116 protein-coding genes (2 of these 116 running past the window's edge) are annotated in these 111,154 nt (G+C 68.6%); 25 read left to right on the top strand and 91 right to left on the bottom strand.

Annotated elements, in window-relative coordinates; all coding sequences use genetic code 11:
- The 6 genes from ACFQ9K_RS06000 to rlmN form a co-directional block, all read right to left on the bottom strand.
- Positions 1-261, bottom strand: partial view of an Rv3235 family protein gene (locus tag ACFQ9K_RS06000; RefSeq protein WP_378715279.1) — the start only. It extends 270 nt beyond the left edge of the window; 261 of the gene's 531 nt are visible here — the first part of the coding sequence; it begins with the start codon at positions 259-261; its stop codon lies off the left edge, out of view.
- A gap of 762 nt (positions 262-1,023) precedes the next feature.
- Positions 1,024-1,779, bottom strand: coding sequence for a helix-turn-helix domain-containing protein (locus ACFQ9K_RS05995; protein WP_378715138.1), 756 nt, complete (start codon positions 1,777-1,779; stop codon positions 1,024-1,026).
- A 90-nt stretch (positions 1,780-1,869) separates the two neighbouring features.
- Complete coding sequence (locus ACFQ9K_RS05990; RefSeq protein WP_378715136.1) at positions 1,870-3,177, bottom strand: cytochrome P450; 1,308 nt, start codon at positions 3,175-3,177, stop codon at positions 1,870-1,872.
- Between the two features lie 193 nt (positions 3,178-3,370).
- Positions 3,371-4,561: a Fic family protein gene (locus tag ACFQ9K_RS05985; protein WP_378715134.1), complete on the bottom strand. Its 1,191-nt coding sequence runs from the start codon at positions 4,559-4,561 to the stop codon at positions 3,371-3,373.
- 118 nt (positions 4,562-4,679) lie between these two features.
- A complete protein-coding gene (locus ACFQ9K_RS05980) occupies positions 4,680-5,057 on the bottom strand; it encodes a hypothetical protein (RefSeq protein ID WP_378715132.1) in 378 nt (125 codons plus the stop codon).
- 767 nt (positions 5,058-5,824) lie between these two features.
- Positions 5,825-6,934 (bottom strand): 23S rRNA (adenine(2503)-C(2))-methyltransferase RlmN, encoded by a 1,110-nt coding sequence (gene rlmN / locus ACFQ9K_RS05975; protein ID WP_378715130.1) that lies wholly within the window; start codon positions 6,932-6,934, stop codon positions 5,825-5,827.
- A gap of 125 nt (positions 6,935-7,059) precedes the next feature.
- Here rlmN and ACFQ9K_RS05970 point away from each other — a divergent pair, with 125 nt between their 5' ends.
- On the top strand, positions 7,060-7,419 hold the full coding sequence (locus ACFQ9K_RS05970; protein ID WP_378715129.1) for a lipopolysaccharide assembly LapA domain-containing protein: 360 nt from the start codon (positions 7,060-7,062) through the stop codon (positions 7,417-7,419).
- A 16-nt stretch (positions 7,420-7,435) separates the two neighbouring features.
- Here ACFQ9K_RS05970 and ACFQ9K_RS05965 read toward each other — a convergent pair whose 3' ends face one another.
- From ACFQ9K_RS05965 to rpsB, 7 genes are all read right to left on the bottom strand, one after another.
- Complete coding sequence (locus ACFQ9K_RS05965) at positions 7,436-8,167, bottom strand: hypothetical protein (RefSeq protein WP_378715127.1); 732 nt, start codon at positions 8,165-8,167, stop codon at positions 7,436-7,438.
- Positions 8,164-8,850 (bottom strand): hypothetical protein, encoded by a 687-nt coding sequence (locus ACFQ9K_RS05960; RefSeq protein ID WP_378715125.1) that lies wholly within the window; start codon positions 8,848-8,850, stop codon positions 8,164-8,166. The genes ACFQ9K_RS05965 and ACFQ9K_RS05960 overlap by 4 nt, the downstream gene beginning before the upstream one ends.
- 52 nt (positions 8,851-8,902) lie before the next feature.
- Positions 8,903-9,859, bottom strand: coding sequence for a phosphatidate cytidylyltransferase (locus tag ACFQ9K_RS05955; protein WP_378715278.1), 957 nt, complete (start codon positions 9,857-9,859; stop codon positions 8,903-8,905).
- A gap of 222 nt (positions 9,860-10,081) precedes the next feature.
- Positions 10,082-10,639, bottom strand: coding sequence for a ribosome recycling factor (frr, locus tag ACFQ9K_RS05950; protein WP_378715276.1), 558 nt, complete (start codon positions 10,637-10,639; stop codon positions 10,082-10,084).
- A gap of 50 nt (positions 10,640-10,689) precedes the next feature.
- Entirely contained in the window at positions 10,690-11,418 is a 729-nt protein-coding gene (gene pyrH / locus ACFQ9K_RS05945) for a UMP kinase (RefSeq protein WP_150405586.1), read from the bottom strand.
- 257 nt (positions 11,419-11,675) lie between these two features.
- Positions 11,676-12,500, bottom strand: a complete 825-nt coding sequence (gene tsf, locus ACFQ9K_RS05940; RefSeq protein ID WP_378715123.1) for a translation elongation factor Ts — start codon at positions 12,498-12,500, stop codon at positions 11,676-11,678.
- Between the two features lie 100 nt (positions 12,501-12,600).
- Positions 12,601-13,467, bottom strand: coding sequence for a 30S ribosomal protein S2 (gene rpsB, locus ACFQ9K_RS05935; protein ID WP_378715121.1), 867 nt, complete (start codon positions 13,465-13,467; stop codon positions 12,601-12,603).
- 421 nt (positions 13,468-13,888) lie between these two features.
- Here rpsB and ACFQ9K_RS05930 point away from each other — a divergent pair, with 421 nt between their 5' ends.
- The 3 genes from ACFQ9K_RS05930 to ACFQ9K_RS05920 all read left to right on the top strand — a co-directional run bounded on the left by ACFQ9K_RS05930 (position 13,889) and on the right by ACFQ9K_RS05920 (position 15,423).
- The gene (locus tag ACFQ9K_RS05930; protein WP_378715119.1) at positions 13,889-14,221 is read left to right on the top strand and encodes a hypothetical protein; all 333 of its coding nucleotides are present in this window, start codon (positions 13,889-13,891) and stop codon (positions 14,219-14,221) included.
- Between the two features lie 9 nt (positions 14,222-14,230).
- A complete protein-coding gene (locus ACFQ9K_RS05925) occupies positions 14,231-14,758 on the top strand; it encodes a M23 family metallopeptidase (protein WP_378715274.1) in 528 nt (175 codons plus the stop codon).
- Positions 14,759-14,904: 146 nt separating this feature from the next.
- Entirely contained in the window at positions 14,905-15,423 is a 519-nt protein-coding gene (locus tag ACFQ9K_RS05920) for a DUF1990 family protein (protein WP_378715117.1), read from the top strand.
- Between the two features lie 89 nt (positions 15,424-15,512).
- Here ACFQ9K_RS05920 and ACFQ9K_RS05915 read toward each other — a convergent pair whose 3' ends face one another.
- The 7 genes from ACFQ9K_RS05915 to ACFQ9K_RS05885 all read right to left on the bottom strand — a co-directional run bounded on the left by ACFQ9K_RS05915 (position 15,513) and on the right by ACFQ9K_RS05885 (position 21,055).
- A complete protein-coding gene (locus ACFQ9K_RS05915; RefSeq protein WP_378715116.1) occupies positions 15,513-15,878 on the bottom strand; it encodes a hypothetical protein in 366 nt (121 codons plus the stop codon).
- Positions 15,879-15,931: 53 nt separating this feature from the next.
- Positions 15,932-17,848: an alkyl/aryl-sulfatase gene (locus ACFQ9K_RS05910; RefSeq protein WP_378715115.1), complete on the bottom strand. Its 1,917-nt coding sequence runs from the start codon at positions 17,846-17,848 to the stop codon at positions 15,932-15,934.
- A 120-nt stretch (positions 17,849-17,968) separates the two neighbouring features.
- The gene (locus ACFQ9K_RS05905; RefSeq protein ID WP_378715114.1) at positions 17,969-18,277 is read right to left on the bottom strand and encodes a DUF202 domain-containing protein; all 309 of its coding nucleotides are present in this window, start codon (positions 18,275-18,277) and stop codon (positions 17,969-17,971) included.
- The gene (locus tag ACFQ9K_RS05900; RefSeq protein WP_378715113.1) at positions 18,274-18,639 is read right to left on the bottom strand and encodes a YidH family protein; all 366 of its coding nucleotides are present in this window, start codon (positions 18,637-18,639) and stop codon (positions 18,274-18,276) included. The genes ACFQ9K_RS05905 and ACFQ9K_RS05900 overlap by 4 nt, the downstream gene beginning before the upstream one ends.
- Positions 18,636-19,307 carry a DUF3159 domain-containing protein gene (locus ACFQ9K_RS05895; RefSeq protein WP_378715111.1) on the bottom strand — a complete coding sequence of 224 codons (672 nt, stop codon included), beginning with the start codon at positions 19,305-19,307 and terminating at the stop codon, positions 18,636-18,638. The genes ACFQ9K_RS05900 and ACFQ9K_RS05895 overlap by 4 nt, the downstream gene beginning before the upstream one ends.
- 170 nt (positions 19,308-19,477) lie before the next feature.
- Entirely contained in the window at positions 19,478-20,209 is a 732-nt protein-coding gene (locus tag ACFQ9K_RS05890; protein WP_378715109.1) for an acetoacetate decarboxylase family protein, read from the bottom strand.
- 99 nt (positions 20,210-20,308) lie between these two features.
- Complete coding sequence (locus ACFQ9K_RS05885; RefSeq protein ID WP_378715107.1) at positions 20,309-21,055, bottom strand: TetR/AcrR family transcriptional regulator; 747 nt, start codon at positions 21,053-21,055, stop codon at positions 20,309-20,311.
- Between the two features lie 54 nt (positions 21,056-21,109).
- On the opposite strand from ACFQ9K_RS05885, the gene ACFQ9K_RS05880 reads away from it, so the two are divergent.
- Positions 21,110-22,570: an MFS transporter gene (locus ACFQ9K_RS05880; RefSeq protein WP_378715105.1), complete on the top strand. Its 1,461-nt coding sequence runs from the start codon at positions 21,110-21,112 to the stop codon at positions 22,568-22,570.
- A 320-nt stretch (positions 22,571-22,890) separates the two neighbouring features.
- On the opposite strand, the gene ACFQ9K_RS05875 is transcribed toward ACFQ9K_RS05880, so the two are convergent.
- The 12 genes from ACFQ9K_RS05875 to ACFQ9K_RS05820 form a co-directional block, all read right to left on the bottom strand.
- The gene (locus tag ACFQ9K_RS05875) at positions 22,891-23,814 is read right to left on the bottom strand and encodes a tyrosine recombinase XerC (protein ID WP_378715103.1); all 924 of its coding nucleotides are present in this window, start codon (positions 23,812-23,814) and stop codon (positions 22,891-22,893) included.
- A 48-nt stretch (positions 23,815-23,862) separates the two neighbouring features.
- Complete coding sequence (locus ACFQ9K_RS05870; protein ID WP_378715102.1) at positions 23,863-24,297, bottom strand: PIN domain-containing protein; 435 nt, start codon at positions 24,295-24,297, stop codon at positions 23,863-23,865.
- On the bottom strand, positions 24,294-24,533 hold the full coding sequence (locus ACFQ9K_RS05865; RefSeq protein WP_378715101.1) for a ribbon-helix-helix protein, CopG family: 240 nt from the start codon (positions 24,531-24,533) through the stop codon (positions 24,294-24,296). The genes ACFQ9K_RS05870 and ACFQ9K_RS05865 overlap by 4 nt, the downstream gene beginning before the upstream one ends.
- A gap of 64 nt (positions 24,534-24,597) precedes the next feature.
- Positions 24,598-25,722 carry a DNA-processing protein DprA gene (gene dprA / locus ACFQ9K_RS05860; protein WP_378715272.1) on the bottom strand — a complete coding sequence of 375 codons (1,125 nt, stop codon included), beginning with the start codon at positions 25,720-25,722 and terminating at the stop codon, positions 24,598-24,600.
- Between the two features lie 119 nt (positions 25,723-25,841).
- Positions 25,842-27,350 (bottom strand): YifB family Mg chelatase-like AAA ATPase, encoded by a 1,509-nt coding sequence (locus ACFQ9K_RS05855; RefSeq protein WP_378715099.1) that lies wholly within the window; start codon positions 27,348-27,350, stop codon positions 25,842-25,844.
- Complete coding sequence (locus tag ACFQ9K_RS05850) at positions 27,350-27,706, bottom strand: YraN family protein (protein WP_378715098.1); 357 nt, start codon at positions 27,704-27,706, stop codon at positions 27,350-27,352. The genes ACFQ9K_RS05855 and ACFQ9K_RS05850 overlap by 1 nt, the downstream gene beginning before the upstream one ends.
- 134 nt (positions 27,707-27,840) lie before the next feature.
- Complete coding sequence (locus ACFQ9K_RS05845; RefSeq protein ID WP_011210678.1) at positions 27,841-28,146, bottom strand: DUF2469 domain-containing protein; 306 nt, start codon at positions 28,144-28,146, stop codon at positions 27,841-27,843.
- A 46-nt stretch (positions 28,147-28,192) separates the two neighbouring features.
- Positions 28,193-28,999, bottom strand: a complete 807-nt coding sequence (locus ACFQ9K_RS05840; RefSeq protein WP_378715096.1) for a ribonuclease HII — start codon at positions 28,997-28,999, stop codon at positions 28,193-28,195.
- Between the two features lie 28 nt (positions 29,000-29,027).
- Entirely contained in the window at positions 29,028-29,789 is a 762-nt protein-coding gene (gene lepB / locus ACFQ9K_RS05835) for a signal peptidase I (protein ID WP_378715270.1), read from the bottom strand.
- 80 nt (positions 29,790-29,869) lie between these two features.
- Positions 29,870-30,643: a signal peptidase I gene (lepB, locus tag ACFQ9K_RS05830; protein WP_378715094.1), complete on the bottom strand. Its 774-nt coding sequence runs from the start codon at positions 30,641-30,643 to the stop codon at positions 29,870-29,872.
- A 77-nt stretch (positions 30,644-30,720) separates the two neighbouring features.
- Positions 30,721-31,062: a 50S ribosomal protein L19 gene (gene rplS / locus ACFQ9K_RS05825; RefSeq protein ID WP_029893064.1), complete on the bottom strand. Its 342-nt coding sequence runs from the start codon at positions 31,060-31,062 to the stop codon at positions 30,721-30,723.
- A gap of 163 nt (positions 31,063-31,225) precedes the next feature.
- The gene (locus tag ACFQ9K_RS05820) at positions 31,226-31,792 is read right to left on the bottom strand and encodes a helix-turn-helix domain-containing protein (protein ID WP_378723261.1); all 567 of its coding nucleotides are present in this window, start codon (positions 31,790-31,792) and stop codon (positions 31,226-31,228) included.
- 75 nt (positions 31,793-31,867) lie between these two features.
- Here ACFQ9K_RS05820 and ACFQ9K_RS05815 point away from each other — a divergent pair, with 75 nt between their 5' ends.
- Positions 31,868-32,308: a hypothetical protein gene (locus ACFQ9K_RS05815; protein WP_378723259.1), complete on the top strand. Its 441-nt coding sequence runs from the start codon at positions 31,868-31,870 to the stop codon at positions 32,306-32,308.
- Here the strand turns inward: ACFQ9K_RS05815 and ACFQ9K_RS05810 are convergent.
- Positions 32,299-33,453 (bottom strand): serine hydrolase domain-containing protein, encoded by a 1,155-nt coding sequence (locus ACFQ9K_RS05810; protein WP_378723258.1) that lies wholly within the window; start codon positions 33,451-33,453, stop codon positions 32,299-32,301. The genes ACFQ9K_RS05815 and ACFQ9K_RS05810 overlap by 10 nt on opposite strands.
- A gap of 22 nt (positions 33,454-33,475) precedes the next feature.
- Positions 33,476-33,892: a DoxX family protein gene (locus ACFQ9K_RS05805; protein WP_378723257.1), complete on the bottom strand. Its 417-nt coding sequence runs from the start codon at positions 33,890-33,892 to the stop codon at positions 33,476-33,478.
- A 127-nt stretch (positions 33,893-34,019) separates the two neighbouring features.
- Here ACFQ9K_RS05805 and ACFQ9K_RS05800 point away from each other — a divergent pair, with 127 nt between their 5' ends.
- Entirely contained in the window at positions 34,020-34,889 is an 870-nt protein-coding gene (locus ACFQ9K_RS05800) for a sigma-70 family RNA polymerase sigma factor (RefSeq protein WP_378723256.1), read from the top strand.
- Between the two features lie 39 nt (positions 34,890-34,928).
- Here the strand turns inward: ACFQ9K_RS05800 and ACFQ9K_RS05795 are convergent, their stop codons facing one another.
- The 5 genes from ACFQ9K_RS05795 to ACFQ9K_RS05775 all read right to left on the bottom strand — a co-directional run bounded on the left by ACFQ9K_RS05795 (position 34,929) and on the right by ACFQ9K_RS05775 (position 42,291).
- The gene (locus ACFQ9K_RS05795) at positions 34,929-35,825 is read right to left on the bottom strand and encodes a hypothetical protein (protein WP_378723255.1); all 897 of its coding nucleotides are present in this window, start codon (positions 35,823-35,825) and stop codon (positions 34,929-34,931) included.
- 24 nt (positions 35,826-35,849) lie between these two features.
- Positions 35,850-38,243: a Tex-like N-terminal domain-containing protein gene (locus ACFQ9K_RS05790; RefSeq protein WP_378723254.1), complete on the bottom strand. Its 2,394-nt coding sequence runs from the start codon at positions 38,241-38,243 to the stop codon at positions 35,850-35,852.
- Positions 38,244-38,470: 227 nt separating this feature from the next.
- Complete coding sequence (locus ACFQ9K_RS05785; RefSeq protein WP_378723253.1) at positions 38,471-38,935, bottom strand: hypothetical protein; 465 nt, start codon at positions 38,933-38,935, stop codon at positions 38,471-38,473.
- Between the two features lie 108 nt (positions 38,936-39,043).
- Entirely contained in the window at positions 39,044-40,669 is a 1,626-nt protein-coding gene (locus tag ACFQ9K_RS05780; protein ID WP_378723252.1) for an AMP-binding protein, read from the bottom strand.
- Entirely contained in the window at positions 40,669-42,291 is a 1,623-nt protein-coding gene (locus ACFQ9K_RS05775; protein WP_378723250.1) for an AMP-binding protein, read from the bottom strand. Before ACFQ9K_RS05775 ends, ACFQ9K_RS05780 begins: the two co-directional genes overlap by 1 nt.
- Positions 42,292-42,378: 87 nt before the next feature.
- Between ACFQ9K_RS05775 and ACFQ9K_RS05770 the strand changes: the two genes are divergently transcribed.
- Complete coding sequence (locus ACFQ9K_RS05770) at positions 42,379-43,230, top strand: LuxR C-terminal-related transcriptional regulator (protein ID WP_378723249.1); 852 nt, start codon at positions 42,379-42,381, stop codon at positions 43,228-43,230.
- A 27-nt stretch (positions 43,231-43,257) separates the two neighbouring features.
- Here ACFQ9K_RS05770 and trmD read toward each other — a convergent pair whose 3' ends face one another.
- The 4 genes from trmD to rpsP are packed head-to-tail and all read right to left on the bottom strand — an operon-like array spanning position 43,258 to position 45,159.
- The gene (gene trmD / locus ACFQ9K_RS05765; RefSeq protein WP_378723248.1) at positions 43,258-43,947 is read right to left on the bottom strand and encodes a tRNA (guanosine(37)-N1)-methyltransferase TrmD; all 690 of its coding nucleotides are present in this window, start codon (positions 43,945-43,947) and stop codon (positions 43,258-43,260) included.
- A gap of 7 nt (positions 43,948-43,954) precedes the next feature.
- Positions 43,955-44,479, bottom strand: coding sequence for a ribosome maturation factor RimM (rimM, locus tag ACFQ9K_RS05760; RefSeq protein ID WP_378723246.1), 525 nt, complete (start codon positions 44,477-44,479; stop codon positions 43,955-43,957).
- A complete protein-coding gene (locus ACFQ9K_RS05755) occupies positions 44,480-44,722 on the bottom strand; it encodes an RNA-binding protein (RefSeq protein WP_011210690.1) in 243 nt (80 codons plus the stop codon).
- On the bottom strand, positions 44,722-45,159 hold the full coding sequence (gene rpsP / locus ACFQ9K_RS05750; RefSeq protein WP_378723245.1) for a 30S ribosomal protein S16: 438 nt from the start codon (positions 45,157-45,159) through the stop codon (positions 44,722-44,724). The genes ACFQ9K_RS05755 and rpsP overlap by 1 nt, the downstream gene beginning before the upstream one ends.
- A 229-nt stretch (positions 45,160-45,388) precedes the next feature.
- Between rpsP and ACFQ9K_RS05745 the strand changes: the two genes are divergently transcribed.
- Complete coding sequence (locus ACFQ9K_RS05745; protein ID WP_378723243.1) at positions 45,389-45,541, top strand: hypothetical protein; 153 nt, start codon at positions 45,389-45,391, stop codon at positions 45,539-45,541.
- Positions 45,542-45,583: 42 nt separating this feature from the next.
- Here the strand turns inward: ACFQ9K_RS05745 and ACFQ9K_RS05740 are convergent, their stop codons facing one another.
- From ACFQ9K_RS05740 to ftsY, 9 genes are all read right to left on the bottom strand, one after another.
- Complete coding sequence (locus tag ACFQ9K_RS05740) at positions 45,584-46,327, bottom strand: class I SAM-dependent methyltransferase (protein ID WP_378723241.1); 744 nt, start codon at positions 46,325-46,327, stop codon at positions 45,584-45,586.
- Between the two features lie 61 nt (positions 46,328-46,388).
- A complete protein-coding gene (locus ACFQ9K_RS05735) occupies positions 46,389-47,372 on the bottom strand; it encodes an LLM class F420-dependent oxidoreductase (protein WP_378723240.1) in 984 nt (327 codons plus the stop codon).
- A 136-nt stretch (positions 47,373-47,508) separates the two neighbouring features.
- Positions 47,509-48,648 (bottom strand): amidohydrolase family protein, encoded by a 1,140-nt coding sequence (locus tag ACFQ9K_RS05730; protein WP_378723239.1) that lies wholly within the window; start codon positions 48,646-48,648, stop codon positions 47,509-47,511.
- Between the two features lie 245 nt (positions 48,649-48,893).
- The gene (gene ffh / locus ACFQ9K_RS05725; RefSeq protein WP_378982847.1) at positions 48,894-50,459 is read right to left on the bottom strand and encodes a signal recognition particle protein; all 1,566 of its coding nucleotides are present in this window, start codon (positions 50,457-50,459) and stop codon (positions 48,894-48,896) included.
- A gap of 148 nt (positions 50,460-50,607) precedes the next feature.
- Positions 50,608-50,922 (bottom strand): hypothetical protein, encoded by a 315-nt coding sequence (locus ACFQ9K_RS05720; RefSeq protein WP_378719603.1) that lies wholly within the window; start codon positions 50,920-50,922, stop codon positions 50,608-50,610.
- Positions 50,923-51,040: 118 nt separating this feature from the next.
- A complete protein-coding gene (locus ACFQ9K_RS05715; protein ID WP_378719605.1) occupies positions 51,041-53,518 on the bottom strand; it encodes a [protein-PII] uridylyltransferase in 2,478 nt (825 codons plus the stop codon).
- A 65-nt stretch (positions 53,519-53,583) separates the two neighbouring features.
- Positions 53,584-53,922, bottom strand: a complete 339-nt coding sequence (locus tag ACFQ9K_RS05710) for a P-II family nitrogen regulator (protein ID WP_040737447.1) — start codon at positions 53,920-53,922, stop codon at positions 53,584-53,586.
- Positions 53,923-53,927: 5 nt separating this feature from the next.
- Complete coding sequence (locus ACFQ9K_RS05705) at positions 53,928-55,307, bottom strand: ammonium transporter (protein ID WP_378719607.1); 1,380 nt, start codon at positions 55,305-55,307, stop codon at positions 53,928-53,930.
- 347 nt (positions 55,308-55,654) lie between these two features.
- Positions 55,655-57,190 carry a signal recognition particle-docking protein FtsY gene (gene ftsY, locus ACFQ9K_RS05700; protein ID WP_378719609.1) on the bottom strand — a complete coding sequence of 512 codons (1,536 nt, stop codon included), beginning with the start codon at positions 57,188-57,190 and terminating at the stop codon, positions 55,655-55,657.
- Positions 57,191-57,309: 119 nt separating this feature from the next.
- Here ftsY and ACFQ9K_RS05695 point away from each other — a divergent pair, with 119 nt between their 5' ends.
- The gene (locus ACFQ9K_RS05695) at positions 57,310-57,699 is read left to right on the top strand and encodes a DUF2237 family protein (protein WP_040737431.1); all 390 of its coding nucleotides are present in this window, start codon (positions 57,310-57,312) and stop codon (positions 57,697-57,699) included.
- Positions 57,700-57,938: 239 nt separating this feature from the next.
- On the opposite strand, the gene ACFQ9K_RS05690 is transcribed toward ACFQ9K_RS05695, so the two are convergent.
- Positions 57,939-58,712 (bottom strand): TetR/AcrR family transcriptional regulator, encoded by a 774-nt coding sequence (locus tag ACFQ9K_RS05690; protein WP_378719611.1) that lies wholly within the window; start codon positions 58,710-58,712, stop codon positions 57,939-57,941.
- A gap of 105 nt (positions 58,713-58,817) precedes the next feature.
- On the opposite strand from ACFQ9K_RS05690, the gene ACFQ9K_RS05685 reads away from it, so the two are divergent.
- A complete protein-coding gene (locus ACFQ9K_RS05685; RefSeq protein ID WP_378719612.1) occupies positions 58,818-59,744 on the top strand; it encodes an NmrA family NAD(P)-binding protein in 927 nt (308 codons plus the stop codon).
- Between the two features lie 78 nt (positions 59,745-59,822).
- On the opposite strand, the gene smc is transcribed toward ACFQ9K_RS05685, so the two are convergent.
- Positions 59,823-63,443 carry a chromosome segregation protein SMC gene (smc, locus tag ACFQ9K_RS05680; RefSeq protein WP_378719614.1) on the bottom strand — a complete coding sequence of 1,207 codons (3,621 nt, stop codon included), beginning with the start codon at positions 63,441-63,443 and terminating at the stop codon, positions 59,823-59,825.
- A gap of 489 nt (positions 63,444-63,932) precedes the next feature.
- Here smc and ACFQ9K_RS05675 point away from each other — a divergent pair, with 489 nt between their 5' ends.
- Positions 63,933-65,993, top strand: a complete 2,061-nt coding sequence (locus tag ACFQ9K_RS05675; protein WP_378719616.1) for a hypothetical protein — start codon at positions 63,933-63,935, stop codon at positions 65,991-65,993.
- 22 nt (positions 65,994-66,015) lie between these two features.
- On the opposite strand, the gene ACFQ9K_RS05670 is transcribed toward ACFQ9K_RS05675, so the two are convergent.
- Complete coding sequence (locus tag ACFQ9K_RS05670; protein WP_378719617.1) at positions 66,016-66,441, bottom strand: DUF1707 domain-containing protein; 426 nt, start codon at positions 66,439-66,441, stop codon at positions 66,016-66,018.
- A 198-nt stretch (positions 66,442-66,639) separates the two neighbouring features.
- On the opposite strand from ACFQ9K_RS05670, the gene ACFQ9K_RS05665 reads away from it, so the two are divergent.
- The 3 genes from ACFQ9K_RS05665 to ACFQ9K_RS05655 all read left to right on the top strand — a co-directional run bounded on the left by ACFQ9K_RS05665 (position 66,640) and on the right by ACFQ9K_RS05655 (position 69,781).
- Positions 66,640-67,725, top strand: a complete 1,086-nt coding sequence (locus ACFQ9K_RS05665) for an S-(hydroxymethyl)mycothiol dehydrogenase (RefSeq protein ID WP_378719619.1) — start codon at positions 66,640-66,642, stop codon at positions 67,723-67,725.
- Complete coding sequence (locus tag ACFQ9K_RS05660) at positions 67,722-68,342, top strand: MBL fold metallo-hydrolase (protein ID WP_378719621.1); 621 nt, start codon at positions 67,722-67,724, stop codon at positions 68,340-68,342. Before ACFQ9K_RS05665 ends, ACFQ9K_RS05660 begins: the two co-directional genes overlap by 4 nt.
- A gap of 239 nt (positions 68,343-68,581) precedes the next feature.
- Entirely contained in the window at positions 68,582-69,781 is a 1,200-nt protein-coding gene (locus ACFQ9K_RS05655; RefSeq protein ID WP_378719623.1) for a Cmx/CmrA family chloramphenicol efflux MFS transporter, read from the top strand.
- Between the two features lie 38 nt (positions 69,782-69,819).
- Here the strand turns inward: ACFQ9K_RS05655 and ACFQ9K_RS05650 are convergent, their stop codons facing one another.
- The 10 genes from ACFQ9K_RS05650 to ACFQ9K_RS05605 form a co-directional block, all read right to left on the bottom strand.
- Positions 69,820-70,140, bottom strand: a complete 321-nt coding sequence (locus ACFQ9K_RS05650; RefSeq protein ID WP_378719625.1) for a helix-turn-helix domain-containing protein — start codon at positions 70,138-70,140, stop codon at positions 69,820-69,822.
- Positions 70,137-70,514, bottom strand: coding sequence for a type II toxin-antitoxin system RelE/ParE family toxin (locus ACFQ9K_RS05645; protein WP_378719627.1), 378 nt, complete (start codon positions 70,512-70,514; stop codon positions 70,137-70,139). The genes ACFQ9K_RS05650 and ACFQ9K_RS05645 overlap by 4 nt, the downstream gene beginning before the upstream one ends.
- 137 nt (positions 70,515-70,651) lie before the next feature.
- Positions 70,652-71,107 (bottom strand): DUF350 domain-containing protein, encoded by a 456-nt coding sequence (locus ACFQ9K_RS05640; RefSeq protein ID WP_378719629.1) that lies wholly within the window; start codon positions 71,105-71,107, stop codon positions 70,652-70,654.
- Positions 71,107-72,288: a glutathionylspermidine synthase family protein gene (locus tag ACFQ9K_RS05635; protein WP_378719630.1), complete on the bottom strand. Its 1,182-nt coding sequence runs from the start codon at positions 72,286-72,288 to the stop codon at positions 71,107-71,109. The genes ACFQ9K_RS05640 and ACFQ9K_RS05635 overlap by 1 nt, the downstream gene beginning before the upstream one ends.
- Positions 72,288-72,815: a hypothetical protein gene (locus ACFQ9K_RS05630; protein WP_378719666.1), complete on the bottom strand. Its 528-nt coding sequence runs from the start codon at positions 72,813-72,815 to the stop codon at positions 72,288-72,290. Before ACFQ9K_RS05630 ends, ACFQ9K_RS05635 begins: the two co-directional genes overlap by 1 nt.
- Positions 72,816-72,981: 166 nt before the next feature.
- Positions 72,982-73,269: an acylphosphatase gene (locus ACFQ9K_RS05625; protein ID WP_378719632.1), complete on the bottom strand. Its 288-nt coding sequence runs from the start codon at positions 73,267-73,269 to the stop codon at positions 72,982-72,984.
- Positions 73,269-73,715, bottom strand: coding sequence for an OsmC family protein (locus ACFQ9K_RS05620; RefSeq protein WP_378719633.1), 447 nt, complete (start codon positions 73,713-73,715; stop codon positions 73,269-73,271). The genes ACFQ9K_RS05625 and ACFQ9K_RS05620 overlap by 1 nt, the downstream gene beginning before the upstream one ends.
- A gap of 95 nt (positions 73,716-73,810) precedes the next feature.
- On the bottom strand, positions 73,811-74,518 hold the full coding sequence (locus ACFQ9K_RS05615) for a response regulator (RefSeq protein ID WP_150405534.1): 708 nt from the start codon (positions 74,516-74,518) through the stop codon (positions 73,811-73,813).
- 56 nt (positions 74,519-74,574) lie between these two features.
- Positions 74,575-77,115 carry an ATP-binding protein gene (locus ACFQ9K_RS05610; protein WP_378719636.1) on the bottom strand — a complete coding sequence of 847 codons (2,541 nt, stop codon included), beginning with the start codon at positions 77,113-77,115 and terminating at the stop codon, positions 74,575-74,577.
- A gap of 72 nt (positions 77,116-77,187) precedes the next feature.
- Complete coding sequence (locus ACFQ9K_RS05605) at positions 77,188-77,352, bottom strand: hypothetical protein (protein WP_378719639.1); 165 nt, start codon at positions 77,350-77,352, stop codon at positions 77,188-77,190.
- A 379-nt stretch (positions 77,353-77,731) separates the two neighbouring features.
- Here ACFQ9K_RS05605 and ACFQ9K_RS05600 point away from each other — a divergent pair, with 379 nt between their 5' ends.
- The 4 genes from ACFQ9K_RS05600 to ACFQ9K_RS05585 all read left to right on the top strand — a co-directional run bounded on the left by ACFQ9K_RS05600 (position 77,732) and on the right by ACFQ9K_RS05585 (position 82,551).
- Positions 77,732-77,818, top strand: a complete 87-nt coding sequence (locus ACFQ9K_RS05600) for a potassium-transporting ATPase subunit F (RefSeq protein ID WP_223885482.1) — start codon at positions 77,732-77,734, stop codon at positions 77,816-77,818.
- On the top strand, positions 77,819-79,489 hold the full coding sequence (gene kdpA, locus ACFQ9K_RS05595) for a potassium-transporting ATPase subunit KdpA (protein ID WP_378719641.1): 1,671 nt from the start codon (positions 77,819-77,821) through the stop codon (positions 79,487-79,489). It abuts the gene before it with no gap.
- 109 nt (positions 79,490-79,598) lie between these two features.
- Complete coding sequence (gene kdpB, locus ACFQ9K_RS05590; RefSeq protein ID WP_378719669.1) at positions 79,599-81,659, top strand: potassium-transporting ATPase subunit KdpB; 2,061 nt, start codon at positions 79,599-79,601, stop codon at positions 81,657-81,659.
- A gap of 1 nt (position 81,660) precedes the next feature.
- Entirely contained in the window at positions 81,661-82,551 is an 891-nt protein-coding gene (locus tag ACFQ9K_RS05585) for a potassium-transporting ATPase subunit C (protein ID WP_378719643.1), read from the top strand.
- Between the two features lie 104 nt (positions 82,552-82,655).
- Here the strand turns inward: ACFQ9K_RS05585 and ACFQ9K_RS05580 are convergent, their stop codons facing one another.
- The 7 genes from ACFQ9K_RS05580 to ACFQ9K_RS05550 all read right to left on the bottom strand — a co-directional run bounded on the left by ACFQ9K_RS05580 (position 82,656) and on the right by ACFQ9K_RS05550 (position 87,706).
- The gene (locus ACFQ9K_RS05580) at positions 82,656-83,060 is read right to left on the bottom strand and encodes a VOC family protein (protein WP_378719646.1); all 405 of its coding nucleotides are present in this window, start codon (positions 83,058-83,060) and stop codon (positions 82,656-82,658) included.
- Between the two features lie 93 nt (positions 83,061-83,153).
- Positions 83,154-83,858: a flavodoxin family protein gene (locus tag ACFQ9K_RS05575; protein WP_378719648.1), complete on the bottom strand. Its 705-nt coding sequence runs from the start codon at positions 83,856-83,858 to the stop codon at positions 83,154-83,156.
- Positions 83,855-84,292 (bottom strand): hypothetical protein, encoded by a 438-nt coding sequence (locus ACFQ9K_RS05570; RefSeq protein WP_378719650.1) that lies wholly within the window; start codon positions 84,290-84,292, stop codon positions 83,855-83,857. The genes ACFQ9K_RS05575 and ACFQ9K_RS05570 overlap by 4 nt, the downstream gene beginning before the upstream one ends.
- Positions 84,289-85,497: a molybdopterin-dependent oxidoreductase gene (locus tag ACFQ9K_RS05565; protein WP_378719652.1), complete on the bottom strand. Its 1,209-nt coding sequence runs from the start codon at positions 85,495-85,497 to the stop codon at positions 84,289-84,291. The genes ACFQ9K_RS05570 and ACFQ9K_RS05565 overlap by 4 nt, the downstream gene beginning before the upstream one ends.
- Positions 85,498-85,543: 46 nt before the next feature.
- Positions 85,544-86,146 (bottom strand): methyltransferase domain-containing protein, encoded by a 603-nt coding sequence (locus ACFQ9K_RS05560; protein ID WP_378719654.1) that lies wholly within the window; start codon positions 86,144-86,146, stop codon positions 85,544-85,546.
- Between the two features lie 211 nt (positions 86,147-86,357).
- Positions 86,358-87,038 carry a DUF2064 domain-containing protein gene (locus ACFQ9K_RS05555; RefSeq protein WP_378719655.1) on the bottom strand — a complete coding sequence of 227 codons (681 nt, stop codon included), beginning with the start codon at positions 87,036-87,038 and terminating at the stop codon, positions 86,358-86,360.
- On the bottom strand, positions 87,035-87,706 hold the full coding sequence (locus ACFQ9K_RS05550; protein ID WP_378719657.1) for a glycosyltransferase family 2 protein: 672 nt from the start codon (positions 87,704-87,706) through the stop codon (positions 87,035-87,037). Before ACFQ9K_RS05550 ends, ACFQ9K_RS05555 begins: the two co-directional genes overlap by 4 nt.
- Positions 87,707-87,830: 124 nt before the next feature.
- Here ACFQ9K_RS05550 and ACFQ9K_RS05545 point away from each other — a divergent pair, with 124 nt between their 5' ends.
- From ACFQ9K_RS05545 to ACFQ9K_RS05535, 3 genes are read left to right on the top strand one after another with little or no spacing between them, the layout of a single operon-like run.
- Positions 87,831-89,174: a hypothetical protein gene (locus tag ACFQ9K_RS05545; protein WP_378719659.1), complete on the top strand. Its 1,344-nt coding sequence runs from the start codon at positions 87,831-87,833 to the stop codon at positions 89,172-89,174.
- A 4-nt stretch (positions 89,175-89,178) separates the two neighbouring features.
- Entirely contained in the window at positions 89,179-89,883 is a 705-nt protein-coding gene (locus ACFQ9K_RS05540) for a response regulator transcription factor (RefSeq protein WP_378719661.1), read from the top strand.
- A complete protein-coding gene (locus ACFQ9K_RS05535; protein WP_378719663.1) occupies positions 89,876-90,901 on the top strand; it encodes a sensor histidine kinase in 1,026 nt (341 codons plus the stop codon). Before ACFQ9K_RS05540 ends, ACFQ9K_RS05535 begins: the two co-directional genes overlap by 8 nt.
- On the opposite strand, the gene ACFQ9K_RS05530 is transcribed toward ACFQ9K_RS05535, so the two are convergent.
- From ACFQ9K_RS05530 to ACFQ9K_RS05505, 6 genes are all read right to left on the bottom strand, one after another.
- Entirely contained in the window at positions 90,902-91,960 is a 1,059-nt protein-coding gene (locus ACFQ9K_RS05530; protein ID WP_378719672.1) for an NAD-dependent epimerase/dehydratase family protein, read from the bottom strand. It abuts the gene before it with no gap.
- Between the two features lie 233 nt (positions 91,961-92,193).
- Complete coding sequence (locus ACFQ9K_RS05525; protein ID WP_378722406.1) at positions 92,194-92,949, bottom strand: hypothetical protein; 756 nt, start codon at positions 92,947-92,949, stop codon at positions 92,194-92,196.
- Positions 92,950-93,113: 164 nt separating this feature from the next.
- Positions 93,114-93,341 carry a hypothetical protein gene (locus ACFQ9K_RS05520; RefSeq protein ID WP_378722407.1) on the bottom strand — a complete coding sequence of 76 codons (228 nt, stop codon included), beginning with the start codon at positions 93,339-93,341 and terminating at the stop codon, positions 93,114-93,116.
- A 62-nt stretch (positions 93,342-93,403) separates the two neighbouring features.
- Positions 93,404-95,542, bottom strand: a complete 2,139-nt coding sequence (locus ACFQ9K_RS05515; RefSeq protein ID WP_378722409.1) for a glycogen debranching N-terminal domain-containing protein — start codon at positions 95,540-95,542, stop codon at positions 93,404-93,406.
- Complete coding sequence (locus ACFQ9K_RS05510) at positions 95,539-96,642, bottom strand: glycosyltransferase family 4 protein (protein ID WP_378722431.1); 1,104 nt, start codon at positions 96,640-96,642, stop codon at positions 95,539-95,541. The genes ACFQ9K_RS05515 and ACFQ9K_RS05510 overlap by 4 nt, the downstream gene beginning before the upstream one ends.
- A 423-nt stretch (positions 96,643-97,065) precedes the next feature.
- Positions 97,066-98,154 (bottom strand): winged helix DNA-binding domain-containing protein, encoded by a 1,089-nt coding sequence (locus tag ACFQ9K_RS05505; RefSeq protein WP_378722410.1) that lies wholly within the window; start codon positions 98,152-98,154, stop codon positions 97,066-97,068.
- An 81-nt stretch (positions 98,155-98,235) separates the two neighbouring features.
- Between ACFQ9K_RS05505 and ACFQ9K_RS05500 the strand changes: the two genes are divergently transcribed.
- Both ACFQ9K_RS05500 and ACFQ9K_RS05495 read left to right on the top strand, forming a co-directional pair.
- A complete protein-coding gene (locus tag ACFQ9K_RS05500; RefSeq protein WP_378722411.1) occupies positions 98,236-98,532 on the top strand; it encodes a hypothetical protein in 297 nt (98 codons plus the stop codon).
- A 187-nt stretch (positions 98,533-98,719) separates the two neighbouring features.
- Complete coding sequence (locus ACFQ9K_RS05495; protein WP_378722412.1) at positions 98,720-99,472, top strand: phosphohydrolase; 753 nt, start codon at positions 98,720-98,722, stop codon at positions 99,470-99,472.
- A gap of 15 nt (positions 99,473-99,487) precedes the next feature.
- Here ACFQ9K_RS05495 and ACFQ9K_RS05490 read toward each other — a convergent pair whose 3' ends face one another.
- From ACFQ9K_RS05490 to ACFQ9K_RS05445, 10 genes are all read right to left on the bottom strand, one after another.
- A complete protein-coding gene (locus tag ACFQ9K_RS05490; protein WP_378722414.1) occupies positions 99,488-100,054 on the bottom strand; it encodes a QsdR family transcriptional regulator in 567 nt (188 codons plus the stop codon).
- A gap of 57 nt (positions 100,055-100,111) precedes the next feature.
- Entirely contained in the window at positions 100,112-100,543 is a 432-nt protein-coding gene (locus ACFQ9K_RS05485; RefSeq protein ID WP_378722432.1) for a carboxymuconolactone decarboxylase family protein, read from the bottom strand.
- A gap of 79 nt (positions 100,544-100,622) precedes the next feature.
- Positions 100,623-102,161, bottom strand: coding sequence for a PstS family phosphate ABC transporter substrate-binding protein (locus tag ACFQ9K_RS05480; RefSeq protein WP_378722416.1), 1,539 nt, complete (start codon positions 102,159-102,161; stop codon positions 100,623-100,625).
- Positions 102,162-102,255: 94 nt separating this feature from the next.
- On the bottom strand, positions 102,256-103,317 hold the full coding sequence (locus tag ACFQ9K_RS05475; RefSeq protein WP_378722417.1) for a PHP domain-containing protein: 1,062 nt from the start codon (positions 103,315-103,317) through the stop codon (positions 102,256-102,258).
- A 5-nt stretch (positions 103,318-103,322) separates the two neighbouring features.
- Positions 103,323-103,904: a dihydrofolate reductase family protein gene (locus ACFQ9K_RS05470; RefSeq protein WP_378722418.1), complete on the bottom strand. Its 582-nt coding sequence runs from the start codon at positions 103,902-103,904 to the stop codon at positions 103,323-103,325.
- Positions 103,905-103,968: 64 nt separating this feature from the next.
- Complete coding sequence (gene mutM / locus ACFQ9K_RS05465; protein WP_378722420.1) at positions 103,969-104,829, bottom strand: bifunctional DNA-formamidopyrimidine glycosylase/DNA-(apurinic or apyrimidinic site) lyase; 861 nt, start codon at positions 104,827-104,829, stop codon at positions 103,969-103,971.
- A gap of 3 nt (positions 104,830-104,832) precedes the next feature.
- Entirely contained in the window at positions 104,833-105,546 is a 714-nt protein-coding gene (gene rnc / locus ACFQ9K_RS05460; protein WP_378722422.1) for a ribonuclease III, read from the bottom strand.
- Between the two features lie 22 nt (positions 105,547-105,568).
- On the bottom strand, positions 105,569-105,751 hold the full coding sequence (gene rpmF, locus ACFQ9K_RS05455; protein WP_014987105.1) for a 50S ribosomal protein L32: 183 nt from the start codon (positions 105,749-105,751) through the stop codon (positions 105,569-105,571).
- Positions 105,752-105,753: 2 nt separating this feature from the next.
- Entirely contained in the window at positions 105,754-106,422 is a 669-nt protein-coding gene (locus ACFQ9K_RS05450; RefSeq protein ID WP_378722423.1) for a YceD family protein, read from the bottom strand.
- A gap of 85 nt (positions 106,423-106,507) precedes the next feature.
- A complete protein-coding gene (locus tag ACFQ9K_RS05445; protein WP_378722424.1) occupies positions 106,508-107,254 on the bottom strand; it encodes a DivIVA domain-containing protein in 747 nt (248 codons plus the stop codon).
- Positions 107,255-107,646: 392 nt separating this feature from the next.
- Here ACFQ9K_RS05445 and ACFQ9K_RS05440 point away from each other — a divergent pair, with 392 nt between their 5' ends.
- Positions 107,647-108,165, top strand: a complete 519-nt coding sequence (locus ACFQ9K_RS05440; protein ID WP_378722425.1) for a GtrA family protein — start codon at positions 107,647-107,649, stop codon at positions 108,163-108,165.
- 69 nt (positions 108,166-108,234) lie between these two features.
- Here ACFQ9K_RS05440 and coaD read toward each other — a convergent pair whose 3' ends face one another.
- The 3 genes in view from coaD to ACFQ9K_RS05425 are tightly spaced (at most 60 nt apart) and all read right to left on the bottom strand, a layout consistent with a single transcriptional unit that may run on beyond the window.
- Positions 108,235-108,720: a pantetheine-phosphate adenylyltransferase gene (gene coaD / locus ACFQ9K_RS05435; protein WP_378722426.1), complete on the bottom strand. Its 486-nt coding sequence runs from the start codon at positions 108,718-108,720 to the stop codon at positions 108,235-108,237.
- A gap of 60 nt (positions 108,721-108,780) precedes the next feature.
- The gene (rsmD, locus tag ACFQ9K_RS05430; RefSeq protein WP_378722427.1) at positions 108,781-109,332 is read right to left on the bottom strand and encodes a 16S rRNA (guanine(966)-N(2))-methyltransferase RsmD; all 552 of its coding nucleotides are present in this window, start codon (positions 109,330-109,332) and stop codon (positions 108,781-108,783) included.
- Positions 109,329-111,154, bottom strand: partial view of a pyruvate carboxylase gene (locus ACFQ9K_RS05425; RefSeq protein WP_378722428.1) — the 3' portion only. Its footprint extends 1,573 nt past the window's final position; 1,826 of the gene's 3,399 nt are visible here — the last part of the coding sequence; the start codon falls outside the window, past its right edge — the gene reads right to left on this strand; the stop codon is at positions 109,329-109,331. Before ACFQ9K_RS05425 ends, rsmD begins: the two co-directional genes overlap by 4 nt.

The raw sequence follows: 111,154 nt of genomic DNA, 5'->3' as shown, positions 1-111,154 counted from the left end.
CACCTCGAGTGCGATACGCAGGGCTTGGTCGGAGAATTGCTGCGCATCGCTCTCCGCGCGATCGATCGAGCGGGATACGACCGGTTCGGCGTGCGGCGCGCGGTGCGGGTCGGTCCGACGAGAGCGGCCGGCGCGTGCGGTCGCTTGGCGGCGGCATGGCTGCCAACTCGCCGCCGGGGCTGCCGTCTCCGCACATCGCCGACGGTGCTCCGCTGATGATTCGGTACTGAGCGCCGACGACGGCGCGGCAAAGCCTTCCACTTCGAGTCCCCCTTCGGTTCCCGTCGCATCCCCCGCGATCGGATCGCGAAAGCATGCCACGGACCTTTCCCTCCGTCCACCAACCAAACGACCGCTCTCGCCGCTGAAGGTGCACTGCCTGGTCAGCACTCGGTGCGGTCCCCTCCCCTCCAAAAGGGGGACCGTACTTGCTCGGCTCCGGGCAGTGCACCTTCAGCGGCGAGAGCCACGCCGATTCGGCGCGTCGACCTGGTAGGTGGCCGCCGACAGGTCAGCAGGCGGGACGATTGGGCACCACGAATGTTCGGAACGCGGGGCAGTCCCGAGGAGGGCGATTCGGGCCGTCGGCTGTGCCGCGATTTGCGCGTGCATGGCCTGGCATGACGCGGCGATTCCGTTTACTGCGACCGAAGAACAATCGGTGTGATGAATGTTGTTGTCGATCCTGTGGTTCCGTGAACGGAATCCGGATCATGCGGGGGCCGAAAACGTTTGGGCGTCGACAACCCCAACTCCAATAGACGGCTAAGCGCCGCAACAACTTCGGTCGTCGGTTATTCGTCTCCTCGATGCCGGATTCGATCAGGTGATCGGATCGTTAACGGTATGCGCCCTAGGGCTTTCCAATCGTCGTGATGAAGTCTTTGACCACACACGTCGCTTGTCAACCGTCCCGAGGGCTCATCACTCGCGATCACCAACGCGTCCAGCGGCTTTCGGGGACCGAAGGAAAGAACGTCTACAACTTGTAGCACTTCCCGCGGTCCCGGACACCACCCCGGGTCACGGCGTCTCGACCGGGATCAGCGAATGGAAGAGCACCGGCGGCAGAGCGGGCGTGCTGGTGCGCGGCAGCGGGTTGGCATCCCGGTGGACGTTGACGTAGTAGAACCGCTGACCGGTGTGATCCCGCAAATGCAGTCGCACGCGGCCGGCGTAGAACCGTGAGGTGGGCCGGGTAGACATGATCTGGAATTCCGGCGCCGCGGACATCCGATCGAATGCCTGCCGATCGGCCGGATCGGTGAAATGGGACCGTAGCTGAGTGGCGGTCCAGACACCGAGATGCGTTTCGGGCCACCAATCTTCGCTCAGCACATGTTTGGCACGACGGTCGAGCACCAGCCACTCCAGAAACGAGCCGCCCGCGTGCACGCCGGGATGGAGCCGTTCGTAGGCGGCGTTCGCCTCCAGCACCCACAGCAACCCAGGGATCAGCAGCGCGGCGGGAAAGGGCATGCTGTGCACCCACGCCTTGTCCCGCGGTTCCGGCACGGTCCGTGCGCCCGGCATGGCGTGCTGGAGCTGAATGCCTTGCACGAGAATCTCTTCCAGACTGTGCAGGTCGGGCAGCTCCAGCGCGGCGGCGACCGTCGCCAAGGTGCGATGGGTCACCTTCCGTGCGCCCGACTCGTACGCCTTGATCGTCGCGACCGACAGGCCGGTGAGATCGGCCAGGTCCTGCTGGCTGAGCCGGGGATCGGCGTCGAGCCTGGCCTTCGCCAGCCGATCCCGGACCGCGGCTTGGCCGGCCGTCAACGTCGGCCGATTGCCTGTCGGCGCCGAATTTCGGCGAGCGGGTGCCGGGTGATCTTCGTTCGCTCCAGAGGTCTGCTGAGCCATAGCGATTCACACCCGAGCGGGAGTGAGCCGGACCGGCAGGTACTGCGGGGCCGCGGTGAGTATCGACTCGGTCATCGGAAGTTCGGCCGGGGCGGCGGCGAGGCACAGGTCGGGGTAGCGCGCCAGCAGCGCCCGCAACGCCACCTGTCCTTCGAGCCGAGCCAGCCGGGCGCCGATGCAATAGTGCATGCCGAGACCGAACGCGAGATGGCTCGGGCCGCTGCGTTCGGTCAGGTGCACGCGCATGGGGTCGTCGAAGACCGCGGGATCGGTGTTGGCCGCGCCGAGTCCCACGATGACCACCCGGCCGGCCGGAATCTCCACCTGCCCCAACGTCAATGGCGCCGTGGTGTACCGCAGGGTGGCGAACGGTCCTGGGCTCAGGATGCGCAACACCTCCTCGACATAGGTGTCGACGCGATCCGGATCGGCGGCGAGCTCGTCACGGATTTCCGGGGTCAGCAGCATGATGCTGTTGGCGATCAGGCCGCGGGTGGTTTCGTATCCGGCGGCCAGGAGCACGGTGGTGTTGGTCGCGATCGCCCGGTCGGCCGCGGTGATCCGCTCGGCCTCCGGCAGCTCGGCAAGCGCGGGATCCTCCGCGACCGCGGCATCGCAGCGAATGATCAACGTGCCGAGCAGGTCGGCCGGCAACGGGTCCGCCGGGGTCCGGGACACCAGGTCGGCTTGCTGCCTGCGGTGCCGCACCTGCCCCATGAGGTAGTAGGCGAACTTCTTGCTCGCCTGCGCCCGTTCTCGACCTGGGTTCTGGGACAACAACATCGTGTGCACCCAATCGCCGAACTGCTGGTGATCATCGGCCGGGACGCCGAGGATTTCGCAGATCACCTGCACCGGCAGGGGTGTGGCGTAGGTCGGTAGCAGATCGACCGGATCGTCGGCGGACGCGGCGAGATCGGCGAGTAGCCGCTCGGCGATCTCGTGCACGCGCGGCTCGAGCGCAGCCACGGTCCGCGGCGTGAACGCGTCGGCCACCAGCGCCCGCAAGCGGGTGTGCTCCGGCGGATCCGACCAGGGCAGCCGCTCCGCCATCGCCAACGCGGGCAGCGTTAGGTCGGCGAACTCCTTGACCTGCGGGCTGGTGGTCGCGGCGGGATTCTTCCGCAAACTCGGCTCGCCCAGCGCCTGCCGGGCCAACTTGTAGTCGGTGACCAGAATCGCGGTGCCCCCACCGGGAAAGGTCACCTCATGCACGCCGCCTGCCTCGCGCAGACCCGGGTAGATCTCGTACGCCCGCCGAAAGAAATCATCCGGCAACTGCACCCGCGGCGGCGGATTGAGCGAGGTGGTCATCTGAACCCCTGTCCCCTTGTGTAGATCGGCGCAGACGCACAGTGGTGCCCCCTTCTGCCGCCGGGGTTCACCCCCGCTGCAGACGATCATGCAACACGAACAGCAACAGGTTCCAGTTTTGGGTGACGCCGATGCGCAACGCGCGCCGGAGATTCGGGCCGCGGAGGAAGTCCATCACCAGCGGCGGCGTCGGCTACAGATGTTCGGTCGTACGCTTACCGATGGCCGTGCTGAGCGCGTCGAGTTCGGCCAGAACGTCCACGGCGGCCCAGATACGGTTGCGTTTGCTCTCCGACAAGACCTCGAGGACCCCGGCCTCGGTGAGCCTCCCCAGGGCACGATACGTACTGGCATCGGTGGTTCCAGCGATGCGTTGCGCGGTGTCCGCGTTGAAGATCGGCGTATCGAGCAGCGCGGCGAGCAGGGTCTCGTCCGTGGAATTCGCGCGAGGGCGAGCAAGTTCGCGCCAGCGCGCGGGTAGCGCCGCCAGCGCACGGGCGGATTCCTGCGCTGCCTCGCTGGCATGCAGCGCACCCACTCCCACGTATTCGACGAACGTGTCCACTTGCCCATCTCGATAGGCACCGAGGTGGGCGAAATACCTGCCGGTGTCGGCCAGCATGGCCGAAGCCAACGGAATAGTCACCCGCCGGGTGAGGTCGCGGCGCCGCAGGACAGCGCTGATCAGTGCACGCCCCACACGGCCGTTACCGTCAGTGAACGGATGGATGGACTCGAACTGTGCATGGGCAATCGCGGCCTGGGCCAGGATCGGTAGATCGGTGCGATTCACGAAGACGAGCAGGTCGTCCATCAATTCGGCAACCAGCTCGGGAGGCGGCGGAATATAGGCCGCGCCGACGGGCGTGTAGTCGCTGCCGCCAATCCAGTTCTGGACATCACGCAGCTGACCCGACTCGCGGGCGGCATAGAAATCGGGAGCCATCAACAGACTGTGTGCGGCCAGGAGATCGTCGATCGTGATGGGCCCGGTCCCCGCCGCATCGACCATGGCGATCAATGCCTTGACCGCCGCCAGCTGCGACTGCGCCTCGACGCTGGCTTTCCCGCCGGCGACCGCTTTGCCGAAGGCACGCCAACCCGCGTCGATATGTTCGATCTTCGACGAGGCGACCGACTCGCTGCGTAGCAGAAAATCCGCCAGTGGGGCCAGGTGCTCACCAAACCCGGCTTCCAGGCGCGCGATCGCGATCACCGCCGCTTCGTGGGCGCGGGCCACGGGTCCGGCTGGATCGTAGTCGAGGTCGCCGATGTGCGGCGGAACCGCGACCGCAATGCGGTCAAGGGTGCGGTCGGCCCGCGATCCCTGCCGGTGGCGAGGGATCCACGGGCGTTCCTCGATGCGGTGCGATGGCCAGCTCATAAGACGCTTTCGTGGACGAAAAGGCTACTTAGCACAATCATAGCTTAGTTTATATACCAAAAACGTAGCTATGGATTGCTTATTGTACTTTTCAGCGCCCCCGTCAGTGATGCTGGCCTCAGGCCTGCGCCCGCATGGCCGCGGTGGCGATCGCCGCGCGGGTGTTGTCCAGCTCGGTTGAGGTGAGGTCGATCGGGCGGTGGGTGAAGGTGTTGTCTTCGATGGTGGTCAGGGGTTGGTTTGTCGTGCGGGTGAGATCTTGGAGCCAGCCCGTCATGTTGAGGAGGGCCGCGGATGCTTCGGTGCCTGCGTCGAGCAACTGGTGCTGCTCGAAACTTTCGGCGAGGGACTGGAACGCCTTCGTCAAGCCAGCGGGCGGACCGGGGTCGGCCTCGGTCAGCACTTTGAGCATCTGGTCGTCCCAGTTCTCCCAGCGCCAATCGCGCCACTGCTCGGCGATCGCCTCTGGGACACCACAATTGTTTCGAACGCCCACCAGGCGGCGGCCTTCTGCGCGGGGACGATATGGAGGCCGGACGGGGGCATGGTGGGCAAGCGGTCGGCATGCTGCCAGCCGGCAATGACGTCGACCAGTGCAGGTCCATGCTCCAGTAGATGCGCCAAATCGAGGGCGGGCGTGTATAACCGGGGTTTGTCGGGACCGATAACCGTGACGACGCATTGCGGCCAACGACCGGCGCAATAGTCCATCAAGTCACGTTCGCGGAATTCCGCCCAATGGACAGTCCAATCCGGCCAGGTTTCGTGCATTGTCCCGAAGACAGCGCCTCGCATCGCAGGATGCTTGCACACGCTGGAGTGCCACAACAACATTCGGTTATTCACATCGATGACCGCAGCGGCTTCGAGGTCATAAATCCAGTTTTCAACCTCTTCTTGCGCGGTAGCGAACCGCAGCGCGCTCCGCACTCCCGGCAATAGGTCCAGATGTAGCGATCGAGCACCCCAGTGGGTATAGAACTTCCGTTGTGCCCCTGCGTCGATGACAACGATCTCGGCTCGTGACCCCATGGGGCAAGATTAAGGGTAAGCCCGCTCGATCTACCTGCGAATGAACCTGTTCTAAGCAGTCGGGGACTTGCGTGGCGGCGACACTACGAATTTCGCCGCTCAACCACGAGAAATGGACTGCCAGAACTCAACTAGATTCCAACTGGCGATTTCCAATACGGTCTGGACCGATCTGGAAACACCTAATTGCCACGTTCCTAAAGGGTTTCACGGAAAGCGAGCCCGCTTCGGCTAGCCTTCGGCGGCGAGTTGTCCGCAGGCGGCGGCGATTTCTTGGCCGCGGGTGTCGCGGACGGTGCAGGGGACGCCTTGGGCGTTGACGCGGCGAACGAATTCGGCTTCAACGGGTTTCGGCGAAGCATCCCATTTGCTGCCCGGGGTGGGGTTCAGGGGGATGACGTTGACGTGGACGCGGGAGCCGAGGGCCTTGTGGAGTTTCTGGCCGAGCATGTCGGCGCGCCAGGGCTGGTCGTTGATGTCGCGGATCAACGCGTATTCGATGGAGACACGGCGGCCGGACTTGTCGGCGTAGTAGCGGGCGGCGTCGAGGACCTCGGCGACCGGCCAGCGGTTGTTGACCGGGACCAGGGTGTCGCGGAGTTCATCGTCGGGGGTGTGCAGGGAGACTGCGAGAGTGACGGAGAGGTCTTCGTCGGCCAGTTTGCGGATGGCCGGGGCCAGGCCGACGGTGGAGACGACGACGTTGCGCTGGGAGATGCCGAACCCGTCCGGCGGCGGGGAGGTGATGCGGCGGACCGCGGCGACCACACGCTTGTAGTTGGCCAGCGGCTCGCCCATGCCCATGAAGACGATGTTGGAGAGTCGGCCGGGGCCGCCGGCGACCTCACCGTCGCGCATCGCGGCGGCCGCGGCGCGCACCTGGTCGACGATCTCGGCGGTGGACAGGTTGCGGTTCAACCCGCCCTGGCCGGTCGCGCAGAACGGGCACGCCATGCCACAGCCCGCCTGGCTGGAGATGCAGAGGGTGGCGCGGTCGGGGTAGCGCATCAGGACGCTCTCCAGCAGGGTGCCGTCGCCCGCACGCCACAATGTCTTTCGCGTCTCGCCCGCATCGCAGGCGACGTGCTTGACCACCGACATGAGCGGCGGGAACAGTGCCTCGCCGATCTTCTCGCGCACCGGCGCGGGCAGGTCCGTCATCTGCTCCGGGTCGGCCTGCAACCTGCCGTAGTACTGGCGGGCGATCTGGTCGGCGCGGAACTTGGGCAGTCCCAGCTCCTCGATGGCCGCGCGCCTGCCCTCGGCGTCGAGGTCGGCGAGGTGCCGGGGCGGCATGCCACGGCGCGGAGCATCGAAAACGAGGGGCAGGGAGACGGTCATAGTTCCCCCATTCTCCCATCTGGGCGAATGTGCCGCACACCCGCCCGTCGGCCGGAGCCTCGACATGACCAGTTCGTTGCGAGGAAATACGTGTAACCGTCATAGCAGTGGGCAATGATCGGGATATGTCCACCAATGCTGATCACCTGTCGGATCCCGATCCGGCGTTCCCGAACGAGCCGACCACCCAGGCTCCGCCGGCGACCACCGCACCGCCGGCCGTCCCCGCCACCAAACGTCGCCAGTCGCTGTCCTCCCGGACCGGCAACACCTGGGTCGCGCTGATCGCCGGCGCGCTGATCCTGATCGTGCTGCTGGTCTTCATCCTGCAGAACCTCGACCAGGTCCAGGTAGGCCTGTTCTTCTGGCACTTCTCCCTGCCCCTCGGCGTCGCGGTCCTGCTGTCGGTGATCGGCGGCGCGCTGGTAATGGCCCTGGTCGGCGGCGTCCGCATCCTGCAACTGCGCCGAGCCGCGAAGAAGTAGGTCGAGCGCCTGCGGGTCAGGCTTGCAGCGCCCGGACGAGCGCACGGATCCGGGCCGGGTTTCCGTGCCCATTGCGCAGTGCGCGTCCCGGCTGATCGAAGTGCATGCGCAGCAACCCGAGTGCTTCGGTGAAAGTAGTGCCACTCGGCCATACCACCTGATCGGCATACCCGCACTCCAACAGCCGGGCGATATCCTCCGCATCGCGTGGCGCCGGTCGCTGCCCATAGGCGAACACCTTGATACAGAGGGCGGTCGGTACGTCCGGGATCGCGATCCGAGCGGCAATCCGGGTGCCGTCGGTCAGCGTGGCGTCGAGGGCGATCCAGACCGGATCCCTGGCCAGCGCGACGTGCAACGCGGGAATTCCGTCGACGGCGATCGGCCCGGCGTCGAGGTCGGGCACGTGCCGATTGGTGCACGAGGGAGCCAGTAGGTCGATCGTCGCGGCGGTTCCGGCGACCGAGCGCTCGAATCGGTTTCCGGATCGCGGGTTGTCGTAGCCCAGCTCGCGCAGGCTGTCCAGCAGGACACCGTCGCGAATGGCGACCCGTTCGACCGCGAGGTCGGCGTCCCTGGTGGCACGCAGCGGGATCGACACCCCGCTGCGCAGGACGTGCAGGTTGACCATGTGCCCGCCGACCACCGCCCACGACTCCAGGGCCCGCGAGACGGAGGCGGCATCGGCCAGTGCTCGATACGCGCCATCCTCGGCCCGCGAACCGCTGTAGACCGCAATATCTTTCACGCGGCGCGCTCGAGCTCGGCGCGCGCGGTGAGGAATCGTTCTTCGAGTTCGGCGACGGCGTCGGCGGCGTCGGGTTTGTTGCCGATGAGCATGTGCCTGGCCACCTCGATGACCGGTGCCAGCGGCCACACCTGGGCCTGCAGTCCGCCCATCGCGGCGGCCAGCGCCGAGTCGAGGCGCCAACCCGGCGGGGTTTCGCCGATGGTCACCACCAAACTCGCGTCGGACGGATCCGTATCGACCGGGACGAAACCGGCCTCATCCAACTCCAGATGCGCGTCGGCGTGCAGCACGACGATCTCCGGAATCCGCCAGGGGGCGAGTCGGTCGGCCGCCCAGTCGCCGCATACGTGCAGGGAAACCCGCTGTGCGGCGGCCCGTTCCAGCGCGAGCTCGATCTGCCGCGGGCCGTTGTCCAGGCTGTACCAGGCCTCTACCGTGGTCACCCTGGGCGGCCGGGCGGTCACGAGGTGGTCGAAAACCTCGCGTGGACGCAGTACCCGCCAGCCCTTCGCGCAGCGCTCGGTCCAGCCGCGTTCGTCGGCGATCGCCATGATCTGCGAGACCCGAGCCTGGGTGACGCCCGTGGCCGCCGCGATGTGGACCTGGCGCTGCGGCATCGGAGTGCCGAGCAGGTAGGACAGCACCGCTACCTCGGCGTGCGACAGTCGGAGCTCGGCCATGCAGCGAGTATAAATTTTTGCCTATGGTCGGGCAAATATTTATAGTGCCTGGTCAGAGGAGGGTGGAGAGGATCAGCCAGGAGACGAAGGCGGAGGGGAGCATGGAGTCGAGGCGGTCCATGATGCCGCCGTGGCCGGGGAGCAGGGTGCCCATGTCCTTGATGCCGAGTTCGCGCTTGATCTGGGACTCGATCAGGTCGCCGCAGGTGGCGACCAGGACGAGGCCGACGCCGAGGACGACGCCGATCATCGAGTTGGCGTCGAGCAGCAGGGTGACGGTGAGCAGGCCGCCGATGACGCTGAACACGAGCGAGCCGCCGAAACCCTCCCAGGATTTCTTCGGGCTGATCGACGGCACCATCGGATGCCTGCCGAACAGCACGCCGGCCACGTACCCGCCGACGTCGGAGCAGACGACCAGGATCATGAAGGTCAGCACCCGCAGATTGCCGTCGGGTTCGAGCAGCAGCAGGGTTGCGAACGAGGCGAGCAGCGGGATCCAGGCCAGGGTGAAGATGGCGATGGCGGTGTCGCGCAGGAAGTTTCGCGGCGCGGTTTGCAGTCCGTGGTCGAACAGTCGCCACACCATGCAGGTCAGCGCGGTGGCGGCGAAGGCGCCCGCGACTCCGCTCGCGCCGTAGGGCCAGCCGAGCCAGAACACGGCCTGCCCGCCGACGATGAGCGGAATCCGCGGCACCAGCACATCGGCTTCACGAAGACGCTTGGCGACCTCCCAGGTGGCGACGCCCACCGCCACACCGACCACGCCGATGAACACCTTCGGCACGAACAGCAGGATCGCGATCAGCGACAACCCGAGCCCGAACCCGACGGCGAGCGCCGCGGGCAGGTTTCGCCCCGCCCGCGAACCGGCCGGCGGGGTCGCGGCGAGCACCGCGTTCGGTCCGTGCGCCTCCGGGTCGTGTTCGGCCGCCGAGACGGCCGGAGCCACCTGCTCGGCCGCGGGCGACGCCCACGCGGCACCGTCGGCAGCCGGAGCGCCGGGCACGGACGCCGCAGCCGAGGCTAACGGCTCGTGACCCGATGCTCCCGCATCGCGCACGTGCTCGTGCCTCGTATCAGCTGTGCCGTTCACCGGCCTCGGCTCCTCAGCCGCACCGGTCGCGGCGGCGTTCTCGGCCACGATTGTCCCGTCGCTCAACTCGTCGTTCCGTTCGTCCCCCGCCCGGGTGGGCCTGCTGCGTCGATCGGCGGCGCGCCGCCGTCAGCGTCAGACCTCGAGCAGTTCAGCTTCTTTGTGTTTGACCAGTTCGTCGATCTGGCCGACGTACTTGGCGGTGGTCTTGTCGAGGTCCTTCTCGGCGCGCCCGACCTCGTCCTCACCCGCCTCGCCATCCTTCTGGATGCGCGACAGTTCGTCCATGGCTTTGCGGCGGACATTGCGGATCGACACCTTGGCGTCCTCCCCCTTGCCCTTGGCCTGTTTGGCCAGCTCGCGGCGACGCTCCTCGGTCAGCTGCGGCACCGAAATGCGAATGATGTCACCGTTGTTGGTGGGGTTGACGCCGAGATCGGAGTTGCGGATCGCGGTTTCGATCGCGCCGAGCTGCGCCTGCTCGTAGGGCTTGATCACGACCATGCGCGGCTCCGGCACCGTGATGCTGGACATCTGGGTGATGGGGGTCAGCGAGCCGTAGTAGTCCACCACGATCCGAGTGAACATCCCCGGGTTGGCGCGTCCGGTGCGGATGGCTGCGAGATCGTCTTTCGCTACCGTGACAGCCTTTTCCATCTTCTCCTCGGCGTCGAAGAGCGCTTCTTCAATCACGACCGTTTCCTCCACAGCGTCGTCATCGTCATGATCCGCGGGTCGCGGGGTCAGGACCGAACCAATGTGCCGATCTTCTCACCGGCGACCGCTCGGGCGATATTGCCCTTGGTCAACAAATTGAACACCAGCATCGGCATCTGGTTGTCCATACAGAGGCTGAAGGCGGTCGCGTCGGCGACCTTGAGCCCCTTCTCGATGACCTCTTTGTGGGTGATCTCGGAGTACATGGTGGCGTCTTCGTCGACCTTGGGATCGGCGGTGAACACGCCGTCGACCGCCTTGGCCATCAGCACCACCTCGGCACCGATCTCCAGGGCGCGCTGGGCGGCCGTGGTGTCGGTGGAGAAGTAGGGCATGCCCATGCCGGCACCGAAGATGACCACGCGGCCCTTCTCCAGGTGGCGCTTGGCGCGCAGCGGCAGGTACGGCTCGGCGACCTGACCCATGGTGATCGCGGTCTGCACCCGGGTCTCGATCCCCTGCTTCTGCAAAAAGTCTTGCAGCGCAAGGCTGTTCATCACGGTGCCGAGCATGCCCATGTAGTCCGAGCGGGCACGTTCCATGCCGCGCTCCTCGAGCTCGGCGCCGCGGAAGAAGTTGCCGCCGCCGATCACCACGGCCACCTGCACGCCGGTCGCGACGACCTCGGCGATCTGCTCGGCGACCGTCTCCACCACGTCGGGGTCGAGCCCGACGCGGCCGCCGCCGAACATCTCGCCGCCTAGCTTGAGGAGCACCCGGCGATATCCTGGGCGATCGATCCCCGGGTCCGTCATGGGTGTTCTTCTCCTTCGGCGGTCAACGTTGTTCTCGGCAGGCAAGTGCGTCACAGAATTCGGCAGCTCGGAAAGGCTCCTCAACACGGAGCGGCCCCTATCCTGCCCTATGAGTGTTCTGCGGCATAAGAAGACCCCCCGTCAACCGGCAAATCGGTCGACAGGGGGTCTGCTCGCTATGGTGCTGTGAGTGCGGCTAGACCCGGTCCCGCGCGGCTCGATCCCGGCGTTCGCCGGGATGAGCGCGCGGGGCGTGATCAGTTGGCGCCGACCTCGAAGCGGGCGAAGCGGGTCACGGTGACCCCGGCCTCGTCCAGCAGGGCCTTGACGGTCTTCTTCGAATCGGTGACCGACGACTGCTCGAGCAGCACGACGTCCTTGAAGAAGCCGTTGACCCGGCCCTCGGTGATCTTCGGCAGCGCGGCTTCGGGCTTGCCCTCTTCGCGCGCGGTCTGCTCGGCGATGCGGCGCTCGTTCTCCACGATGTCGGCCGGAACCTCGTCGCGGGTCACGTACTTCGCCTTGAGCGCGGCAACCTGCATGGCGGCGGCACGCGCGGCCTCGGCCGCGGCGTCACCCTCGCCCTGGTACTCGATCAGCACGCCGACGGCCGGCGGCAGATCCGAGGCACGCTTGTGCAGGTAGGTGGCGACCGGGCCGTCGAGCGAGATCACGCGACGCAGCTCCAGCTTCTCGCCGATCTTCGCGGCGAGCGCCTGCACGGCCTCGTCGGCGGTCTGGCCGCCGAGGTCGATGGCCTTGAGCGCGTCCAGGTCGGCGGGCTTGGCCGCCGCGGCCGCGGCCACGATCTGGTCGGCGAGCGCCTGGAACTCCGCGTTCTTCGCGACGAAGTCGGTCTCGGAGTTGATCTCGACCATGACGCCGCCCTTGGCGGTGACCAGGCCCTCGGCGGTGGTGCGCTCGGCACGCTTGCCGACATCCTTGGCGCCCTTGATGCGCAGGATCTCGACTGCCTTGTCGAAGTCGCCGTCGGTCTCGGCCAGCGCGTTCTTACAGTCCATCATCCCGGAGCCGGTGAGCTCCCGGAGCCGCTTCACGTCGGCGGCGGTGTAGTTCGCCATCGGTGGCGAGCCTCCTTCGGAGAAAGTGCTTGAGTACTGGGCAGCGGTGATCACCATCGCACGCGTTGGTGATCACCGCTGGAACAGCGAGTTACGAGACTCAGGCCTCGGCCGGGGTCTCCACCGGGGCGGCCTCGGCGGCGGCTTCGGCGGGGGCTTCAGCCGGGGTCTCGGCCGGTGCGTCGGCGGCGGGTGCGGCCGAAGCGAGCAGCTCCTGCTCCCACTCGGCCAGCGGCTCGCCCGCGCCCGCTTCCGGCTTGTCGTCGCCGGAGGACAGACCGGCCCGCGCCTGCACGCCCTCGGCCACCGCGGAGGCGACGACCTTGGTCAGCAGAGCGGCGGAACGGATCGCGTCGTCGTTACCCGGGATCGGGTAGTCGACCAGGTCGGGGTCGCAGTTGGTATCCAGGATCGCGATGACCGGGATATTCAGCTTGCGCGCCTCGCCGACGGCGATGTGCTCCTTGTTGGTGTCGACGACCCAGATGGCCGAGGGCACCTTGGCCATGTCGCGGATACCGCCGAGGGTGCGGTCCAGCTTGTTCATCTCACGCGTGAGCATGAGGATTTCCTTCTTGGTGCGACCCTCGAAGCCACCGGTCTGCTCCATGGCCTCGAGCTCCTTGAGGCGCTGCAGGCGCTTGTGCACGGTGGAGAAGTTGGTGAGCATGCCACCCAGCCAGCGCTGGTTGACGTAGGGCATCCCGACGCGAGTCGCCTCGGCCGCGATCGACTCCTGGGCCTGCTTCTTGGTGCCGACGAAGAGAACGGTGCCACCGTGGGCGACGGTCTCCTTGACGAACTCGTAGGCCTTGTCGATGTAGGTCAGCGTCTGCTGCAGGTCGATGATGTAGATGCCGTTGCGGTCGGTGAAGATGAACCGCTTCATCTTCGGGTTCCAGCGCCGTGTCTGGTGCCCGAAGTGCGCGCCGCTGTCGAGCAGCTGCTTCATTGTTACGACAGCCATAGCTCCCGTATCTCTCTTTCCTTTGCCGGTTGACGCAACGAATCGGTGACTCGTTGCCCTGGCGCCTCCGAATCGTCGGACCCGACCGCGAGGGTGGGGACCAGCCGACGACTCCCTGCTCCGCACAGACTCTGCCGCGAACCGAAACTGCTGAAACTCGATTCGAAACAGCGCCGCTGCGAACAAGCACGGGGTGGCGCGCGAAGTCGGTCCATGCACGCACAGACCGCTCGAACAGTCTACGGGGTAGGGGGCTCAGCTTCTAAATCGCCCTGTCAGGGGCTACGCGCGGGTGGTTGCGGCAGGTGGAACGAGGGATGTCCACAGTCGAGAAAGTTGTCCACAATCGCGGTGGTGGGGGTTCCGTGAGCGGGCCGGGCGGATGAGGCTTCATGACATGCCTTCCAATCCGATTTCTTCGATGACCACGCTGGTCATACCGCTTTTCTTCGTGCTCGCCGTCATGACGGCGCCGCCGGGTACGGCGGACGCGCAGGCGGCGGTGGGGCCGGAGCCCGCGAGTTCGATCGGCGGGCGGCTGCGGAACGAACCCGTGCCCGGGGCGTGCACGGGTTCGTTCTGCGGGTGGACGCGTCCGGCGCCGTTGCGGGTGGGCGACGGAGCGTCTCCGCTCGATCCCGAGTTCTGTGAATATGTCGGTCCCGCACCGTTTTTCATGTCGCCGAGCGATTCCGAGTTCTGCGGGCTCGCCGCGCCGGCGCCGCTGGCGTTGCCGTCACCGGCGGTCGAGTGATGCCGGATGATGCTCCGCGGCGATGCGCGCCTGCATCTCTGTGCCGTCCTGATCGGACTCGCGTCGGTGCTGACCGGTTCGGAGCCGGCGGCGGTGGCCGCGCCCGCCGGCGACTTCGGCTGGCCGTTGCAGCCTCGGCCGACCGTGGTGCGGCGGTTCGACAAGCCTGCGCACGATTGGCTGCCGGGACATCGCGGGGTCGATCTCGCCGGTGCGCCGGGGCAGGCGGTGCTGGCGGCCGGGGACGGGATCGTGGTGTTCGCGGGGACGGTGGCGGACAAGCCGGTGGTCTCGATCGATCATCCGGGCGGGCTGCGGACGACGTACGAACCGGTGCGCGCCGAGATTCCGGTCGGGCGGCGGGTCGGGCGGGGCACCCGGATCGGCGTGCTGGAAGCCGGGCACGAAGGTTGCGGATCGTGCCTGCACTGGGGACTGCGGAGCGAGGGCGGTGGCCGGCGGCGACGGGAGTATCTGGATCCGCTGCGGTTGCTGCACCTCGCTCCCCTGCGGCTGAAGCCGGTCGCGCCGCCCTGAGCTCCCTTCTGCTCTTCGCTGTTCACCGGCGGTGCGCGCCCCGGCACCACGCCACGGGTGACGGGTCCGCGCGGGGCGCGCGGCGTGTCGAAACAGACGCTGCGGATTGCTTCCCAATGTCGTCGGGTGCGGGTGAAGATCAGGAGATGGAGCAAGCGCCAGGCGATCCGCCCTTCACGTATTCGGAAGTCGGGGCGACGACCGGTGAATTGCCGCAGGGGTACCACCGGTTTCGATTGCGGCGACGGATCGGGCACGGGCGCGCGCTGTTCGAACACGCGGGCGCGGCGATTCTGGAGTACCGGATGCAGAAGGGCACCGGGATCTTTCACGATGCGTCGACCGTGACGGCCGAGCCAGGTACGCGTTTGACGGTCCGGCTCGGCGTCGGGCCGGTGGCGATCGTCGCGCCGTGCCGGGTGGTGTATGTGCTGGCCGCACCGAATCAGCGCGGATTCGCCTACGGGACGCTGCCGGGGCATCCGGAAATCGGCGAGGAGCTGTTCGCGGTGGAGTACGACCCGGCCGACGAGTCGGTGTACGGCCTGGTGACCGCGTTCTCCCGGCCGGGCACCTGGTACACCAAGCTCGGCGGGCCGGTGGTGCGCGTCATCCAGCGTTTCATCGCCGGGCGCTACATCAGCGCCCTACCGACCTCCGCCTGAATCCGACGTGCGTGGCAGTCGCGAATGACGGTGTCCGTCAAGCGGTTTGCACACTCGACGGACACCTTCGGCTAACCAGTTGCCCCGGTCTAGAGCAGGTCGGCCAGCGCCTTGGCCTGAGCGCGCAAGTCCGCGGCGGGTTCCGCGCGTCCGTGCCCGTCGTATTCCTCGGCGACGGTGTGGCGTTCGGCGATCTCGGCGCGCACGATCTGTTCGATGTCGGCTTCGGTCAGTTCGCGGCGCGCGACCTCGGCGACCCCGAGGCCGGTCGCGCTGCTCTCCACCGAACCCGCTCGGTGCTCGCCGACGTCGACCGCCTCCGCGTTGTCGACGGCGCCCAGGGTGGACCGCAGGGCGGTGATCGCCTGGCGGTCACGGGCCTTCATCGCCACGGTCAGCGCGGCGCGCATGCGCTCGCGCAGGGGCGGCCGATCGGTCGACGGTTCGGTTGACATGTGCACCACCGTAGGGAGGGTCGATTCCGGAGTCGAACTGTTTTCGCGGGTGGCTAACCGATCGTTCCGCGCGGTGTGACGATGCTGAAATCCGGGTCCGGCGAATCGAACACGCCGACCAACTCGGCCAACTTGGTGACATCGCCATCGATCAGGATGTCGCCCGCGGCGGCCGCGACCCCGAAATCCTCGCCCGCCAGCAGCACCCGGATGAGCGTCGCCTTGCTCAGCGTGAAGACCGCGTCGGGCTCCGGCAGCGGCACCCCGTCCGGTCGGTCGTAGTGGGTCAACCGTCCGTTGCGCAGTTCGAGACGGTGCACGCGATCCTCGTCGCTGATCTGCCAGTCCGCGACGACCCGCTGGTTCCACGCCTTCGGGCCGTCGACGCGCAGCGCCATGGCGTCGAAGACCTGCTCCACGCTCAGCGCGGCCAGCAGGGTCGGCGCGTTGGCCTTGGTCGGCGTGCCGAACGAACCGTACCGCAGTTCGTAGGCGCCGCTGAGATAGAAATTGCGCCAGGTGGCGTTCTCCGCGCCGTAGCCGAGCTGCTCGAAGGTGCTGGCCTGCAACGCTTTCGCGGCATCGTTGGTGGGATCGGCGTAGATCACATAGTTGAGCACCTGGGCCACCCAGCGATAGTCGCCCGCGTCGTAGGACTTGCGCGCCTTGCGCAGCACCTCCTCGGCGCCGCCCATGAATTCCACATGGCGGACGGCGGATTCGACCGGTGGATGCTCCCACAGGTGCGCCGGGTTGCCGTCGAACCAGCCCATATACCGCTGGTAGATGGCCTTGACGTTGTGGCTGACCGACCCGTAGTACCCGTGCGTGTGCCAGCTGCCCTCCACGGCCGACGGCAGGGTGATCATCTCGGCGATCTCGGCGCCGACGTAGCCCTGGTTCAGCAGGCGCAACGTCTGATCGTTCAGGTAACCGTATAGATCTCGTTGCAGCGCAAGGAATTCCACCAGCCGATCGGTGCCCCAGGTGGGCCAGTGGTGGGAGGCGAAGACCACATCGGAGCGGCGCGCGTACAGGTTGATCGCCTCGGTCAGGTACTTCGCCCAGACGTGTGGGTCGCGCACCAGCGCGCCGCGCAGGGTGAGCAGGTTGTGCAGGGTGTGCGTGGCGTTCTCGGCCATGCACAGGGCGCGGTGGTCCGGAAAGTAGAAGTTCATCTCGGCCGGCGCTTCGGTGCCGGGGGTGACCTGGAAGACGATCCGGATTCCGTCGACCGTCTCCTCCTGCCCGGTCGCGGTGATGTCGACGGTCGGCGGGATCAGGGTCACCGTGCCGACCGAGGTGGTCTGGCCGAGCCCCGCGCCCACCGCGCCCAGCGGCCCGCGCGGCAGCACGGCGCCGTACATGTACCCGGCCCGGCGCGCCATCGCGGTGCCCGCGTACACATTCTCGGCCACCGCGTGCTCCAGGAACCCGGCCGGCGCGATCACCGGACAGCGCCCCGCCGCAACGTCTTCGGTGGTGGTCACCCCCATCGCGCCACCGAAATGGTCGACGTGGGAATGGGTATAGATGAGCCCGGTCACCGGGCGATCCCCGCGGTGCGCCCGATACAGCGCGAGTCCCGCGGCGGCGGTCTCCGCGGAGATCAGCGGATCGATCACCAGCACACCGGTTTTGCCCTCGACGAGGGTCATGTTGGACAGGTCGAGCCCGCGAATCTGATAGATCCCCGCGGTGACCTCGAACAACCCCTGCTTGACGACCAGTCCGGCCTGCCGCCACAGACTGGGATTGACCGAGGCGGGACAGGATTCGCGCAGAAAGTCGTAGGAGTCGTTGTCCCACACCACGGTTCCATCGTCCGCGGTGACTACCCCGGGCTCCAGCGCGGCGATGAACCCGCGCTCGGCATCCGCGAGATCGGCGGTGTCGGCGAACGGCATCGCGGCGGCGGAACGCTGCTGCTCCGCGACGATGAAATCGCTCGGCTCGGTCGCGGTGCTCATGCCCGCACCTCGTTGCCGCGCTCCGGCATGCGCGCCGCACACCGATACCCGCTTCGCTCGCTTCGCTGGCTCATGTCAACCTCCTGGGAGTCGGTGCCAAGTTGCTGTGCCGGTGGGGATCTAGGGCCACGGATCGGTGAGCTCGACAACTGCCGCGAGGCCCGCGACGGCCACCACCACCGTGGCAGCCGCGGCGACCACGAATCCGCCGTGACCGAATCGGCCCTCGCGCAGGCTGCGGTTGCGCAGGTAGCACAGGCCGGCCAGCGCGGCCATGGCGATGGCCGCACCGATCGGCGCGATCATCGCGGGACGCCAGCCGTTGGTGACGGCATGGTTCAGGAACAGCGCGCCGGTGACCATCGAGGCCACCGCCGTGCGCCGCCAGGCCAGGGCGGTGCGCTCCGCGGCGAGCCCGGCGCGGCTCATCGCAGCAACACCGCGACGCCGGCGAGCACCGATACGACGGCGATGCCCGCGGACAGAATCGGCACCAGCACGGTCTCCGGCAGCGGACGGCCCTGCCGCATGGCCACCCCCACCCGCCGCCAATGCGCGTACGCGCCAACGGCAACGACCACCGCGAGCACGAGACAACTCAACGCGAGCACTCGCCGCACGCCGCCCATCCGGAACGGCTGCACCAGCGTGTGCACCGCGACACCGCCGGCGAGCAGGCCGAGCGACGTGCGCATCCACGCGAGGAACGTGCGCTCGTTGGCCAAGGTGAACCGGTAGTCGACCTCCTCTTCCCCGTCCCCCGACTCGGCGCCGGGGCTAGGCAGCGTCATGCCGCCCCGGCCCAGGCAGTGGACCTGTCCCGTACCCACAGCCAGGTCAACGCGAGCATGACGATCAGCGCCGGTTTGCCGAAGACCAGGGCGAAGGTGCCGAGGAGAACGACCTTGTCGGCGACATACAGCGGAACCATCACCGCCACGTGCGCCGCCCAGAACACGAACCAGGCGAGGGTGATTCGCCGATGCAGCCGCAGCCGGGCCGCGGGGTCGGCGGGCTCGGCCGGTTCGAGCCGGATCTTGCGGGTCACGGTGTGGCTCAGCGGCTTCCCGGTGAGCAGCGTCGCGCCGAACAGCACGGTCATCACGACGCTCAACGCTACTTCCGGCAGGTAGAAACCGCGCCCCTCGCCGGTGATCTCGACGAACAGCGAGAACACCAGGATCGCCAGCACGGCGCCCGCCACCACGCGCACCGAATCGCCGCGCATCAGCCGGACCGCGCCCAGCACGATGGCGATCAAGATCGCGACGAAGACACCGACCTCGGCGCCGGCCGCGGAGTAGGCGATCAGAAACCCGATCGCGGGGGCGGCCCCGTCGAGCAGGTGCTGCGGGCCGTGCATCGCGCGGAACTTCCCCCACAGCTCGCCGACCACACCGCGGGATTCCGCCAGGCCGTCGCCTGGATCCAGCTGCCGGCGCTGGTGGTCGGAATTCACGGGCACCTCTCCCCTACCGGTCGGCTTCGCGTTGCGAGCAAACAGTCCGCTACGTCACACTAACCGGCCCTGCGCAGGGCGTCCACGAACCGCGCAGGCCGTGATCATGCGGTTACTCGACCTGCCGCCGACCGGTTCTCGCTGGTGGCAGCCCGTATCGCCGTAAGGGACTAGACGGGGACCGCGTCCTCGAAGGTCATCGCCAGGCGGGAAATCGTCGAGGTCATGACGGCGCGTCGCGGCAGGCGCAGCGATCGCAGTTCGTCGGCGATGGGGTGCTCGCCGAGGGCGAGGGTCGCTCCGCCCGGACGGGCGTGCAGCCCCGCGGGTTCCATTCGCCATGGCGTGCAGCGGGTGACACCGCCGAGGTGGGAGTAGGCGTCGAACGAGGACGCGGTGTCTCGGCGCCGCGGGGTCGAAATGCCCTGTCGAACTGTCAGATCGACGACGAGTTCGCCGTTCTGGCGCAGCGCGCCGTGACGTTCTCCAGCGTCGTGCCGCACGGTGAAGTCGGCGAGTTCCTTGGGAAATCCCCAGATTCCGCGACCGGCGGCGAGGGTGAAGTCGCCGTCGACCGGCAGTCGATGGATGAAGACCCCGGCCCGATTGGTGGCCAAGGCGCGCAGGTCGCCGAATCGAACGGCCGGATCGGCGGTGTGATGCCGGACCATGAACGAAACGCCGAATTCGTTGTACGGGCCGAGATCACCGTCGACGTACTCGACGAAGACCAGCGAACACATGGCGCGTGCGCCAGGAAGGCGCAGCACCCGCAGTCCGGAATAGTCGATCAACTGCTGCGCGGCGCCGGCCGGAACCAGATAGTTCGCCATGAACGCGCGCGCGAGCCGGATGCGGACCGGCAGGCGAACTTCCTGACCGAGGACGGTGTGGGTGCTCATGCGCATGCCTTCCTGTGCACCCACGCCGAAACCGTTGGAATACACCGCGTCTCCGACACCTGTGTGCGCCGCCGACAAACTAGAACTCGTTTCAGTTTATCAAGACAGCCCGGCGTCGGCGCTCCGATCGCCCGATGGTTCGCCGGAACTTTCGGGCAGTCGGTGCTCCAGTCCGTCCAGCAGGCACAGCAAGCCGAAATCGAACGCCATCGCGCGCGCCGCCTCGGGGCTGACCGGCGCGAGCGCCCGATATTCCGACAGCATGTCCGGATAGTCCCCGGCCACCGCTTCCATCATCTGCACGATGGACTGTCGATTGATATCGACGTCGCCGTACGTCTTGGCCCAGGCGATTTCCGGCGTCACGATGCCGAGCACGTAGGACATCACCGTGCCGCTGGCGAGATAGATATCGATGCCGCGGAAGCCCGCGCGGATGTACGCGCGACGCAGCCGATCGGTGAGCCGCAACGCATTCGGCCCCATGCTGGGCAACTGACCGATCAGCGAGGCGCTCCACCCGTGCGCGCGCAACGTGTCGCGGAAGTTGTAGGCGAAGGTCGACAGCACCTCCCGCCACGGCGCGTCCTCCGAGTCCGGGACCTCGACCATGCCCCAGAACTCGTCGAGCACCAGTTCCAGTAGCTCGTCCTTGTTCGCGACATGCCAGTAGAGGCTGGTGGCGCCCGCGTCGAGCTTGGCCCCGATCTTGCGCATGCTCAGCGAATCGAGCCCCTCGGCGTCGAGGAGTTCGACGGCCGCGCCGACGATGTGGTCCAGGCGCAACCCCGACGCCTTCGGTTGCCGAGGCTCGCGGAGCCATACCGAATCGAACTGCTTGGTCACCGGCCAATCTTATATTGACTCGCACGCTGTGCGAGTTCATCGTACGCTGTTCGAGTGGAATCGAACGTTGTACGAGACCCTCGCCGCTGGTGGACTCTGGGGGTCCTTTGCCTGTCCTTGCTGGTGCTGATGCTCGACAGCACTGTGCTCAATCTCGCTATCCCGTCGCTGATTCGCGAGCTCGGGGCCACGCCGTCGGACGTGCAGTGGATCCTGGACGCCTACGTGCTGGTTTTCGCCGGACTGCTGCTCACCGCGGGCAGCCTGTCCGACCGATTCGGCAGACGGCGGATGCTGATCTACGGCCTGGCCGTGTTCGGCGTGGCGTCGCTGGCCGCGGTGCTGGCCACCGAGCCGTGGCATGTCGTCGCCGCGCGGGTACTGATGGGTATCGGCGGTTCGCTGCTGATGCCGTCGACCATCTCCATCCTGATGACCACCTTCGCCGAGGACGAACGGCGCACGGCGATGGCCGCCTGGTCCACCGTCTCGATGGTGGGCATCGTCGCCGGTCCGACGCTGGGTGGCGTGCTGCTCCAGCACTATTGGTGGGGTTCGGTGTTCCTGCTGAACATTCCGGTCGCGGCGCTCGCCATCGTCGCGGCGCTGGTGCTGATGCCGGAGACCACCGGCGAGCAGCGGCCGGTCGACCTGGTCGGCGTGCTGTTGTCCATCATCGCGCTCGTCTCGACGGTCTACGTGATCATCGAGCGCGAGTGGAACATCGGCATGATCGGGCTGGCCGTGCTGACCGCGATCGGGTTCGTGGTGTGGGAGAGCCGGTCCGAGCATCCGATGCTGCCGCTGGCGGTGTTCCGCAATCGGGACTTCACCGGCACCGCGCTCACGCTGCTGCTGATGGTGTTCGGGATGGGCGCGGTCATGCTGATGCTCACCCAGTACCTGCAATTCGTGCTCGGTTATGGACCGATGAAGGCCGGGTTGGCGCTGCTCCCCTATGCCGTCGCGGCCGCGGTGTGCAACGGGCTCGGCGCGACCCTGGGCAAGAAGCTCACCAACAAGACGCTCATCGTGTCGGGTCTGCTGATCATGGGCGGGGCGTTCGCAATCCTCGCCGTGAGCGAGAGCTACCTGTGGATCCTGGTCAGCATGCTGGTCATGGGCGTCGGCGGCGGTTTGGCCGGCCCCGCCGCGTATGCCGCGATCATGAGTGCCATTCCGCTGGAACACGCAGGCGTCGGTTCGGCGATGAACGACACGTTGCAGCAGGTCGGCATGGCGATCAGCATCGCCATCCTCGGCAGCGTGCTCGCCGGCGTGTTCACCGAGAAGATGCCGGCGGACGTACCCGAGGCGGCGCGCGAATCCATCGGCGCCGCATTCCAACTCGGGTTCGCCGAGCCGGCCAAGGTGGCCTTCACCGCCGCCATGTCCACGGGGTCGTGGATCAGCGCCGGGTTCTGCGTCGCGGCCGCGTTGCTCGGTGTGACGCTGCTTCGCGCGCGGCGCACACCGGCTGGTGAGCCACAGGAGCCGGTGGTCGAGGTCGGTTAGGGAACGGCGACGTCGTCTCTCCTGCGCATACGGGGAGGCGGCGTTGCCCTTCGTCCCTCATTGCGCCAGGCCGATTGCCCCGAGCTCGGTCAACCTGATCGCGCCGACGATTCGTCAGGGATGAAGCCCGGAATGCTGCCCGCGGTTGCTTGTCGACAGCTCGGACATGCTGACGGCAGCCACCAGACGCCGCCTGCCGAACTCGCTGCGGTACAGACGGATTGCCGTCGAGACCCGCTGCGGACTGGACACCTCCTGCCGACGAGACACGGGCATGAACGGTCGAGGCCGGAGCACTTGGTGCGCGGAACCTCCTCGCCTCAGGCGCGCGGATGGGCCTGGTCGTGGACCTTCTTGAGCCGTTCGATCGAGACGTGGGTATAGAGCTGGGTGGTGGCCATGCTGGAATGGCCGAGGAGCTCTTGGACGACGCGGAGGTCGGCGCCACCTTCCAGGAGGTGGGTGGCGGCGGTGTGGCGCAGGCCGTGCGGGCCCATGTCGGGGGCGCCGGGGATGGATGAGACCACCTCGTGCACAACGGTTCTGGCTTGACGTTGGTCGAGGCGTTTGCCGCGGCGCCCGAGCAGGAGGGCGCGGCCGGAGTCTGCCGTGGCGAAGGCGGCGCGGCCGTGCTGGAGCCAGTTGCCGATCGCCTCGTCGGCGGGGATACCGAAGGGGGCCGAGCGTTCCTTGTTTCCCTTGCCGAGGACGCGGACCACTCGACGTTCGCGGTCGACGTCGTCGATGTCGAGGCCGCACAGCTCGCTGACTCGGATTCCGGTGGAGTACAACAGTTCCACGATCAACCGGTCGCGTAGCGCCATCGGGTCATGCTGTGCGGCACCGGATTCCGCGGCGTCCATGGCGCCGAGCGCCTGCTGGCGGCCGAGCACCGCGGGTAGCACCCGGTGTGCCTTGGGCGAACCGAGCCGCAGTCCCGGGTCGACGGTCAGACGTCCGGTCTGGGTGAGCCATGCGGTGAAGGTCCGGGCCGAGGAGGCCCGCCGCGCCATCGTGGTGCGCGCCACGCCGGCCTGGGACTGTTGGGCGAGCCAGGAGCGCAGCAGCAGCAGATCCAGTTCGCGCACCGCGGAATCCGCCGACCTGGCGTACAGGTGGGCCAGCAGCGAACGCGCGTCGCCGAGGTAGGCGCGCACCGTGTGCGCCGACCGGTTACGGCCGAGCCGCAGATGCCTGCTGTACTCGGTCAGCAGTGCTTCCAGGTCCTCGGGCAGTTCGTCCATCTCACCACCGTCCCGACAGTCGTCTCGGTTGGCAAGCCACCGCGCCGCTCATAGGTCGTCGGGCAGCACCCGGAAGGCCTCGGCACCGGTCAGCGGCCGGATCGCGCGAAAATCCTTGCGATCGAGGGTCAGGATCACGTCGGTCTCGTATTCGGCCGCCAGCACGACGTTTACCGCGTCGGTGAAGTCGAGTCGCAGATCGGCGTATCGGTCCTGCACCCTGCGTGCCTTGCGCAGATGGTCGCTCGGCAGCGCCGGCAGGGCGACGCGGCCGAGCGGTTCCTGGGCAAGCAGCCAGTCGTGCAGGACGCCCGCCGTCTGCCGGTCGAAGTCCCGGGTCACGATGTGTTCGAGCTCGAGCAGCACCAGCGGGCAGACCACCGTCAGGGCCGCCGCGGCCAACGAGGCGCGGGCGCCTTCGTGTTCCGAATGATCGGTGTCGAAGGCGGCGACCAGGGCGGAGGTGTCGCCGATGACGATCAACTGTTCCGCCGCACGATCTCTTCGTGCACCACCTGACTCATCTCCTCGGCGGTCCGCGTCCGCCCGGAACTGATTGCCGGGATGTCCCAGTCGTCGCTCCAGCGTTTCGTGCGTAGTGCGGCGATGTGGAATGCCTCGCGGAAAATCTCGGACTCGGGCCTGCCCTCCCGCGCGGCAGCCGCCTTGATGAGGGCCAGGTCCTCTTCGTCGACCATCACTGTCGTCTTTTTCAGCATGGTGGTTATGGTACCTGTGCCATACATTTGTGTCTGCTTTCTTTTGGGGGGTTGGTGGCATCGGTCAGGTGTCCTCGCGGCGGCGGGCGGTGGTTTTCCGATGCCAGCCGCCGTCGTTCGGGCCGGCGAACCCGGCGAGTTCGAGGGCGGGCAGGGCCGCGCGGACCGCGGGTAGTGCCAGGCCGGACTGCTCGGCCAGCTCGCGGGGCGTGCGCGAACCGATCTGCGGGAGAGCGGCGAAGACGAGGGCTTGGTCGCCGGACAGCGCATCCTCGGGGCCGCAGATCGCACTGGACAGTGGCAGACGCAGCGGCCCCGCCTCGTCGATGACCTCCGCCGCGCGCGTGACGAGCAGGGCTTCGCCCTCGCGGATCATCCGGTGACAGCCGACGGAGGCGGCCGAGGTGACCGGACCGGGGATGGCCAGCGCCGGACGCCCCAGGCGCCGTGCCCATTTCACCGTGTTGCGCGCCCCGCTGCGCAATCCCGCCTCGACGACCAGCACGCCGTCGGCCAACGCGGCAACGAGCCGGTTCCGCGCCAGGAACTGGTGTTTGTGCGCGGTGGTGCCCGGCGGATATTCGCTGACCACCAGCCCGGTCTCGGCGATCTCGGCCAGCAGCCGGTCGTGCTGTGCCGGATAGGGCCGGTCGATTCCGCAGGCCAGCACCGCGATGGTGGAACCACCCACGGCCAGGGCCGCGCGATGAGCCATCCCGTCGATCCCGAAGGCCGCGCCGGAGACGATCGTCCAGCCCTCGGCCACGAGATCGCCCACGATCTCAGCGGTGACCTGGTTTCCGTAGCCGGTGCTGCACCGCGCGCCAACGACCGCGAGGGCACGGTCGCTCGCTTCCAGCAGCGAGCGCGGACCGCGCACCCACAGCACCAGCGGCACGGCACCGTCCCGGTCGCGGGCCGCGTCCAGTTGGGCCAGACCCAGCAGCCGCCAAGCGGGCCACTCCGGATCGTCCGGCGTCACCACCCGCCCACCGATCCGCTCGATCGACTCCAGATCCCGTGCGGCCGAGTCTGTTCCGCGCCGCTGCTCGGTCGGGCCGCGCAGCGACCGCGGCAACGCACACTCGCGCACCGCGCGGGCCGCCTCGAGCACGCCTACCGACTCGATCAATGCCGAGAGCGCCGCGCACGGACCCGTCACCACCCGGGACAGATACACCCACGCCAGCCGTCGCTCGTAGGCATCGATATCGAACGCCGCAGAGCAGCTGTCCGTCGATGACACCGGCAGCTCGATGCCTCCGCTATCCGCCGGGGACGGTCCGGACTCGGCGTCGATGCCCGTCCTCATTGCACACCCCGCTGACGAAAGTTCAACGCCGCCAGCACATCCTGCGCGGTCGGCAACTCCGCCCCGCGCAGGTCACCGACCGTCCAGGCGACGCGGATCGCCCGGTCCGCACCGCGCGCCGACATCCGTCCCAGCCGCAGCGCCGTCTCGACCGGCGCGACCGTCTCGTGTGGCAACCGGAATCGCTGACGCAGAATATGGCCGGGCACTTCGGCATTGGTCAGCCAGCCGTACTCCTGCCAGCGCCGCACCGCCGCCTGCCGCGCCGCGGCGACCCGCTCCCGCACCACCGCGCTGCTCTCGGCCTGGTCGGTGCTGAACGCGGCGCCCGATTGACCGTGCATCTGCACCCAGATATCGATGCGATCCATCAGCGGCCCGGACAGTTTCCCGAGATAGCGCCGCCGGGCCAGCGGCGCGCAGATGCAGTCCACGTCCCTGGCCGGCGCGCACGGGCACGGATTGGCCGCGAGGACGAGCTGGAAGCGCGCCGGATACCGGGCGACGCCGTCGCGGCGCGCGATGCGAACCTCCCCCTCCTCCAACGGAGTTCGCATGGCCTCCAGCACCTTGGTGCCGATCTCCGCGCACTCGTCGAGAAACAACACGCCACGATGCGCCCGGCTGACCGCGCCCGGTCGCGCGGTGCCCGAACCGCCGCCGACCATGGCGGTCACCGACGTCGAATGATGCGGCGCGACGAACGGCGGCATCGTGATGAGCGGATGATCGCCGGACAACACGCCCGCCATCGAGTGGATGGCGGTCACCTCCAGCGACTCGGACTCCGTCAGCGGCGGCAGCAGTCCTGGAAGACGTTGCGCCAGCATCGTTTTCCCGATCCCCGGCGGACCGGTGAGCAGCAGATGATGCCCGCCCGCCGCGGCCACCTCCAATGCCCAGCGGGCCTCGTCCTGCCCGACCACCTCACTCAGATCGCCGCCGGACCGCACCGGCTCCGGCATGCGCCCCGCCGGCTCGGGCAACGAGCCTTCCCCGCGTAGCCAAGCCACCACCGTGCGCAGGCTCGGCGCCCCGAAAACCGCTATCCCGTCCACCAATCCGGCCTCGGCCAGCGCCGACTCCGGCACCACGACCGCGGGCCATCCGGCGTTGCGGGCGGCGATCACCGCGGGCAGGATGCCGCGCACCCGCCGAATCCGCCCGTCCAGCGCGAGTTCTCCGAGCAACACCGTCTTCGCGAGTCGCTCGGCCGGAACCGCCCCCGACGCGTCGAGTACCGAAATCGCCAGGGCCAGATCGTAAACGCTGCCGATCTTGGGCAACGTCGCCGGCGAGAGCGCCAGGATCACCCGCCCGTCCGGCCACTTCTCCCCCGAGTTCGCCACCGCCGAACGAACCCGGTTCCGCGACTCCTGCAACGCCGTGTCCGGCAAACCCACCAGGTGCACCGAGGGCAACCCCTGCCCGATGTCGGCCTCGATCTCGACCAGCTGCCCGTCCACCCCGGTGACCGCGACCGAGTGGGCCCGGCCGAGGGCCATCAGAACACCGCCTTGAGGTGATCGATGACCGGTTCGTGCCCGCGGGCCAGCAGCACGGAGACGACGTCGAACCGGATCTGCCGCCACGGACCCGTTTGTTCGGCCAGCCACAGCAGCGCGAGCCGCCGGATCCGCTGTTGTTTGGTGAAGGTGACCGACTCGGCCGGTATCCCGAACCCGAGCCCCGAGCGGGTCTTGACCTCGACGAACGCGGTGACCCCGAGGTCGCGGACGATCAGGTCCAGTTCACCGTATTTGCATCGCCAGTTCCTGCTGACGATCTCGATCCCCGCTGCCTCGAGGAACCGCGCCGCCAGTTCTTCTCCACGCGCGCCGAGCGCCCTGTTATCCGTCACTCGGCCAATGTGCCCGGCGGCTCACCTCGGCTTCGGCCGCCGACCTGGGGAAATACCGGCCTTGGGGATAGCCGGGCCGCTGTGGACAACCCGCGGCGCCCCGGGACCCACCGAGGCGTCGGTGGGCCGTGCTCCTACTCCGGCAGGCGCAGGTCCGGCTTCTCCAGCTCTTCGATGTTGACGTCCTTGAAGGTGATCACGCGGACGTGCTTGACGAAGCGGGCCGGGCGGTACATGTCCCACACCCAGGCGTCGCTCATCCGCACCTCGAAATACACCTCACCGTCGGCGTTCTGCGGGCGCAACTCCACGGAGTTGGCCAGGTAGAAGCGGCGCTCGGTCTCCACCACGTACGAGAACTGACCGACGATGTCTTTGTACTCTCGGTACAGCGAGAGCTCCATCTCGGTTTCGTACTTCTCGAGGTCCTCGGCACTCATCGGGTGGGACGTCCTCCTTCTCGCCGCGCTGCGTCGTGTGCTGACATCATCGCGCATGGGTAGCGCCGGTAGCCACTCGGCTATCCGGACGCCCGTCTTGGAACTCATCGGACATCATCGGGGCCTGCTCGCCGGAGAGCACCGCATCCGCCGCTTCGGCCACCGCCGACACCGGTCGCAGGCCCTCGACCTCGCGCACATTGCGCCAGGAACGCCGATGCTCGTCGCTGGGCCCGAGCCGCCGCAAGGCGGCGAGGTGGTCGGGCGTGTTGTAGCCCTTGTGACCGGCGAAACCATAACCGGGATACCGCTCGTCGAGCTCGACCATCATCCGATCCCTGGTGACCTTCGCCAGGATGCTGGCGGCGGCGATGCAGGCGGCGGCCGCGTCACCACCGATCACCGGCAGCGACGGCGCGGGGATGCCGGGCACCCGGAACCCGTCGGTCAAAACGTATCCCGGTGTCGCGCCGAGCCCGGCGACCGCGCGCCGCATGCCCTCGATATTGGCGACGTGGATGCCGATCGAGTCGATCTCCCAGGCCGGGATGACCACGACGTTCCAGGCCAGCGACAACCGGACGATGACGGGGTACAGCTCTTCCCGGACCGCCTCGGTGAGCTTCTTGGAGTCGTCGAGCCCGGCCAGCTTGTCGTAGGCCTTGGGCGCGAGCAGGCAGGCCGCGACGACCAACGGTCCCGCGCACGGCCCGCGGCCCGCCTCGTCGACGCCGGCGACCGGGCCGAGCCCGCTGCGGATCAACGCCGCCTCGAGCGTGCGTAACCCACCCGCCTTCCGCATCACCACGCGCGGCGGCCACCCATTGCTCTGTCCCACTCGGCTCTGCCCCACCGTCCAATTATGCTGCGGCCGCTGATGATCAGTTCGCTTGGGCATTCTCCGAGCGGACCGGACCGATCCGGCTCGGCGGCCAGATCTTGAACACGGCCTTGCCGCGGACGTTGTCCACCGGGACGGTGCCCTGCAGCTCGTCGGTGATGTGGGCGCGCGAATCGGCCGACTCGTTGCGGTTGTCGCCCATCACCCACAGGTGTCCCTCGGGCACCTTGACCGGCTTGAACTCGCGTCCGCCGCCGGGACCGTAGGGCTGACCGGGGACGTACGGGAGCAGGTAGCGCGCGTACGGCTCGTCGAGCGGCTTGCCGTCGACCAGCACCCGGCCCTGCGCGTCGCAGCACTGCACGGTCTGACCGCCGACCGCGATCACCCGCTTCACCAGATCGTTCTCGTCCGGTGGCACCAGGCCGAAGAAGGAGAAGAAGTTCTGCACGCCGCGTGCGACGGCGTTGTCCGAACGGATGGACTGGTAGTGGGTGTTCCACGACGGCGGGCCGACGAACACGACGACATCGCCCGGCTTGGGATCGCCCCAGTAGTAGCTGAGTTTCTGGACATAGATGCGGTCACCCGTGCAGCCGGCACAGCCGTGCAGCGTGGTCTCCATCGATTGCGACGGAATCACGTAGGGGCGTCCGACGAAGGTGACCATCAGCGCGGCGATCACCGCCGCGATGACGACGAGGATCGGCAGCTCCTGCCAGAACGGCCGCTGCTTCTTCTCCCGCCGCCGCCTGCCGCGCCGCGGCTGCACCCGCTCGTCGTCCGAATCGGACACCGACACCGACCCACTTTCGTCTGCCACGCCGAACAGATTAGCCCGGCACCCTGAGACTCGGCTGACGCCGGGCGATCGGCGTCACACTATTTCGATTGCGGATCCTCCGAGCGCACCGGCCCGATCCGGCTCGGCGGCCAGATCTTGAACACGGCTTTGCCCCGAACATTGTCGACCGGGACGGTGCCGTGCAGCTCGTCGGTGACGTGCGCGCGCGAGTCGCGTGAGTTGTTGCGGTTGTCGCCCATCACCCACAGGGCGCCGTCGGGCACCTTGACCGGCGCGAACTCGCGGCCACCACCGGCGCCGAAGGGCTGGCCCGGCTTGTACGGGAGGGTGTAGCGGGCATACGGCTCGTCCAGTGGCTTGCCGTCGACCAGCACCCGGCCCTGCGCGTCGCAGCACTGCACAGTCTGACCGCCGACCGCGACCACTCGCTTGACCAAGTCGTTCTCGTCCGGCGGCACGATCCCGAAGAACGAGAAGAAGTCCTGCACACCACGAACAACGGTGTTGCTCGATCGCGTCGACTGGAAGGTGTCGTTCCAGGACGGCGGGCCGACGAACACGACGACGTCACCCGGCTTGGGATCGCCCCAGTAGTAGCTGAGTTTCTGGACATAGATGCGGTCACCCGTGCAGCCCGCGCAGCCGTGCAGCGTGGTCTCCATCGACTCCGAGGGAATCACGTAGGGACGCCCCACGAAGTTGACCATCAGCGCGGCGATCACCGCCGCGATCACGATCAGGATCGGCAGCTCCTGCCAGAACGGCCGCTGCTTCTTCGCCCGCCGCCGTCTGCCGCGACGCCCTCTCCCGTGATCGGCTGGCTCCGTCGAGGACGCGCTGTCGTCTGTCACACCGAAAACAGTAGCCCGGCAGCGGAACTGAGTTCCGCTGCCGGGCTACCGGACGCTCTGTGGTGCGAAAAGCTAGATCAGCGCTTTTCCTTGATCTTGGCGGCCTTGCCGCGCAGATCGCGCAGGTAGTACAGCTTGGCGCGGCGGACGTCACCACGGGTGACGACCTCGATGTGGTCGATGTTCGGGGTGTGCACCGGGAAGGTGCGCTCCACGCCGACACCGAACGACACCTTGCGGACCGTGAAGGTCTCGCGGATGCCACCGCCCTGGCGTCGGATGACGACGCCCTTGAAGACCTGGATGCGCTCCTTCGAGCCTTCGATGACCTTTACGTGCACATTGAGGGTGTCGCCCGGCCGGAAGTCGGGGACGTCGCTGCGCAGCGACTTCTCGTCGACGAAGTCAAGGGTGTTCATTTCCATCCTTATGGGTTCGCGCGAACAGAGGACCCTGGCGGCACGTCACGTGCTCGACCGGTTCATGCTCCGATTCAAGGGGATGCACCTGGTGCACAACTCGCCCAGGGCAACCTGAGTATTGTGCCAGATCAGCGGGTCGCCGGAAAAATCGGCCCCCGGATCAGGCCGGCGCCTCGGGCACCGCGAACAGGCGGACGCTCATCGGTCGCGCGTCCTCGGGGGCGTCCTCGCGGGCGGCGCCGTGGCGGGCGAGCAACGCCTTGTATTCCGCGACGAACGCTATCACCTGGTCTTTCGTCATATAGGTTCCGGTGCGCTGCACCTGCGCCCACCCGTCCGGGCCTGCCCATTCGCGCACCGCCCGCAGGTAGAGGTCGATATCACGGCCCGCCTTCAACCTGCCGAGATGCTCGGCCGCCGCGTATTCGGCCGGGGCCATGGTCGCCGGATCGGGCGTGGTGTGTTCGAACGGCAGCGACTTCCACCAGCGCTCGCGGCCCGTGGACTTCTCCGCGATCTCGGTGATCAGGCCGAGTTCGGCCAGCTTGCGCAGGTGATAGCTGGTGCTGCCGGTGCTCTCGTCGAGCACCTCGGCCAGCGTCGCCGAGTTCGCCTCGCCGTGTTTGCCCAGGTAATCGAGGATTCGTCCGCGCAGGGGATGGGCGAGCGTGCGATAGAGCGCGGTGCGCTCGGCGCTGGTCATGTCGTCGCTGCTGCGCGGTGCCATGGGCCGAAGGATAGCAAAACATCCTTTGCAAAGAAATGTTTGCAAAGACTTCTTTGCGGACGTAGCGTGGCCGTCATGCGAATGACCGCCCTGCTTCCCTCCCGAACCCGATCGGCCCGCGACCAGGCGCGCTGGTTCCTCACGGCCAGCGCGCTGGCGCTCGTGCCATGGGCGGCCGTCCTCTGGAATACGTTGCCCAGCACCGCGCACGTGCGGAACTGGTCCGCGGCGTGGGTCGGCCTGGATCTGTTTCTCGCCGCCGGCTGCGGACTGACCATAAGGTTGTTGCGCCGCAACGACTCTCGAGCACGACTGGTCGCGTCGGCGGTCGCCGGAGCGGCAGTGATCGACCTCTGGTTCGACCTGGTGACCTCCGACCCCGGGGCGCCGATGGCGCAGGCGGTGCTCTGCGCGGTGGCCGAGACCGCGTTGATCGCCGCGTGCATGCACGTCGCGCTGGCACCGGACGAGGCGGCGGCGCCAGCGCGCATGCGGCGAATTACCGTTCAGCCCTGAGCGTTTCGGGCGGCGCGGTGCAGCGCCGCGGCCAGTCGCGCGTTCTCCGCCGCGGTGAACGCGAAGGCGGCGCGGCGGCGGGTGTAGCCGTAGGACAGGCCGCTGTGCGGGTCGGCGAAGCCGTCGGAACCGGCGGCGCCGGAGTGGCCGAAGGCCGCCGCGCCGAGGAACGGATAGCCGAGCCCTTTGGCTTCGAAGCCGACCAGATACGGGGCGCTGTCACCCCGGACCAAGTCGTGACCGGCAGTCTGGACGGTGATGAACACGGCGAGCGTGTCCGGCTTCAACAGCGCTGCACGACCGTTGATTTCACCGGTCGCCGCGGCATACATGGCGGCAAGTCCCCGTGCGCTGCCCACGCCGCCCATCGAGGCGGGACCGTTCGCTCGCAGATCGGCGTCGTTGGGCAGCGAGAGCACGTCGGCGGGGGTGAATCCAGGGGCATTGAGGTTGTAGGCGATGCCCGGAATGCTGTGCGGACCGGGTGAATTCGCCTCGAACGCGGCCTGCGCCTCCGGTGTCGCCGACCACGGCAGGATCGGCAGGTACCGATCCTCCAGTGCCGCAGGCAATCCGAGATAGAGGTCCAGCTCGTACGGGGCCCTGATGCGTTCCTCGAACAGCTCCTGGATGGAACCGCCGGTAAGGCGGCGCACCGCCTCGCCGATGACGGCGAAGGTGACGAAGCCGCCGTAGCCCTGCACGGCCCCCGGCCGGAAGAACGGACGCTGACCGGCGACGCGGTGGGCGATGAGCCGGTCGTCGGCGAGTTCGGCCAGGGTGAAACCGCCGTCCACCCCGATCACGCCGGACTTATTGGTGAGTACCTGCCGCACAGTGATGGTGACCTTGCCCGCGTCGGCGAACTCCGGCCAGTAGGCCGCGACGGGCCGGTCCAGATCGAGCAGTCCGTCCTGGACCAGCAGCGCCGCCACCAGGGTCGCGGCCCCCTTGGTCGAGGAGAGCACGCCGGTCAAGGTCTCGCCGGTCACCTGCGGGCCGGCCCAGAGATCGACCACCGGCCTGCCGTGCACGAATGCGGCCAGCTGTGCACCGGATTCGCCGTTCTCCGCGGCGACGACCGCGGCGAACTCGTCCCGCACCGATTCGAATCCCGGTGCGACAGTGCCCTGTACGTCGTTCATGATCGTCCTCCCTGTCTGGTGCTCACGCCGCGGAACGCCGCAGCAACGCCAGTGGATTGCGCCGGCCGCTGGGCGGCCGCAGCCCCCAGGACGCCAGGCTGAGCCCGGCGAACACCAGCGGCCCGATCGCCGCCTTCGGCTCGTCGCCGGCCGCGAGGTGCGACACCGCCGCACCGCCGTAGACGAAGGTCAGTCCGGCATAGGCCCATTCCTCGGCCCGCGGCCGGCCGGGCAGCACGATCGCCGCCACCGCCGCCGCCTTGGCGACGCCGAGCATGGTCGCGAAATACATCGGATACTCGAGCCGATCGAAAACCTCACGGACATAGGGGATCCGGGCAACGTCCCAATAGGAGCCGATCACCGATTCGGTGAGCACGACCCCGGTGGCACCCAGATAGGCAACGCTGCGGGCGAGGTCCTTGGTACCGGTGTTCATGATGTCGTTCCTTCCGTCGCTGTTGCCTCTCTGACGGACCGGAAGGAGCAGAGGTAACAGGCCGCGTTGTCACATCGGTCGCCCGCGATTCGTCATCACGGTGGGACGACAACGCGGAGGAGAGCACGTGGACGAATACCTGGCCGACCGGTTCGAGGCGCATCGCGCGCATCTGGTCGCGGTGGCCTACCGGATGCTCGGGTCGCCGGCCGAGGCCGAGGACGCCGTGCAGGAGGCGTGGCTGCGGCTGGCCCGCACCGATGCCGACGGCATCGACAATCTCGGCGGCTGGCTGACCACCGCCGTGAGCCGGGTATGCCTGGACGTGCTGCGCTCGCGCCGGGCACGGCGGGAAGACTCGCTCGACCAGCAGCTGCCCGACCCGGTGGTGCGCCTCGACGACGGCACCGATCCGGAACAGCAAGCACTGCTGGCGGATTCGGTCGGCATCGCGCTGCTGGTGGTGCTCGAGTCGCTGAATCCGGCCGAGCGGCTCGCGTTCGTGCTGCACGACATGTTCGCCCTGCCGTACGACCAGATCGCGCCGATCCTCGGCAAGACGCCCGGCGCGGCCAAGATGATCGCGAGCCGCGCCCGCCGCCGCGTCCAGGGTGGCGCCCCGCGGCTGGACCCGGACCTCCCCCGCCAGCGCCGCGCCGTGACCGCGTTCCTCGCCGCCGCCAGGGACGGCAGCTTCGACGATCTGCTGTCCCTGCTCGATCCCGACGTGGTGCTGCGCGCCGACGCCGGTACCGGTGGCATCCAGATCATCCGGGGCGCGTCCGCCGTCGCCGGACTGCTGGACACCTTCCACCGCTTCGCCAACCAGTACGACGTCACGCACGCCGTGGTCAATGGTGTTGCGGGCCTGCTGAGTACGGCCGACGGCAGGCCGATGTCGGTCATCGCGTTCAGCGTCGCCGACGACAAGATCACCGCGATCGACTTGCTCGCCGACACCACGAGATTGGCCGCGCTCCCCCTGCCGACCCCCTGACCCGCACACGACAGTGTCGACACCCACCCATCGGGTCGCTCAGTCGCGGTCCGGGGTGTTGGCCACCGGTTCGGGGTCGTGGTCCGAGGGGAACAGGGAGAGGTGGTGGCGGTGCGGCGCCGGCGGGGCCGGGACGACCGTGCGGGTCAGCTCGGCCTCGGCGGCGGTGCGGACGTGTTCGACATCCGGTTTACCCGCGACGAGGTCTTGCACGAAGATCTTGGCGCGGATCACCGGGCGGCGGTAGCGCCGTTCCCGGACGACGGCGCGGTACATCAGCCTGCGCCGATCCGCATACCGCCAGCGCGCCCAGGGTGCGCCGGGCCTGCTCAACCGCAGCGCGCCGACGAACAGCAGCGGCAGGAAGAACATCCCGAACAACCCGGTCCAGATCTTCCCCTTGGCGATGACGATCGCGGCCAGCGCGAGGTTCACCACCGCGAAGAAGACCACGAACACCCGGACCTCGATGCTCGGATCACTGCGGAAGTCGTTGATGTCGAGCAACCACAGCGGATGAAAACCCAAGAGCAGCAACCCGGTGACCGCGAGCGCGACGAACACCGCGTCCACCGAGGTCCGCCCCTGCTCTTCCCAGTACACGTCGCGCAGGTAGAAGATCAGCGCGAATTCGTCCAGGGTCAGCGCCGCGCCGACGCCGAAGAACGCGGCGAGCACGGCGGCCGTGGTGACGTCCGCGGTCTGGTACAGGGTGACCATGCCGACGCCGGACACCAGCACGAGGATCACCCCGAACACCATGTGGTGGATGTGCACGCCACCGGACCGCAGATTCCCCGGCCACCAGCGCACCTGCTTGCGGATCAGCCGGACGCTGAGCCGGATCAACAGGAAGCCGACGATGAACCCTAGGAGGAAGCACAGCAGCGGCAGCCGGCCCTGCGCGATCACATCCTCACTGAGCCATCGTCGCATGGCCGCCTGAAACCTCCGTCTGAGCTACTGTCCGAAACCTGCCCGGCGCAGTGCGTCCGCCATCGAACCGCTCGGTGCGGGCGCGTTGCGGCGCTGGTTACCGCCGCCGCGGGTCTGACCTTGACTCTGATTGCGCTGTCCTTGGTTGCGGCCCTGCTGGTTCTTACCCTGACCATTCTGCCGGTCCGGCGCACCACCCTTGCGGTCACCGTGACCACGCTGGCGATTGTCGCCCCGCTCGCCCTTCGCCGCGGACCCCGGCTCGTCGTCCAGGCGCAGCGACAGACCGATGCGCTGGCGCGCGACGTCGACCTCGAGCACCTTCACCTTCACCACGTCGCCGGTGTTCACCACCTCGCGCGGATCCTTGACGAAGTTGTGCGACATCGCCGAGACGTGCACGAGCCCGTCCTGGTGCACGCCGACGTCGACGAACGCGCCGAACGCCGCGACGTTCGTGACGACGCCCTCGAGCACCATGCCCGGCTCCAGGTCGGCGACCTTCTCCACGCCTGCGGCGAATTCCGCGGTCTTGAACTCCGGTCGCGGGTCGCGGCCCGGCTTCTCCAGCTCGGTGATGATGTCGGTGACGGTCGGCAGGCCGAAACGTTCGTCGGTGAACTCGTCGGCCCGCAGCGCGCGCAGCACCGTCGTGTTGCCGATGACCTCGGTGATGTCGCGGCCGGTCGATTCCATGATCCGGCGGACCACCGGGTACGCCTCGGGGTGCACCGCGGAGGTGTCCAGCGGGTCGTCGCCGCCGCGGATGCGCAGGAAGCCCGCGCACTGCTCGAACGCCTTCGGGCCAAGCCGGGGCACCTCGAGCAACGCGGTCCGGCTGCGGAACGGGCCGTTCTGATCCCGATGCGCCACAATGCTTTCCGCGACCGAGCCGGCGATGCCGGACACCCGCGAGAGCAGCGGCACCGAGGCCGTGTTCACGTCGACGCCGACCGCGTTCACCGCGTCCTCGACCACCGCGCCCAGCGAACGGGCGAGCAGCGTCTCGGACACGTCGTGCTGATACTGGCCGACGCCGATCGACTTCGGATCGATCTTCACCAACTCGGCGAGCGGATCCTGGAGCCGGCGCGCGATGGAGACCGCGCCGCGCAGCGACACGTCCATGTCCGGCAGTTCCTGGGTGGCGTAGGCCGACGCGGAGTACACCGAGGCGCCCGCCTCGGACACCACGATCTTGGTCGGCTTGTTCTCCGGAATGCGCGAGATCAGCTCGGCGGCAAGGGCATCGGTCTCGCGCGAGGCGGTGCCGTTGCCGATAGCGATGAGCTCCACGCCGAACCGGGCGACCAGCGCGCCGAGCACGGCCAGGGACTTCTCGGTCTGGCCCTGCGGCTTGTGCGGGTAGATCACCTCGGTGGCGACCGCCTTGCCGGTGGCGTCCACGACGGCCACCTTCACGCCGGTCCGGTAGCCGGGGTCGAGGCCCATGGTGGTGCGGGTGCCCGCAGGCGCGGCGAGCAGCAGGTCGCGCAGGTTCGCCGCGAACACGTCGACCGCGTCCTTCTCCGCCGCCTGCCGCAGCCGCATCCGGGTGTCGATGCCAAGGCTCACTTGCAGTTTGGTCCGCCAGGCCCAGCGCACGGTGTCCAGCAGCCAGGTGTCGGCGGCGCGGCCCCGGTCGGCGATATTGAACTTGATCGCGATCCGGCCCTCGTAGATGGACCGCTCGCCCGGCTCGAGTTCCTCGGTGTCCGGCTCCAGGTGCAGCGAGAGCACGTCTTCCTTCTCCCCGCGCAGCAGCGCCAGGATCCGGTGCGAGGGCAGCTTGGTGAACGGCTCGTCGAACTCGAAGTAGTCGGCGAACTTGGCGCCCGCCTCCTCCTTGCCCGGACGCACGGTCGACCTGACCTGCCCCCGATTCCACATCAGCTCACGCAGCTCACCGACCAGGTCGGCGTCCTCGGCGAACCGCTCGACCAGGATCGACCGCGCGCCGTCGAGCTGCTCGGCGCTGTACTGCGCGGGATCGGTGGTCGGGTCGTTGATCAGGGCGTCGGCGACCGGCTCGTGCCCCGCCTCGCGCGCGATCTGCGCCTTGGTCCGCCGCTTCGGCTTGTACGGCAGGTAGATGTCCTCGAGCCGGGCCTTGGTCTCGGCGAGCATGATCTGCTGGTGCAGCGCGTCGTCGAGTTTGCCCTGGCCACGGATGGATTCGAGGATCGCGCCCCGGCGCTCGTCGAGTTCGCGGAGGTAGTGCAGGCGCTCGTCCAGCAGGCGCAGCTGCGCGTCGTCGAGACCGCCGGTGACCTCCTTGCGGTATCGCGCGATGAACGGCACGGTCGAGCCGCCGTCGATCAGCTCGACGGCCGCACGCACCTGGCTCTCCCGCACCGCGAGCTCGTCGGCGATGCGACGGTTCACGCTGGCTTGACTCGCGACGCCTGAGGACGTCACGGGTGGGAGCACGGCGGGGTCGGACTCTGCACTTACGGTCTCGGGCGCTGTCGTCACGTCCGAAGACACTACCGGGACCGCCCGACACGGGGCCCGCACCCGGCGGAACCGGGTCGCCCGTGCCGCATCCGCCGCGGCTCCGGCCGGCCGGGCCGCTGGACGCGCCGAACCCGGCCGAGCACGCTCGACCGGGTTCGGTGGTTCTTACGCATGTGCCGAATCGCCTGCTACAGGACCAGTTCCGGGCTGAAGATAGGACTGAACGGACTCTGCCCCTGCTTGGTTACCGTCGTGACGCTGACGTAGCGATGCCCCGGCGTCGCCTTCGAGCTGTCCACCGTCAACGGCGGTGAGGGATACCTGCCGTTGAAGCACGGGAAGTCGCCGCTGTTCGCGACCTCTTCGTCCTGCCCGGTCTTGTAGGCATCTTTATCTATGACCCGTACCGACATCACGCAATTCTTGTTGTCGATTGTGCCATTCTTGATATTGAGACCGCCGAATGCCCGCGGCACCCCGTTTTCCGCGTAGATGCACGATTCCACTTCCGCGGAACCGTCGCTGGTCAGAAAAAGTCCCGAGCAGCTGTACGGGCTGCCCGGCTGCGCGACCGCAGCCGGTGCCAGGACGAGAAGTGGTGCGGCACTGGCGATAACACAGGATACGACACGTGAAATCGAACCGATTGACATGTAAGCCCTTTCGCGACCAGATAAATCAGATCCCCGACGAACGAACTTGTCTCACCCTATGTGTTACGCCGGTGAGTCACATGACCGCAGTAATCGGGGCACCCGATATCAGGTCTCGTCGACCAGGCCGAGGAGCGCACGGGACAACTCACGCATTTCGGCCTTGCGAATCTTCCCGGTGACGGTCATCGGAAAATCGTCCACCACGTGCACGTACCGCGGGATCTTGAAGTGCGCGAGCTTCCCCTCACAGAACTCGCGAACAGCGGTGGCGTCCAACGCGGTCGCGCCGTCACGCATCCTTACCCAAGCCATCAACTCCTCGCCGTATTTCGGATCCGGCACGCCGATCACCTGGGCGTCCAGGATGTCCGGATGGGTGTAGAGGAACTCCTCGATCTCGCGCGGGTAGACGTTCTCGCCGCCGCGGATCACCATGTCCTTGATCCGGCCGGTGATCGCCAGGTAGCCGTCGTTGTCCATCACGCCGATGTCGCCGGTGTGCATCCAGCGGGCGGTGTCGATGGCCTCGGTGGTCTTGGCCTGGTCGTTCCAGTAGCCGAGCATCACCGAGTAACCGCGGGTGCACAGCTCACCCGGCTCGCCGCGCGGCACCGTGAGACCCGTTGCGGGGTCGACGATCTTGACCTCGAGGTGCGGGCCGACCCGGCCGACGGTCGCGGTGCGCCGGTCGATGCCGTCGTCGCGACGGGTCTGGGTGGAGACCGGCGAGGTCTCGGTCATGCCGTAGCAGATGCACACCTCGTGCATGCCCATCCGGTCGATCACCCGCTTCATCACCTCCACCGGGCAGGGCGAGCCGGCCATGATCCCGGTGCGCAGGCTGGACAGATCCGTGCTGGCGGAGTCCAGTTCGGTGAGCAACGCGATGAACATGGTGGGCACGCCGTAGAGCGAAGTACACCGCTCGGACTCGACGGCGGCCAGCGTCGCGACCGGATCGAACGCAGGAGCCGGAATCACCACCGCCGCACCGTGACTCGTGCTCGCCAGGTTGCCCATCACCATGCCGAAACAGTGATAGAACGGCACCGGCACGCAGATCCGGTCCTGCTCGGAGTAGCCGCACAGCTCGCCGACGAAGAAGCCGTTGTTCAGGATGTTGTGGTGGCTCAGCGTGGCACCCTTCGGGAAACCCGTTGTGCCGGACGTGTATTGGATGTTGATCGGATCGTCGATGGAGAGCTCGGCCGCCAGCGCGGCCAACCGGTCCGCGTCGATCGCCGTGCCCGCCAGCCCATCCCAGTCCGGCGTGCCGAGCACGAGCACCTGGTCCAGGGTCGGGCAGTTCGGCCGGACCTCCTCGATCATCGCGACATAGTTCGAGGTCTTGAACTCCGGCGCCGCGACGAGCAGCCGCACGCCCGACTGGCGCAGCACGTACTCCAGCTCGCCGGTCCGGTAGGCCGGGTTGATGTTGACCAGGATCGCGCCGATCTTCGCCGTCGCGTACTGCACGAAGAACCACTCGGCGCAGTTCGGCGCCCAGATGCCGACCCGGTCGCCCTTGCCGATGCCGCGCGCGGCCAGACCGGTGGCCAGCGCGTCGATCGCGGCGCCGAGTTCGCGGTAGGTCCAGCGCCGATCGGAAGCCTTGTCCACCAACGCTTCCCGATCCGGGAAGGCGGCCACGGCGCGATCGAGATTGCCGCCGATGGTGTCACCGAGCAGCGGGGTGTCCGAGACGCCGGACGCGTAGCTCGGGTCCGACATCACCGATTTCCCTTCTGCCGCAGCATGAACCGCTGCACCTTGCCGCTCGGCGTCTTCGGCAGCTCGGTCACGAAGTGCACCGTGCGCGGGTAGGCGTGCGCGGCGAACTTCTTCTTCACCAGCTCCTGCAACTCGGCCTCCAGCGCGGTGCCGATCCGGGAACCGTCGCGCAACACCACGAACGCCTCCAGCACCTCCCCGCGCAGCTCGTCCGGCATGCCGACCACGGCCGCCTCGGCGACCAGGTCGTGCAGCACCAGCACGCTCTCCACCTCGAACGGGCCGATCCGGTAGCCGGACATGATGATCACGTCGTCATCGCGGGCGGAGAAGCGGAAACAGCCGTTCTCGTCCTGCGAGCCCGCGTCGCCGGTGAGGTACCAGCGGCCGTCGGGGGTGTAGCGCTGGGCGGTGCGCTCGGGAGCGTCGAGGTAACCGAGGAACCACAGCAGCGGACTGTTCTCGGTGTCGATGGCGACCCGTCCGAGTTCGCCGATCGGCGCGATGGTGTCCGCGTTGTCGGACAGCACCGCGCAGCTCCAGCCGGGCAGCGCCCGGCCCATCGAGCCGGCCGGGACCTCGGCGTCGAGCGCCTCGTGCCAGGAATTGCAGATCAGCATGCCGTGCTCGGTCTGCCCGTAGTGATCGCGCACCGCGACGCCGAAGTGCTCCTGCGACCAGGCGACGACCTCGGGCGTCAGCGGTTCACCGGCGGAGGAGGCGCGCCGCAGCGGGTGGTGCAGCGCGGGCGCGTTCGGGTCCGAACGGAGCGCGCGGTAGACCGTCGGGGCGGCGGTGAAGTTGCTGACGCCGAACCGTTTCAGCACCTGCCAGGTGAGCGTCGGCGAGAACGGCGCGTGCAGCAGGATGCTGCGCATGCCGCTGGCCAGCGGGGCGATGATCGCCCAGTACAGGCCGTAGGCCCAGCCGGGATCGGCCGCGTTCCAGAAGACGTCGTCGGCGCGCACGTCCAGCGCGAACTCCTGATACGCCTGGAACGCCGCGACCGCGCGCAACGGAATCGGCACGCCCTTCGGGGTTCCGGTGGTGCCGCTGGTGAACAGCTCGACCAACAGCCCGTCGCCGCCGACCGCCACCGCGGGCGGGGTCGGCGCGTGGTCGGCGTGCACGTCCACCATGCCCAGCGTGCCCTCGGGTGAATCGCCGCTGACGATGACCTGCCACGGCGCGTCGGCGGGCATGTCGGGGCCCGCGGCCAGCTTCGACGCCTGATCGGCGTCGGCGATCACGATCGACGTGCCGCTCGCTTCCAGGCGGAACGCGATGGCCGGCGGCGCGAACGCGGTGAACAGCGGAACGTGCACCGCGCCGAGTCGCCAGATCCCGAGCAGCGCCACCACCAGGTCGGCGGACTTCGCCATCAGGGTCGCGACCCGGTCGCCCCGCTCGATTCCCAGCTCGGCCAGCCCGATGGCGAATCGCGTCGACCGTTCCCGCAGCTCGCCGTAGGTGAGGTCGATCGAGGACAGGTCCCGCTCGACGATCGTGAACGCGACGGCGCCCGCCGGGTGCCGATCGCACAGTAGCTCCGCCGCGGACGCCTCGGGCCGGTCGTACATGTCCAGCAGTTCGCGCACCCTGGGTTTCAGGTCGGTACCCATCTCGCCACTCCTCATCGTGATCCCGCTCACCCAATAGGATGTGGGTCACACCGAGTTCGCTACTACCCCCGAAAAGGGGTGAGTCCCATGACCCACACCGCACTGCTGCGTCCGCGCGATGCCGACGCGTTACGCGCCGAAATCCGCTGGGTGGCGAGCGCGGCCGGGGTGCCGGTGACCTTCGGCGGCGAAGTGCACAACGATGCGCTGCTGCTCTCGGAATTCGTCGGCACGCTGACCAACGGGCTCCGCGGCCTGTCCGTGCTGCGCACCTCCGGCCTGGGCGGGCGCGTGATCGATTCCGGGCGGCCCGCCTCGGTCACCGATTACGTCAATACCTCTTCCATCACCCACCACTACGACGGACCGGTCTCCGGTGAGGGGCTTCGGTCGATCGTCGCGGTGCCGGTGGTCGTGGACAAGCGCTCCAGGGCGGTCCTCTACGCCGCCACCCGCAGCGCGAGCCCGGTCGGTGACCGCACCGCCGATCTGGTCGTGCAGGCCGCCCGCCGGCTGGCCGGGGAGATCAGCATTCGCGACGAGGTGGATCGCCGCCTGCGGCTGCTCGAGGCGACCGCCCCGACGCCGGAGGCGGCGCCCGCGGTAGCCGAGGAGTTGCGCGACATTCACGCGGAACTGCGTGGCATGGCGCGTTCCGCGGGCGACGATCTGCTGCGCGCGCGCCTGCACACGGTCTGCGAACGGCTCACCCGGGTCATGGCCGGCGATCCGCTGCCCGACGCGCCGCGGCTGTCCCGACGCGAGCTCGACGTACTCTCCCAGATCGCGCTCGGGTGTTCCAATCAGGAAGCCGCCCAACGTCTTTCGCTGGGTCCGGAAACCGTCAAGAGTTACCTGCGCAACGCCATGACCAAACTGGACGCGCACTCGCGCCACGAGGCGGTCGTCGTCGCCCGCAGGCACGGGCTGCTGCCATAACTGAAGCCGCTCGAGGCGTGCGTGTGGTCAGCGGTCCGACTCGGGGAGGAGGTCGGGGCGGCGGTCGCGGGTGCGCTGGAGGGATTGCTCGCGACGCCAGGCGGCGACCTTCGCGTGGTCGCCGGACAGCAGCACCGGGGGAACCTCGAGGTCGCGCCAGGTGACCGGGCGGGTGTAGCTGGGGCCCTCGAGCAGGCCGTCGGAGAACGAATCCTCTTGATGCGATTGCTGATTGCCCAGGACTCCGGGCAGCAGGCGAACGACCGCCTCGGTCATGACGAGGACGGCGGCCTCGCCGCCGATCAGGACGTAGTCGCCGATGCTGACCTCTTCGACGCGAACCCGCCGGGCCGCGTCGTCGAAGACGCGCTGGTCGATGCCCTCATAGCGCCCGCAGGCGAACACGAGGTGGTCTTCGGTGGCCCAGCGCTGAGCGGTTTCCTGGGTGAACGGGACACCTGCGGGGGTGGGGACGACCAGCAGCGCGTCGTCGGGGCAGACCGCGTCGAGCGCATCGCCCCAGATGGTCGGCTTCATGACCATGCCGGGCCCACCGCCGTACGGCGAGTCGTCGACGGACTTGTGCACGTCGTGCGTCCAATCCCGCAGGTCGTGCACGTCGACGGAGATCAGGCCCTTGTCGATGGCCTTGCCGAGCAACGCGGTGCGCAGCGGCTCGAGATATTCCGGAAAGATCGTGACCACGTCGAGTTTCACGGCGACCTCATTCCGGATCGAGGAGTCCTTCGGGCGGATCGATGACGATCAGCCGGTCCGCGAGCGAGACGGTGGGCACGATGGCGGTGACGAACGGGATCAGGATTTCCCGGCCGTCGTCGGCGGCTTTCACCGAAAGCAGTTCTCCCGCAGCGGAATGCAGCACCTCGCGCACGGTGCCGACCACGGTTTCGTCGAGCAGCCGGACGGTCAGGCCCTCGAGTTCGTGGTCGTAGAACTCGTCCGGGTCGTCGCCCGGCGGCAGGTCGTCGCTGTCCACCACGAACAGCGTGCCGCGCAAGGCGTCGGCGGCGTCCCGGTCGGCGACGCCGGCGAGAAACACCAGAAGCCGGCCCGAGTGCTCTCGGGCCGACTCCACGGTGAAGTCGCGGACCTCCTTGGATCGCGCCAGTCGTCCGCGCAGCGTGCTGCCCGGCGCGAACCGGGCCTCCGGCTCATCGGTGCGTATCTCGACGACCAGTTCACCGCGCACGCCGTGCGACTTGGCGACCCGCCCTACGACAAGTTCCATCTACTGGTCGGTGTCGACCACGTCGACCCGGATGCCCCGGCCGCCGATGCCGGCGACGAGGGTGCGCAGTGCGGTCGCGGTACGACCGCCGCGACCGATTACCTTGCCCAGGTCGTCGGGGTGCACGTGCACCTCGACGGTGCGCCCGCGCCGGCCGGTGATCAGCTCGACGCGGACGTCATCGGGATTCGCGACGATGCCGCGAACAAGATGTTCGACGGCATCGGCGACGACGGCACTCATTACTCGGAGGCCTCAGCAGCGGCGGGCGCCTCGGCGGCCTCTTCCTTCTTGGCGGCCTTCTTCTTCGGGGTGACGGCTTCGCCGGTGGGGGCGTTGTCCGCGGCGGCCAGCGCGGCGTTGAACAGGTCCAGCTTGGACGGCTTCTCGGCCTTGACCTTCAGCGTGCCCTCGGCGCCCGGCAGGCCCTTGAACTTCTGCCAGTCACCGGTGATCTCCAGCAGACGCTGAACCGGCTCGGTCGGCTGCGCGCCGACACCCAGCCAGTACTGAGCGCGCTCGGAATCGATCTCGATGAGCGACGGCTCTTCCTTCGGGTGGTACAGGCCGATGGACTCGATGGCCCGGCCGTCCCGGCGGGTCCGCGCGTCGGCGACGACGATGCGGTACTGGGGGTTGCGGATCTTGCCCAAGCGGGTGAGCTTGATGCGAACAGCCATGCTTGTTCTGCCTCTTTCGTAGTCTGGTCACGGCGCAATTCAGCGACCCGCATGGTCTGCGAGCCCGGTTTAGCGCATGGAGTGTGTGACCGCCGCGCGGTACGTAACCGGAGACGGGCTGACACTTGTCCGGAAGGACGGTTGTTCATTCTGCCAGACGGGCCGCGTTCCGCTGAAATCGCATCCCCGGCCCCGTTGCGAACCGGCGTCGGGCGGCTATAAACGAGGCATGGGGATCTTCCGCCGGGGGCGGCGCAAGCAGAGTACGGCTCGAGCGACCGCGAACGAGGTCGGCTCGGAAATCGCGGGCGAGGTGGTCGCCACGGGTCTGTTCCGCGTGCTGCGCGGGATGGTCCACGCCATCCTGCACGCCTTCGCCTGAGCCACGGCCCGGCCGAGCAGAACTCCCAGTCGGCCGGTACTCCTAGTCGGCCGGGACCGCGGCGGTCAGTGCCCGGGTCTTCGTCCACGGCCCGCCCCACCACAGTTGCCAGCCGAATGAGCGCGCCGAGAGGGTCTGGGCGCCGTTGGCGGTGAGGGTGGTCTCGTATTCGCCGGTCCGGCCGATATCGACCAGCACGAGATGGCCACCGGGGCGCAGTACGCGCAGCGCCTCCCGCACCGCGGCGGCCCGGCCCGCGGGCGCCTTGATGTTGTGGATCGCGAGACTGGAGACGATCACGTCGAATTCGTCGTTGCGGAATGGCAGGGCGGTCATGTCGCCGGTGTGCAATTCGATTCGGTCGGCGACGTTTTCGGCGAGGGCGTTGCGCTCGGTGGTGGCCAGGCTGTTGCCCGACTGGTCCACCGAACGCCACAGGTCGATGCCCACCGCACGCCCTTCGGGCAGGCGCTTCGCCGCGGCGAGCAGCACCGCGCCGCGGCCGCAACCCAGATCGAGCAACCGCTCGTCGCCGCGCAAGCCGAGATCGTCGAGCAGGCCGTCCCACGCGCGGAACTTGCCGCGCCGGGTCGCGTGCAGAAACAGTCCGAACTGCGCGGCCATGATCAGGCCGACCAGCAGGGTCAGCCATGCCGGAATCATGTTGCCGACCAGCGCGTTCGCCACCGCGGCCAGCAGGAAGCCGAGCGCGAGGATGCCGAGCATGAGCATGACGGGTGGCGCGTCGAAGCCGTAGGACGCGCGCCGCGATGTGGTCGTCGTCACAAGGGCGATTGTATCGAGCGCTGAAGTTTTCGCGCCCCAACAGTTTTCAGGGCTTTGCTGATCATCGGACCAGCGGAGCGAGGGTGCGGCCGGCGAGATCGACCGCGCCCGGCTGATGTCCGTTGGTGACCATGTTGACGATGATGCCCTGCACACCGTGGTCGAGGACCCTGGCCTGCAACTGCTCGGCTACCTCATCGGGCGAGCCGACGAACTGACGATCGGCGATGCTCTGCGCGCGTTCCTCGTCGGACAGCGCGTCCACGTCGACACCGATGCCGCGCAGCAGATCTCGCTGTTGCTTGCGCGCCTGATCGCCGTCCTCGTCCACCATGAGGAAGCACAGGTAGCTGACCTCCAGCGTCGACGGATCGCGGCCGACCTCGGCGCAGCGCTGATGCAGGGCCGCCATCTTCTTCGGCAGTTCCGAGGCGTTGCAGATGATGTTGAGGTGGTCGGCGAAACGGGCGGCCAGCGCGAACGTCTTCTTCTCCCCCGCCCCGCCGAGCAGGATCGGCAGATCGTCGCGCAGCCGCGGCTCGTTGATCGCGTTGTCGGTGTGATACCACTTGCCGTCGAAGGTGACCGGCTCGCCGCGCAGCATCGGCCGGATGATCTGCAACGCCTCGTCGAGCCGCTCGAAACGATCGGTGAAGGTGCCGAATTCGAAGCCGTAGGACCGGTGCTCGAGCTCGAACCACCCCGCGCCGATCCCCAGCACCGCGCGGCCCCCGCTGACCAGATCGAGCGTGGTGACCGTCTTCGCGGTCAGCGCCGGATTGCGGTAGGTATTGCCGGTCACCAACGCGGACAACTGGATTCGTTCGGTCGACGCGGCGATCCCGGACAGCGCGGTGTACGCCTCCAGCATCGGATCGCCCGGCTCACCGAGCCCGGGCAGCTGATAGAAGTGGTCCATCACGAACACGGTGTCGAAGCCCGCCGCCTCGGCCTCCCTGGCCTGCGCGACCACCGTCGGGAACAGCTCGGAAACCGGCTGTCCATAACTGAAGTTAGGCATCTGATAACCGAGGCGAATGCTCATACCGCCCGACAATACGCGGGCCCGCGCGCTCCCCGCCCCGCGCGCACCCGTAGGCGGTATCCGCACCCGCACTCGGGATCCGCACTGGCTCCGGGACCCATTTCCCGGTGCGAATACCGAGTGTGGGTGCGGGTCTTCAGCGGTGGCCGGTGACGGGGGTGTGGTGGGCGTAGCGGCGGCCGCGCAGGATGACGGCATAGGGGGTGGTCAGGATTTCGGGGTTGGTGCGGGGGTCTTCTTGGTAGACAACGAAATCGGCGGGGGCGCCGGGTTCGATGCCGGGGCGGCCGAGCCAGGCTCTGGCGTTCCAGGAGGCGGCGCCGAGGGCGTCGTGCGGGGACAGGCCCGCGCCGGCCAGGGCGGCGATCTCGTCGGCGATGCGGCCGTGGCGGATGGAACCGCCCGCGTCGGTGCCCGCGAAGATCGGGACGCCCGCGTCGTGCGCGTTCGCGACCGTGGTGCGGACGCGGCGGTGCAGGTCGCGCATGTGCGCGGCATAGGTCGGGAATTTGCCCGCGCTGTCGGCGATTTCGGGGAATGTGTCGATATTGACCAGGGTCGGCACCAGGGCGGTGCCGTGTTCGACCATCATCTCGATGGTGTCGTCGGTGAGGCCGGTGCCGTGTTCGAGGCAGTCGATGCCCGCGTCGATCAGCCCGGGCAGGGCGTCCTCGCCGAAGACGTGCGCGGTGACCCTGGCGCCATTGGCGTGCGCCGCGTCGATGGCCTCCTTGAGGATGGCGTCGCTCCAGAGCGGGCGCAGGTCGCCGACGGAGCGGTCGATCCAGTCGCCGACGATCTTCACCCAGCCGTCGCCGAAGCGGGCCTGTTCGGCGACGATCTCCGGCAGGTCGCGTTCGTCGTCGAGTTCGATGCCGAGCTCGCGGATGTAGCGGCGGGGGCGGGCGATGTGGCGGCCCGCGCGGATGATGCGGGGCAGTTCCTCGTGCTCGTCGATGAACCGGGTGTCGATCGGCGAACCGGCGTCGCGCAGCAGCAGCGCACCCGCATCCCGCTCGGTCTCGGCCTGCGCGATGGCCCCGTCCCGATCCTCGTCTCCCCCGCCGTACCGGATCCCGACGTGGCAGTGCGCGTCGACCAGTCCCGGCACGATCCACCCTGTGCGACACAGTGTTTCGGCCCCCGGCACCGGCTCGAACGACACCAGCCCGTCCCGCACCCACAGATCGCGGACATCCTCCCCAGGGAGAACCACACCTCGCAGATGCACAGCAACCTCCTGGACGTCGTCGGCTGCCTCCAACCTAACGCCCATCCCCTCGACCGTCACGCTCCCGCCCGGCCACCCCACCACGCCGCGCACGGCTACCCACCGTGAGACAGCCGGCGGATTCGTATCCGGCGGTGATCAGGGCGCCGTCGTTGCGTCCCGCATCGAGGCAAGCCAACCACCGCGCCCAGTCCCCGGCAAGACAGTCCCTATCCGCGCGGAACGATCAGTCGGTCGCGAACGAAAAACCGCCCCGCACCGGCGATCTCGGTGCGGGCGGGTTGAAAGCCTTACTTCTTCGGGAACTTCAGTTTCGACAGGTCGAAACCTTCGAGCCCAGGGGGCAACTGGTCCAGACCAGCGGGCATGTTCGAGATGTCCGGCATTCCGGCGGGCAAACCGGGCATCCCCGCGGGCATGCCGGGCAGACCACCGCGCAGCTTCGGCGGCGTGGGTCCGCGCCCACCCTTCTTCCCCTTCTTGCCCTTCTTGTTGTTGCCTCGACGGGAGCCGGGCATGCCCATCTGCCTGCCCATCATCGCCATCATCTTCTTGGCTTCGAAGAACCGGTCGACGAGCTGGTTGACCTCGGAGACCTGGACCCCGGAGCCGTTCGCGATGCGCAGCCGGCGAGAGGCGTTGATGATCTTCGGATTGTCCCGCTCGGCGGGGGTCATGCCGCGGATGATGGCCTGCACCCGATCCAGCGACTTGTCGTCGACGGCGGCGAGCGCGTCCTTCATCTGACCGGCGCCGGGCAGCATGCCGAGCAGGTTGCCGATCGGGCCCATCTTGCGGATGGCGAGCATCTGATCGAGGAAGTCCTCGAGCGTCATCTCGCCGCTGCCGATCTTGCGCGCGGCTTCCTCGGCCTGTTCCTGGTCGTAGATCTGCTCGGCCTGCTCGATCAGGCTGAGCACGTCGCCCATGCCGAGGATGCGGCTGGCCATCCGGTCCGGGTGGAAGACGTCGAAGTCCTCGAGCTTCTCACCGGTGGAGGCGAACATGATCGGCGCGCCGGTCACCTCGCGCACCGACAGCGCGGCGCCACCGCGGGCGTCGCCGTCGAGCTTGGTGAGCACGACGCCGGTGAAGCCGACGCCGTCGCGGAAGGCCTGCGCGGTGGCGACCGCGTCCTGACCGATCATCGCGTCGAGCACGAACAGCGTCTCGTCCGGCTGCACCGCGTCGCGGATGCCCGCGGCCTGGCGCATCAGTTCCTCGTCGATGCCGAGGCGGCCGGCGGTGTCGACGATGACCACGTCGTACTGCTTGCTGCGGGCCTCTTCGATGCCACCGCGGGCGACCTCGACCGGGTCGGCGGCGGAGACGCCGAGCGCGTTCTCGCCGCCGCCGATGGAGGTGCCGCCGTGCGGCGCGAACACGGGCACGCCCGCGCGCTCGCCGACCACCTGAAGCTGCGTGACCGCGCCGGGGCGCTGCAGGTCACAGGCCACCAGCAGCGGCTGATGTCCCTGTCCCTTCAGCCATTTGGCGAGCTTGCCCGCGAGCGTCGTCTTACCGGCGCCCTGCAGGCCGGCGAGCATGATCACGGTCGGCGGGTTCTTGGCCAGGGTCAGCCTGCGGGTCTCGCCGCCGAGGATGCCGATGAGTTCCTCGTTGACGATCTTGACGACCTGCTGCGCCGGATTCAGCGCCGCGGAGACCTCGGCGCCCTTGGCCCGCTCCTTGATCCTGGCGATGAAACCGCGCACCACGGGCAGCGCGACGTCGGCCTCGAGCAGGGCTAGCCGGATCTCCCGGCAGGTGGCGTCGATGTCGGCCGGTGACAGACGCCCCTTACCACGCAGATCCTTGAGGGCACCGGTAAGCCGGTCGGACAGGGATTCGAACACCGATCGCGCTCCTGATCTCGGGGGACGTCAATTGCCTCCCAGGGTAATGGGATAGCCGACCTGTCCGCGCATGGGGATGAACGCGCAGGAAAGCGACCGGGCCATTTCGCTGCCCGGTCGCCGGATTTCCCACGCTGTACCGCAGATCTTATTCGAGCGAACGGCGCCGCGGTTTCGCCGTCTTGCGATAGTCGTGATTCTCCTTGGCCACCATGTAGACCGCCTCGCGTGCGGTCAATCCCAGCTCGAGCGCCAGGTCGTCGAGGATGGCCCATTCCGTGGTGGTGGGGATTCGCGAGTTGGCGACCGTGGAGGCGATGGTCATGGCGGTCACAGCCTGTTGTCCGGTCAATGTCCGACCGGGTAGCCAGGAGACGACCCAGCGATCCTCGCCGACGCACCGCGCCATGTGCGTGGTCTCGTCGCTCGTCATCATCGACGCCGAAACAACTTCAATTGCCACCGACGTGCTCCCCTCATGCTAGCGATAGCCAGACGCTCTGATACTAGAACGTGAGGGAGCCTCGAGATATGGGTTCCAGCAAATCATGTGCAACGGATTGGTTACTGGGTAGCGAAGGTCAGGAGCCGATGATCTCCGGGCCGGGCATGCCCGCCTCCGGCTTCTTCGGCGCCGGGCGCGGGACGACGGCCAGGATCGCCTTTTCGATGTCGGCCCTGCGGTCCGGGCCGTCCGCGGAACCGAGGTCGAGACAGAAGGTGTCGACGACGGCCGAGCCCATGGTCACCACCTTGGCCCACCGGACGTCGGCACCGCAGTTTTCCAGGGCGGCGGCGAGCCTGCTGAGCACCCCGATCCGATCCTCGGCGCGCAGCTCGAGCAGCACCTGTCCCGGCACCGACGTGCCGGACCAGAGCACCCGCGGCTGCGCCTGCGCGAACTGGCTTGGCCCGATGCCGCCCGCTTCCCGTTCGCGCTTGGCGAGCACGGCGGGAACGTCCAGGTCGCCGGCGATCGCGCGGATCAGTTCCTGGCGCAACAGCCCGGCATCCGGCGGGTCACCGAACTTCGGCGACACCACGAAAGTGTCGATGGCGGAATCGCCTTCGACGCCGAGCGAGGCGGAGAGCACCCGCAGCGAGTGCAGCGCGAGCACCCCGGCGGCGTCGGAGAGCAGGCCCGCGGCGTCGGGCGCGATCACGGTGACGGTGTAGGTGTATTTGCCCTCCCCCGGCTTCAATTCCACGTGCACGCCGCCCGCCTTGGCCTTGGCGACGAGTTCCGGCGCGATCGGTTCCGGCGTCGGCAGCTCGCCCCCGGCCATCACCAGGCGGCACCGCCGGACCAGATCGCCGATCAGCGAGGCCTTCCAGTCGCCCCACACGCCGGGGCCGGTGGCGAGCGAATCCGCCTCGGCCAAGGTGTGCAGCAGTTCCAACAGTTCCGGATCGCCGCCGAGGGTGTCGACGACGTGCTGGACCGTGGCGGGATCGGCCAGGTCGCGCCGGGTCGCGGTGTCCGGGAGCAGCAGATGATGCCGGACGACGGCGCTGAGGGTGCGAACGTCCGACGGCCAGAGGCCGAGCCGGCGGCCGATGTGGGTGGCCAGCTCGGCCCCGACCACGCTGTGGTCGCCGGCCCGGCCCTTACCGATGTCGTGCAGCAGCGCACCGAGCGCGAGCAGGTCCGGCCGGGCCACCCGGGTGCTCATCGCGCTCGCGTAGGACACGGTCTCCATAAGATGCCGGTCGACTGTCCAGGTGTGCAGTGCGTCGCGCGGCGGGAGGTCGCGCACGGCGCCCCATTCCGGAAGCAGCCTGCCCCACAGGCCCGTTCGGTCCAGCGCCTCGATCGCGTCGATGGCGCCGCGGCCCGCGCCGAGCAGCACCAGCAGGTCATTGAGCGCGTCCTTGGGCCAGGGTTCGCGCAGTTCGGGTGCGTCCTCGGAGAGCCGGTTCAGCGTGGTGGCCGACATCGGCAGCCCGGTCTGTGCCGACGCGGCCGCCACCCGGAGGATGAGGCCGGGGTCGCGCTGCGGCCGCGCGTCCCTGGCCAGCACCACCTCCCCCGCGTGCTCGACCACCCCCTCATCGAGTGGTCGGCGCACCGGCATGCGGCGCAGGCGGGCCAGTCCGCGCCGCGGCAAAGCGTTTGCCGCGGTACGCAATCCGACATCCACCGAGTAGCTGACCGTCCGCGCGGAATCGCTCAGCGTGCGGGCCAGATCGAAGCGATCGCCGACCCGCAGCGCCGCGCCGATCTCGTCGGCATCCTGGGCACGCAGCTGGTCCCGGGCCCGGCCCGCGACCCGGTGCAGTTCGGTGCGAACATCCAGCAAACGCCGATGTGCTTGCTTCAGGCCACCTCCGGGCACCTCGGGACCGAGTCCCGGCATGGCATCGGTCAATTGGGCGATGGCCAGCGCGTCGAGCAACTGGATGTCGCGCAGGCCGCCGCGCCCGTTCTTCAGATCGGGCTCGGCCCGGTGAGCGATCTCGCCGCTGCGCTGCCACCGCGCCTCGGCCTGGGCGATCAGCTCGTCGAACCGGGACCGGATCCCGGTCCGCCACTCCCGGCGCACCCCGCCGATCAGCAGGTTGCTCAGATCCTGATCGCCGACGATGTGCCTGGCCTCGAGCATGCCGAGCGCGGCGATCAGGTCGTCGGCGGCCACCCGCAGCGCCTGCGGGACGGTGCGCACGCTGTGATCGAGCTTGATGTGGGCGTCCCACAGCGGGTACCAGAGCTGGTCGGCGACCTCGGCGACCCTGGCCGGGTCGACGTCGTCGTGCAGCAGCACTAGGTCCAGATCGGAGTACGGGAGCATTTCCCCGCGCCCGAGTCCGCCGACCGCGACCACGGCGAGGCCGCTGTCCCTGGTGATGCCCAGTTCGGTGCCCTTGCTGGTGAGCCACAGCTCATAGAGATCGACCAGGGCCTGTCGCAGGGATTCGGCATCGAGCCGTGGGTTACGCGGCATGCCGCCGTCGAGCAATTGCGTTCGGGCGCGGACCAGATCGGCCGCCCCGTTGGATACCTTGCCGCCATTGCCATCGCCGTGCTCGCTGCTGCTGCCCACAACCCACCACCCATCCATACGCTGCGGCCCCGCCCCGACCGGTGCTCCGGTAGGAGGCGGGGCCGCCGCTCGATCGATATTCGTTACAGAGCGTCGGTACCGCGTTCGCCGGTCCGCACCCGGATGATCGTGTCGACCGGAGTCACCCAGACCTTGCCGTCACCGATCTTGCCGGTGCGGGAGGCCTCGACGATCACCTCGACGACCTTGTCCACGGACGCGTCGTCGACGACCACCTCGACCCGAACCTTGGGCACGAAATCCACGGAGTACTCCGCACCGCGGTAGACCTCGGTGTGGCCCTTCTGGCGGCCGTAACCCTGCACCTCGCTGACAGTCATGCCGAGCACGCCCGCCTGCTCGAGCCCGGTCTTGACATCCTCGAGTGTGAACGGTTTGACGATTGCGGTGATCAGTTTCATGTTCGTCATGCCTCCTTGACGGCCGAACGTGCCGTGCTGCCCAGCGCGGCGAAATCGTAGGCGGTTTCCGCGTGCTCGGACTCGTCCAAGCCCACTGCCTCGGCCTCGTCGCTGACTCGCAGCCCAATGGTGAACTTCACGATATAGGCAATGATCAGGCTGGCGATGAAGGAGAAGGCAAGTACCGCACCGGCACCCACCGCCTGCCGCCACAGCTGATCGATGCCGCCGCCGTAGAACAGGCCGGTCTTGCCCGCGCCCGCCTCCGGCGTGGCGACCAGGCCGACCATCAGGGTGCCGACGATGCCGCCGACCAGGTGCACGCCGACCACGTCGAGCGAGTCGTCGAAGCCGAACTTGAACTTCAGGCCCACCGCGAGGGCGCACAGCACGCCGGCCACCACGCCGATGGCCAGCGCGCCGAGCACGTTGACCGAGGAGCAGGACGGGGTGATCGCGACCAGACCGGCCACCACACCCGAGGCCGCGCCGAGCGAGGTCGGCTTGCCGTCGCGGAACTTCTCCACCAGCAGCCAGCCGAGCATGCCGGCACAGGTCGCGAAGGTGGTGGTGAGGAAGGTCGAACCGGCCAGGCCGCCCGAGGTCACCGCGGAACCGGCGTTGAAGCCGAACCAGCCGAACCACAGCAGACCGGCGCCGAGCATGACGAAGGGCAGGTTGTGCGGGCGGAACGCGGTGGTCGGCCAGCCCTTGCGCTTACCGAGCACCAGCACCAGCGCGAGACCGGCCGCGCCGGCGTTGATGTGCACCGCGGTGCCACCGGCGAAGTCGACCGCGAGCAGCTTGTTCGCGATCCAGCCGCCCTCGTGCACGACCGTGCCGTCCGCGTCCTTCACATCGAAGTCGAAGACCCAGTGCGCGACCGGGAAGTAGACCACCGTGGCCCAGATGCCCGCGAAGAGCAGCCAGGAGCCGAACTTGAGGCGGTCGGCGACCGCGCCCGAGATGAGGGCGACCGTGATGATGGCGAACATCAGCTGGAAGGCGACGAACACGCTCATCGGAATGGTGCCCGCGAGCGGAATGTTCACCGCCGCCGTGGTGACCGCGCCGCTGGCGTCCTTGACCTCGGCGACCGAGTTGCCACCGATCAGACCCTTCAGTCCGAAGAACTGCGCGGGGTCACCGATCACGCCGAACTTGTTGTCGCCGAATGCCGTCGAGTATCCGTACAGCGACCATAGGACGCCGATCAATCCCATGGCACTGACACTCATCATGATCATGTTCAGCACGTTCTTCGAACGGACCATGCCGCCGTAGAAGAATGCCAGACCGGGCGTCATCAACAACACAAGCGCTGAACTCGCCAGCATCCATGCGGTGTCACCAGTGTCCGGTGCACCGGTAAGGGGAAAAGCCACCTTGAAGTCCTCCTCATCTCGGGCCCTGCCGACTCCGGCAAATGGACCTGCACAGAAGGGTCCTCACTCGGTGTTTCATCCACAGAGCTGTCGTGTTTCACCTGCGTGAACGGATAGCCCAGTTGTGTTGCCGCCACGTTTCGCGGTTTACGCCGCGACTTTCCGAGCGGATCGGAGGCTAGCTTCGGACAAAAGGGATATGCGGTTACCGGCCGGTAGAGCTAGCAAACATTCCGTTTGCGGTCCCTTTCACCGCAAACACAACGGCGGCCGCATCGAATTCCGTGACACGCGCACTCGGCTCCGCAATTCATCCCATCGAATACCGATATCGAACCGGCCGAAGGCTAGCCGAGAAGGGCGTCCACGAAAGCGCCCGGCTCGAACGGCGCGAGGTCGTCGGCACCCTCGCCGAGGCCGACCAGCTTCACCGGGACACCCAGCTCGTGCTGCACCTGGAAGACGATGCCGCCCTTGGCGGTTCCGTCGAGCTTGGTGAGCACCACGCCGGTGATGTCGACCACCTCGGCGAACACGCGCGCCTGCGTCAGGCCGTTCTGGCCGACCGTGGCGTCGAGCACCAGCAGCACCTCGTCGACCGCGGCCTTCTTCTCCACCACGCGCTTGACCTTGCCCAGCTCGTCCATCAGGCCGGTCTTGGTGTGCAGGCGGCCCGCGGTGTCGATCATCACCACGTCCACGCCGCGCTCGATGCCCGCGCTCACCGCGTCGAAGGCGACGGCCGCGGGGTCGGCGGCCTCCTTGCCGCGGACGGTGTCGGCGCCGACCCGCTCGCCCCAGGTCTGCAACTGATCGGCGGCGGCGGCCCGGAAGGTGTCGGCCGCGCCGAGCAGCACCCGGCGGCCGTCGGCGACCAGCACGCGCGCGAGTTTGCCGGTGGTGGTGGTCTTTCCGGTGCCGTTGACGCCGACGACGAGCAGGATCGACGGATGATCGGCGTGCGGCAGGGCGCGGATCGAGCGGTCGAGTTCGGGGCGCAGCGCCTCGATCAGCACGTCGCGCAGGACGGCGCGGGCGTCGTCGGTGGTGCGGACGCTGCGCGAGGCCATCTCCTGGCGCAGTCGCGCCACCACCGCGGCGGTGCTCGCGGTGCCGAGGTCGGCGAGGACCAGGGTGTCCTCGACCTCCTCCCAGGACTCGTCGTCCAGATCGCCGCCGCCGAGCAGGCCGAGCAGGCTCTTGCCGACCGCGTTCTGCGAACGGGACAGCCGGCCGCGCAGACGGACGAGGCGGCCCGCCGTGGGATCGATGTCCTCGAGCGGGATCGGGGCTTCGGCGCCCGCGGCGGTGTCGGGGGCCCCGGCCGGGGTGAGATCAGTTCCGCTCAGGGGCGTAGACGTTCCGGCCGGGGCGGTGCTCGCCGCGGGCGGAGCCGGGTCCGTCTCGGCCGGATCGGCGGGCGCGGTGCCGGGTTCGGCCGGCACAGCGCTGGAATCGTCAGCGTCCGGTGCCGTATCCGGCGCTACCGGCTCCGCGGTATCCGGTGTCGACGTCGAGGCGGCGGCCACGTCCTCGGCGGTTACGGTCTCCGGCGTCTCGACCACATCGGCGTCGGGGAGCGCGACATTCGTGATCCCCCGCTTCGGCGCGTCCCGCGGGATGGCCGCGTCGTCGCCGACGTGCGGCTGCCCGTCAGTGTCGGTGCGCTCGATCGGCTGCGGTTCCTTGGTCGCGGTCCCGCCCTGACTGAAGCTGAATCCGCCCGACGCCGAGTACCCACCGGACTTGTCGGTCAGTTCTTTGTCGGCGGGTGGCGGCGTCAGCGACACCCGGGAGCGCTTGTACCGGACAAATCCGACAACAAGCACCACCAGCAGTAAGGCGGCGGCGACGGCGATCAGGATCCAGGCTGCGGAACTCACGCGCCCATCCTTGCAGAACCGAGCGGCCTGCTTTACCACGCCGCCCCGGGGCCGAGACACAACCCCCGAGATTTCTTGTCCTGCGGAACTTCTCGCGAGGTGGCAATAGTATCGGCGACGTGACCGATCGAAACGTGCTTGGGGGGCCGCTGGAAGAGTGCGGCACCGATCCTCTCACCGGCTTCTACCGGGACGGCTGCTGCAGCACCGGGCCGGAGGATCTCGGTAGCCACACCGTGTGCACCGTCGTCACGGCCGAATTCCTGGAACACCAGGCGTCCATCGGCAACGATCTGAGTACGCCGCGCCCGGAGAACAACTTTCCGGGCCTACAACCAGGAGACCGGTGGTGCGTGGTGGCCGTGCGTTGGCTGCATGCGCATGAGGACGGTGTCGCCGCACCCGTGGTGCTGGCCGCAACGCACGAAAACGCCCTGGAAGTGATCTCGATGGACATCCTGCGCAAATACGCCGTGGACGTGCCCAATGACGTGAGTGACCTGCTGTAGAACCGCCCATCGCCGGCGGCAGCCCGCGCCATCCGCCGCGGCTGCCGACCGGACCCGTCCCCGGCCTCGTCCGGTTTCGTTCCACGGCGCTTTTGCGCCATTCGATCTCGCCCTCGCCCACTGCGATTCAGATCACTCCCCGCCCGCTGGAAGCATCACCCGGGCGAAGGGCGAGGCAACGCTGCGGCGAAACCCACGGCATCGAACCGCATGCGACTCCGCCGCCGGGTCTCCGTCGATCACGATCGCCGGGCAGCTACTCGCTGCCGGTGCGCCTTCTGCCGGCAAGCCGACGAGCAGTAGCGCGCGCGGCGACCGGTTCCGGTGTGCTGAACCGACGCGTCGCACACGGGGCATCGATGTTCGCCGGTTTCGTTACGGTTCGATAATTCGTTACGCGCATCGGGGTCGACGGCGCGATTCGTAACGCCCGGTGTGGCGCGCATAGCGTCGAGGACGATCGCGGCCGTGCGATCGATGCGCCCCGTCGACCGCTGAAGCCGTTGGATCGCCACGCATCCGGTGAATATCGCCAGCACATCGGCCACTTCGATGTCCGCGCGCACCGTTCCCTGCCGCTGTGCGGCGAGCAGCAGTCCACCCAGGGCCTTGTGGAACCGCGCACCCGCGCTCATCAGCAGGGCGCGCGGCCAGCCGTCGTCGGACTGCATCAGCTCGCACAGCGCCTCGTTGCCCGGCGTCGACGCCACCACCTCGGTGCAGAAGTCGAAGAACGCGGCACCGGGATCCGGCGCGCCGAGATGGTCGGCGGCCAGCCTGGCCAGCCGATCGACGCGCTGCTGCAGCACCGCTTCCAGCAGATCGAATTTGGTGGGGAAGTGCCGATAGACGGTGCCGGCGCCGACCCCGGCCCGGCGCGCCACCTCGGCCAGCGACACCGACGGCCCGTGCTCGGCGAACGCCCGCTGGGCGGCGGCCAGCACCAGTGCGCGATTGCGCCGGGCATCGGCCCTGGCCGCGGTGTTCGGCGCGGCGCCGACTGCTGCGGTCATTTCGTTACGCCTCCCGGGTTCCCGACCTGGTGAACCGGGTCGACGCGCCCGTATGGTCCGAAATACGGGTCGCTCGACCCGATTCTATCGACAGAGAAGGCACGCATGTCCCCTCAGCACAACCTCGTTCTCGTCACCGGCGCGACCGGCCAGCAGGGCGGCGCGACCGCGCGCAGACTGCTGGCCGATGGCCGGGCGGTGCGGGCGCTGGTCCGTGATCCGCACGCACCCGCCGCCAGGGCCTTGGCCGCGGCAGGCGCGGAACTCGCGGTCGGCGACTTCGACGCCCCCGCCACCCTGCCCGCCGCACTAGCCGGTGCCACAGCGCTTTTCGCGGTGCCGCCGGCCGCACACGGCCCGCGGGGCTGGGACGTCGACCTCGAAGCGCGGCGCGGCATCGCGCTCGTCGACGCGGCCCGCGCGGCCGGCGTCGAGCAGATCGTGTTCACCGGCATCGCCTCGTTCCACGGCGACGACCACACCTGGGGCGCGGGCGGCAAGCATCGCATCGAAGCGGCGGTCGCGGCCAGCGGCGCCCGCTACACCCTGCTGCGCCCGGTGCGCTTCATGGAGAACTATCTGATGCGCGGCCTCCCGGTCGACGGCATCGTGGACGGGGTGCACCGGCACCTGTTCCCCGCCGATCGGCCGATGAAAGTCATTGCGCTGGCCGACATCGCCGACATCGCGGCCCTCGCCTTCGCCGACCCGGATCGCTGGCACGGCAAGACCCTCGAACTCGCGGGCGACGCGCCGACGCCACCGGCCGCCGCCGCGGCGATCAGCAGGGCCACCGGCCATCCAATCCGCTATCAGGAACTCGACGAGGCGGCCGCCGCCGCACTCGGCGACGCGATCGCCCAGGCCTGGCGGCTGATGCGGGCAACCGGAGGCTGGCGCGCCGACATCGCGGCCGTCCGCGACATCCACCCCGGCCTGCGCACCTTCGACACCTGGCTGGCCGAAACCGGTGCCGCGCAGATCAAGTCGCTGCTGGACCGTGCCCCGGTTCCGACCCCGCACCACTCTTGATCTCCCGCACCGGATTTCGCATGCGGTTCTCGGTGCGGGAAGTCACCAGGCGTGCGGCGGCGAGCTGACCGATGCGGGTCAGCTGGCGGCGGCGCCTACCGGGGCGACATTCTGTCCGCGCAGGCGCTGGGAGATGACCTGGGTGATGCCGTCGCCGCGCATGCTGACGCCGTAGAGGGCGTCGGCGATCTCCATGGTCGGCTTCTGGTGGGTGATGACGATCAGCTGGCTCTTCTCCCGCAGCTGCTCGAACAGGCCGATCAGGCGGCGCAGGTTGGTGTCGTCCAGCGCGGCCTCCACCTCGTCCATCACGTAGAACGGGGACGGGCGGGCCCGGAAGATGGCGACCAGCAGGGCCACCGCGGTGAGCGACTTCTCGCCACCGGACAGCAGCGAGAGCCGCTTGACCTTCTTGCCCGGCGGCCTGGCCTCCACCTCGATGCCGGTGGTGAGCATGTCGGACGGGTCGGTGAGGATCAGGCGGCCCTCGCCACCGGGGAACAGCTTCGCGAAGACGCCGACGAATTCGCGCTCCACATCCTCCCACGCCTCGGTGAACACCTGCAGGATCCGGGCGTCCACCTCGGCGACCACCTCCAGCAGGTCCTTGCGCGCGCTCTTGACGTCCTCGAGCTGGGTGGCCAGGAAGTTGTAGCGCTCCTCGAGCGCCGCGAACTCCTCCAGCGCAAGCGGATTCACCTTGCCGAGGGTGGTCAGGTCCTTCTCGGCGCGTTTGGCGCGGCGTTCCTGGGTGGCCCGGTCGTAGGGCATCGGCGCGGGCGCGGTGACCTGTTCGCCGCGCTCCTTCGCCTGCTCGTACTCCTGCCATTCCAGGTCGGTCGGCGGCAGCGGCACGTCGGGACCGTACTCGGCGATCAGGTCGTTGAGCGCGATGCCGAACTGCTCGGAGATGGTCGTCTCCAGCTGCTCGATGCGCAGTGCCGCTTGGGCTTTCGCCACCTCGTCGCGGTGCACCGCGTCGGTGAGCTGGGCCAGCTGGGTGGACAGCGCGCGCACCCGCTCCTTGACCTGCTCGACCTGAGCGGCGGCCTCGCCGCGCCTGCGGACCAGGTCGTCGCGGCGGGTACCCGCCTCGGCGACCACCTTTTCCAGCTCGGCGGCGACGCGCGCGCCGGATTCGGCCACGGCCGCGGCGACCTCGGCGGCCTTCTTGCGCGACGCCTGCGCGCGTTCCGCGCGGGCCCGGGTCTCGCGTTCGGCGCGGGCGGCCCGGCGCAGCGAATCCGCCTTGCCGCGAACCGATTCCGCGCGCTCCTCGGCGGTGCGCACGGACAGCCGCGCCTCCACCTCCATCGAGCGCGCCTCGGCCAGCGCGGCGGCCGCCTCCTCGCGCTCGCGGCCCGCCGTCTCGGTACCGGCGGAGGTGCCGTCGGAGTCGATCTCGGACTGTTCGAGTTCGGCGTTGCGCAGCCGGTCCTCGATCTCGGCCAGCGAGGTGAGCGCTTCCTCGCGGCTCGCCTCGGCCTCCGTGCGCTGGGCCAGCAGGCGCTCGCTGTCGGCCTGTGCGGTGCGGGCGGTGTGGCCGAGCCGGCCGAGCCGGTCGTAGATGGCGACCAGCGACTGGTCGGATTCGTGCAGCGCGAGCAGCGCCTGGTCGACGGCGTCCTTGCGATCGGTCTGTTCGGCCAGCGCGCCGGACAGCGCCGCCTCCAGCTCCTCGGCCCGGCGCTGCGCCGCGACCAGCTCGGACTTGGCGTTGTCGATATCGGCCTGGATCTCCAGCTGACTCGGCGCGCGGTCGGATCCGCCGAGCAGCCAACCGGATCCGGTGAGGTCGCCGTCGCGGGTGACCACCCGGAGGTCCGGCCGGGCGGCCACTACGGCCCGGGCGGCGGCCAGGTCGTCGACCACGGCGATGCCCGCGGTGAGTGCCGTGATCGCGGCGCGCACGGTGTCCGGGCACTCGACCACGTCGGTCAGCCAGCGCGCGGCGCCCGGCAGGGGTCCGAGTTGCGGACGGCTGCCGCCGTCGGCGCCGAAGACCAGCGCGGCACGTCCGCCGTCGGCGTCCTTCAACGCGCGGATGGCGTCGTGTGCCGATTCGCCGGTGTCGGCCGCGACGGCATCGGCGAGCGGGCCGAGCGCCGCGGCGACGGCCGCCTCGAATCCGCCGTGCACGCGCAACAGTCCGGACAGCGGGCCGAGCAGACCCTGGGACCGATGCTCGACCAGCCAGGCGGCGCCGTCGCGGCGGGCCAGGCCCATGCCGAGCGCCTCGATCCGCGCCGACAGCGACGCGACCCGCTTGCTCGCCTCGCGGTCCTGCTCGCGCAGCTCGGTCACGCGCTGGTCGGCCAGCGCCAGCGCCTGCACCGCGTGCTCGTGCTGTGCGTCCAGGCCCGCCTCGCCGGCGTCCAGCTCGCTGAGTTCGGTCTGCACCGTGTCGAATTCGGCCTGTGCCGCGTCGCCGCGCTGCCGCGCGTCGGCGATCGAGGTGGTGAGCCTGGCGATCTCGCCGTCGTAGGACTGGGCCCGGGTGCGCAGCGTGTCGACCTTGCCGACCAGCCGTGCCACGCCTTCGCGGCGGTCCGCGATCGCCCGCACGGCAGCCAGGTGCGCCTGCTCGGCGGCTTTGGCGGAGTGCTCGCGTTCAGCGAGCGCGTCGCGCGCGGCCTCGAGCGTCTCGGTCGCGATCTCGACCGCCTCGCGCAGCTCGGCCTCCTCGGCCTCCACCCGCTCGGCCTCGGCCTCCAGCTGCTCCGGGTCGCGCCCGCTGCCGACCGGGGTCTCGGTGTCCAGATGCCGGGCCCGGTCCTGGGCGATGCGGATGGTCGCGTTGACCCGCTCGGCCAGCGCGGAGAGCTGGAACCAGATCTGCGCGGCGGCCTCGGCGCTGGGGGTCAGCCGGGACAGCTGGAATTCCTGCTGCGCCAGTGCGGCATTGGCGGCGTCGAGTTCGCTCTGCACGTTGATGTGCTGCTCGCGGGCGTAGGCCTCCTTGCTCTGCTGGCTCTCCAGCTCGCCGCGCCGGGTCACCAGATCGTCGGCGGCCAGGCGCATGCGCGCGTCGCGCAGGTCGGCCTGCACGGTCTGCGCGCGGCGAGCCACCTCGGCCTGCCTGCCCAGCGGCTTGAGCTGGCGGCGCAGCTCGGTGGTGAGGTCGGTGAGGCGGGCCAGGTTGGCCTGCATGGCCTCGAGCTTGCGCACCGCCTTCTCTTTGCGCTTGCGGTGTTTGAGCACGCCAGCGGCCTCTTCGATGAACGCGCGCCGATCCTCCGGGCGCGATTCCAGAATGGCCGAGAGCTGCCCCTGCCCGACGATGACGTGCATCTCGCGGCCGATGCCGGAGTCGCTGAGCAGCTCCTGCACGTCCATCAGGCGGCAGGTGCTGCCGTTGATCTCGTACTCGCCCGCACCGTCGCGGAACATCCGGCGGGTGATGGACACCTCGGCGTAGTCGATCGGCAGCGCGCCGTCGGAGTTGTCGATGGTGAGGGTGACCTCGGCGCGGCCGAGCGGGGCCCGGCCCGCGGTGCCCGCGAAGATCACGTCCTGCATCTTGCCGCCGCGCAACGCCTTCGCGCCCTGCTCGCCCATGACCCAGGTCAGCGCGTCCACCACGTTGGACTTGCCGGATCCGTTCGGACCGACCACACAGGTGATACCCGGCTCCAACCGCAGCGTCGTCGCGGACGCGAAGGACTTGAAGCCCTTCAACGTCAGGCTCTTGAGATGCAAGTTCGACGACCTTTCCGTTTCCGATTGGCGGCCTTCGTCGGTCCGGCAAGCTGCCCATCGCGCACACCGCTCAGGTTCTGCCTGGTCAGCAGACGCGGGCGACCAGCCATGGTATCCGTCGCGGGTCGAATACCCCCGACGCGGGACGGACCCCCGTGACCACGCGGTGGTTCGGCGACACACGTAGGTTATCGAGTCATCCCGCAATCCCGGGTATTTCGATGTGCCCGACGTTTGCCGGACGCGTACTCAGTGTCTACCGCACCGGCCCCGGTGCCGCGACCGACGCGCCCACCACATGCAGGACGGCAGCGCGCCCGGACAGGACGGGCAGATGCTCGCAGGTAACGAACGCGGGCATCTTCATCGACCTCAACGGAACCGTTACACCAACAGAACGACGGACTCGCCGCACGCCCTGCCGCCCGGCGACGTCGCCGCATACGATCCATGCTGATTCGCCAGCGGGAATGTTTGGAGCGCCACAGGATGCCAGCCCCAGCCGGGACCTACACGGCGTTCCGGCTTGCCCGAATCGCGGCGCTCGTCGGCGGCAGTCTGTTGTTTCTCTACGCGTGTGAGAACAGCAAGAGCGCGATGCTCGCGGACAAGTGGGTCGAGGTCGCGATCGCGGGCGGGTTGTTGGCCGCCGGGCTCGGGGTGGCCTGGTTCGAGGTCAGACTGATCGACTATCCCGGTCACGACGAGGACGACGAGCCGGAGCGCGCGCCGGTTCGCTCGCGGCGGGCCGAAGAGGTCCGCCCGGTCGCTCGCCGGGACCGCGCCGGGCAGGCCCTCGACCTGGTACGCAAGAGCCGGTGGATGTCCAATCTGCTCGGCGCCGACGACGAACCCGCGGCCGATCGCGGTGCGGTACGGGAGTTCCTGGTCGAGTCCGAGGGCTGGTCGATGCGCGCGAAGATCGCCCGCTCCGGCGACCTGATCTTCCACGGCCACGATCTCGGCGGCACCTACCCCGCCTACGAATGGATGTGGGTCTTCCATCCCGATACCTTCCCCGCGATCCGCGAAGCGCTCGGCGACGACGAGGGCGAGATTCTCGACCTGCTCGAAGCGGTTGTCCCGCAGCTGGATCGGCACGGACGCCACGACCCGGGCGCCTGGCTGCGCGCCCACGACATCCCCGCGACCTATCGGGAGAAGGGCGTCAGCGCCACCCAGCAGACCCGCGAAATCCCGGTCCTGCGCCCCGGCCTCCCCCGCCCGACACCCCGGCGCGCGGAACCGCTTTCGGCCCGGTCACGCCGAAACGAACTGCCGTCCAAGCGCTCCCGGCGCGAACTGCGCGATGCCGAAACCCGGGACGAGGAGTCGTCACCCATCCCGGCCGTACCCGCGCGTTCGCGGCGGGATCCGGCACCCTCGGGCCGGTCCCGGCACTCGGATCCCGTACCAGCGCAGTCGTCTTACGACGAGCCGGAACCAGCGCGCTCGCGCCGGGATTCCCGGTCGCGCCGGTCCGGATACGACGACGCGGAACCGGCACCCGCACAGCGAGATCCGCTCTCGCGCCGATTCCGCTACGACGAGCCGGAACCGGCACCCGCAGAGCGAGATTCGGTCGCGCCCTCCCGATTCCGCCGCACCGACGCCGAACCGATCAGGTCCGGCTACGAGGATGCCGAACAGCAACGCCCGGTACGAGGTCCGATCGCGCCCTCGGGATACGCGGACTCCGAACTCTCGCGGACACCGATCGTGGATCTGGAATCCGCACGCGTGCAGTGGCCTTCCGCAGAACCGGCGCGTTCGTCGGCGGACAGTGTCGCGGCCACCCGGTCCCCCTACGACGAGCCCGCACCCGCCTGGGCACCCCGCGATGTGCCGGAGTCCGGACGCGCACCGCAGGACTACGCCCCGGCGCGGTCATCGTATGAAGACTTCGGGGCCGCTCGACCGGCCTACCCGGAACCGGCGCGGCCGCAGTGGGAGCACGATCCGGCACCGCACTACGCGGAGCCCGCTCCGCACTGGCCGGTCCGGGACGACAACGCACGACCCCCGCTCGAGCGGCGCCGACGGTCTGCGGCCGCCGAGCGACCGGGCCACGACGAGTTCGCACCGGCGCCCCAGGAGGATCCGGCGGAGGTGTGGGCGCGCCGCCAGCGGCTCGACGCCATCCAGGCGCAACTGGAGCAGCGCTCGCCGGAGCCGCCGCCGTCTCGCCGGGAAACCACACCGCCGCACAATAATTCGTACCTCGGCGATCCCGATCTGCCGCGCCAGCGCAGGGGCAGTTCGGCCGTGCCGCACGATTACCCGGAAGCGAGCCGGCTCGAACGACTTTCACCGCCCCGGCAGCGACCCGAACCGACCGCCGGGCCGTCCTGGCCCGAGCGGTCCATGCCGCGCCAGCGGCAGGCGCCTCCTCCGCCGAGGCAGCGCGACGACTACACCCGATCGTGGGACGACGAGCCGGACGAGTACAACCCGCCCGCCCGCCGCCGCCCTCGATCGAGCCCGCCGCCGGATCCGACCGGCTCGGGGCGGCACGCGTCGTCGCACAGCGCCACGCCGCCCTGGCCGTAAACCGGCGCCGGCCAGGGCACGCTCAGCCCAGGTGGCGTGAGTACCTACCGGATTCGAACCCGGTCAGCATCCGGAACACCAGCACCGCGCCCCACGGCCCGATCACCCAGATCGGCCACGGATAGGTGAACTCGCCGACGCTCAGCGAGATCGCACCCCAGATGAGCAGGACGAGCGCGCTCACCCCGAGCCAGCTCGTGCCCTCGATCTTCTGCCAGATCGGGATGCGCGACCGCGAATCAGCCTTACCGGCAGGCTCTTTCGGCAGCTTGGGCAGATCCGCGAGCACCAGCTGCAGATCGTCGGTCGTGGTCGTCGCGTACACCTGAGCGGTGCGCTGATCGTATTCGGCGAGGTCGATTCGCCCATCCTCCATGTGCCGGGCGAGCAGGCGCACCACCTTCTCCCGTTCGGCGTTCGAGGCGCGGGTACCGGTCGAGATTTCCATCCGAAGTTCCTTGTCGACGGTTCCACCCTCCATAGTGGAATATGAACCAAGAATGCACCTCCCATTGTGGAATGTCAATCCCTCGACCGGCCGAGGTGACCCGGCGCTGGTGTCGGCACCCCGGGCGCGGCAGTATGGACGGTGCTCAGCTCGCGGGCGCTCCGGATCCGCGTCGACGAAATCTCCTAGGAGGCATAGGTGTCGGAAACCGTGCGCGGTGTCATCGCCCGTAGCAAGGGTGCGCCGGTCGAGATCGTCGACGTGGTGATTCCCGATCCCGGCGCGTACGACGTGATCGTGCGGGTGCAGGCCTGCGGCGTCTGCCACACCGACCTGCACTACCGCGAGGGCGGCATCAACGACGAGTTCCCGTTCCTGCTCGGACACGAGGCCGCGGGCATCGTGGAGACCGTCGGCGACGCGGTCACGCACGTCGCGGTGGGCGACTTCGTGGTGCTGAACTGGCGGGCCGTGTGCGGCGAATGCCGCGCGTGTAAGCGCGGCCGGCCCTGGTACTGCTTCGCGAGCCACAACGCGAGCAAGAAGATGACGCTCACCGACGGCACCGAACTGAGCCCGGCGCTCGGCATCGGCGCCTTCGTGGACAAGACGCTGGTGCACGAGGGACAGTGCACCAAGGTCGATCCCGCCGCCGATCCCGCGGTGGCCGGGCTGCTCGGCTGCGGCGTGATGGCGGGCATCGGCGCGGCGCTGAACACCGGCAACGTGTCCCGCGGCGATACCGTCGCGGTGCTCGGGTGCGGCGGCGTCGGCGACGCCGCGATCGCCGGCGCGCGGCTGGCCGGCGCGAAGACCATCATCGCGGTCGATCGCGACGCCCGGAAGCTGAACTGGGCCAAGGACTTCGGCGCGACCCACACCGTCGACGCGAGCACCGAGGACGTGGTCGAGCGGATCCAGGAGTACACCGACGGCTTCGGCGCCGACGTCGTCATCGAGGCGGTCGGCCGCCCGGAGACCTGGAAGCAGGCGTTCTACGCCCGCGACCTGGCCGGCACCGTGGTCCTGGTCGGCGTCCCGACGCCGGACATGACCATCGAGATGCCGCTGATCGACCTGTTCTCCCGCGGTGGTGCGCTGAAGTCCTCCTGGTATGGGGACTGCCTGCCCGAACGTGATTTCCCGATGCTGGTCGACCTGCACCTGCAGGGCCGCCTGCCGCTGGAACGCTTTGTCACCGAACGTATCGCGCTCGATCAGGTGGAAGCGTCGTTCGCCGCGATGCAGGCCGGCGAGGTGCTCCGCTCGGTGGTGGTCCGGTGAAGATCGAGCGCGTAGTCACCTCCGGCACCTTCAGCCTCGACGGCGGCACCTGGGACGTCGACAACAACGTCTGGCTGCTCGGCGACGACCAGGACGTCCTCGTCATCGATGCCGCGCACGACGCGGACGCGATCGCCGAGGCGGTCGGCGCCCGCAATGTCGTCGCGATCCTGTGCACCCACGGGCACAACGACCACGTCACCGTCGCACCGGACTTGAGCGCCCGCCTCGACGCGCCGATCCTGCTGCACCCCGCCGACGATCCGCTCTGGCGGATGACCCACCCCGACGTCGACTACCGCTCGCTCGCCGACACTCCTCGAATCACCATGGGCGGCACCGACATCGACATCCTGCACACCCCAGGCCACTCCCCCGGCTCGGTCTCGCTGCACCTGCCCGAGGCCGCCGCGCTGTTCACCGGCGACACCCTGTTCTCCGGCGGCCCCGGCGCCACCGGCCGCTCCTTCTCCGACTTCGGCACCATCATCGAATCCATCCGCGACCGCCTGCTCACCCTGCCCGACGAGACCACCGTGCACACCGGCCACGGCGACACCACGACCATCGGCGCCGAAAAGCCCTCGCTCGCCGACTGGATCGCGCGCGGCCACTAAATCCCTTGCGGTCACCCGCGGTGCCGTTGTTAAGGTGTCGCTCGTGACTTCTCCAGAGGCGTCCAGACTCTAGCCACCTGTCGAACGACCAGGTGGCGTTCCCTCGCCATTCGCGAAACGACCTGCCCGCCAGGTCGTTCGACTCTGCGCGTCGCCCCGGGTCGGGGCGATATCAGCTCCGCCGCCCTCCGCTGTGCCGGATGGGTGGCTCGGTGTCGAACAGAGTCTGGAGTCTTTGTATGCCTGTGGTCATTTTCGTCTTGGGTCTGGCGGTATTCGCCCAGGGCACCTCGGAATTCATGCTGTCCGGGCTGATCGAGCCCATCGCCGCGGACGTCGGCGTCTCCCTCGGTTCAGCGGGATTGCTGACCTCACTCTTCGCCGTCGGAATGATCGTCGGCGCCCCGCTGATGGCGATGACCGCCGGCCGCTGGCCGACCCGGCACGCCCTGACCGGATGCCTGTCGCTGTTCGTGGCCGCGCACGTCGTCGGCGCGCTCACCTCGACGTTCGAGGTCCTCCTCGCCACCAGGGTGGTCGCCGCGATCGCCAACGCCGGATTCCTCGCGGTCGCCCTCGCCGCCCTACCCACCCTCGCGGGCGCGCACCGCGTCGGCCGCGCCACCTCGATCATCCTGTCCGGCGTAACCCTGGCCTGCATCGCAGGCGTCCCGGCCGGGGCGTTGCTCGGTCAAACCCTCGGCTGGCGCTCGGCGTTCTGGGCCGTCGTCGGGGTGAGTGTGCCCGCGCTGGTCGGTACTCGGCTGCTGGTTCGACCGGTGCCGCGGAGGCAGCGATCGGTCCGCGGCCCCCTCTGGCCCGAGTGGCGGGCACTCGGTCTGCCGCGCGTGCGGGTCGCGCTGATCCTCGGCGGTTTCGTGAACGCGGCCACCTTCGCCGCCTTCACCTACCTGGCCGTGATCACCACCGACGTCAGCGGCGCCACACCGGCCTGGACCCCAATAGTGCTGGCACTCTTCGGAATCGGATCATTCCTCGGCGTCACCCTCGCCGGCCGCTACGCCGACGAGCACGCACACGTCATCGTCGGCGCCGGAGCCGTTGCGCTGCCGATCATGTGGGCCGGCACAGCACTGATCGCCCACTCCCTGCCCGGCCTGCTGATCATGACCACCCTCGTCGGCGCCGCCTCCTTCGCGACCGGCTCCACCTGGATCGGCCGCATAGTCACCGCGGCAACCCCCACCGCCCCGCACCTCAGCGGCGCCTTCGCCACCGCCGCCCTCAACATCGGCGCCGCCATCGGCCCAGCCCTCGCAGGCCTGGCCATCAGCACCACCGGAACCCCGGCATCCGCCCTATGGACCAGCGCGGTCTTAGTGGCGACCGCTCTCGCAATCACCACCCTCACCCGCCGCCACTGGACCCCCGAACACTCACTGGATCAGGAACCCGGCTCCCGTATCAACACCCAGTGACCACGTGCCCGTGAGTGCCACATGGGACAACTCACGGGTCAACCCACACGCAGTTGCTCGTCGCCGAAGTCGGCGACGAGCTTCAGCACCCCACCGAGCGCGGATACGTACCGATCCAACACGTCTCGCGTGGATACCTCGCCCTGCTCGATCTGCGAGACTCGCGCCACGGATACACCCATCTGCTCCGCGACCTGTTTCTGATTGAGTCCGCGGTGCTTACGCAGTTCCGCCAACCGCCAGCCGCGGGCACGGTCTTCGAGGCGGTCGACGCCCGCCGCGAATTCTTCCGGCCCACCGGCACCCTCGATCGCGCGTTCGAGATGTCCGCTGTCGCGCCAGCGACGGTAGCTGGTCATCGGTGCAACTCCTCAGCTCGCTCGGAAAGATAAGCGTCGTACAGCTTTTCGGCTCGTGGTATGGCCTCTCGATACCATCGCCGCCACGCGCCGGACTTGTCGCCCGCCACCAGCATGATGGCCGATCGCCATGGGTCGAAGGCGAACAGAATGCGGATCTCGCTGTTTCCCGCAGACCCTGGTCGCAGCTCCTTCATGTTCGCGATCCGCGATCCGGCGATGCTGTCCACGAGCGGCCGCCCTTGGGCAGGCCCCGCTCGTTCCAGCAACAGAATCGCTTGGTTCACCAACGTGTGCGTTGCGCGGTCGGTCTGCCATAGCCCGTCGAGAAACTGCTCGACCTCGTCGGTTATGAAGATCTCCCACTCGTTCATCGACGGTACCTCCCCAACGTCCGCGTATCAAGGATTTCCTTAACAAGGATTGCTCGAGCGAATGCGGTCGAAGGTTAGGGTGTGGGTCCGACAAGTAGCTCTGACCAGCAGCGGCGGGCGCCGCCGAGGAGTTGCGCCTAGAGGATCGCGAAGGCGACTACCAGGCCGAGGGCGAAGTGGGCGGCGGCTACCACCAGGACCTCGGTGGTGTAGGTGTCGGCGTGCAGGGCGGCGCCGATGTCGATGCCGAGGGCTTTCTCGATGACCCGGACCGAGATGACCTGGGCGATGATGCCGACGAGGCCGAAGACGAGGGCGGCGATGAGGCCCTCGGAGAGCTTGCCGCCGGTACCGACCGCGAGGATGGCGAGCACGACGATGAAGGCCATGCTGATCATGCCCGCGGCGGTGACGATGATCGCGTTGGGCTTGCCCGCGACGACCAGCCCGCGCAGCTTGCCCGGCGTGGTCAGGTCGATGGCGTAGAACCCGACGAGCATGAGCACGAGACCGATGAGAGCGTAGAGGATGATCGCTCCCACGCCCTCGCCGAGCGAGCTCCAGTACCCCGATTCGAGGGCGACTGCGGTCATCATGATCCTTCCGGGGTGGTGGGGGCGATGCGGTGCGGGACGAAGGCGGAGCCGTCGTCGGTGATCAGTCCGGCGGTCTCCCGGATACCGAGTCCGGCGGCGGTGTCGCCGACGATCCAGGCGCCGAGCACGGGACGCATGTCGTCGAATTCCGGTAGCGGATCCAGCAATTGGTAGACGTAGCCCTCTTCGCCGTAGATGCCGCCGGTGGCGGTTTCCAGGCCTGCGCCGACGATGGTCATGTTGGCGCCCTCGCGGCCGAGCTTCGGCTTGCGGATGTATTCGGTAAGCTCGTTGGGCTGATCCAGGTACGCGGGCAACAGATTCGGGTGTCCGGGGTACATCTCCCACAGCACGGCGAGGATCGCCTTGTTGCTCAGCAAGGTCTTCCACAGCGGTTCGATCCACATGGTCTGCGGCAGGCTGCCGACGACCCGCTTGCCGAAGTCGTCGTCGAGCGCCCACTCCCACGGGTAGAGCTTGAAGATGGCCTCGATCGGCGCCTCGGCCAGATCGACGAAACGTTCCAGCTCCGTGTCGAATCCGACCTCTTCGATCGGCAACGCGATGGTGTCGAACCCCGCCTCGGCCGCGGTCTCCTGCAGGTAGGCGGTGGTGACGTTGTCCTCACCGGTGGCGTCCGCGCCGGACCAGCTGAAGTGCAGTTGCGCGGTCGGCAGGACGTCACGCAGCTCGGTCCAGCGCTCGACCAGCTTCTCGTGCAACGAATTCCACTGGTCGCCGCCCGGGTAGAGCGCGGTCAGCCAGTGCCACTGCACGATTGCCGCCTCCAGCAGCGAGGTCGGCGTATCCGCGTTGTACTCCAGGAGTTTCGCCGGACGACGCGCGTCGTAGCGCAGGTCGAACCGTCCGTAGACGTGCGGGTCACTGCGCCGCCAGGATTCGGCGATCGGCCCCCAACTCCATTCGGGCAGACCGAAATCCTTGAACCGACCGGTGAGCACGACATGCTCGACGGCGTTGAGGCACATCGAATGCAGCAGCTCGACATCGGCCTCGAGCGCGAGGATCTCGTCCATCTCGAACTCGTAGTACACCGACTCGTCCCAGTACGGACGCGGCTGCCCCGTGGCGTCGCGGCCGGGCACACCGTAGACGAGGCCCTGGCTCTCGGTGATCTGCTGCCAATCCGGCCGGGGCGTACTGCGCACTCGCCGCACTAGGACCCTCCGCCGGTGCTCTTGCTGCCGAGCCCGCCACGCTGGATCGTGGTGCCGCTCTTCGTCTTTATCTCCGCGCTCTTGGGTTTCACGGTGGTGCCGCCGGTCGGCGGCTTGCCGATGGTGGGGGTGCCGCCGTAGTAGTAGCGGTACTGCGGTCCGCCGCCGAGGATGATCAGGCCGGGGTTGATGCCGCCGTCACTGACGAAGCCGCGCCGCCCTTCGCCGCAGTAGCTGTCGTCGACGACGATGTCCTGACCGTTCTCGGTCTTCACACACGACGCGGTGACCCGGTCCGGCGCGCTGATCGCCCGATAGGCGAGATAACCGCCGCCGACCAGCGCCGCGACGCCGACGATCGCGACCCCGCCGATCATCACCCGCTTGCGTGTGCGTTTCTTCGCCACCTCGGCCGCGGCGGCGGCCTGCTGCGCTTCCTCGGCGCGCTTGCGTGCCTTGTCCCTGGCCCGCGCCTCGGCGACGGTCGGCGGACGCGGCTGGGTGATGCCCGGCTCCTGCCGCTGCACACTGCCGCGCCGCGGCGGGTCCGGTTGCGCGGCGGGAGTGGTCGTTTCGTGCGCTCCGGATGTGCTCGACGGTTGCTCCGTCGCGGGGGCCGGCTCGTTCTCGGGGCGCTCGTCGCCGGGATCGTTCGTGCTCACTGTCGAGTCCTCGTCCTATCCCGGCTCACCACTACCGCTCCTCGAATCCGGTCATATCACCCCGCGCGGGCTCCCAGCTTTCCACAACCAAGGTCACCCGACCAGGTGTGTCACCGGAACGTAGCAGTTCGAGCAAACGCGCGCAGTCGTCGCGGATCCCCTCCGCGACGACGTGCACCCGCCCGTCACGCGCGTTGGTGGCGTGCCCGGTCAACCCGAGTTCCAACGCGCGCGACCGCGTCCACCAGCGGAAACCCACCCCTTGGACGCGGCCGTGCACCCATGCGCTCAGCCGGACCAGCTCAGCGTCCTCGCCCATCAGGCCTCGATGTCGAAGGACAGGGTCACCTTCGTCCCCGCCTCCAGCGTCCGGCCGACCGTGCACGCCTTGTCGATGGCGCGCTGCACGGTAACCAGCAACCGCTCCCTCGCCTCCTGGTCCAGTTCACTGAGATCGAGCTGGAAGGTCTCGTCCAGCTGCGGGTACAGCTCGTTCTCCCGATCCGCGTCCCCCGATACCCGGATGGTCGCGTCGAAGGAGTCGCCGAGTTTGCGCGCGAGGGAGAAGTCGGCGCTCAACCCGGAGCAACCGGCCAGCGCGATCTTCAGCAGCTCGCCGGGGGTGAAGGCGCCCGGCACGCCCTGCGACGCGATCAGGACCTCGGCGCCGCGCGAGCTGCGTCCGGTGTACGCCCGCGTCCCGGTGCGCTCGACCCAGAGTTCGGTCGGTTGTGATGCCGCGGTCGCGGGTGTCTGTTCAGCCATGGGTCGATCCTGCCATTTCTCGTCGGAGTCCACTCACGCCTGCCAACGCGGCGCGGGCGGCCGGGCATTCCGGCGGGCGGGGCGATCCCGGCCACTCACTCCTGGAACCGGTAGCCCATCCCCGCCTCGGTCAGCAGGTGCTTGGGGTGGGACGGATCGTCCTCGAGCTTGCGCCGCAACTGGGCGAGATAGACGCGCAGGTAATGGGTTTCGGTCGCGTAGGACGGCCCCCACACCTCGCGCAGCAGCTCCTTGCGCCCGACCAGCTTGCCCTTGTTGCGCACCAGCATCTCGAGCATGCCCCACTCGGTGGGCGTGAGATGCACCGTCTCGTCGTTCTTGGTCACCTTCTTGGCGGCCAGGTCGACGGTGAACGACGAGGTCACCACCACCGGATCGGAGGAATCGGTGTCGGCCGCGCCGCGCCGGACCGCGGCGCGCAGCCGGGCGAGCAGTTCGTCCATGCCGAACGGCTTGGTGACGTAGTCGTCCGCGCCGGCGTCCAGGGCCTCGACCTTGTCCGCGGAGTCGGTGCGCGCGGAGAGCACGATCACCGGCGCCGAGGTCCAGCCGCGCAGCCCGGCCAGCACCTCGATGCCGTCGATGTCGGGCAGGCCGAGATCGAGGATGACCACGTCGGGGTGCTTGTCGGCGGCCGCACGCAACGCGGCGCCGCCGGTTCCCGCGGTGATCACCTCGTAGCCGCGGACCGACAGATTGATCCGCAGCGCGCGCACGATCTGCGGTTCGTCGTCGACCACCAGCACCTTGATCGCCGGGGCATCCTGCTTCTTGTCGGTCATCACGGCTTCCTGTGTGGTCCGGGGCGGCAACGCTCCCACTGTCGATGTATCCATCATCAGCTGCTCGCTTCCGTTTCGTCGGCAGGCAGGTCCACGATCATGGTCAATCCTCCGCCCGGGGTCGGTTCGGCGTGCACGGTGCCACCCATCGCCTCGACGAAACCGCGCACCACGGACAGGCCGAGCCCGACCCCGGTGGTGTTGTCGCGGTCGCCGAGCCGCTGGAACGGCTCGAAGAGTTGTTCCTCGGTACCCGGCGGCACGCCGGGACCGACGTCGACCACCGCGATGGAGATGCGGTCGCCCTCGCGTTCGGCGGTGACCCGGACCAGGGGGTGGGGGTCCGCGGCGCCGGCGGAGTGGGTCGACACCGCGTCGCGGGTCGCGTGCCGCAGTGCGTTATCGATGAGGTTGGCTACGACGCGTTCCAGCAGTCCGGCGTCCGCGCGCACGGAGACGTCGCCGACCTCGACCTTCACCCGGTCCATCGCCGCGCGCCGCAATCCACGCGCACCCATGCCGACGCTGACCAGCGCCCGGTGCACCACCTCGTCCATATACACCCGTTGCAGCTGCGGTTTCACCACGCCGACGGCCAGCCGGGACGAGTCCAGCAGGTTGCCCACCAGCGCGGTCAGCTGATCCACCGATTCCTCGATGGTCTCCAGCAATTCGGTGGTGTCCTCGGCGGAGAACTCGATGTCGTCGCTGCGCAGGCTGGACACCGCGGCCTTGGCCCCGGCCAGCGGCGTGCGCAGATCGTGGCTCACCGCGGACAGCAGCGCCCGGCGCAACCGGTCCGCCTCGAGCAGCGCGGCGGCGGCGCTGGCCTCCTCGGCGAGCCGGGATTGCCGGACCAGGCCGGCCGCCTGGTTGGCGACCGCGTTGAGCACCGGCCGGTCGGCGGCGGCCAGCGGGCGCCCGGCCAGCAGCAGCAAGCTGGACGCGTCCCCGGCCTGGATCACCGTCTCGGCGTCGGCGGTGCGCTGCGGCGGGTTCTGGCCCACCGCGGCGACCACCTGTTCGCCGCACAGCATGCTGACCGCGCGCAGGCCGTAGGTCTCCCTGACCTGTTCCAGCAGATTGGGCAGGTCCGCGCCGTGCAGCACGGCGCCGGCGAACAGGGTCAGCAGCTCGGCCTGCTGCGAGGCCCGGCGCGCCTGCCGGGTCAGTTTGGCGGCCACGTCGACCAACGCCGCCACCGCGACCGCGACGAACAGCAGCACCACCACCGTGACGAAGCTGTCCGGCTCGGCGATGGTCAGGCTGTAGCGCGGATCGGCGAAGAACCAGTTCAGCAGCAGCCCGGACAGCAGCGCCGAAAAGGCCGCGGGGATGACGCCGCCGAGCAACGCGACCGCGACGACGCCGATGAAGAACACCGCGCTGAGCCCGCCGAGCTGGAGGTAACCGTCCAGGAACGCGACGCCGAGCCCGCACACCGCGGAGGGCACCAGCACCGCCGCGAGCCAGGCCCGGATGGGCTGGCGCGGCATGAGCGAACCCTTGCGCAGGCCACGATGGGCCTCCTCGTGCGTGACCATGTGCACGTCGATCTTGCCGGACTGCTGCACCACGGTGGAGCCGATGCCCTCGTCGACCATCCGCGCCCACCGTGACCGCCGCGACGTGCCGAGAACCAGCTGGGTCGCGTTCACCTCGCGGGCGAATTCCAGCAGCGCGCTCGGCACATTGTCGCCGGTGATCGTGTGCAGCGAGGCGTCCAGACTGGCCGCCAGTTCACGCAACCGGTTCAATCGCTCGGTCGACACACCGGCCAGCCCGTCGCCGCGCACCACGTGCACCAGCACGAGTTCGGCACTGGCCTTGCTCGCGATGCGGCTGGCCCGGCGCACCACGGTCTCCGATTCCGGTCCTCCGGTCACCGCGACGACGACCCGCTCGCGGGCCTCCCACAGGTCGGTGATCTTGTGGTCGGCCCGGTACTTCGCGAGCGCGGCGTCGACCTGGTCCGCGAGCCACAGCAGCGCCAATTCCCTGAGCGCGGTGAGGTTTCCCGGCCGGAAGTAGTTGCGCAGCGCGGCGTCCACCTTGTCCGCCGCGTACACGTTGCCGTGGGAAAGTCTGCGCCGCAACGCTTCCGGCGTCAGATCGACCAGTTCGACCTGATCCGCGCCGCGCACGATGGCATCCGGCACGGTCTCGCGCTGCTGGATGCCGGTGATCTGCTCGACCACATCGTTGAGGCTTTCCAGGTGCTGCACGTTGACCGTGGAGATCACGTCGATGCCCGCGTCGAGGAGTTCTTCGACGTCCTGCCAACGCTTTTCGTGCTTGCCGCCCGGCGCGTTGGTGTGCGCCAGCTCGTCCACCAGCGCCACCGTCGGATTGCGGCGCAGCACCGCCTCGACGTCGAGCTCGGGCAGCTCGGTCCCGCGGTACTCCACCAGTTTCGGCGGAATCCGCTCGATGCCCTCCAGCAGCGCGGCGGTCTTGGCCCGCCCGTGGGTTTCCACCACCGCGGCCACCACGTCCCGGCCGCGCTCGATCCGCCGGTGTGCCTCGCCGAGCATGGCGTAGGTCTTGCCGACACCCGGCGCGGCACCGAGATAGATCCGGAGTTGCCCGCGTTTCACTCGTTCATCATTGCGCGTCGCGTGCCCTGATCCGAGCACCCCTCGGACGGATCGGCGCGCTGCACCCGATCCTCAGGCATCGAACGACGCCCGTTCGGCGACGCGCCAGGCGCGCACCCGGTCGTCCTCGACGACAACGCTCTGCACGCGCCGGTCCTCGCCTCGTGCCCCCAGCGCGCGGATGACCAGCGCGCAGCACACGAATCCGACGATGACGGCGACCGTGACAGCCGACATTTCGATCCTCTCGACAGCCGATGCGAACAACCGGTTGCGCTGGAGTGGTCCGCCTGGCCGGCCCTCCACTACTACCTCCCGGCCAGGAGATCGGGCCGATCTTTACGGTGTGTTGACGGTTCCGCCGCACTCTTTGACGGCATCCTTTCAGCTATCCGAAGCCGGGGTGTAAACGAAACGCAAAGGCAACCATTCGCCGCGCAAAGGAGTCGTAAACAACCTCGGCTAGCGCCTGATCGAAGACTTGACTCGCCAAGGCGCGCTCCACCACACGAGCGCTTGATGGAGGTTGGTTAATCATGTCTGTCGTGGTGTTCACGGTGCTCACCGTGGCGATCTTCGCCCTGCTGGGGCTGATCCAGCGAGGGGTGGAGAAGCTGTGATCGCGAACCTGATCGGTCTGGTTCTCGCCATCTCCGTCGCGGTGTACATGGTCGCGGCGCTGCTTTTCCCCGAGAGGTTCTAGGTGAACACGACTACGGCGGGGATCGCGTTCATCGCGTCCCTGATCATCGCGCTCGCCCTGGTGCATGTGCCGCTCGGCGACTACATGTACCGGGTCTACAACAACACCAAGCACTCGCGCGCGGAGCGCGTGCTGTACCGGGCCATCGGCGTGCAGCCGGAAGTGGAACAGACCTGGGGCGTGTATGCCCGCAGTGTGCTGGCCTTCTCGGCGGTCAGCATCCTGTTCCTCTTCTTCCTGCAGCTGCTCCAGGGCAAGCTGCCGCTGCACCTGACCGACCCCGGCACCGAGATGACCCCGGCGCTGGCCTGGAACACCGCGGTCAGCTTCGTGACGAACACGAACTGGCAGAACTACTCCGGCGAGTCCACCCAGGGTCACCTGGTGCAGATGGCCGGGCTCGCGGTGCAGAACTTCGTCTCCGCCGCCGTCGGCATGGCCGTCGCGGTCGCGCTGGTGCGCGGCTTCGCCCGCAGGCACACCGGCGATCTCGGTAACTTCTGGGTGGACCTGGTGCGCGGCACCATTCGCATCCTGCTGCCGATCGCGTTCGTGTTCGCGATCGTGCTGGTCGCGGGCGGCGTGATCCAGAACTTCCACCTGCACGACCAGGTCGCGCAGACGCTCAACGGCACCGAGCAGACCATCACCGGCGGCCCGGTGGCGAGCCAGGAGGTGATCAAGGAGCTCGGCACCAACGGCGGCGGCTTCTACAACGCCAACTCCTCGCACCCGTTCGAGAACCCCACCACCTGGACCAACTGGATCGAGATCTTCCTGATCCTGGTGATCAGCTTCTCCCTGCCCCGCACCTTCGGCCGGATGGTCGGCAGCAAGAAGCAGGGCGTGGCCATCGTCGCGGTGATGGGCACGATCGCGATCGTCAGCGTGGCGTTGAGCAATGTCTTCCAGCTCGCGCACCACGGCACCGTGCCCACGGCGATCGGCGCGTCCCTGGAGGGCGTCGAAACCCGTTTCGGCGTAGCCGATTCCGCGACCTTCTCCGGCGCGACCACGCTGACCTCGACCGGCGCCGTCGACTCGTTCCACGATTCCTACACCAGCCTCGGCGGCATGATGACGATGTTCAACATGCAGCTCGGCGAGGTGGCGCCGGGCGGAACGGGTTCCGGGCTCTACGGCATGCTCATCCTCGCGGTGATCACCGTGTTCGTCGCGGGCCTGATGGTCGGGCGCACACCGGAATACCTCGGCAAGAAGATCACCCCGCGCGAGATCAAGCTCGCCGCTTCCTATTTCCTGGTCAGCCCGCTGATCGTGCTGATCGGCACCGCGATCGCGATGGCCATGCCCGGCCAGCGCGCCGCGATGGCCAACACGGGACCGCACGGGCTCTCGGAAGTGTTGTACGCCTTCACTTCCGCGGCGAACAACAACGGCTCGGCGTTCGCCGGGCTGTCCGGCAACACCGAGTGGTACAACACCGCGCTCGGCCTCGCGATGGTCTTCGGCCGGTTCCTGCCGATCATCTTCGTGCTCGCGCTCGCCGGTTCGCTGGCCAAGCAGGGCAACACCCCCGAGTCGATCGGCACGCTGCCGACGCACCGGCCGCAGTTCGTCGGCATGGTCGTCGGCACCACCGTGATCCTGGTCGCGCTCACCTTCCTGCCCGCACTCGCGCTCGGGCCGCTCGCCGAAGGAATCCACTGAAATGACTACTCCCACTACCGAAGTCACCGTTCCGGACGAGTTCAACGAGTCGAAAAGGCAGCTGGCGCAGAAGGCGGGCCGGGTGCCGCGCGGTGCCCTCGACCCGAAGATGCTGCTGACCTCGCTGCCCGACGCGGTGCGCAAACTGGACCCGCGCACCATGTGGCGCAACCCGGTGATGTTCATCGTCGAGATCGGCGCCGTCTGGTCCACCGTGCTCGCGATCAGCGATCCCACCTTCTTCGCCTGGGCGATCGTGGTGTGGTTGTGGCTCACCGTGATCTTCGCCAATCTGGCCGAGGCGGTGGCCGAGGGCCGCGGCAAGGCGCAGGCCGATACGTTGCGCAAGGCCAAAACCGACACCGTCGCACGGCGTCTGGTGAACTGGACGCCCGGCGGTCAGGCCGTCGAGGAGGGTGTCGCCGCGCCGGAGCTGCAACGCGGCGATCACGTCGTGGTCGAGGCCGGACAGGTCATTCCCGGTGACGGCGACGTCGTGGAAGGCATTGCCTCCGTGGACGAATCGGCGATCACCGGGGAATCCGCGCCGGTGATCCGGGAATCCGGCGGTGACCGCTCCGCGGTGACCGGCGGCACCACGGTGCTGTCCGACCGGATCGTCGTCAAGATCACCCAGGAGCCGGGCAAGAGCTTCATCGACAAGATGATCGCCCTGGTCGAGGGCGCGAGCAGGCAGAAGACGCCGAACGAGATCGCGCTCAACATCCTGCTCGCCTCGCTGACCATCATCTTCGTCTTCGCGGTGGTCACCCTGCAGCCGCTGGCGATCTTCGCCAAGGCGAACAACCCCGGCGTGCCGGACACGTCGGCCCTGGACGTCAACGGGATCACCGGGATCGTCATGGTCTCGCTGCTGGTGTGCCTGATCCCCACCACCATCGGCGCGCTGCTCTCGGCCATCGGCATCGCGGGCATGGACCGGCTCGTGCAGCGCAACGTGCTGGCCATGTCCGGCCGTGCGGTCGAGGCGGCCGGCGACGTGAACACGCTGCTGCTGGACAAGACCGGCACCATCACCCTCGGCAACCGGCAGGCCTCGGAATTCGTTCCGATGCCTGGCATTTCGGCCGACGAGCTGGCCGACGCGGCGCAGCTGTCCAGCCTCGCCGACGAGACGCCGGAGGGTCGCTCCATCGTCGTCTACGCCAAGCAGGCGTTCGGCAAGCGCGAGCGCACGCCCGGCGAGCTGAAGGGCGCGACCTGGGTGGAATTCACCGCGCAGACCCGGATGTCGGGGGTCGACCTGCACGACGGGCACCAGCTGCGCAAGGGCGCGGCCAGCGCGGTCATCGAATGGGTGCGCGCGCAAGGCGGCAACGTGCCCGGCGAGGCCGGCGTGACCGTCGACGGCGTCTCCGCCTCCGGTGGTACGCCGCTGGTGGTCGGCGAGGTCAGCGACGGCACCGCGCGGCTGCTCGGCGTCATCCACCTCAAGGACGTGGTCAAGCAGGGCATGCGCGAGCGGTTCGACGAGATGCGCCGGATGGGCATCCGCACCGTCATGATCACCGGCGACAATCCGTTGACCGCCAAGGCGATCGCCGACGAGGCGGGCGTGGACGACTTCCTCGCCGAGGCCACACCGGAGGACAAGCTGGCGCTGATCAAGCAGGAGCAGGCCGGCGGCAGGCTGGTCGCGATGACCGGCGACGGCACCAACGACGCGCCTGCGCTGGCCCAGGCGGACGTGGGTGTCGCGATGAACACCGGCACCTCGGCGGCCAAAGAGGCAGGCAACATGGTCGATCTGGATTCCGATCCGACCAAGCTGATCGAGATCGTGGAGATCGGCAAGCAGCTGCTCATCACCCGCGGAGCGCTGACCACGTTCTCCATCGCCAACGACATCGCCAAGTACTTCGCCATCCTGCCCGCACTGTTCATCGCGCTGTTCCCCGGCCTGGACGCGCTGAACATCATGCGGCTGCACAGCCCGCAGTCGGCGATCCTGTCCGCGGTCATCTTCAACGCGATCATCATCGTCGCGCTGATCCCGCTGTCGCTGCGCGGCGTGAACTACACGCCGTCCAACGCGTCGAAGTTGTTGAGCCGCAACCTGTTGATCTACGGCCTCGGCGGCATCGTCGCGCCGTTCATCGGCATCAAGATCATCGACCTCGTCGTCCAACTCCTCCCTGGGATGTCCTGACATGCAGTTCTCAACTTGGATCCGGCAGCACTTCGCCGCGTTGCGGGCGCTGCTCGTGCTCACGGTAATCACCGGAATCGTCTACCCCCTCGCGGTTTTCGCGGTCGCTCAGATACCCGGCCTGCACGACAAGGCGGACGGCTCGCTGATCACCGTCGACGGAAAGACGGTGGGCTCCAGCCTGATCGGGCAGTCCTTCACCGATCCCGACGGCAAGGCGCTGGTGCAGTACTTCCAGAGCCGGCCGTCCGCGGCGGGCAGCAACGGCTACGACCCGCTGGCCACCGCGGCAAGCAACCTCGGCCCGGAGAGCATCGTGGACACCCTCGACGCCGACCCGGCCAAGGCCAAGCCGAGCCTGCTATCCACCGTGTGCGCGCGCAGCAAGGAGGTCGGCGACCGTGAGGGGGTCGACGGCGCCCGCCCGTTCTGCACGAAAGACGGCGTCGGCGCGGTGCTTTCGGTGATCGGGCCGCGCGACACCGACGGTCAGGTCGCGCACCCCACCCGGGTGGTGAGCGTCAACGAGGTGTGCCCGGCGACGCCGTTCCTGTCCAGCTACCAGGGTGTCCAGGTCGAGTGCGCCAAGCCGGGCGAGGACTACTCGGCCGGCCGGATCGTCCCGATCTTCGGCGACGCGTCCGTCGACACCCCGGTCCCCACGGACGCGGTCACCGCCAGTGGCAGCGGGCTTGACCCGCACATCTCGCCCAGGTACGCGGACATCCAGATCGCGCGAGTCGCCATGGCCCGCAACGTCTCCGCGGACCAGGTGCGCGCCCTCGTGGACGCGCACACCAGCGGTCGCGACCTCGGTTTCCTCGGTGAACCGCGGGTCAACGTGGTCGAGCTGAACCTCGATCTCGACCGGAAGTACCCGTTCCGCGGGTGACCCGAGCAAGTCCGACGAGGGCCGGTGACGTCAGGTCACCGGCCCTCGTCGGTTTCAGTGCTCCGCGGACCCGGTCCACCGGCCGTGCTGCGCCGCCGAAGCGGTCAGGCGTCGTCCTGCTCGGGGCGGGGGCCCAGTGGGAGCAACGGGGCGTGCGGTACCAGGCAGAACGGGTGGCCGGCCGGGTCGAGCATGACTCGCCAGGTTTTCGGGTCCGGTTGCACCTCGGCGACGCGGGCGCCCAACTCGATCGCCGCGGCCTGCGCGTCCTCGATATTGTCGACCTTGAGTTCGAAATGGATATTGTTCGGGGTGTCACCCCCGGGCCAGGTCGGCGGTCGATAGTCGGGCACCGTCAGCGCGCACAGCGAACCGCGCTCGGTCTGCACTACGGCCAAATCATCGGCACGATAAACGATCTCCCCGCCGAGCAAAGCGGCCCAGAACGTCGCCAGCTCCTCCTTGTCGGCACAGTTCAACGTGATCAGACTCAACTGAGCGATAGCCACGTCTCGATCGTACGGCCGCGACAACAGGGCGCGCCAAGATTGGCGCCGCCGGGTCCGCTCACCGGACCGGGCGGCAGGCAGGCCCATCGGCGGTCAGCGGTACTCGGGGTTCTCGAAGTCGAAACGGCAGCCCGCGTCCCATTCGGAGCGCTGGTTGCCGTGCGCGGGGACGCCGCCGGCGTCCTTGAGCATGCGGGCGAAGTGCAGAAGGTTCCAGGTCATGAAGGTGGTGTTGCGATTGGTGAAGTCGTTGGCGGGGCCGCCGGAGCCGGGGTCGAGATAGGACGGGCCGGGGCCGACCTCGCCGATCCAGCCCGCGTCGGCCTGCGGCGGGATGGTGTAGCCGAGGTGCTGAAGGCTGTAGAGGACATTCATGGCGCAGTGCTTGACGCCGTCCTCGTTGCCGGTGATCAGGCAGCCGCCGACCCGGCCGTAGTAGGCGTACTGGCCGCGGTCGTTGAGGATCGACGAGTTCGCGTAGAGGCGTTCGATCACCTGTTTGGTGACGGAACTGTTGTCGCCCAACCAGATCGGGCCGGCGATCACCAGGATGTCGGCGGCCATCACCTGACGTTGCAGTGCGGGCCATTCGTCGGTGGGCCAGCCGTGTTCGGTCATGTCCGGCCACACGCCGAACGCGATGTCGTGATCGACCGCGCGGATGTGAGAGACCTGCACGCCGTTCTTCTCCATGATGCGGGCGCTGATATCGATGAGGCCCTGGGTGTTGCTCACCTCCGGCGAACGCTTGAGGGTGCAGTTGACGAATACCGCGCGCAGGTCGTCGTAGCTGGTCATGGTGTGCTCCTTGGGGTTTCGGCACGGGATCGGTGATCGCCGGCGAGTCGTAGCACCGCGGCGGCGACCACCAGCGCCCAGATCAGGATGAGCGCCACGGCGAGGCCGAGGGGATAGTTCCGGTCGAGGACGGTCGGGTTGTCCGGCATGGCGTGTCCGCGATCGATCACGGGTGCGGCGATCGCGACCAGCGCCACCGTGCAGACCGCCCCGCAGGCCGTGGGGCCCCACCAGGTTCCGGGCAGCATGCGGCGTGCGGTTACGCCCAGGACAGCGCAGAGCGGCGCGAATACCGCGTCGTGCACCAGGATTCCGGCGGCGAACCAGAGCGCGACCGACAACAGGTCGGCGCGCGGGAAGTCGAGCAGCAGGGTGATGCCGTACCAGCCGAGCCACAGCCCGGCCAGGAGCAGCAGGATTCTGATCGCGTTCATGCGCGTGCCTCGATCGTCGAAAGCCATTTCGTTTGCAGCACACCGGGGCGGCTCGGCGCGATGAGCCGGCAGGGATAGCCGTGGTCGACATCCAGCGTTTCGCCGTTCAAGGCCAGCGCCACCAGCGTGTCCGAGTCCTCGACATGACGTTGCGGCAGCACCGAACCGGCATAGATGCCGCTGGTCTCCAAGGAACGGAAGTGCACGTCGCCACCGGGATAGGACCCGACCGCGGCGAGCAGATCCCGCAGCCGCACGCCGGACCAGTCGGCCGCCGCGCTCCACCCTTCGACGCAAGCGATCGGCAGCCGCGCGCGCACCTGCGGCATCGCCAGCAGTTCGTCCCTGCTGAAGCTGTGCCGCCGATCCCCGACCACCACGGTCAGCCGGTAATCGGAGGCGCGCGCCAGCTCGACCACACCCGCCGCCCTGGCCGACCGGTTGACCGGAACCCCTTGCGGCCCTTCCCCACTGCGCGGCGCGAGCACCGCCGCCCACCGCAGGAAGGGAACGGTCTGCCCGGCGACCGCCAGCCCTGCCACACCCGCCGAGACCCACGCCGCGGTCAGCACCGTACGTCGCGAAACATGCCGCCGCCCAACGACATCGCCCGCCGGCCCCGCACCGTCGCCGGCGCTCCCTTCGACCGCGGCTCCGCCGTCCGAGTCGAGGGGACGGGTCAGCGCGTCACGGATTATCGGGAGTTTGACCGCCAGGTGCACGGCCAGCGCACCGATGGCGACGAAGGCCATGGCGTAGTGGGCGGCGGGGAAGAAGAACTTCCACGGGTAGTACTGGGCGATGTTCAGCAGGCCGGTCGATAGTTCGAAGACGATCGCGCCGACCAGCAGGGCGATCGATCCGCGCTCCAGCATGCGCAGGGGTGAGCCGATCACGGGGCGCTGGAACAGCTTCGGGTAGACCGCCCACAGCTTCACCAGCAGCAGTGGAATCGCGGCCACGCCAGAAATGACGTGCAGCCCCTGGGTGAGGCGGTACAGCCACACCGGGTGGGCGGGCCACCAGAACCAGGTCGGTGGATGTTGGATCCAGTGGCTCAGCAGGCCGGTGACGAAGCAGATCAGGATGGCCGAGCCGAGCGCGATGCCCACCCGGCTGGCCACCTCGGGGCCACGGGCGTCGGATACGCGGAACCAGCGGGCCGCGAATGTCCGGCCGCGCCGGATGGTTTCGGGCACGCTCATCGGGCACCGCCGAAGACAGCCGTTCGACCGAACGCGATACGCCCCCTCATGCGATCACCGCCGCCGCGCCCCGGCGGCGCAGCCAGGCGATGTGCCTGCCGCCGACCTCGGCGGTGTCGAGCACCCGAAACCCGCTGGCGTGCGCGAGATGTTCCGCGTGATCGATCCCCACCGCGGCCCATGGAAACCAGGACCCGACGCGCGAGCGGGATTCCAGCCGAATCTGCCGGGTCACCGCGCCGCTGCCCGGACGCCCGAATTCGACGACCGCCAGCCCGTTCGGCGCGAGCAGTTCGGCGGTGCGCGCGAGGATCCGCTTCGGGTCGCCGCCGATCCCGATATTGCCGTCGGCGAGCAGTGCGTACGACCAGCGACCCGCTCCTGGCAACGGACCGAACAGGTCCCGGCGCAACGCGGGCGCGCCGCGGAACCTGGTGATGGCCACGGCCGTTGGCGAGATATCTACGCCGAGCGCGAGCACCCCGCGTTGCAATAGCGCCGCGACCAGCCGTCCGGGACCGCAACCGAGGTCCAACGTCGGCCCGTCACAGCAGCGAGTGAGCGCCCGATCGGCCCTGTGGTCCGCGCCGGCCAGCCCGAGCCACCGCCGGATCGGCATCCGCTGCCGGGTGCCGTCCGCCGCACGCATCCAACACCTTTCGCCGGCCAGCGCATGATCGAAGATGTCGAAATCCGCGCCGATCATCGCGCCACCGGCCGGTGCTCGCGCCGCACGTCCCGCGGAGCGTCGGCGCAGGCGGTCCCGATCGCATCAGGTTGCGCGCGCAGCGGTCGGCTGCGGTACCGCTGTGCCGGTCCACGCTGAACGCGAACCGCGAAATCGCTTGGATCCGGGCAATTCATCGCAGCACCAACCCTCGTTCACGGAGCTCGTCGAAAGTCCGGGCGAAGCGGCCGCACGACACCGCGGCCACCCGGAGCGCGTCGTCGAACGTGTCGACGTCGCTGAACTGCGGCAGTAGATCGACCCGATATCCGCAGTCCTGCACGGCCTTCCGAGTGAGCTCCCCGGTCCGGTCGGTAGACATCGGGACATCGGCGAGTACCCGGGCGGGCTGCGCGCTCGGCAGGCCGAGCGCCCACCAACCGCCGTCATCGGCCGGACCCAGCAGTGCGGTGTCGCCCTCCGCGAGCTCGATCGCGGCCGCCGTCAGCACGTCCGGACCGATCTGCGGTGTGTCCATGCCGATCTGGAGAACCGGGGCGCCGAACGACGCGGCGTCGGCATGCGCATTGGCGAGCCGCGCGCCGAAGCCGTCGCCGCGTTGCGGTACGACCTCGAATTGCGTCAGCGCGGCGGACAATTCATCACCACACTCGGCGGCGCCCAGGTCTCCGGTGAACGCGACCACCCGATGGCTGACATCGCTGCGCAACACCGAGTCGAGGGTGTCGAGCAGTGCGGCGGCTGCCACCCGCGCGGCCTCCCTCGGCGTCAACGGCGGCGTCAACCGGGTCTTCGCGAATCCGGCGATCGGCGCCTTGGCGATCACCAACAGGGTTGCCGGACAGGGGCTCATCGCAGCACCGCCAGGAAATCCTTGGTGGCCCGCGCGGTCCCGATCCACGACCCGGACACCTTGGACACTCCTCCGGCCCGCGGCCGGTAGGCGATGTCCCGCTCCACCACCTGCCAGCCGGCGCCCGCGGCACCGACGAGCAGTTCGAGCGGATACCCGGAACGCAGGTGCAACGGCCCCAGCGACAGCATCCGGCCGCGCCGCGCCACCCGCATCGCGCCGATATCGTGCACCGGCAGCCCGTATTTGCGCCGCAGCCTGCGCGCGATGAGCAGATTGCCCAGCCGCGCGTGCCACGGCCAGACTCCGGCGCGGGTCGGCCGCCTGCGCCCGACCGCGAGATCGGCTCCGCCACGGACCAATTCGACCAGACCGGGCAGTTCGGCCGGATCCATCGATCCGTCGCCGTCGAGCACCGCGACCATCTCGGTGCGCGCCGCCGCGATGCCCGCCTGGACCGCGGCGCCATAGCCCGGTCTCCCTTCGTGCACCACCGTGGCGCCCCGCGCACGGGCGACGGCGGCCGTCCGGTCGGTCGAGCCGTTGTCCACCACCAGCGCGTGGTACCCAACGGGGATGGCGGCGAGCACATCCGGCAACGCGTCAGCTTCGTCTCGGCACGGAATCACCACGGTCACTCCGTCCGGATCACCCTGGGTTCGAGTCACGGGAATGACGCTAAGCCGTCGGACTCTCCATTCGGCCGAAAAACCTGTGACGAAACAGTGACGTCGCCGAAAAAAGCGGTCGGAACAGCGATAACCGTCCGATGGGCAACCTATCGTGATAGCCGTGCATGACGTCTCCGAGGTCGCAGCCCAGCCGCGTGTCCGTATCCGCGGCGACCTGATCAGCGCGGGCATCGCTGCCGCACTGGTCGCGACAGCGTTCATCATCCCGAGAATCGCGGATCCGCAATGGACTAGCAAACTCTACGCGGCCGCCGCGCCGATCTTCGGTTCCTGGGTGCCGCACCTCGGCTGGGGCACCGGCCCGGCGATCCTCATCGCGGCCCTGGTCGCCGTGCGGGGCCCGGCGCTGGCCCGGCGGTTGAGCTGGCGGCGGCTACTGGCGGTTTCGTGGTGCACCGCGCTCGCCTGGACGTTCGCGCTGGTCATGGTCGACGGCTGGCAGCGCGGCTTCGTCGACCGGTTCAACGACCCCAACGAATACCTGCACGAGGTCGGCGGGGTCACCGACATCGCCGCCATGCTGCGCGGCTTCTCCGACCGCATCCTCGACTTCCAGCCGGACTCCTGGACCACCCACGTGTCCGGACATCCGCCGGGCGCACTGCTGTTCTTCGTGCTGCTCGATCGCCTCGGCCTCGGCGGCAGTACCTGGGCAGCCCTGGCCTGCACGCTGATCGGCACCAGCGCCGTGGTCGCGGTCGCGGTCGCGTTGCGCGCGCTCGGGGCCGAGGACCGCGCGCGGGCCGCGCTGCCGTTTCTGGCCCTGGCGCCCGCCGCGGTCTGGATCGCCGTCTCCGCCGACGCGATGTTCGCCGGTGTCACCGCGTGGGCGGTCGCGTTGCTCGCGCTCGCTACCCGGCCCGCGGGCAGTCAGCTCGCGGCGGTCGGGGCGGGGATTCTGTTCGCCTTCGGCATCTACCTCAGTTATGGGTTGACCTTGATGGCGCTACCCGCGGTGGCGGTCCTGATCGCGGGCCGGACCCTCCGGCCGCTGCTGCCCGCGCTGGCCGGCGCGCTGGCGGTGGTCGCCGCCTTCACGCTGTCCGGATTCTGGTGGCTCGACGGCTATCACCTGGTGGTCGAGCGCTACTACCAGGGGGTCGCCAAGAATCGGCCGTACGCGTATTGGTGGTGGGGCAATCTGGCCGCGACCGTGTGCGCGGTCGGCCTGGCGACCGCGGCGGCGCTGCATCGCGCGCTGTCCCCGCGGATACTGCGCGCCCTCGATCCGGCGGCGCTGCTCGTCGCCGCGGCGCTCGGCGCGATCCTGGCCGCGGACATCAGCGGGCTGAGTAAGGCGGAAACCGAACGCATCTGGTTACCGTTCGATATGTGGCTGCTCGCCGCCACCGCGTTCCTGCCCCGGTCCACCGCCCGCGGCTGGCTCGCGGTGCAGGGCCTCGGCACCCTGGTGCTGACCCACACGATCCTGACGAATTGGTGAAACGATGACCATCCTGATCGCCGACGACGATCCCGTTGTCCGGGACGTGGTGCGGCGCTACCTCGAACGCGACGGCCTGACCGTCCGCGAAACCGCGGACGGCCCAGCCACTTTGGCGGCGCTGGCGGACACCGGCGACCAGATCGACCTGGCCGTGCTCGACGTCATGATGCCCGCGCCGGACGGCATCGCGATCTGCCGCGCGATCCGCTCGGGTCCGCGCCCACAGACACCGGTCATCCTGCTCACCGCGCTCGGCGACGAGGACGACCGGGTGCTCGGGCTGGAAGCGGGCGCCGACGATTACGTCACCAAGCCGTTCAGTCCGCGCGAGCTCGCGCTGCGGGTCGCGTCGGTGCTGCGCCGCGCCCAGGTGGTGCGCGAGGACGCGTCGCCGACGTTGCGCGACGGCGCGATCGAGGTGCGGCCCGCCTTCCGGCTCGCGCTGGTCGACGGCGTGCCGGTGGACCTCACGCCCCGCGAATTCGACCTGCTGGTCTTCCTGCTCCGGCATCCGCAGCAGGTGTTCAGCCGCGAGCAGTTGCTCGCCCAGGTGTGGGGCTGGGACTTCGGCGACCTGTCCACCGTCACCGTGCACATCAAGCGATTACGCGCGAAGCTCGGCACCCGCCATCGCATCGAAACGGTGTGGGGCCGCGGGTACGCGTGGGCGCGCACCGAACCGGGAAACGGAGCCGTCGATGCCTGAGGACACCACCCAGCTGATCCTGTACTCGCTGGCCTGCTCGCTGCCGGTGGTGCTGGTCGGCGCCGTGATCCTGCGCGCCACCGGTAACCGCTCGGTGACCACGAGCATGGCCGTGCTGGTGCTGATTCCGACGCTGTCCACCCTCGCGGGCATCATCGGGGTCAGCGGCCTGATGTTCACCGAGCAGTTCCAGCGCACCGCGGTGGTGCTCGGCATCGTCGCGGCCGTCACCGTGCCCGCCGCGGTCCTGCTCGGCCGGGAGCAGGCCCGGAAGATGGTCTGGGAGAAACAGATCCGCGAACAGGAGCGGGCGGCGGAGAAGTCGCGGCGCGAGCTGGTCGCCTGGGTGAGCCACGATCTGCGGACGCCGTTGGCCGGCATTCGGGCGATGGCCGAGGCGCTGTCGGACGGCGTGGTCAGCGGGCAGGCCGACGTGGCGTCCTATGCCGAGCAGATCGGCATCGAGACCAACCGGCTCTCCCGCATGGTCGACGACCTGTTCGAGATGTCGAAGATCAACGCGGGTGCGCTGCGACTCGAACTGGAGCCGGTGGATCTGCGTGAACTGATCGACGAGGTGCTCGCCGCGAACCGGCCGACCGCCGAACGCGCGCAGGTCGAACTGCGCGCGGAGCAGCCGGATTCCCGAATCGTGGTGGCGGCCAACGATCAGGCGCTCGGCCGGGTGCTGACCAACCTGGTGTCCAATGCCATCGCGCACACGCCACCCGGCGGCGAGGTCGCCATCTCGGCGGGCGCCGACGACGGTCAGGCGTGGGCCAGGGTGGACGACACCGGGCCGGGCATCGCCGAGGCGGATCTGCCGCGCATCTTCGAGGTGGCCTACCGCGGGACAGCGGCCCGTTCGCCGGTCGCCGCCGACGGCGTACCCACCGGCAGCGGAATGGGATTGGCGATCGCGGCAGGCCTGGTCGAGGCGCATCGCGGCGACATCACCGCCGAGAACCGGCCCACGGGCAGTCGTTTCGAGGTCCGCCTGCCGCTGTCGGGCAACTGATCACCAGGTCGGTGCGCACACCCCCGCGCTGTCGCGCAGCGGCGCGTACGCGAACTCGGTGAGACCGGCGATCGGATCCACCTGAGCCGCGAAACCCAGCGCGCGCCTTGCCCGGTCCGGATCCGCGACCACGTGGCGCACGTCGCCGGGACGATAGCGCCCGGTCACCACCGGGTCCGGCCCGCCCCGCGCCGCCGCCAGCGTGACCGCGACCTCCCGGATGGTGATGGGCCGCCCGGAGGAGACATTGAGCGGAACGAATCCGGGCAGCGGCTGCTCGACCGCGGCGCGATTGGCCGCGGCGATATCGGTGACGTGCACGAAATCCCGTGTCTGCCCGCCATCCTCGTAGACCTGCGGCGGCTGCCCGGCCTCCAGCGCCGATCGGAAGATCGCCGCGACCCCGGAATAGGGCGTGTCCCTTGGCATATCGTCGCCGTAGACGTTGTGATAGCGCAGCGCGGTCACCGATGATCCGGTCACCGCCGCCCAGGCCGAGGCGTAATTCTCCTGGGCGAGTTTGCTGGCCGCGTACAGGCTGCGCGGACGCAGCGGCGCGTCCTCGTGCACGGCGTCCCAGGTGAGTATCTCGCCGCTGTCCGGGCAGCGGTACTCGAACATCCCGGCCTCCAGGTCGTCGGTCCGGCGAACGCCGACTTCGACTGCGCCGCAACGCTCGCCGCGATAGCGCCCTTCGCCGTACACGACCATCGAGGACGCCAGCACCAGCCGACGGCACCCCGCCCGATCCATCGCCGCCAGCAAGACCGCGGTCCCGAAGTCGTTATGACTCGCATAGGCGGGCGCGTCCTGCGCACTCACCCCGTTGCCGACCACCGCGGCCTGGTGACACACCACATCGATCCCCCGCAGCACCGCGTCGAGCGCGGCCCCGTCGCGAACGTCCACCCGGTCGATGCCTTCGGGCGTCGGCGCCGCCGGACCGTGCGCCGCGGACACCATCAGATCGAGCGAAACCACCTCGTGCCCCGCCTCGGCCAACTCCCGCCGAATATGCGACCCGATGAATCCGGCAGCACCGGTCAGCAGCACCCGCATGCTGATCACCCCAGCCTTTCCGGCTGCCGCGCGGCACTGGCGTCGAGCACGAATGTCCATGCGAGAACTGATGTCATGCACAGATCGTGCCTGGTCCACACCGGACGAAAGGCCATCCACGCCGGACCGTCAGAATTTCGTCATGGTCGGTAGGCGCGTCCGGTCCGGCTCGGCCGACCGCCCAACGGCCCGCGCGACGGATCGCGCGGGCCGGAATTCACGACGGCGCCTCGCTACTGGTCGCCGCGCTTGCAGGGCTGATTCGCCTTGTTTTCTTCTTCGTCTTTCTTGCCGATGGTCGCGGGGGAGGTCGTCCAGGTCGCCAGATAGCATTCGGTCAACTTGATCCGGTCTCCCGGATCTTTATCTCCATTCACCAGTTCCTTGGCGTTTTCCTTCGCCTGCTCGAAATATCTGTCGACGTCCACACCGGCGCCGACCAGCACTTTGTAGTAATCGATCGCCTGCGCGTAGTACACCTTCAGGATGTCTTTGTCCGTCTCGAACATCAGTTTTCCGCCGTTCTCGGCGGCTGTCTTCTGCTGATTCAGATATTCCGCCTCGACCTGGGCACTGTCGCACACTTTGCGTCGGAACTCGTTGGTGTAGTCGCTGGTGGCCTCGGAAAATCCCCACTTCGTCGCATGCGAGACCACGTACCTCGCGGATTTGCTCGGACTATCGATCCCGGTGACCGGATACCGATCCTGAATTTCGCCGAGGGCCGCGAGTGTCCGGCTGTCGAAATCTTTCTTCTCGCACAGCCCATCCGCGTTCGCCGCCCCCATCACCGTCAACCACCCATTGATGTACGGATTGCTCTGCAAGTCGTCTCGTATTTCGCCCAGCGTCCGGCCACCGAGCACCGGCAACGGCTGGTCGGATGCCGGACCGGCCAGAGCGGGAGCCGCGACGGCCACACTCACACAGGCCGCAGCTAACATCGAGACGAAGCGAATACGCGCCAAAATGTCGATCCTTCCGATCATGCCGTCTCGGTCAGCCGACCACCGTTCTGGCGTCAAATGGTTGTGGTGCTGGACAGTATTCGTCGGCAATGCGTGACCGGATGGGTCGGATCACAGAGTGGCCCCAGCACCGCTCTCCCGGGCTGGGGCCACCGTGGTTCCGCGCTGCGCGGGATTCGCGCGGATCAGCCGACTTCGGCGTGGTCGAAGTAGTACGCCGAGGCGGCCAGGTATTGGCAGCAGTCGGGGCCGTGGCCGGCGTGGGTACTGCGGACGAACTGGGCGAGGTCCATGTCCAGATCGAGGGGTTCGATGGTGCAGTCGCGGTGCTGTGTGCTCCACAGGTCCCGCATATCCAGCGATGTCTGCATGGTGCGCCTCCAGCCTGCGTCGTCTATCAACCAGAACAGCATGACCGAAATGCTTACGCCGGAGGAGTACCCGATGCCGGGCCGTTCATACCGAGATCAGGTACTCATCTGGTGACCAGTTGCCAATCGTCGGGTAGGCGGGCGGCGGTGACCTGAGCGCCCTCCACCTCCAGGTCGACGGTGATCGGCCCGAGTCGCAAGGAGGACAGGGTGATTCGGCCCCACTCCGGCGGCACCAGCGGGCGCACGGTGATGGTGCGGTTGGGCACGTCGGGGTCGAGACCGAGGAACGCGCGCACCAGCAGCAGCGGAGCCGCGCTCGCCCACGCCTGCGGCGAGCAGGAGGTCGGATAGGGCACCGGGACCGGGAATCTCGACCGCGGGAAGCCGCAGTACAGCTCGGGTAGTCTGCCGTCGAAAGCCGCTGCGGCGTCGAGCAATCCGGTGGCGAGGCGGGTCGCGAGGTCGACCGCGCCCGGCACGTGCCGGTAGCGCAGCAGGCCGGCCACCGCGATGGCGGTGTCGTGCGGCCACACCGAGCCACAGTGATAGCTCATCGGGTTGTAGGCGCCCATGTCCGAGGACAGGGTGCGCAAGCCGAAGCCGCTGTCCATCTCCGGTCCCGAAAGTCGTTGCACCAGTTCGGCGGCGTGCCCGTCGCCGGCGATGCCGGACCACAGGCAGTGCGCCACATTGCTGGTCAGCGCGTCGACCCGGCGCTTGCCCTGATCGAGCGCGATGGCGTACCACCCGCGCTCGGGCAGCCAGAACTGCTCGGCGAACTTGCCGCGCAGTTCGGCCGCCTGATCGCGCAGCTCGGCCGCCCGGGACGGGTCGTCGAAGGCGTCCGCGAGTGCGGCGCGAGCCAGCAGCGCGGCATGCACGTACCCCTGCACCTCGCACAGCGCGATCGGCGCCTCGGCGATGTGCCCCTCCAGGTCGTTGACGCCGTCCCAACTGTCCTTCCACCCCTGGTTGACCAGGCCACGATCGGTGGCGCGGCGGTATTCGACGAACCCGTCCCCATCGCGATCGCCATAGTCGCTGATCCAGTCGAGCGCCGCGTCGGCCGCGGGTAACAACTCCCTGATCGCCTCCGAATCCGCGCCCCAGCGCAGGCATTCCGCGAGCAGCATCACGAAAAGTGGTGTGGCGTCTACGGTTCCGTAGTAAATGTTGCCGCCGAGCACCAGTCCACCCGCGGGCCCGCGGCGCATCTCGTGCATGATCCGCCCCGGCTCCTCCTCGGTCAGCGGATTCACCGTCTGCCCTTGGAGTTCCGCCAGCTGCTGCAACGTGCCGAGCGCCAGGTCGACCTCGAGCGGCAACGCCATCCACGCGGTGAGCAGGCTGTCGCGGCCGAACAGCGTCATGAACCAGGGCGCGCCGGCCGCGACGAACGGCCGGTTCTGGCCGGTGTCGTCGTGAATCTGCAAGGCGCCCAGGTCGCTTTCGGTGCGCCGCAGCACCTGACTCAGTTCCGGCAGCGAGGCCGCGATGTCGGTGGCGGTATGGCGCCAGGCGGCGATCTTTCGTCCGGGCGCGCTCACCCCGTAGTGCTCGCCCGGCGCCAGCGGGGCCTGGAAGCGCTGATTACCGAGCGTGGGCTGCGCGGCGATCTCGGTCTGCCAGCTCCCGCCGACGGGCACGACCACCCGCCACATCAACGTGCCCGGCAAGACCGAGGGTTCGACGGTCGCCGACACCGAGAGCCCGCGCATCCGATCGGCCCGATCCTGGAACAGCAGCTCGCCCTCGGCCACCGTCACCTCGCACCGGCCGTTGCCGACCCGTCCCTCCTTGACCGCGAACAGGTCGACGAAGTCCGCGTCGACGTGTAATTCGAGGGTGACCGCCGTCGGCTCGCGGCCCATGTTCTCCAGCGTGAGCACCTCGTGCATGCCGTCGGCGATCACCCGCTCACGCACCACCAGCAGCGTGCTGTCGGCCAGCCCGGCCGTCGGCGGTCTTCGCAGCACGAACCGGGCCGCGAACGCCTCCGGGCTGAGCACCGAAAGCGGTTCGGGCAGATGGCCGTCCACCAGCAGCTCCCACCGGGAGATGACCCGCGCGTCCCGGAAGAACAGGCCGTGCGGACGGCCGGGCTCGACATCGCCGAGCCGGTTCGACAGACAGAAGGTGCCGCCCTCCACCAGCGTCACCGAGCCCGCCCCACCGAACCCCGTCGGCTCACCGGAATTCAGCGGGGCGGGGCTGAGCGGGGCGGTGGGATCCGCCGTCACGCGAGACCGCCCGCCGCGGCGGGCACCGGGACGGCCTGGTCCTTGTACCAGCGGTAGCCGGTGCGCCTGCGGGCCCGCATCAGCTTGCGGTAGACCTGCTCGTAGCCCCGGCCCAGCGTGTCGGCGCCGAAATTCGCCTCGACGTGCGCGCGGCAGGCGGCCGGGTCCATGGTCTGCACCTCGGCGATGGCGGCGGTGAGCTCAGCCGGGTCGTCGCACACGCGCCCGGTCACGCCGTCGACGATCACCTCGGACACCGCGCCGCCGCGCAACGCGACCACCGGGGTGCCGCACACCATGGACTCGATCATCACCATGCCGAAGGGTTCCTCCCAACGGATCGGGAACAACAGGCATTTCGCTCCCGCCAGCAGCTTTCGCTTGTCCGCGGCGTCGGCGAGGCCGAACACGTGATCCTGGTCGGTCAACAAGGGGCGTACCTGCTCCTCGAAGTATTTGATCTCGGGCGGCTCGCTGCACTTACCCGCCAGCACGAGCGGCATGCCCGCGGCGTGCGCGGCCTCCAGCGCCAGATGCGGCGCCTTGCACTCGTTGAAGCGGCCGAGGAACAGCGCGTAGTCGTCCTTCTCCGCACGGAACGGCCACTCCTCAGGATGCAGAGCATTATGCACTCGCCCAGCCCAATTCAAATCCGGAGCCAGCTCGCGCTGCCGGTCGCTGATCGCCACGAGCGAGATGTCGTCGCCCATTTCCCGGTAGTACTCATGGCATTCGCCCTCGACGGGGCCGTGCACGGTGACCACGGTCGGCAAGCCAAGGGCCCTATACGCCGGCGCGTTCAGCGGGCCCGCGAAGGTGTGCTCGTGCACGAGGTCGATGCTGCCCGCGGCGGCCAGCTTCTCGATCGCCCGGCGGGCCCGCAGCGCGTGCAGCACCTCGGGGAACGGCTCGCCGAGCCGCTCCGGGCAGATAGCGTCCCACAGCGGAATGAACCTGGCGGCCTTGGTGCCGGGCTCGCCCGCACCGAGCAGGGTCACGTCGTGTCCTCTCGCCACCAGCGAGTCGACCAGATCGGCGACGACGGCCTCGACACCTCCGTACGCCTTGGGTGGCACGTCGAAGTACGGCGGAACAACCATCGCGATGCGGAATCGGGACCCGCTGTGATCGATCGACAGCAAGTCCGAGGTCGAGACCTGACGCGAAACCGCCATGGGAAACTCGCTCATGACCCTCCTTCCAAAGGGCACAACCGTGCAGGGACACAACCGTTTGCTTGGGTACAGCCGTGAGCAATTCGCCCGCCCTGCGCTTCGAGTGCACGCGGGGCACCGAGCTGTGGCCGCCTCGGCGGAGGTGAAGCGTTGCCGCACCGCCGGTCCGTAGGGCTTGGTTGGCCTGATCATCGGGCGCGCGATCAGGGGGGGCCGCCAGTGATGTACCTCACCGGCGCGCACTCAAACCATGCAGTTGGATATGTTGCCGATCGATAGCCGTAATCGCCAGGTGGGAGTGGCTTTTACCAATTCTTACCGAATGCGTCTACCGGCCTGGATATTCGCTCACCCCTCGATGACGACCTTCCCGTCCTGACCGGGGACGACGAAGGTCAGCATGCGCTCGGCCTCGATGCGCAACTCCTCCGCCTCGGCCGCCGACAACGGATGCCACGGGGTAACCCGAATAGTGCTGTCGTCCAAAGACCACCGGCCGTGCACGAAGCCGTCGACCAGGTACATCGGCACGCCCCCGGACGCCTCCCGCGCGATCCGCTGGTAATCCTCGTCGCTGATGATCCGGCGTCGATCCTTGTGGCCGAGCAGCGCGTTGTCGAAGGCGGGCAGAAATCGCACCGGCACCGCCAGATTCGGATCGGCCAGCGGGGCGTCCGGCAGGTCGAACAGCACCCGATGCTGATCGTCGGTGAAAACGCGCAGCCGAGTACGCATCTCGTCGACCACCTCGGCGAGCCGGGTGACCCCGGCCCAGGCCTGCATGTCGGCGACCGTGGCCGGGCCGAACGCGGCCAGGTAGCGCAAGATCAGGGTCTGCGCCTGCGGCTCGGTCGCCATCGGCCGGCCGATCCATTCATCGGCGAGGGCGACGGTCACCGAGCGGTTGCGCCACTTGCCCCACGCCCCGGTGACCGGGCTGTGCACCATGGGGACCAACAGCTCCGCCGACTCGGCGAGCCTGCGCGGGTGCCGGTCCGGAAAGCGCTCGGCGAGCAGCTGACCGAGGTCGGCGCGGGACAGGATGCGGCCGGACAACGCTTCTCGGCCCGCCACGGCGAGCTCGTCCAGATCGATGCCCTCGATCTCGTCGCGGTAGTAGGGCGCCTGCAACGCGGCGTGCACGACCGGGCGCACCGTCGGGCGCAGCCAGCGGAAGTCGTCCGCGTCGGCCAGGTGCACGGTGCGCCGGATCATGGCCGAACGCACCAGTTTTCGCTCGCGCAGCAGCGCGGCCAGGTCGTCGTGCGCGAAGTCGGTCAGCCGGGTCCACAACCCGACGTAGGGCCAGTTGGGTTCCTGCCCCTGCACCGCCACCAGATGGCGCACCAATTCCAACGGGGACATCGCGACCCGCTGCGCCAACATCTGACGCACCAGCAGGGTTCGATTCAGCTCACGCAGCGATAGTTCCGTCATACCTGCCATCTTCGCCGATACCACCGACAGATCGGGGCCCTTCGGCGATCAAATGCGCATACGTATACGTACAATTAACCTATGTTGGATCCCCTCACCCTGACGGTCGGCGCCGCGATCCTCGGCGTCGGCTGGGCCGCCGGGCGATACGGCCACCGCGGCGCCCTCGGCGGCAAGACCAGCCGCAGCGTGGCGCACTGCGGATGCGGGCACGACCTCGCCATCCACGACGCGCAGGCCGGCGAGTGCCATGCCGAGGAGCGGCGGTCGATCGCCCCCGCCACCTGGGAGTGGGTGCGCTGCCCGTGTCGCCGCTACACCGGGCCGCTGCCGGTCGAGGACTACTTCACCCGGCCGATGCTGCCGCCGACGGACTGATCCCACCGCGAGCGTCGGCCGCCGCGGCGTCCCTCCGGCCACCCGATCGGCACAGTTCCGGCTACCCGATTGCCGATGAGACACGTTAGGCGTAGTGTCTCGCTTGAGACATCACATAGGGTGTGTCTCACGAGTCGACGGGCCGTCCGACCGGCGCGCCGACCGACGACGAAGCGAGGTTCGGCAGATGGGCGCACAGGACGGATTCGATTGGAACTGGGCGAACGGCACCGGAGGCAAGCTCGACCGGCGACAGATGGGCAAACTCCTCATCGCCGCGGCCACCCTGGTGCCCGGCGCGTTCAGCAGTCATACGTTGGCATTTCTGGGCGTGCAGGGTTCGGCCGGCCTCGACGAGGTCCAGATGCGAATTCCGGACACCGCGCTGGCCAAGGAAGCCGAAGCGGAGGCGCGCCGCAGATTGACCCCGTGGGTGCTGGAACATTCCTACCGGGTCTACTACTTCGGCAAGGCGCTGGCGAAGCTCGACAACGTGCCCCTCGACGAGGAACTGCACTTCACCACCGCGATCCTGCACGACATCGAGTTCGAACATCCCGTTCCCGGACGATGTTTCGCGGTTCGCGGCGCCGAGGACGCCGAACGTTTCCTCACCGGCCTCGGCACCCCGAGGGACAAGGTGGTGCTCGTGCGCAACGGCATCTCCGGGCACATAACCTTCGGTGTCGAAAAGGATCTGGCGGATCTCGCCGGCGTCGTCTCGGCCGGCTGCGAGACCGACCTGGCCGGCACTCGCATCGAAGAAATGAACCGCGCCTGGGTGGATGCGGTGGTGGCCCAGCACCCGCGCCTCGACTTCAAGCGGCGGGTGATCGAGGCCGTCCGCCTGGAATCCGAGGCCGTTCCGGACGGACGCACCGCATTGATGCGCGAACTGGGATTCGAGCCGGGCGTGTTGAACGCGCCCTTCGCGGAGTGATATTCGCGGGCCGGGTCAGCGGAGCAGCCGGCCGATGATGACCGCCGCGGCACCGGGGTCGGCCGGCTCACCGGTGATGAACTCGCGGTAGTAGAACGATTCACCGACGCGCACGACGGCGTAGGCGAGGGTCCGACTGTCGATATCCGCCGGTTCGCCGATCTCCTCGACGATCCACTCGGTGACGCAGGCGATGAATCGCTGCTGCACCACCCCGTGCCGGGAGGTCAGCACGCGCAGTGCGGTCTCGGCGTGCTCGTGCAGAAACGTTCGCATCGAGGTGCGCGCGACACTGCGGCGGAGCAGCCCCTCGATGGTCTCCGCGATGCCGGTCGCACCCCGGCCTCGATGTCGCGCCCGCAGGTCCGCCAGATCGGCGGCGGCCTGCGACCACACCACTTCGCCCAGAATGCGATCACGGTCGCCGTAGCGGCGATACAGCGTCGCGCGGCTCACCCCGCTGGCCGTGCCCAGCCTGCGGACGTCGATCCAGCCGTCGTGCACGAACATCTCCAGCGCCGCGGCCAGCACCGGATCATCGACGGGCGACGGGGCCGATGACTCCTGCTCCTGCAACACCACGGCCTGAGTGTCTCACACGCGGCCGGCAGCCTGGTCGGCCACCGATCCGCTTGCGCGTCAGTCGACGTCGGGCTGCATCCGCAACGGAACCCCGATGCGGTTCCACAGGTTGATCATCGCGGTGACCGCCACCAGACCGGCCGCCGCGCCCTCGTCGAAGTGCTGCTCCACGCCTGCCCACACCTCGTCGCCGACCCCGTGCTCGCCGAGCCTGGTCACCGCCTCGGCATAGGCGAGGGCCGCGCGTTCGGCGTCGGTGTAGAGCGCGGACTCCCGCCAGGCGTCGAGCTGGAAGATGCGCTTCTCGGTTTCCCCGGCCAGCCGGGCGTCGGTGGTATGCAGATCGATGCAGTAGACGCAGCCGTTGAGCTGCGAGGCGCGAATCTTGACCAGCTCCCGGATCACCGGATCCAGCGGGCCGCGACGGATGGCGCCTTCGGCGGCGAACCACGCCTGGTACAGCTCCGGAGCCACCTTCGCCAGCTTCATCCGTGACACGTCGTCGTCCTTTCCTCGGTGTTCTCCTACATCACCTAGACGAGACAGCCACCGGATGTGTGACGCGCGCTCAGGAATTCGGTAGGCACCGGGCCGGATCGGGCAGTTCGGCGCACGGCGCGTTGCCGTGCGCGCGCAGCACCTCCTTGCCGGTCTGGTCGACCAGGAAGTGCAGGAACGCGGCGGCCAGCGAGTCGCCGGGCAGTTCGCCGGAGCTGTAGGCGTATTCGACACCCCAGAACGGGTACGTGCGGTCGATCGCCGCGTCCCGGCCCGCGGCGACGCCATTGATCGTGACCGTAGGCAGGCCGGCCTCCGCCGCCTCGGAGGACTCGGAATAGCCGATGGCGCCGGGGATTTCGCCGACCGCGCGCTGCATGTCCCTGGTCACCTGGACGTCGCAGTGCGTCGCGGCGGAGATCACCGTGCCCTTGATCGCGGTGCAGCTCACGTGCGGCCGATCGGGTTGCCCCGCGCCGAGTAGCCTGCGCTCGAACGTATTCCGGGTGCCGGAGCCGGGGATCCGGTTCACCAGCACCACCGGGAGGTCGGCCCCGCCGAGCTCGCGCCAGTTGCCGATCCGGCCTTGATACAGATCACGGATCTGCGCGTCGGTGAGGTTCCGCACGCCGACGCCCTGATCGACGATCACGCTGAACAGCGACAGCGCCAGCGGTCGGGACACCAGCCCCGGATACCCGCTCCCCTTCGGTCCGTCGCTGATGGCCAGCATGCTCGAATTGTCCTTGCCTGCTTCGGCCAGCCGGTCCAGCCCCCGCTCGGTGCCCTCGAAGCCGAACGCGAATTCCGCGCCGGTACAACGCTTTCCATACTGATCCGCGGCCTGCTGGACAACCGGCGCGAACGCGGACGAGCCGATCACGGTGAGCTTGCCCGCGGCGCACTCCAGCGGCGTCGGATCGGGTTCGACCGCGGCGACGATGAGCTGAACCGCGATCACCAGCACCAGAAAGATGGTCAGCCCCACCATCATTCGGGGAACGCCGGTGCGGCTCCGGGTTTCGAGGATGCGCCCGCCCTTGATGCCGCCGGTCAGCACCGGAACCGGGTACTCCCCCGTGCCCTCGGACCGTTGCAGGATGGCCAGGATCTTGTAGTGCTCACCGCGATTGAGCGGCACCTTGGGCAGATCGATGACGCCGATGTGCCCGGCCATGTCCTCGCGCACCGCGATGCCGGAATCGCCGTCCAGACTGTCGGCCAGGCCGGGATCGCTGAGCTCGGTCACCGCCATGCCGATCACCAGGCGCTGCGGGAACCGCAGATGCAGGCCGATACGGGCCGGATCGGGCGCCCGGTAGTCGCTCGTGTCGATGGTGGTCGCGCCGCTGTTCTCGATGCGGACCAGGACCACCGAGAGATCCTTCAGATCCGGACTCGCGCCGTCGCGCGCGGGGCGCAGCTGCGGCAGCACGCCGGGGAACACCGACTCGACCTCGCCGGTGACGGGCGTGTCCATCTGCACGCGGTAGCCGAGGCGCTTACGCCCGACGAAGACGAACTCGTACAGGAACGCGCCGATCGGCACCGCGATACCGATGAGCGCCAGCACGATCTCGACCGGAAAGTCGCCCAACGGTCCGTCCACCCCCACACACTCTGTCTGGCAACCATTTTCGGCCGGGCACGGCGAAAATCGCCGAAACGGCCGGACTGTTCGGCAACAGTTAACCCGGCGGCCATCACGCGCCGGGCGACTCCGTCCAGGCCAGCAGGTCGGCCAACGGCCAGGTGTTGATCACCCGTTCGGCCGCAACACCATTGGCGAGGGCGCGTTCGCAACCGTAACCCTGCCAGTCGAGTTGGCCTGGGGCATGCGCGTCGGTGTCGACGGCGAAGTGGCAGCCCATCTCGACCGCCAGCTGGATGAGCCGCGACGGCGGGTCGCGGCGCTCCGGCCTGCTGTTGATCTCGACGGCGGTGCCGTAGGTCCGGCACGCCTCGAAGACCAGCTCCGCGTCGAAGGTGGACTCCGGGCGGGTGCCGCGGCCGCCCTCGACGAGCCGGCCGGTGCAGTGGCCGAGCACGTCGACGTTGGGATTGGCCACCGCGTAGACCATCCGCTTGGTCATCGTCGCGCTGTCCGCGCGCAGGTGCGAGTGCACACTCGCCACCACGATGTCGAGTTCGGCGAGCAGGTCGGCCTGCTGATCGAGGGTGCCGTCGTCGAGAATGTCCACCTCGATGCCGGTGAGGATGCGAAACGGCGCCAGGCGCTCGTTGAGCTCGGCGATCACGTCGAGTTGTCTGCGCAACCGGCCCGCGGACAGCCCGTTGGCGACGGTCAGGCGCGGCGAATGATCGGTCAGCGCACAGTACTCGTGGCCGAGCGCGGCGGCGACGCCCATCATCTCGGCGATCGGGCTGCCGCCGTCGGACCAGTCCGAGTGAGTGTGCAGGTCGCCGCGCAGCCGAGCGCGCAGCGGCTTGCCCGGCACGCCGATCGGCTTGGCCGCCTTGCGCAGGTCGAGCAGTTGCTGCGGCACCGTGCCGGAGTAGGACTGTTCGATGACCGCGGCGGTCTTCGGACCGATCCCGGCGATCTCGCGCCAGCTGCGCGCGGTGTGGTGCGCCGCGCGCTCCTCGTCGGACAGTCCGGCGACGATATCGGCGGCGCGGCGGTAAGCCTTGACCCGATACGTTTCGGCCCGCGAGCGTTCCAGCCAGAAGCCGATCTCGCGCAGCACCTCCACCGGACCCGGCGGGACGGCCGGGTCCGCGGCGATCGAATCGTCGTCCGCCACAGCGGTTATCGAATCCTGCTGTACTTCATGAAGGCCACCCCGTCCTCGAACACCCGGCTGGTGATCACCCGGAACTTGGCCGCGTCGGGCAGCCGCGGCCCGGAACCGAACAGCGACCTACCCCGGCCGAGCAGCACCGGGTACAGCTTGAGGAAGATCTGATCGATCTCCGGCAGCAGTTCCTGCGCCAGTTCGCCGCCGCCGCACAGCCAGATCCCGAGGCCGTTGTCGCGCTTGAGTTCTCGCACCTTCGCCAGCGGATCGGACGCGATCAGCTCGACATCGGGATCGGGGTTCTCCGGCAGCGTGGTGGAGACCACGTACTGCTTCAGGTGCGCGTACGGGCTCGAGGTGCCGGTGCGCACGCCGAAGTCGTGCGTCTTGCGTCCCATCAGCACGGTGTCGAAGTAGCGATTGCGCTTGTCGATACCCATCGATTCGCGCACCTTGGTCGGCAGGGTCTCGGGATATTGCGCGGTGATCGCAGGCCCGTGGTCGCCGCCGACCGGGAAAAAGTCGACCGATCCCTCTTCGGTGGCGATGTATCCGTCGATGGTCGACGCTACGTAATACGTGAGCTTGCGCATGTGTCCTTCCTCCACGGCCGGACCGACTTCCCGAACCGCCTACAAGAAAGGTAGCTCGCCCTCGCTAACGGAGGCGAGGCTTCGGTTGGCACCGCGGGCAAGAATACGAGGAACGATTCATGAACTTTTCCCGCCGAATCGGCGCACCGCAGCGCCGGCAGGGCTCGTCTTCGCGGCCGTAGACGGCGAGCGAGCGTTCGAAGTAGCCGGACTGGCCGTTGACGTTCACGTACAGCGCGTCGAACGAGGTGCCGCCGGCCGCGAGCGCCTCGGCCATGACCGCGCCCGCGTCGGCGATCAGGCCGCGCAGGGCGGGCCGGGACAGCCCGGAGGCGAGGCGCAGGCTGTGCAGCTTCGCCCGCCACAGGGATTCGTCGGCGTAGATGTTGCCGATGCCGGAGATGACGCTCTGATCGAGCAGCAGACGCTTGATATCGACCTGTTTGGCCCGCATCCTGGCCACCACGGATTCGGCGTCGAAGCGTGGATCCAGCGGGTCGCGGGCGATGTGCGCGACCGGCTCCGGCACCAGCGTGCCGTCCACCTCGACCAGGGGCGCGAGCGCCCAGCCGCCGAACGTGCGCTGGTCGACGAAGCGCAGCTGGGTGCCGTCATTGAGGCTCGCGCGGATGTGCGCGTGCTTTTCCACGGGCGCGTCGGCGGCCTGGACCAGCATCTGCCCGCTCATGCCGAGATGCACGACGAGCGCGGTGTCCGGCTCGTCGAAGGTGAGCCACAGGAACTTGCCGCGCCGCTCGGCGGACTCGACCTTCAGGCCGGTCAGCCGGGCGGCGAGATCGGCGGCGCCCTCCAGGTGGTTGCGCACCGCGCGGGGGTGGCTGATCGCGACCGATTCGATGACGCGACCGACCACGTGTTCGGCGACGCCGCGCCGCACCACCTCTACCTCGGGAAGCTCTGGCACGATTCAGGATTCCGCGGTCAGCGCCTGGTAAGCGGTGCCTGCGGCCTTCTGCTCGGCTTCCTTCTTGGAGCGGCCGACGCCCTGGCCGTAGGCCCGGCCGCCGACCACCGTGGTCGCGGTGAATTCCTTGTCGTGATCGGGGCCCGTCGAGGTGATCTCGTAGCTGGGCACGCCGAGTCCGCGTTCGGCGGTGAGCTCCTGCAGGCTGGTCTTCCAGTCGAGGCCTGCCCCCATCCGGGGACCACGCTCGAGCAGGTCGGCGAACAGCCGCAGCACCACCTCGCGCGCGACATCGATGCCGTGCTCCAGGTGCACCGCACCGAGCAGCGACTCCATGCCGTCGGCGAGGATGCTCGGCTTGTCCCTGCCGCCGGTGAGCTCTTCGCCCTTGCCGAGCAGCAGGTGCACGCCGAGGCCGCCCTCGCCGAGCTGACGGGCCACCTCGGCGAGCGCGTGCATGTTCACCACGCTCGCCCGCAGCTTCGCCAGTTCGCCCTCGGACTTGTCCGGGTGCTCGTGGTAAAGCCGCTCGGTGATGCTCAGGCCGAGGACGGAGTCGCCCAGGAATTCCAGGCGCTCGTTGGTCGGCAGGCCGCCGTTCTCGTAGGCGTACGACCGATGCGTCAGCGCCAGGCGCAGCAGCTCCGGCCGCACCTCGACGCCGAGCGCCGCGAGCAGGCTCGCGTGTCCACTGGACGAGTCGGGTTCGTCAGTCACGTCGATACGACAGATCGAACTGTTAGACAGCTGCTGTGACCTGACGGCCCTTGTACGTGCCGCAGGAGGGGCACGCGATGTGCGGCAGGGTCTTCTCGCCGCAGGCGCGGTTCGGGCAGGTGATCAGGGTCGGCGCGGTGGCCTTCCACTGGCTGCGCCGCGACCTGGTGTTGGAACGGGACATCCGGCGCTTGGGAACGGCCACGACTACTTCTCCTCTGTCATATTGCTTGCCATTTCGGCTGACTGGTCTGCTGCTGTGGCCGCACCCTGGTCGGGGCTGCCGTTGCCGGGCGATGCAGTGGCGAATTTCGCCAGCCCAGCCCAGCGAGGGTCAAGTATCTCATGCGAGTGCTCGGATCCCGCAATCGCCATCCGGACGCCGCATTCGGCGCACAGTCCGGCGCAGTCGGGCGTGCACAGCGGCTGCAGCGGAAGCTCGATGCCGACCGCGTCGATGATCACCGGTTCGAGGTCGATCGTGTCGTCGACCATGCGGTAGGAGTCGTCGTCATCGGTGGTCTGCTCGGTCGTGCTGTTCGGGTAGGCGAACAGCTCGGTGATGTGCACGCGCACGGTGTCGGTGAACGGCTCCAGGCAGCGCGAGCACTCGCCCTCGACGGGCGCGCTCGCCGTGCCGGTGACCAGCACGCCCTCGGATACCGCCTGCAGTTGCAGGTCGAGCTCGAGTTCGGCACCCACCGGTACCGCGACGAGATCGAGCCCGATCCGCTCGACCGTGGTGATGGTGCGCTGGAACTCACGCATGGTCCCGGCCCTGCGGCCGAGGCTGCGAACGTCCAGCACGAAGGCCGCGTCGGGCTCTCGGCGCGCGACCGAGCCTTTACGCGGGGCGGAACTGGAACCGGCGGACATCACGAACTCACTTCACTATCGAGGGGAATGGGCAACCACACCACGATACGCGAGCGTTCGTTTCGGCCCAAATGCCGACCGGAGCTCAGCGCCGATAGTCCGCCGCGTAATCGATGGCACCCGCGCCGGTGCGGAGCTGGTGACGGCCGCGGCCGACGGTGCGCAGGGTGTTGCTCAGGGTCTCCTCGAAGTCGGCGAGCTTGGAGTCGACGTAGACGTCGCATTCCTCGCGCATCCGATCGGCCTCGGCGTGTGCGCCGTCGATCACCCGCGCGGATTCGGCGTGCGCGGCGCGCACCACCTCGGTCTGCGCGACCAGGCGATCGCGCTCGGCCTCGCCCTCGGCGACGGAACGCTCGTAGGAAGCCTTGCCCGCCTCGATCATTCGCTCGGATTCCAGCCGGGCCCGGCCGGTGACCGCCTCGAACTCGGCGTTGCCGTCGGCGACGACCCGGTCGGCCTCGGCCTGCGCGGTGCTGACCAGGTGGTCGGCGTGCGCGCTCGCCTCGGCGACCATCCGATCCGCGTGCGCCTTCGCGTCGGCGAGGATGCGGTCGGCCTCTTCGCGCGCCGCGCCGATGGTGTGGCCGGCCTGCTCGTTGGCGCCGGTCACCGTGGCGTCGGCGGCGGCGCGGGCGTCCGAGACGATCTTGTCCCGGATATCGAGCACGTCCTGGGCGTCGTCGAGCTCGCCCGGGAGTGCGTCGCGCACGTCGTCGAGCAGTTCGAGCACGTCGCCGCGCGGCACGATGCAGCTGCGGGTCGGCGGGATGCCACGCGCCTCCTCGACGATGGCGACCAGCTCGTCGAGGGCTTCGAATACGCGATACATGCTGACTACCCCACTCTCCTACGACTCTATGGCGAACTGTCCGCCGAGCCCCAGTGTGCCCCTCATCACGGTCTGTGCCGAGTCACCCTCCGGTGTGTCGTCGCAGTGTCTCGTACGCCACACAAATCAAGTGGAGGATCTGTCTCCGCTTCGTGTTATCGTCGATAGGAAGATCGACAAGGTCTTCATCCCGAGCGCGGCCCCCACCGGGACCGCGGGATTGAGGAAGCCAGAGAGAAGGGCCCAGCCGGTCCACCGAGTGTTGACAGGTTCTGAATGTTCAGTAAATACTGAACACACTGCGCGAGCGGAACCTATCAAGAGTCGGTGGGAAGGAAGCGATCACCGTCGCGGTTGTCCCCAACGAAGGCTCATGTTCGATCGGAAAGACCATGACTGTTCTGGATCTACAGAGATCGGCGGGAGTTAGCACCACCAGCTACTTCATGCCGTGGGTAGGCCCATACCCGGTGCTGACGGCACCGCCGGTGTCGGCCCGGTTCGAGCAGCTGATGACCTACCTGCGCGGCGACCGCGCCTTCGCCCAGCTGATCCGCTTCGCGCTGGTCGGCGGCTCCAGCAATATCGCCTATGTGCTGCTGTTCTTCGCGATGCACGGCATCGGTCCGCTGCTGGCCAACGTGGTCGGCTCGATCGTCAGCACGGTGATCGCCAACGAGCTGCACCGTCAGCTCACCTTCCACGCGAGCGGCCGGGTCGGCTGGTTCACCGCACAGTGGGAGGGCGGCGGCCTGGCCCTGGTCGGCCTCGCCATCACCACCGCGGGCCTGGCCGCGCTGGACGTCTGGGCTCCGACCATCGGCGGCCCGGCCGAGGCCACCGCCATCCTCGGCATCACCGCGGCGGTCGGCGGCATGCGCTTCCTGGCCCTGCGCGGGCTGGTCTTCTGAGCCTCGTCGAGTGAGGGGAATCAGCCCCGGTCCCAATGTTTTCGGGACCGGGGCTGATTTACGTCCGGCTCAGCCCTTGCGTTCCGCGAGCCGGGCGAGCAGGCGCTTGTGCACGGACGGGGGAAGCATGTCGGTGACGTCGCCGCCGAAGGCCGCCACCTCCTTGACCAGCGAGCTGGACAGGAAGCTGAGGGCCGGGTTGGTCGCGATGAAGAAGGTGTCGACGCCGGAGAGCTTCTTGTTCATCTGGGCCATCTGCATCTCGTAACCGAAGTCGGTCGCGTCGCGCAGGCCCTTCACGATGGCGGTGATGCCCTGCTGCCTGGCGAAGTCGACGGTCAGGCCGTACCACGACTCCACCCGGAGGTTGGGCAGGTGGGCGGTCGCCTCGCGCAGCATCTCCATGCGCTCGTCGACGGTGAACATGCCCTGCTTGTTCTTGTTGATATTGACGGTGACAACGACCTCGTCGAACTGGGCCGCGGCCCGTGCGAAGACGTCGATGTGACCGTTGGTCACGGGGTCGAAGGACCCGGGGCACAGTGCTCCTGCCATGGTCAGACGCTATCCTGCGGGACCGTTCGCACGGCACGGAGGGTGCTCGAGACCACACCGCTAATCGAAAGTTGCCATCTCGATGCGGGTTTCGCCGTACTTGCGCGGCTTCATCGGCGAATAGCCCGCGGGCCATTCGATTTCCGGCGATCGGCGGGCCCGCTCGACGACGACCAGGGCGTCGGGTCGCAACCAGCCGTCGGCCAGCGCCCGCAGGTCGGCGAGAACCGCGTCGATCTCGACCGCGTACGGCGGGTCGGACAGGACCAGATCGAACTCGCCCGCGCCGCCCAGCGCCAGCACACTCGCCACGGTCGCGACGCGCAGTTCCGCGCCGGGCAGCCCGACATCGGCGATATTGCCGCGCACCACCTCGGCCGCCTTGCGATCGGCCTCGACCAGCAGCGCGTGCTCGGCGCCGCGGGACAGCGCCTCCAACCCGAGCGCGCCCGAGCCCGCGTACAGGTCGAGCACCCGGATGCCGTCGAAGTCGATCCGCGCGTCGAGCGCGCTGAACACGGCCTCGCGCACCCGGTCCGAGGTCGGACGGGTGCCTGCGGGCGGCACTCGCAGCCGCCGCCCGCCCGCCGTTCCGGCGACGATCCGGGTCATTCGGACTCGCGCACGGCCAGCTCGATCAGCAGGTCGCCGCCCTCGACCTGCTGCACCTGACCGATCGCGACCCGGCCGACGGTGCCCGCCCGCGGCGCGGTGATGGCGGCCTCCATCTTCATCGCCTCGATGGTGCCGACGGTGTCGCCGGCCGCGATCGAATCGCCTTCGGCGACGGCCAGGGTCACGACGCCCGCGAACGGCGCGGCGATGTGGCCCGCGTTGCCCTTGTCCGCCTTCTCGGCAGCGGGGATGTCGCTGGCGATGGAGCGGTCACGGACGGCGACCGGGCGCAGCTGGCCGTTGAGGATGCACATGACGGTGCGCATGCCGCGCTCGTCCGGCTCGGAGATGGCTTCGAGGCCGATCAGCAGGGTGACGCCCTTCTCCAGCTGGACGCGGTGTTCCTCGCCGTGGCGCAGGCCGTAGAAGAACTGGTTCGCCGACAGGCCCATGGTGTCGCCGTACTTCTCGCGGTGCGCGTTGAATTCGGCCGTCGGAGCGGGGAACAGCAGGCGATTCAGGGTCGCGCGCCGCTCCGCCGAGGTACCGGCCAGGCCTGCCTCATCCGCCGCGGTGAGCGGCGTCTCCGGCTTCGCCGCGCCGCGGCCGGCCAGGGCCCGGCTGCGGAACGGTTCGGGCCAGCCACCGGCCGGGGTGCCGAGTTCCCCACGCAGGAAACCGATTACCGAGTCCGGGATGTCGTAGCGGCCCGGATCGGCGGCGAAGTCCTCGATATCGACACCGGTACCGACCAGGGCGAGGGCGAGATCACCGACGACCTTCGACGACGGGGTGACCTTGATCAGGCGACCCAGAAGGCGGTCCGCGGCAGCGTATTTGGCTTCCACTTCTTCGAACCGGTCACCGAGGCCGAGTGCGATGGCCTGCTGGCGCAGGTTGGACAGCTGACCGCCGGGGATCTCGTGGGTGTAGACCCGGCCGGTCGGCGCGGGCAGCCCGGATTCGAAGGGCTTGTAGACCTTGCGCAGGGCTTCCCAGTACGGCTCGAGGTCGCACACGTTCCGCAAGCTCAGGCCGGTGTCGTAGTCGCTGTGCGCCGCCGCCGCGACGATCGCGGAAAGCGCTGGCTGGCTGGTGGTTCCGGCCATCGCGGCGCTGGCGCCGTCGACGGCGTCGGCGCCGGCCTGCCAGGCGGCGAGGTAGGTGGCGAGCTGGCCGCCGGGAGTGTCGTGGGTGTGCACATGGACCGGCAGGTCGAAGTTGGCGCGCAGCGCGGTCACCAGCTTCGCGGCCGCCGGCGCGCGCAGCAGCCCGGCCATGTCCTTGATGGCGAGGATATGCGCGCCCGCGTCGACCATCTGCTCGGCGAGCTTGAGGTAATAGTCCAGGGTGTAGAGGGTTTCGTCCGGGTTGGCCAGGTCGCCGGTGTAGCTCATCGCGACTTCGGCGATGGCGGTGCCGGTTTCGCGTACCGCGTCGATGGCCGGACGCATCTGATCGACGTTGTTGAGCGCGTCGAAGATCCGGAAGATATCGATGCCGGTCGCGGTCGCCTCGGACACGAACGCCCGCGTCACCTGCTCCGGATAGGGCGTGTAGCCCACCGTGTTCCGGCCGCGCAGCAGCATCTGCAAACAGATGTTCGGCACGGCCTCGCGCAGCGCGGCCAGTCGTTCCCACGGGTCCTCGTACAGGAACCGCAGCGCCACATCGTATGTCGCGCCGCCCCATGCCTCGATCGACAACAACTCCGGCGTCATCCGCGCGACGTGCCCGGCGACCCCGAGCAGACCATTGGTCCGCACCCGCGTCGCCAGCAGCGATTGATGCGCGTCCCGGAACGTGGTGTCGGTGACCC

Origin of the sequence: Nocardia sp. NPDC056564 (assembly GCF_042793755.1) — a bacterium.
Taxonomy (GTDB): domain Bacteria; phylum Actinomycetota; class Actinomycetes; order Mycobacteriales; family Mycobacteriaceae; genus Nocardia.
This window is presented reverse-complemented; position numbering and strand designations above follow the sequence as displayed.

What these genes read in the sequence shown, in the direction of transcription:
- ACFQ9K_RS05990 (WP_378715136.1), bottom strand. Translation starts at nt 3,177, where the DNA reads ATGACCACCTCGCTCAATCCGCCGCCGCGGGTGCAGTTGCCGGATGAT.
- ACFQ9K_RS05985 (WP_378715134.1), bottom strand. Translation starts at nt 4,561, where the DNA reads ATGAGCTGGCCATCGCACCGCATCGAGGAACGCCCGTGGATCCCTCGC.
- rlmN (WP_378715130.1), bottom strand. Translation starts at nt 6,934, where the DNA reads ATGACCGTCTCCCTGCCCCTCGTTTTCGATGCTCCGCGCCGTGGCATG.
- ACFQ9K_RS05970 (WP_378715129.1), top strand. Translation starts at nt 7,060, where the DNA reads ATGTCCACCAATGCTGATCACCTGTCGGATCCCGATCCGGCGTTCCCG.
- ACFQ9K_RS05960 (WP_378715125.1), bottom strand. Translation starts at nt 8,850, where the DNA reads ATGGCCGAGCTCCGACTGTCGCACGCCGAGGTAGCGGTGCTGTCCTAC.
- pyrH (WP_150405586.1), bottom strand. Translation starts at nt 11,418, where the DNA reads ATGACGGACCCGGGGATCGATCGCCCAGGATATCGCCGGGTGCTCCTC.
- tsf (WP_378715123.1), bottom strand. Translation starts at nt 12,500, where the DNA reads ATGGCGAACTACACCGCCGCCGACGTGAAGCGGCTCCGGGAGCTCACC.
- rpsB (WP_378715121.1), bottom strand. Translation starts at nt 13,467, where the DNA reads ATGGCTGTCGTAACAATGAAGCAGCTGCTCGACAGCGGCGCGCACTTC.
- ACFQ9K_RS05930 (WP_378715119.1), top strand. Translation starts at nt 13,889, where the DNA reads ATGACCACGCTGGTCATACCGCTTTTCTTCGTGCTCGCCGTCATGACG.
- ACFQ9K_RS05925 (WP_378715274.1), top strand. Translation starts at nt 14,231, where the DNA reads ATGCTCCGCGGCGATGCGCGCCTGCATCTCTGTGCCGTCCTGATCGGA.
- ACFQ9K_RS05920 (WP_378715117.1), top strand. Translation starts at nt 14,905, where the DNA reads ATGGAGCAAGCGCCAGGCGATCCGCCCTTCACGTATTCGGAAGTCGGG.
- ACFQ9K_RS05915 (WP_378715116.1), bottom strand. Translation starts at nt 15,878, where the DNA reads ATGTCAACCGAACCGTCGACCGATCGGCCGCCCCTGCGCGAGCGCATG.
- ACFQ9K_RS05910 (WP_378715115.1), bottom strand. Translation starts at nt 17,848, where the DNA reads ATGAGCACCGCGACCGAGCCGAGCGATTTCATCGTCGCGGAGCAGCAG.
- ACFQ9K_RS05905 (WP_378715114.1), bottom strand. Translation starts at nt 18,277, where the DNA reads ATGAGCCGCGCCGGGCTCGCCGCGGAGCGCACCGCCCTGGCCTGGCGG.
- ACFQ9K_RS05900 (WP_378715113.1), bottom strand. Translation starts at nt 18,639, where the DNA reads ATGACGCTGCCTAGCCCCGGCGCCGAGTCGGGGGACGGGGAAGAGGAG.
- ACFQ9K_RS05890 (WP_378715109.1), bottom strand. Translation starts at nt 20,209, where the DNA reads ATGAGCACCCACACCGTCCTCGGTCAGGAAGTTCGCCTGCCGGTCCGC.
- ACFQ9K_RS05875 (WP_378715103.1), bottom strand. Translation starts at nt 23,814, where the DNA reads ATGGACGAACTGCCCGAGGACCTGGAAGCACTGCTGACCGAGTACAGC.
- ACFQ9K_RS05865 (WP_378715101.1), bottom strand. Translation starts at nt 24,533, where the DNA reads ATGCTGAAAAAGACGACAGTGATGGTCGACGAAGAGGACCTGGCCCTC.
- ACFQ9K_RS05855 (WP_378715099.1), bottom strand. Translation starts at nt 27,350, where the DNA reads ATGGCCCTCGGCCGGGCCCACTCGGTCGCGGTCACCGGGGTGGACGGG.
- ACFQ9K_RS05845 (WP_011210678.1), bottom strand. Translation starts at nt 28,146, where the DNA reads ATGAGTGCCGAGGACCTCGAGAAGTACGAAACCGAGATGGAGCTCTCG.
- rplS (WP_029893064.1), bottom strand. Translation starts at nt 31,062, where the DNA reads ATGAACACCCTTGACTTCGTCGACGAGAAGTCGCTGCGCAGCGACGTC.
- ACFQ9K_RS05820 (WP_378723261.1), bottom strand. Translation starts at nt 31,792, where the DNA reads ATGGCACCGCGCAGCAGCGACGACATGACCAGCGCCGAGCGCACCGCG.
- ACFQ9K_RS05815 (WP_378723259.1), top strand. Translation starts at nt 31,868, where the DNA reads ATGCGAATGACCGCCCTGCTTCCCTCCCGAACCCGATCGGCCCGCGAC.
- ACFQ9K_RS05810 (WP_378723258.1), bottom strand. Translation starts at nt 33,453, where the DNA reads ATGAACGACGTACAGGGCACTGTCGCACCGGGATTCGAATCGGTGCGG.
- ACFQ9K_RS05805 (WP_378723257.1), bottom strand. Translation starts at nt 33,892, where the DNA reads ATGAACACCGGTACCAAGGACCTCGCCCGCAGCGTTGCCTATCTGGGT.
- ACFQ9K_RS05795 (WP_378723255.1), bottom strand. Translation starts at nt 35,825, where the DNA reads ATGCGACGATGGCTCAGTGAGGATGTGATCGCGCAGGGCCGGCTGCCG.
- ACFQ9K_RS05785 (WP_378723253.1), bottom strand. Translation starts at nt 38,935, where the DNA reads ATGTCAATCGGTTCGATTTCACGTGTCGTATCCTGTGTTATCGCCAGT.
- ACFQ9K_RS05780 (WP_378723252.1), bottom strand. Translation starts at nt 40,669, where the DNA reads ATGTCGGACCCGAGCTACGCGTCCGGCGTCTCGGACACCCCGCTGCTC.
- ACFQ9K_RS05775 (WP_378723250.1), bottom strand. Translation starts at nt 42,291, where the DNA reads ATGGGTACCGACCTGAAACCCAGGGTGCGCGAACTGCTGGACATGTAC.
- ACFQ9K_RS05770 (WP_378723249.1), top strand. Translation starts at nt 42,379, where the DNA reads ATGACCCACACCGCACTGCTGCGTCCGCGCGATGCCGACGCGTTACGC.
- rimM (WP_378723246.1), bottom strand. Translation starts at nt 44,479, where the DNA reads ATGGAACTTGTCGTAGGGCGGGTCGCCAAGTCGCACGGCGTGCGCGGT.
- ACFQ9K_RS05755 (WP_011210690.1), bottom strand. Translation starts at nt 44,722, where the DNA reads ATGAGTGCCGTCGTCGCCGATGCCGTCGAACATCTTGTTCGCGGCATC.
- rpsP (WP_378723245.1), bottom strand. Translation starts at nt 45,159, where the DNA reads ATGGCTGTTCGCATCAAGCTCACCCGCTTGGGCAAGATCCGCAACCCC.
- ACFQ9K_RS05745 (WP_378723243.1), top strand. Translation starts at nt 45,389, where the DNA reads ATGGGGATCTTCCGCCGGGGGCGGCGCAAGCAGAGTACGGCTCGAGCG.
- ACFQ9K_RS05735 (WP_378723240.1), bottom strand. Translation starts at nt 47,372, where the DNA reads ATGAGCATTCGCCTCGGTTATCAGATGCCTAACTTCAGTTATGGACAG.
- ACFQ9K_RS05730 (WP_378723239.1), bottom strand. Translation starts at nt 48,648, where the DNA reads ATGGGCGTTAGGTTGGAGGCAGCCGACGACGTCCAGGAGGTTGCTGTG.
- ACFQ9K_RS05715 (WP_378719605.1), bottom strand. Translation starts at nt 53,518, where the DNA reads ATGGATGGGTGGTGGGTTGTGGGCAGCAGCAGCGAGCACGGCGATGGC.
- ACFQ9K_RS05710 (WP_040737447.1), bottom strand. Translation starts at nt 53,922, where the DNA reads ATGAAACTGATCACCGCAATCGTCAAACCGTTCACACTCGAGGATGTC.
- ACFQ9K_RS05690 (WP_378719611.1), bottom strand. Translation starts at nt 58,712, where the DNA reads ATGACCGCAGCAGTCGGCGCCGCGCCGAACACCGCGGCCAGGGCCGAT.
- ACFQ9K_RS05685 (WP_378719612.1), top strand. Translation starts at nt 58,818, where the DNA reads ATGTCCCCTCAGCACAACCTCGTTCTCGTCACCGGCGCGACCGGCCAG.
- ACFQ9K_RS05675 (WP_378719616.1), top strand. Translation starts at nt 63,933, where the DNA reads ATGCCAGCCCCAGCCGGGACCTACACGGCGTTCCGGCTTGCCCGAATC.
- ACFQ9K_RS05670 (WP_378719617.1), bottom strand. Translation starts at nt 66,441, where the DNA reads ATGGAAATCTCGACCGGTACCCGCGCCTCGAACGCCGAACGGGAGAAG.
- ACFQ9K_RS05655 (WP_378719623.1), top strand. Translation starts at nt 68,582, where the DNA reads ATGCCTGTGGTCATTTTCGTCTTGGGTCTGGCGGTATTCGCCCAGGGC.
- ACFQ9K_RS05650 (WP_378719625.1), bottom strand. Translation starts at nt 70,140, where the DNA reads ATGACCAGCTACCGTCGCTGGCGCGACAGCGGACATCTCGAACGCGCG.
- ACFQ9K_RS05645 (WP_378719627.1), bottom strand. Translation starts at nt 70,514, where the DNA reads ATGAACGAGTGGGAGATCTTCATAACCGACGAGGTCGAGCAGTTTCTC.
- ACFQ9K_RS05640 (WP_378719629.1), bottom strand. Translation starts at nt 71,107, where the DNA reads ATGACCGCAGTCGCCCTCGAATCGGGGTACTGGAGCTCGCTCGGCGAG.
- ACFQ9K_RS05625 (WP_378719632.1), bottom strand. Translation starts at nt 73,269, where the DNA reads ATGGGCGAGGACGCTGAGCTGGTCCGGCTGAGCGCATGGGTGCACGGC.
- ACFQ9K_RS05620 (WP_378719633.1), bottom strand. Translation starts at nt 73,715, where the DNA reads ATGGCTGAACAGACACCCGCGACCGCGGCATCACAACCGACCGAACTC.
- ACFQ9K_RS05615 (WP_150405534.1), bottom strand. Translation starts at nt 74,518, where the DNA reads ATGACCGACAAGAAGCAGGATGCCCCGGCGATCAAGGTGCTGGTGGTC.
- ACFQ9K_RS05605 (WP_378719639.1), bottom strand. Translation starts at nt 77,352, where the DNA reads ATGTCGGCTGTCACGGTCGCCGTCATCGTCGGATTCGTGTGCTGCGCG.
- kdpB (WP_378719669.1), top strand. Translation starts at nt 79,599, where the DNA reads ATGCTGCTGACCTCGCTGCCCGACGCGGTGCGCAAACTGGACCCGCGC.
- ACFQ9K_RS05585 (WP_378719643.1), top strand. Translation starts at nt 81,661, where the DNA reads ATGCAGTTCTCAACTTGGATCCGGCAGCACTTCGCCGCGTTGCGGGCG.
- ACFQ9K_RS05575 (WP_378719648.1), bottom strand. Translation starts at nt 83,858, where the DNA reads ATGACCAGCTACGACGACCTGCGCGCGGTATTCGTCAACTGCACCCTC.
- ACFQ9K_RS05570 (WP_378719650.1), bottom strand. Translation starts at nt 84,292, where the DNA reads ATGAACGCGATCAGAATCCTGCTGCTCCTGGCCGGGCTGTGGCTCGGC.
- ACFQ9K_RS05565 (WP_378719652.1), bottom strand. Translation starts at nt 85,497, where the DNA reads ATGAGCGTGCCCGAAACCATCCGGCGCGGCCGGACATTCGCGGCCCGC.
- ACFQ9K_RS05560 (WP_378719654.1), bottom strand. Translation starts at nt 86,146, where the DNA reads ATGCGTGCGGCGGACGGCACCCGGCAGCGGATGCCGATCCGGCGGTGG.
- ACFQ9K_RS05555 (WP_378719655.1), bottom strand. Translation starts at nt 87,038, where the DNA reads ATGAGCCCCTGTCCGGCAACCCTGTTGGTGATCGCCAAGGCGCCGATC.
- ACFQ9K_RS05540 (WP_378719661.1), top strand. Translation starts at nt 89,179, where the DNA reads ATGACCATCCTGATCGCCGACGACGATCCCGTTGTCCGGGACGTGGTG.
- ACFQ9K_RS05535 (WP_378719663.1), top strand. Translation starts at nt 89,876, where the DNA reads ATGCCTGAGGACACCACCCAGCTGATCCTGTACTCGCTGGCCTGCTCG.
- ACFQ9K_RS05530 (WP_378719672.1), bottom strand. Translation starts at nt 91,960, where the DNA reads ATGCGGGTGCTGCTGACCGGTGCTGCCGGATTCATCGGGTCGCATATT.
- ACFQ9K_RS05525 (WP_378722406.1), bottom strand. Translation starts at nt 92,949, where the DNA reads ATGATCGGAAGGATCGACATTTTGGCGCGTATTCGCTTCGTCTCGATG.
- ACFQ9K_RS05520 (WP_378722407.1), bottom strand. Translation starts at nt 93,341, where the DNA reads ATGCTGTTCTGGTTGATAGACGACGCAGGCTGGAGGCGCACCATGCAG.
- ACFQ9K_RS05510 (WP_378722431.1), bottom strand. Translation starts at nt 96,642, where the DNA reads ATGGTTGTTCCGCCGTACTTCGACGTGCCACCCAAGGCGTACGGAGGT.
- ACFQ9K_RS05505 (WP_378722410.1), bottom strand. Translation starts at nt 98,154, where the DNA reads ATGACGGAACTATCGCTGCGTGAGCTGAATCGAACCCTGCTGGTGCGT.
- ACFQ9K_RS05500 (WP_378722411.1), top strand. Translation starts at nt 98,236, where the DNA reads ATGTTGGATCCCCTCACCCTGACGGTCGGCGCCGCGATCCTCGGCGTC.
- ACFQ9K_RS05495 (WP_378722412.1), top strand. Translation starts at nt 98,720, where the DNA reads ATGGGCGCACAGGACGGATTCGATTGGAACTGGGCGAACGGCACCGGA.
- ACFQ9K_RS05485 (WP_378722432.1), bottom strand. Translation starts at nt 100,543, where the DNA reads ATGAAGCTGGCGAAGGTGGCTCCGGAGCTGTACCAGGCGTGGTTCGCC.
- ACFQ9K_RS05470 (WP_378722418.1), bottom strand. Translation starts at nt 103,904, where the DNA reads ATGCGCAAGCTCACGTATTACGTAGCGTCGACCATCGACGGATACATC.
- ACFQ9K_RS05450 (WP_378722423.1), bottom strand. Translation starts at nt 106,422, where the DNA reads ATGTCCGCCGGTTCCAGTTCCGCCCCGCGTAAAGGCTCGGTCGCGCGC.
- ACFQ9K_RS05445 (WP_378722424.1), bottom strand. Translation starts at nt 107,254, where the DNA reads ATGTATCGCGTATTCGAAGCCCTCGACGAGCTGGTCGCCATCGTCGAG.
- ACFQ9K_RS05440 (WP_378722425.1), top strand. Translation starts at nt 107,647, where the DNA reads ATGACTGTTCTGGATCTACAGAGATCGGCGGGAGTTAGCACCACCAGC.
- coaD (WP_378722426.1), bottom strand. Translation starts at nt 108,720, where the DNA reads ATGGCAGGAGCACTGTGCCCCGGGTCCTTCGACCCCGTGACCAACGGT.
- rsmD (WP_378722427.1), bottom strand. Translation starts at nt 109,332, where the DNA reads ATGACCCGGATCGTCGCCGGAACGGCGGGCGGGCGGCGGCTGCGAGTG.